Source organism: Trabulsiella guamensis ATCC 49490 (assembly GCF_000734965.1).
GTDB lineage: Bacteria > Pseudomonadota > Gammaproteobacteria > Enterobacterales > Enterobacteriaceae > Trabulsiella > Trabulsiella guamensis.
This window is the reverse complement of record NZ_JMTB01000117.1, coordinates 1-113558: the sequence shown is the minus strand read 5'-3', so window position 1 is coordinate 113558 and position 113558 is coordinate 1. Positions and strand designations below refer to the sequence as shown.

At 52.3% G+C, this 113558-nt stretch carries 112 protein-coding genes, 1 tRNA gene, 1 pseudogene and 1 riboswitch (1 of these 115 running past the window's edge); of the genes and pseudogenes, 42 read left to right on the top strand and 72 right to left on the bottom strand.

Going from position 1 to position 113558, the window contains the following annotated elements; translation table 11 throughout:
- The 15 genes from GTGU_RS21015 to GTGU_RS20945 all read right to left on the bottom strand — a co-directional run.
- Positions 1-258, bottom strand: partial view of a GNAT family N-acetyltransferase gene (locus tag GTGU_RS21015; protein WP_038162003.1) — the 5' portion only. Its footprint begins 225 nt before the window's first position; the window shows 258 of its 483 coding nt (coding positions 1-258); its start codon is at positions 256-258; its stop codon lies off the left edge, out of view.
- Positions 249-533, bottom strand: coding sequence for a type II toxin-antitoxin system TacA family antitoxin (locus tag GTGU_RS21010; protein WP_038162000.1), 285 nt, complete (start codon positions 531-533; stop codon positions 249-251). The genes GTGU_RS21015 and GTGU_RS21010 overlap by 10 nt, the downstream gene beginning before the upstream one ends.
- Before the next feature lie 182 nt (positions 534-715).
- The gene (locus GTGU_RS21005) at positions 716-1273 is read right to left on the bottom strand and encodes a single-stranded DNA-binding protein (protein WP_038161997.1); all 558 of its coding nucleotides are present in this window, start codon (positions 1271-1273) and stop codon (positions 716-718) included.
- A 17-nt stretch (positions 1274-1290) separates the two neighbouring features.
- Positions 1291-1494, bottom strand: coding sequence for a hypothetical protein (locus GTGU_RS21000; protein ID WP_032676552.1), 204 nt, complete (start codon positions 1492-1494; stop codon positions 1291-1293).
- 72 nt (positions 1495-1566) lie between these two features.
- Positions 1567-2058, bottom strand: a complete 492-nt coding sequence (locus GTGU_RS20995) for an STY4534 family ICE replication protein (RefSeq protein ID WP_032676551.1) — start codon at positions 2056-2058, stop codon at positions 1567-1569.
- A gap of 628 nt (positions 2059-2686) precedes the next feature.
- Positions 2687-4696 carry a DNA topoisomerase III gene (locus GTGU_RS20990; protein ID WP_038161991.1) on the bottom strand — a complete coding sequence of 670 codons (2010 nt, stop codon included), beginning with the start codon at positions 4694-4696 and terminating at the stop codon, positions 2687-2689.
- A 13-nt stretch (positions 4697-4709) separates the two neighbouring features.
- Entirely contained in the window at positions 4710-5432 is a 723-nt protein-coding gene (locus GTGU_RS20985) for a PFL_4669 family integrating conjugative element protein (RefSeq protein WP_000818555.1), read from the bottom strand.
- A 366-nt stretch (positions 5433-5798) separates the two neighbouring features.
- A complete protein-coding gene (locus GTGU_RS20980) occupies positions 5799-7031 on the bottom strand; it encodes an STY4528 family pathogenicity island replication protein (protein WP_038161985.1) in 1233 nt (410 codons plus the stop codon).
- Positions 7032-7109: 78 nt separating this feature from the next.
- Positions 7110-7340 (bottom strand): ParE family toxin-like protein, encoded by a 231-nt coding sequence (locus tag GTGU_RS20975; protein WP_038161982.1) that lies wholly within the window; start codon positions 7338-7340, stop codon positions 7110-7112.
- Positions 7340-7936 (bottom strand): DUF2857 domain-containing protein, encoded by a 597-nt coding sequence (locus GTGU_RS20970; protein WP_038161978.1) that lies wholly within the window; start codon positions 7934-7936, stop codon positions 7340-7342. Before GTGU_RS20970 ends, GTGU_RS20975 begins: the two co-directional genes overlap by 1 nt.
- Positions 7937-8020: 84 nt before the next feature.
- Positions 8021-8764, bottom strand: coding sequence for a DUF2786 domain-containing protein (locus tag GTGU_RS20965; protein ID WP_038161975.1), 744 nt, complete (start codon positions 8762-8764; stop codon positions 8021-8023).
- Positions 8757-9011 carry a TraR/DksA C4-type zinc finger protein gene (locus GTGU_RS20960; protein WP_038161972.1) on the bottom strand — a complete coding sequence of 85 codons (255 nt, stop codon included), beginning with the start codon at positions 9009-9011 and terminating at the stop codon, positions 8757-8759. Before GTGU_RS20960 ends, GTGU_RS20965 begins: the two co-directional genes overlap by 8 nt.
- Positions 9004-10719 carry a ParB family protein gene (locus tag GTGU_RS20955; RefSeq protein WP_038161968.1) on the bottom strand — a complete coding sequence of 572 codons (1716 nt, stop codon included), beginning with the start codon at positions 10717-10719 and terminating at the stop codon, positions 9004-9006. Before GTGU_RS20955 ends, GTGU_RS20960 begins: the two co-directional genes overlap by 8 nt.
- Positions 10716-12083 carry an SPI-7-type island replicative DNA helicase gene (gene dnaB-PI, locus GTGU_RS20950; protein WP_038161965.1) on the bottom strand — a complete coding sequence of 456 codons (1368 nt, stop codon included), beginning with the start codon at positions 12081-12083 and terminating at the stop codon, positions 10716-10718. The genes GTGU_RS20955 and dnaB-PI overlap by 4 nt, the downstream gene beginning before the upstream one ends.
- A complete protein-coding gene (locus GTGU_RS20945; RefSeq protein WP_051857403.1) occupies positions 12080-12994 on the bottom strand; it encodes a ParA family protein in 915 nt (304 codons plus the stop codon). Before GTGU_RS20945 ends, dnaB-PI begins: the two co-directional genes overlap by 4 nt.
- Before the next feature lie 347 nt (positions 12995-13341).
- Between GTGU_RS20945 and GTGU_RS20940 the strand changes: the two genes are divergently transcribed.
- Positions 13342-14088 carry a lipoprotein YafT gene (locus GTGU_RS20940; protein WP_038161962.1) on the top strand — a complete coding sequence of 249 codons (747 nt, stop codon included), beginning with the start codon at positions 13342-13344 and terminating at the stop codon, positions 14086-14088.
- On the opposite strand, the gene GTGU_RS20935 is transcribed toward GTGU_RS20940, so the two are convergent.
- The 15 genes from GTGU_RS20935 to tssB all read right to left on the bottom strand — a co-directional run bounded on the left by GTGU_RS20935 (position 14089) and on the right by tssB (position 33647).
- Entirely contained in the window at positions 14089-15414 is a 1326-nt protein-coding gene (locus GTGU_RS20935; protein WP_038162181.1) for a VasL domain-containing protein, read from the bottom strand.
- Between the two features lie 147 nt (positions 15415-15561).
- Positions 15562-16041 (bottom strand): Hcp family type VI secretion system effector, encoded by a 480-nt coding sequence (locus GTGU_RS20930; RefSeq protein WP_038161960.1) that lies wholly within the window; start codon positions 16039-16041, stop codon positions 15562-15564.
- A gap of 79 nt (positions 16042-16120) precedes the next feature.
- Complete coding sequence (gene tssM, locus GTGU_RS20925; protein WP_038161957.1) at positions 16121-19648, bottom strand: type VI secretion system membrane subunit TssM; 3528 nt, start codon at positions 19646-19648, stop codon at positions 16121-16123.
- A 12-nt stretch (positions 19649-19660) separates the two neighbouring features.
- Complete coding sequence (gene tssA, locus GTGU_RS20920; RefSeq protein ID WP_038161954.1) at positions 19661-21043, bottom strand: type VI secretion system protein TssA; 1383 nt, start codon at positions 21041-21043, stop codon at positions 19661-19663.
- A gap of 12 nt (positions 21044-21055) precedes the next feature.
- Positions 21056-21715 carry a type VI secretion system-associated protein VasI gene (gene vasI, locus GTGU_RS20915; RefSeq protein ID WP_051857414.1) on the bottom strand — a complete coding sequence of 220 codons (660 nt, stop codon included), beginning with the start codon at positions 21713-21715 and terminating at the stop codon, positions 21056-21058.
- 26 nt (positions 21716-21741) lie between these two features.
- Entirely contained in the window at positions 21742-24378 is a 2637-nt protein-coding gene (gene tssH / locus GTGU_RS20910) for a type VI secretion system ATPase TssH (RefSeq protein WP_038161952.1), read from the bottom strand.
- Positions 24379-24387: 9 nt separating this feature from the next.
- Complete coding sequence (gene icmH, locus GTGU_RS20905; protein WP_084222824.1) at positions 24388-25206, bottom strand: type IVB secretion system protein IcmH/DotU; 819 nt, start codon at positions 25204-25206, stop codon at positions 24388-24390.
- Positions 25207-25210: 4 nt separating this feature from the next.
- A complete protein-coding gene (tssK, locus tag GTGU_RS20900; protein WP_038161950.1) occupies positions 25211-26554 on the bottom strand; it encodes a type VI secretion system baseplate subunit TssK in 1344 nt (447 codons plus the stop codon).
- Between the two features lie 2 nt (positions 26555-26556).
- Entirely contained in the window at positions 26557-27081 is a 525-nt protein-coding gene (gene tssJ / locus GTGU_RS20895; protein ID WP_038161948.1) for a type VI secretion system lipoprotein TssJ, read from the bottom strand.
- Positions 27078-28355, bottom strand: coding sequence for a type VI secretion system-associated FHA domain protein TagH (gene tagH / locus GTGU_RS20890; RefSeq protein ID WP_425427530.1), 1278 nt, complete (start codon positions 28353-28355; stop codon positions 27078-27080). The genes tssJ and tagH overlap by 4 nt, the downstream gene beginning before the upstream one ends.
- A 16-nt stretch (positions 28356-28371) precedes the next feature.
- Complete coding sequence (gene tssG / locus GTGU_RS20885) at positions 28372-29418, bottom strand: type VI secretion system baseplate subunit TssG (protein WP_038161942.1); 1047 nt, start codon at positions 29416-29418, stop codon at positions 28372-28374.
- On the bottom strand, positions 29385-31217 hold the full coding sequence (gene tssF, locus GTGU_RS20880; RefSeq protein ID WP_038161939.1) for a type VI secretion system baseplate subunit TssF: 1833 nt from the start codon (positions 31215-31217) through the stop codon (positions 29385-29387). Before tssF ends, tssG begins: the two co-directional genes overlap by 34 nt.
- Positions 31218-31222: 5 nt before the next feature.
- Complete coding sequence (tssE, locus tag GTGU_RS20875) at positions 31223-31639, bottom strand: type VI secretion system baseplate subunit TssE (RefSeq protein WP_038161934.1); 417 nt, start codon at positions 31637-31639, stop codon at positions 31223-31225.
- A gap of 8 nt (positions 31640-31647) precedes the next feature.
- Complete coding sequence (gene tssC / locus GTGU_RS20870; RefSeq protein ID WP_038161931.1) at positions 31648-33129, bottom strand: type VI secretion system contractile sheath large subunit; 1482 nt, start codon at positions 33127-33129, stop codon at positions 31648-31650.
- A gap of 20 nt (positions 33130-33149) precedes the next feature.
- Positions 33150-33647, bottom strand: coding sequence for a type VI secretion system contractile sheath small subunit (gene tssB, locus GTGU_RS20865; RefSeq protein WP_038161928.1), 498 nt, complete (start codon positions 33645-33647; stop codon positions 33150-33152).
- 523 nt (positions 33648-34170) lie between these two features.
- Here tssB and GTGU_RS20860 point away from each other — a divergent pair.
- A complete protein-coding gene (locus GTGU_RS20860; protein ID WP_038161925.1) occupies positions 34171-34689 on the top strand; it encodes an Hcp family type VI secretion system effector in 519 nt (172 codons plus the stop codon).
- A gap of 467 nt (positions 34690-35156) precedes the next feature.
- Here GTGU_RS20860 and GTGU_RS20855 read toward each other — a convergent pair whose 3' ends face one another.
- Entirely contained in the window at positions 35157-36137 is a 981-nt protein-coding gene (locus tag GTGU_RS20855; protein WP_169741193.1) for a LysR family transcriptional regulator, read from the bottom strand.
- A gap of 82 nt (positions 36138-36219) precedes the next feature.
- Here GTGU_RS20855 and GTGU_RS20850 point away from each other — a divergent pair, with 82 nt between their 5' ends.
- From GTGU_RS20850 to GTGU_RS20830, 5 genes are all read left to right on the top strand, one after another.
- Complete coding sequence (locus GTGU_RS20850) at positions 36220-37326, top strand: tartrate dehydrogenase (RefSeq protein ID WP_038161922.1); 1107 nt, start codon at positions 36220-36222, stop codon at positions 37324-37326.
- Between the two features lie 174 nt (positions 37327-37500).
- On the top strand, positions 37501-38841 hold the full coding sequence (locus GTGU_RS20845) for an MFS transporter (protein ID WP_038161919.1): 1341 nt from the start codon (positions 37501-37503) through the stop codon (positions 38839-38841).
- Between the two features lie 226 nt (positions 38842-39067).
- Positions 39068-39901 carry a xanthosine phosphorylase gene (gene xapA, locus GTGU_RS20840; protein WP_084222823.1) on the top strand — a complete coding sequence of 278 codons (834 nt, stop codon included), beginning with the start codon at positions 39068-39070 and terminating at the stop codon, positions 39899-39901.
- 58 nt (positions 39902-39959) lie between these two features.
- Positions 39960-41165, top strand: a complete 1206-nt coding sequence (tsgA, locus tag GTGU_RS20835) for an MFS transporter TsgA (protein ID WP_038161916.1) — start codon at positions 39960-39962, stop codon at positions 41163-41165.
- A gap of 24 nt (positions 41166-41189) precedes the next feature.
- Positions 41190-42125 (top strand): LysR family transcriptional regulator, encoded by a 936-nt coding sequence (locus GTGU_RS20830; RefSeq protein WP_051857412.1) that lies wholly within the window; start codon positions 41190-41192, stop codon positions 42123-42125.
- A 19-nt stretch (positions 42126-42144) separates the two neighbouring features.
- On the opposite strand, the gene gss is transcribed toward GTGU_RS20830, so the two are convergent.
- Entirely contained in the window at positions 42145-44016 is a 1872-nt protein-coding gene (gene gss, locus GTGU_RS20825; protein ID WP_038161912.1) for a bifunctional glutathionylspermidine amidase/synthase, read from the bottom strand.
- A gap of 186 nt (positions 44017-44202) precedes the next feature.
- Between gss and yghU the strand changes: the two genes are divergently transcribed.
- Positions 44203-45069: a glutathione-dependent disulfide-bond oxidoreductase gene (gene yghU / locus GTGU_RS20820; protein ID WP_038161909.1), complete on the top strand. Its 867-nt coding sequence runs from the start codon at positions 44203-44205 to the stop codon at positions 45067-45069.
- A gap of 160 nt (positions 45070-45229) precedes the next feature.
- The gene (locus GTGU_RS20815; protein ID WP_038161906.1) at positions 45230-46270 is read left to right on the top strand and encodes an aldo/keto reductase; all 1041 of its coding nucleotides are present in this window, start codon (positions 45230-45232) and stop codon (positions 46268-46270) included.
- A gap of 33 nt (positions 46271-46303) precedes the next feature.
- Here the strand turns inward: GTGU_RS20815 and GTGU_RS20810 are convergent, their stop codons facing one another.
- Positions 46304-46807 (bottom strand): ESA_00282 family adhesion-associated protein, encoded by a 504-nt coding sequence (locus tag GTGU_RS20810; RefSeq protein ID WP_038161905.1) that lies wholly within the window; start codon positions 46805-46807, stop codon positions 46304-46306.
- A gap of 102 nt (positions 46808-46909) precedes the next feature.
- Between GTGU_RS20810 and GTGU_RS20805 the strand changes: the two genes are divergently transcribed.
- On the top strand, positions 46910-47323 hold the full coding sequence (locus GTGU_RS20805; RefSeq protein WP_038161902.1) for a hypothetical protein: 414 nt from the start codon (positions 46910-46912) through the stop codon (positions 47321-47323).
- Positions 47320-47736 carry a hypothetical protein gene (locus GTGU_RS20800; RefSeq protein ID WP_038161900.1) on the top strand — a complete coding sequence of 139 codons (417 nt, stop codon included), beginning with the start codon at positions 47320-47322 and terminating at the stop codon, positions 47734-47736. Before GTGU_RS20805 ends, GTGU_RS20800 begins: the two co-directional genes overlap by 4 nt.
- A 43-nt stretch (positions 47737-47779) precedes the next feature.
- On the opposite strand, the gene exbD is transcribed toward GTGU_RS20800, so the two are convergent.
- Both exbD and exbB read right to left on the bottom strand, forming a co-directional pair.
- Positions 47780-48205: a TonB system transport protein ExbD gene (gene exbD, locus GTGU_RS20795; protein ID WP_038161898.1), complete on the bottom strand. Its 426-nt coding sequence runs from the start codon at positions 48203-48205 to the stop codon at positions 47780-47782.
- Positions 48206-48211: 6 nt separating this feature from the next.
- On the bottom strand, positions 48212-48946 hold the full coding sequence (gene exbB / locus GTGU_RS20790) for a tol-pal system-associated acyl-CoA thioesterase (protein ID WP_038161896.1): 735 nt from the start codon (positions 48944-48946) through the stop codon (positions 48212-48214).
- Positions 48947-49195: 249 nt separating this feature from the next.
- Between exbB and metC the strand changes: the two genes are divergently transcribed.
- Positions 49196-50383, top strand: coding sequence for a cystathionine beta-lyase (gene metC, locus GTGU_RS20785; protein ID WP_038162165.1), 1188 nt, complete (start codon positions 49196-49198; stop codon positions 50381-50383).
- A gap of 144 nt (positions 50384-50527) precedes the next feature.
- Positions 50528-51187 carry a DedA family general envelope maintenance protein YghB gene (gene yghB, locus GTGU_RS20780; RefSeq protein WP_038161893.1) on the top strand — a complete coding sequence of 220 codons (660 nt, stop codon included), beginning with the start codon at positions 50528-50530 and terminating at the stop codon, positions 51185-51187.
- A 24-nt stretch (positions 51188-51211) separates the two neighbouring features.
- Here the strand turns inward: yghB and GTGU_RS20775 are convergent, their stop codons facing one another.
- Positions 51212-52102, bottom strand: coding sequence for an AraC family transcriptional regulator (locus GTGU_RS20775; RefSeq protein ID WP_038161890.1), 891 nt, complete (start codon positions 52100-52102; stop codon positions 51212-51214).
- A gap of 195 nt (positions 52103-52297) precedes the next feature.
- Between GTGU_RS20775 and yqhD the strand changes: the two genes are divergently transcribed.
- Positions 52298-53461: an alcohol dehydrogenase gene (gene yqhD / locus GTGU_RS20770; RefSeq protein WP_038161886.1), complete on the top strand. Its 1164-nt coding sequence runs from the start codon at positions 52298-52300 to the stop codon at positions 53459-53461.
- A 100-nt stretch (positions 53462-53561) separates the two neighbouring features.
- Complete coding sequence (gene dkgA, locus GTGU_RS20765) at positions 53562-54389, top strand: 2,5-didehydrogluconate reductase DkgA (protein WP_038161883.1); 828 nt, start codon at positions 53562-53564, stop codon at positions 54387-54389.
- 51 nt (positions 54390-54440) lie between these two features.
- Here the strand turns inward: dkgA and GTGU_RS20760 are convergent, their stop codons facing one another.
- Positions 54441-55355 (bottom strand): LysR family transcriptional regulator, encoded by a 915-nt coding sequence (locus GTGU_RS20760; RefSeq protein ID WP_038161880.1) that lies wholly within the window; start codon positions 55353-55355, stop codon positions 54441-54443.
- A 78-nt stretch (positions 55356-55433) separates the two neighbouring features.
- Here GTGU_RS20760 and GTGU_RS20755 point away from each other — a divergent pair, with 78 nt between their 5' ends.
- Positions 55434-56387, top strand: coding sequence for an MBL fold metallo-hydrolase (locus GTGU_RS20755; protein ID WP_038161877.1), 954 nt, complete (start codon positions 55434-55436; stop codon positions 56385-56387).
- A gap of 7 nt (positions 56388-56394) precedes the next feature.
- On the opposite strand, the gene GTGU_RS20750 is transcribed toward GTGU_RS20755, so the two are convergent.
- The 5 genes from GTGU_RS20750 to GTGU_RS20730 form a co-directional block, all read right to left on the bottom strand.
- The gene (locus GTGU_RS20750) at positions 56395-58524 is read right to left on the bottom strand and encodes a YgiQ family radical SAM protein (protein WP_038161874.1); all 2130 of its coding nucleotides are present in this window, start codon (positions 58522-58524) and stop codon (positions 56395-56397) included.
- A gap of 137 nt (positions 58525-58661) precedes the next feature.
- Positions 58662-60074 carry a cell division protein FtsP gene (gene ftsP / locus GTGU_RS20745; protein ID WP_038161871.1) on the bottom strand — a complete coding sequence of 471 codons (1413 nt, stop codon included), beginning with the start codon at positions 60072-60074 and terminating at the stop codon, positions 58662-58664.
- A gap of 54 nt (positions 60075-60128) precedes the next feature.
- The gene (gene plsC, locus GTGU_RS20740; protein WP_038161868.1) at positions 60129-60866 is read right to left on the bottom strand and encodes a 1-acylglycerol-3-phosphate O-acyltransferase; all 738 of its coding nucleotides are present in this window, start codon (positions 60864-60866) and stop codon (positions 60129-60131) included.
- 76 nt (positions 60867-60942) lie between these two features.
- On the bottom strand, positions 60943-63201 hold the full coding sequence (gene parC, locus GTGU_RS20735; protein WP_038161865.1) for a DNA topoisomerase IV subunit A: 2259 nt from the start codon (positions 63199-63201) through the stop codon (positions 60943-60945).
- A gap of 167 nt (positions 63202-63368) precedes the next feature.
- Complete coding sequence (locus GTGU_RS20730; RefSeq protein ID WP_038161862.1) at positions 63369-63764, bottom strand: YgiW/YdeI family stress tolerance OB fold protein; 396 nt, start codon at positions 63762-63764, stop codon at positions 63369-63371.
- 148 nt (positions 63765-63912) lie between these two features.
- On the opposite strand from GTGU_RS20730, the gene qseB reads away from it, so the two are divergent.
- From qseB to GTGU_RS20710, 4 genes are all read left to right on the top strand, one after another.
- Positions 63913-64572, top strand: a complete 660-nt coding sequence (gene qseB / locus GTGU_RS20725; protein WP_038161859.1) for a quorum sensing response regulator transcription factor QseB — start codon at positions 63913-63915, stop codon at positions 64570-64572.
- On the top strand, positions 64569-65918 hold the full coding sequence (gene qseC / locus GTGU_RS20720; RefSeq protein WP_038161855.1) for a quorum sensing histidine kinase QseC: 1350 nt from the start codon (positions 64569-64571) through the stop codon (positions 65916-65918). The genes qseB and qseC overlap by 4 nt, the downstream gene beginning before the upstream one ends.
- Before the next feature lie 109 nt (positions 65919-66027).
- Positions 66028-66609, top strand: coding sequence for an NAD(P)H-dependent oxidoreductase (locus GTGU_RS20715; RefSeq protein ID WP_038161852.1), 582 nt, complete (start codon positions 66028-66030; stop codon positions 66607-66609).
- A 35-nt stretch (positions 66610-66644) separates the two neighbouring features.
- Entirely contained in the window at positions 66645-66959 is a 315-nt protein-coding gene (locus GTGU_RS20710) for a putative quinol monooxygenase (protein ID WP_038161849.1), read from the top strand.
- Positions 66960-67009: 50 nt separating this feature from the next.
- On the opposite strand, the gene parE is transcribed toward GTGU_RS20710, so the two are convergent.
- The 5 genes from parE to nudF are packed head-to-tail and all read right to left on the bottom strand — an operon-like array spanning position 67010 to position 71421.
- The gene (parE, locus tag GTGU_RS20705) at positions 67010-68905 is read right to left on the bottom strand and encodes a DNA topoisomerase IV subunit B (RefSeq protein WP_038161839.1); all 1896 of its coding nucleotides are present in this window, start codon (positions 68903-68905) and stop codon (positions 67010-67012) included.
- A gap of 27 nt (positions 68906-68932) precedes the next feature.
- A complete protein-coding gene (gene yqiA, locus GTGU_RS20700; RefSeq protein WP_038161838.1) occupies positions 68933-69508 on the bottom strand; it encodes an esterase YqiA in 576 nt (191 codons plus the stop codon).
- 8 nt (positions 69509-69516) lie between these two features.
- The gene (cpdA, locus tag GTGU_RS20695; protein WP_038161836.1) at positions 69517-70344 is read right to left on the bottom strand and encodes a 3',5'-cyclic-AMP phosphodiesterase; all 828 of its coding nucleotides are present in this window, start codon (positions 70342-70344) and stop codon (positions 69517-69519) included.
- 25 nt (positions 70345-70369) lie between these two features.
- Positions 70370-70792: a DUF1249 family protein gene (locus tag GTGU_RS20690; protein WP_038161834.1), complete on the bottom strand. Its 423-nt coding sequence runs from the start codon at positions 70790-70792 to the stop codon at positions 70370-70372.
- Positions 70792-71421, bottom strand: a complete 630-nt coding sequence (gene nudF, locus GTGU_RS20685; RefSeq protein WP_038161831.1) for an ADP-ribose diphosphatase — start codon at positions 71419-71421, stop codon at positions 70792-70794. Before nudF ends, GTGU_RS20690 begins: the two co-directional genes overlap by 1 nt.
- Before the next feature lie 198 nt (positions 71422-71619).
- Between nudF and tolC the strand changes: the two genes are divergently transcribed.
- The 3 genes from tolC (at position 71620) to GTGU_RS20670 (ending at position 75086) form a co-directional block, all read left to right on the top strand.
- Positions 71620-73110: an outer membrane channel protein TolC gene (gene tolC, locus GTGU_RS20680; RefSeq protein WP_084222821.1), complete on the top strand. Its 1491-nt coding sequence runs from the start codon at positions 71620-71622 to the stop codon at positions 73108-73110.
- Between the two features lie 141 nt (positions 73111-73251).
- Positions 73252-73920 (top strand): DUF1190 family protein, encoded by a 669-nt coding sequence (locus tag GTGU_RS20675; protein WP_038161818.1) that lies wholly within the window; start codon positions 73252-73254, stop codon positions 73918-73920.
- Between the two features lie 5 nt (positions 73921-73925).
- The gene (locus GTGU_RS20670) at positions 73926-75086 is read left to right on the top strand and encodes a glutathionylspermidine synthase family protein (RefSeq protein WP_038161815.1); all 1161 of its coding nucleotides are present in this window, start codon (positions 73926-73928) and stop codon (positions 75084-75086) included.
- Positions 75087-75089: 3 nt separating this feature from the next.
- Here the strand turns inward: GTGU_RS20670 and ygiD are convergent, their stop codons facing one another.
- A complete protein-coding gene (gene ygiD, locus GTGU_RS20665) occupies positions 75090-75878 on the bottom strand; it encodes a 4,5-DOPA-extradiol-dioxygenase (RefSeq protein WP_038161807.1) in 789 nt (262 codons plus the stop codon).
- Positions 75879-76010: 132 nt separating this feature from the next.
- Here ygiD and zupT point away from each other — a divergent pair, with 132 nt between their 5' ends.
- The 5 genes from zupT to GTGU_RS20640 all read left to right on the top strand — a co-directional run bounded on the left by zupT (position 76011) and on the right by GTGU_RS20640 (position 82174).
- Positions 76011-76784, top strand: a complete 774-nt coding sequence (gene zupT / locus GTGU_RS20660; RefSeq protein WP_038161804.1) for a zinc transporter ZupT — start codon at positions 76011-76013, stop codon at positions 76782-76784.
- 429 nt (positions 76785-77213) lie between these two features.
- Positions 77214-77795 (top strand): fimbrial-like protein, encoded by a 582-nt coding sequence (locus GTGU_RS20655; protein ID WP_038161801.1) that lies wholly within the window; start codon positions 77214-77216, stop codon positions 77793-77795.
- 74 nt (positions 77796-77869) lie between these two features.
- Complete coding sequence (locus GTGU_RS20650) at positions 77870-80410, top strand: fimbria/pilus outer membrane usher protein (RefSeq protein WP_051857402.1); 2541 nt, start codon at positions 77870-77872, stop codon at positions 80408-80410.
- The gene (locus tag GTGU_RS20645) at positions 80397-81131 is read left to right on the top strand and encodes a fimbrial biogenesis chaperone (protein ID WP_038161799.1); all 735 of its coding nucleotides are present in this window, start codon (positions 80397-80399) and stop codon (positions 81129-81131) included. Before GTGU_RS20650 ends, GTGU_RS20645 begins: the two co-directional genes overlap by 14 nt.
- Before the next feature lie 2 nt (positions 81132-81133).
- Positions 81134-82174, top strand: a complete 1041-nt coding sequence (locus tag GTGU_RS20640; protein ID WP_038161796.1) for a pilus assembly protein — start codon at positions 81134-81136, stop codon at positions 82172-82174.
- A 54-nt stretch (positions 82175-82228) separates the two neighbouring features.
- Here GTGU_RS20640 and ribB read toward each other — a convergent pair whose 3' ends face one another.
- Positions 82229-82882, bottom strand: coding sequence for a 3,4-dihydroxy-2-butanone-4-phosphate synthase (ribB, locus tag GTGU_RS20635; RefSeq protein WP_038161794.1), 654 nt, complete (start codon positions 82880-82882; stop codon positions 82229-82231).
- Between the two features lie 108 nt (positions 82883-82990).
- Positions 82991-83138: riboswitch (FMN riboswitch) on the bottom strand.
- A 128-nt stretch (positions 83139-83266) separates the two neighbouring features.
- On the opposite strand from ribB, the gene ubiK reads away from it, so the two are divergent.
- Positions 83267-83551, top strand: a complete 285-nt coding sequence (gene ubiK / locus GTGU_RS20630) for a ubiquinone biosynthesis accessory factor UbiK (RefSeq protein ID WP_038161792.1) — start codon at positions 83267-83269, stop codon at positions 83549-83551.
- A 33-nt stretch (positions 83552-83584) separates the two neighbouring features.
- On the opposite strand, the gene glgS is transcribed toward ubiK, so the two are convergent.
- The 4 genes from glgS to GTGU_RS20610 all read right to left on the bottom strand — a co-directional run bounded on the left by glgS (position 83585) and on the right by GTGU_RS20610 (position 89647).
- Positions 83585-83794, bottom strand: a complete 210-nt coding sequence (gene glgS / locus GTGU_RS20625) for a cell surface composition regulator GlgS (RefSeq protein WP_245609629.1) — start codon at positions 83792-83794, stop codon at positions 83585-83587.
- Positions 83795-83993: 199 nt separating this feature from the next.
- Positions 83994-85427 carry a bifunctional D-glycero-beta-D-manno-heptose-7-phosphate kinase/D-glycero-beta-D-manno-heptose 1-phosphate adenylyltransferase HldE gene (hldE, locus tag GTGU_RS20620; RefSeq protein WP_038161789.1) on the bottom strand — a complete coding sequence of 478 codons (1434 nt, stop codon included), beginning with the start codon at positions 85425-85427 and terminating at the stop codon, positions 83994-83996.
- A 47-nt stretch (positions 85428-85474) separates the two neighbouring features.
- Positions 85475-88327 carry a bifunctional [glutamate--ammonia ligase]-adenylyl-L-tyrosine phosphorylase/[glutamate--ammonia-ligase] adenylyltransferase gene (gene glnE, locus GTGU_RS20615; protein ID WP_038161787.1) on the bottom strand — a complete coding sequence of 951 codons (2853 nt, stop codon included), beginning with the start codon at positions 88325-88327 and terminating at the stop codon, positions 85475-85477.
- Between the two features lie 18 nt (positions 88328-88345).
- Positions 88346-89647: a CYTH domain-containing protein gene (locus tag GTGU_RS20610; RefSeq protein WP_038161785.1), complete on the bottom strand. Its 1302-nt coding sequence runs from the start codon at positions 89645-89647 to the stop codon at positions 88346-88348.
- A gap of 239 nt (positions 89648-89886) precedes the next feature.
- Between GTGU_RS20610 and GTGU_RS20605 the strand changes: the two genes are divergently transcribed.
- Both GTGU_RS20605 and GTGU_RS20600 read left to right on the top strand, forming a co-directional pair.
- Positions 89887-90507, top strand: coding sequence for a TIGR04211 family SH3 domain-containing protein (locus GTGU_RS20605; protein ID WP_038161783.1), 621 nt, complete (start codon positions 89887-89889; stop codon positions 90505-90507).
- Between the two features lie 71 nt (positions 90508-90578).
- Positions 90579-91820 (top strand): multifunctional CCA addition/repair protein, encoded by a 1242-nt coding sequence (locus GTGU_RS20600; protein WP_038161780.1) that lies wholly within the window; start codon positions 90579-90581, stop codon positions 91818-91820.
- A 1-nt stretch (position 91821) separates the two neighbouring features.
- Here GTGU_RS20600 and bacA read toward each other — a convergent pair whose 3' ends face one another.
- Both bacA and folB read right to left on the bottom strand, forming a co-directional pair.
- On the bottom strand, positions 91822-92640 hold the full coding sequence (bacA, locus tag GTGU_RS20595; RefSeq protein WP_038161777.1) for an undecaprenyl-diphosphate phosphatase: 819 nt from the start codon (positions 92638-92640) through the stop codon (positions 91822-91824).
- 111 nt (positions 92641-92751) lie between these two features.
- Positions 92752-93120 (bottom strand): bifunctional dihydroneopterin aldolase/7,8-dihydroneopterin epimerase, encoded by a 369-nt coding sequence (gene folB / locus GTGU_RS20590; RefSeq protein WP_038161775.1) that lies wholly within the window; start codon positions 93118-93120, stop codon positions 92752-92754.
- Between the two features lie 107 nt (positions 93121-93227).
- On the opposite strand from folB, the gene plsY reads away from it, so the two are divergent.
- Positions 93228-93854, top strand: a complete 627-nt coding sequence (plsY, locus tag GTGU_RS20585; RefSeq protein ID WP_038161772.1) for a glycerol-3-phosphate 1-O-acyltransferase PlsY — start codon at positions 93228-93230, stop codon at positions 93852-93854.
- Positions 93855-93887: 33 nt separating this feature from the next.
- Here plsY and tsaD read toward each other — a convergent pair whose 3' ends face one another.
- On the bottom strand, positions 93888-94901 hold the full coding sequence (gene tsaD / locus GTGU_RS20580; RefSeq protein WP_038161769.1) for a tRNA (adenosine(37)-N6)-threonylcarbamoyltransferase complex transferase subunit TsaD: 1014 nt from the start codon (positions 94899-94901) through the stop codon (positions 93888-93890).
- 228 nt (positions 94902-95129) lie between these two features.
- On the opposite strand from tsaD, the gene rpsU reads away from it, so the two are divergent.
- From rpsU to rpoD, 3 genes are all read left to right on the top strand, one after another.
- Entirely contained in the window at positions 95130-95345 is a 216-nt protein-coding gene (rpsU, locus tag GTGU_RS20575; protein WP_001144069.1) for a 30S ribosomal protein S21, read from the top strand.
- A 145-nt stretch (positions 95346-95490) separates the two neighbouring features.
- Entirely contained in the window at positions 95491-97236 is a 1746-nt protein-coding gene (gene dnaG / locus GTGU_RS20570) for a DNA primase (RefSeq protein ID WP_038161759.1), read from the top strand.
- 158 nt (positions 97237-97394) lie between these two features.
- Positions 97395-99236 (top strand): RNA polymerase sigma factor RpoD, encoded by a 1842-nt coding sequence (gene rpoD / locus GTGU_RS20565; protein WP_038161756.1) that lies wholly within the window; start codon positions 97395-97397, stop codon positions 99234-99236.
- A 54-nt stretch (positions 99237-99290) separates the two neighbouring features.
- On the opposite strand, the gene mug is transcribed toward rpoD, so the two are convergent.
- Positions 99291-99797 carry a G/U mismatch-specific DNA glycosylase gene (mug, locus tag GTGU_RS20560; RefSeq protein ID WP_038161753.1) on the bottom strand — a complete coding sequence of 169 codons (507 nt, stop codon included), beginning with the start codon at positions 99795-99797 and terminating at the stop codon, positions 99291-99293.
- Between the two features lie 125 nt (positions 99798-99922).
- On the opposite strand from mug, the gene GTGU_RS20555 reads away from it, so the two are divergent.
- The 3 genes from GTGU_RS20555 (at position 99923) to GTGU_RS20550 (ending at position 101207) form a co-directional block, all read left to right on the top strand.
- Positions 99923-99998, top strand: a tRNA-Ile gene (locus tag GTGU_RS20555).
- A gap of 189 nt (positions 99999-100187) precedes the next feature.
- Complete coding sequence (locus GTGU_RS26155; RefSeq protein WP_169741192.1) at positions 100188-100334, top strand: hypothetical protein; 147 nt, start codon at positions 100188-100190, stop codon at positions 100332-100334.
- An 84-nt stretch (positions 100335-100418) separates the two neighbouring features.
- Positions 100419-101207 carry a hypothetical protein gene (locus GTGU_RS20550; RefSeq protein WP_038161750.1) on the top strand — a complete coding sequence of 263 codons (789 nt, stop codon included), beginning with the start codon at positions 100419-100421 and terminating at the stop codon, positions 101205-101207.
- Positions 101208-101270: 63 nt separating this feature from the next.
- Here GTGU_RS20550 and GTGU_RS20545 read toward each other — a convergent pair whose 3' ends face one another.
- From GTGU_RS20545 to GTGU_RS20530, 4 genes are all read right to left on the bottom strand, one after another.
- On the bottom strand, positions 101271-101522 hold the full coding sequence (locus tag GTGU_RS20545; RefSeq protein ID WP_038161748.1) for a hypothetical protein: 252 nt from the start codon (positions 101520-101522) through the stop codon (positions 101271-101273).
- 111 nt (positions 101523-101633) lie between these two features.
- Positions 101634-101825 (bottom strand): YlcI/YnfO family protein, encoded by a 192-nt coding sequence (locus GTGU_RS20540; protein WP_038161745.1) that lies wholly within the window; start codon positions 101823-101825, stop codon positions 101634-101636.
- A 313-nt stretch (positions 101826-102138) separates the two neighbouring features.
- The gene (locus GTGU_RS20535) at positions 102139-104052 is read right to left on the bottom strand and encodes a ClpP-like prohead protease/major capsid protein fusion protein (RefSeq protein ID WP_038161742.1); all 1914 of its coding nucleotides are present in this window, start codon (positions 104050-104052) and stop codon (positions 102139-102141) included.
- Complete coding sequence (locus GTGU_RS20530; protein ID WP_038161739.1) at positions 104049-104243, bottom strand: hypothetical protein; 195 nt, start codon at positions 104241-104243, stop codon at positions 104049-104051. The genes GTGU_RS20535 and GTGU_RS20530 overlap by 4 nt, the downstream gene beginning before the upstream one ends.
- Before the next feature lie 194 nt (positions 104244-104437).
- On the opposite strand from GTGU_RS20530, the gene GTGU_RS20525 reads away from it, so the two are divergent.
- Positions 104438-104974 carry a hypothetical protein gene (locus tag GTGU_RS20525; protein WP_038161736.1) on the top strand — a complete coding sequence of 179 codons (537 nt, stop codon included), beginning with the start codon at positions 104438-104440 and terminating at the stop codon, positions 104972-104974.
- 228 nt (positions 104975-105202) lie between these two features.
- On the opposite strand, the gene GTGU_RS20520 is transcribed toward GTGU_RS20525, so the two are convergent.
- The 6 genes from GTGU_RS20520 to GTGU_RS20495 are packed head-to-tail and all read right to left on the bottom strand — an operon-like array spanning position 105203 to position 107976.
- Complete coding sequence (locus GTGU_RS20520; protein WP_038161734.1) at positions 105203-106576, bottom strand: helicase RepA family protein; 1374 nt, start codon at positions 106574-106576, stop codon at positions 105203-105205.
- A complete protein-coding gene (locus tag GTGU_RS20515) occupies positions 106573-106941 on the bottom strand; it encodes a hypothetical protein (RefSeq protein ID WP_038161731.1) in 369 nt (122 codons plus the stop codon). Before GTGU_RS20515 ends, GTGU_RS20520 begins: the two co-directional genes overlap by 4 nt.
- Positions 106938-107246, bottom strand: a complete 309-nt coding sequence (locus tag GTGU_RS20510) for a hypothetical protein (RefSeq protein ID WP_038161728.1) — start codon at positions 107244-107246, stop codon at positions 106938-106940. The genes GTGU_RS20515 and GTGU_RS20510 overlap by 4 nt, the downstream gene beginning before the upstream one ends.
- Positions 107239-107436: a hypothetical protein gene (locus tag GTGU_RS20505; protein WP_038161725.1), complete on the bottom strand. Its 198-nt coding sequence runs from the start codon at positions 107434-107436 to the stop codon at positions 107239-107241. The genes GTGU_RS20510 and GTGU_RS20505 overlap by 8 nt, the downstream gene beginning before the upstream one ends.
- Positions 107433-107705: a hypothetical protein gene (locus GTGU_RS20500; protein WP_051857401.1), complete on the bottom strand. Its 273-nt coding sequence runs from the start codon at positions 107703-107705 to the stop codon at positions 107433-107435. Before GTGU_RS20500 ends, GTGU_RS20505 begins: the two co-directional genes overlap by 4 nt.
- The gene (locus GTGU_RS20495) at positions 107698-107976 is read right to left on the bottom strand and encodes a host cell division inhibitor Icd-like protein (RefSeq protein WP_038161722.1); all 279 of its coding nucleotides are present in this window, start codon (positions 107974-107976) and stop codon (positions 107698-107700) included. The genes GTGU_RS20500 and GTGU_RS20495 overlap by 8 nt, the downstream gene beginning before the upstream one ends.
- A gap of 133 nt (positions 107977-108109) precedes the next feature.
- Between GTGU_RS20495 and GTGU_RS20490 the strand changes: the two genes are divergently transcribed.
- Positions 108110-108301, top strand: coding sequence for a toxin-antitoxin system HicB family antitoxin (locus GTGU_RS20490; protein ID WP_038161719.1), 192 nt, complete (start codon positions 108110-108112; stop codon positions 108299-108301).
- Between the two features lie 240 nt (positions 108302-108541).
- Here GTGU_RS20490 and GTGU_RS25060 read toward each other — a convergent pair whose 3' ends face one another.
- The 5 genes and pseudogenes from GTGU_RS25060 to GTGU_RS20465 form a co-directional block, all read right to left on the bottom strand.
- Positions 108542-108751: a helix-turn-helix domain-containing protein gene (locus GTGU_RS25060; protein ID WP_038161716.1), complete on the bottom strand. Its 210-nt coding sequence runs from the start codon at positions 108749-108751 to the stop codon at positions 108542-108544.
- A 121-nt stretch (positions 108752-108872) separates the two neighbouring features.
- The gene (locus tag GTGU_RS20480; protein ID WP_038161714.1) at positions 108873-109472 is read right to left on the bottom strand and encodes a hypothetical protein; all 600 of its coding nucleotides are present in this window, start codon (positions 109470-109472) and stop codon (positions 108873-108875) included.
- Positions 109462-110886: a tyrosine-type recombinase/integrase gene (locus GTGU_RS20475; protein ID WP_038162154.1), complete on the bottom strand. Its 1425-nt coding sequence runs from the start codon at positions 110884-110886 to the stop codon at positions 109462-109464. Before GTGU_RS20475 ends, GTGU_RS20480 begins: the two co-directional genes overlap by 11 nt.
- 657 nt (positions 110887-111543) lie before the next feature.
- Positions 111544-111767 (bottom strand): annotated as a pseudogene (locus GTGU_RS20470) (hypothetical protein); the annotation flags it as partial.
- Positions 111768-112162: 395 nt separating this feature from the next.
- Complete coding sequence (locus GTGU_RS20465; protein WP_038161710.1) at positions 112163-112963, bottom strand: transcriptional regulator; 801 nt, start codon at positions 112961-112963, stop codon at positions 112163-112165.
- Positions 112964-113030: 67 nt separating this feature from the next.
- On the opposite strand from GTGU_RS20465, the gene GTGU_RS25870 reads away from it, so the two are divergent.
- Together GTGU_RS25870 and GTGU_RS25055 are read left to right on the top strand one after the other, a co-directional pair.
- Complete coding sequence (locus GTGU_RS25870; protein ID WP_156964221.1) at positions 113031-113261, top strand: hypothetical protein; 231 nt, start codon at positions 113031-113033, stop codon at positions 113259-113261.
- On the top strand, positions 113248-113558 hold a 311-nt coding region (locus GTGU_RS25055; protein WP_281173002.1), incomplete at its 3' end, for a DNA-binding protein. The genes GTGU_RS25870 and GTGU_RS25055, both read left to right, overlap by 14 nt.

The following is a 113558-nucleotide window of genomic DNA, read 5'->3' as shown; positions in this document are numbered from 1 at the left end:
CGGCACTGGATCCGGCATATTCTGCCGCAAGCTACGACTCAAATCGACATGACTCACTGAGCCAGTTGCGATGGAATAATAACCCACTACACGCATGGTACCTTCAGGACAGATGACGAATGTACGGGAAGCATTGAGATGTTGATTCTTCATCGCACGCCGGCGAAGCCAGTCATCAAGTACCTCATTCCCGCAATCGAACGGCAAAAGAATATGTTCTTCTGTCAGTAAAGCAGGCGCAGTGACATTTATTTCCATTCAGGTTTTGCATCCATCAGCCGCTGCCGACCTTCAGCATTCTGCACAGGAGCTTCGAGCTGCTTAATGAATGCCTGGTAACGGGCATCATCAAGGACAAACACTCGCTGATCCAGAATAATGTTTTGGGCCTCATGCACAGCCTTCTCAAGGATGAAATCAGTACGATTTTTATTTACCAGACTTGCGGCATAATCAATCACCGCACGTTCTTCATCAGTGGCCCGGAGATTAATTTGCTTATCACGAACGGATTTACGGACAGTAGTTTGCATAACGCCTCCACTTGGTAACAAATTACTATACACTAATACTAGCGCACATGGTAGCAAATTGCTATACATTGTCATTCAGCAGAGGGGAGAAGAAGTATGTTGTGGTTCTTCCAGCCCCCTGCCAGCAGTTCAACTGAAGTTAAAAAAAGCGCCAGTCAAACTGGCGCATCTGTAAAATCGTATCAGGAAATGGCGTAGATCGCTTTTCGGCAGATCCCGTAACCATGCCCCAGGAACGGTATGTCATCATCAAAATCCATCGGAGGTTCATTAGCAGGATTGTGTGGCGCAGCTGACTGCTGAGGCTGCTGAGGCTGAGGCTGCTGAGGCTGCCCCCAACCACCTTGAGCCTGCCCAGGCTGCTGAGCATTGCCGGTACCTGCAGGGGCATTACGACTACCCAGCATCTGCATCGTCCCGTTCACACCAACCACAACTTCTGTTGTCCAGCGTTCAACCCCGCCATTATCAGTCCATTTGCGGGTCCGCAGATGGCCTTCAATGTATACCTGTGAACCTTTTTTCAGATATTCACCAGCTATTTCGGCGAGTTTGCCAAACAATACAACGCGATGCCACTCAGTGTTTTCCTTCATTTCACCGCTTTGTTTATCACGCCATGACTCCGACGTTGCAATACTGAACCCTGTAACAGCTGTGCTATTGGGCATATAACGTACTTCGGGGTCCTGACCGAGATGGCCAACGAGAATAACTTTGTTAATTCCGCGACTTGCCATGATGTAATCTCCTGTACCTAATCATATTCACGCTGCGTCCATTCCCCTTTTTCAAGAGCAATATCGGCCTGCAGACTGGTTTTGTAGTATTCGACTGACTCACGGGACACGGGCCCCATTTCGTTCGCGGTTCCGATATAAAAACCGCGCTGACTGGACAGAACCTGGATCTGTAATTGATACCCAGCTTCTGAAGCCAGTAAACCGAATGGATTTCCCATGCGAGAGCTCCGTTACGTTATCGAGAGAGGTAAATCTCCCGAAAGAGATTTACCGGATGTAAGAAAAAAGAATTAAAACGAGTTCGGATCGTAGTCTTTAGGAGCCGCAGAACCTTGTTCCGGGGTTTGAGATGCATTTGGCGCTGTGTAAACGACTTCCTGGCCTTTCTTAATGAACTCGACCTTAATCAGGCGAGCCTTCAGAGAAGGTCTGGATTCACCGGAATGTTCACCCGACTGAAGGGTAAACACGTCAGCTTTCAGGCCGCTCAGCACAAACCCCAGCAATACTTTTTCCTCTTCATCCACGGCCTTCTGGCAGCGGTTGATGAGTTTTGTAGCCTCTGGGCCCGCAACAGTGACATCGAAACGAGTGTATGACGCATTGTCGGTAGGACCAGTCAGGGCATTAATGACAGCGCAGGTAAATTCACCGTTTTGGCCCTGTACACGACGAATCGAGCTCAGGTAGCCGATACCGCTTACGTTAAGATTGAAATACTCTTTTTTCTGGCTGGCAGAGGAAGAGGTGGTGGAAGAAGATGCAGTTGTAGTAGCAGTCATGATGTTATCTCCGGAGTGAAAACTAAACTGGTAGCGGAGAAACATCTATCCCTTGCGGGATAACGTTTCCCGCAGGGAAGTCAGCAAATTTTTGCCGACTGGCTGTATTTGTGAAATGGACCTCAACTCGCCAGGAGTACCTGTTCTCAGAGGTTAAACAGGTTTACCACCCGAAGGCGCCACTCTCAGGTTTTATGTGGCATTGGCATGTGATTACCCGAAGGCGCCCTTCTCAAATCACCAGGGCATTGGCAGTTGTCGATGACAACGATTAGCCTCTTTATCATTTATTCAGACGCAGCAGATGTCAACGCCGGTGTGCGTAAAAAATCATCAATGCCAAAAAATAAAAAAAGCGGCACCTTTCGGCACCGCCTGTGAGGTCTGCACCATTAGACCTGATGTTGACCTGCTTACGCAGTTGCTCCGGGGGTGTGTTCAGGACCCGGCACGGTTTCACGGAGTTTTGTGCCTTTTTGACTCACGTTCAGGTGTGGACGCGGCCAACAAGACTGTATCCTGCAAGCACTGCATTTGATGCTCACAGGACCCGCAGTCACGGGGTGCGGCTTCAGAGCCGTCGCAACAATAGCAAAGGCATCCTGTCCCCGCAATGAGAGACAAGGAATTAATTATTCTTTGGTTTTACAGCCTTAGAGCTACGCGCGCTTTTACGTTTCTGGGTGTCGTTGTTGATGATTCCTTTGCAATCAGGATAACGAGTACACCCCCAAAACTCTCCTTTCTGTCCTTTTTTTAGGCGAGTTTTCCCCCCACATAAAGGGCACGATGGTGCGGGTAGTATTCTAATGCTCACCCGCTGCTGTCCTCCCATGCTGACAAGGTTACGGGTCCATCCGACCTGTCGCTGCAAAAAATCATTCAGGGTAAGGCGTCCTTCTGCTACTTCATCCAGAGCCTGTTCCCAAAGTGCAGTCATTCCGGGGTCGGTTAACTGCGAGGGCAGAGCATCAATGACATCAGCACCAAGATCAGTCGCGCGAAGCTGCTTACCTTTGCGCACAATAAATCTGCGGTTCAGCAGTTGCTCAACGATACCAGCACGGGTGGCTTCCGTACCTAATCCGGCGTTGTCCTTCAGTACTTTACGAAGAGCAATATCAGTAACAAACGCTGACGCGTTCATCATAGCGCCGATGAGTGTTGCGAAAGTATAGTGAGCCGGCGGATGAGTCATTTGCTGCACGACCTCTGCACCGTTTACTCCGCAACGGTCACCCTTCCTGAGAGGAGGAAGTTCAATACTGAGATCATCATCCCCTGCACTATCCTCTTCCTCCTTACTGAACAGGACCTTCCAGCCCATTACAATCTCCGTCCTTCCTGTTGTGCGGAACAGTTGCCCGCCAATGTCAAACTGCAGACGAGTAATATCAGATTCGTGCAGAGGAAGAAATTGTGCCAGATAATTTCGGCGGATAAGGGTGTATACCCTTCGCTCTGCCTCACTTAACGCAGAAGACTTAAACGCGTTTCGGGTAGGGATAATGCCATGGTGAGCTGTGATTTTTTTGTCGTTCCATATACGCGAAACAAACGAAGTATTTAGACCTGAAAGAAGAGAACTACACTCTGGATCAGACAGACCAATAGCGGAAAGAACCGAGGGGATTTCCTCACGCATAGACTCAGGAAGGTATCCACAATCAGTTCGTGGATAAGTGGTTGCCTTGTGTTTCTCATAGAGGCTCTGTGCAGTGTCAAGCACCTGCTGGGGTGACATATCCCAGAGCAGGCCACAGGCCTGTTGTAAAGTGCCGAGCGAAAAAGCCAGCGGCGCTGCCGCTTTTTCACGCTTCGTCTCACATTCTGTTACGGTCGCTGCTCCAGCCTGCCGGCAAAGATGCGCTACCTGCTGAGCTATATTTTGGTGTACACAGCGTTTTTCTTCGTCGGTATAAACCTTTGCAGGTACCCATTGCGCCGGAAAAGTTCTCCCTCCCGCACTCAGAAGCGCCTTAACCTGCCAGAAAGGTTTTGGGACGAATGTCGCTATCTCCCGATCACGCCGGACAACCAGTGCCAGGGTGGGAGTCTGCACCCGCCCGACAGAAATCACACCGTCGAATCCTGACTGTACTGCAAGCAGTGTATACAGACGGGACAGATTCATTCCAATGAGCCAGTCGGCACGAGCGCGACCAAGTCCCGCATGATACATTCCAAGAGTTTCGGCACCCGGTCGCAGATCCTGGAGAGCTGCACGGATGCTCATTTCATCAAGGGCAGAAAGCCAAAGCCGCTGTACAGGACCGTCCCAGCGGCAGTATTCCAGCAATTCACGGGCAATTACTTCTCCTTCCCGGTCCGCATCAGTGGAGATAACCACATCATCGACCTGGCGCAGCAGCCGCTCAATAACCTTGAACTGAGACTGCGTCTCCTTTTTTACCACCACCTGCCATGGGGAAGGCAGGATCGGCAGAGCAGAGAGCGACCATGGTTTGCCATACTGTTGACCGTATGCTTCAGGCGATGCGGTCTCCAGCAAATGCCCTACTGCCCAGGTAACAGTGACGCCAGGACCAGTTAGAAAACCGTCGCCACGTCGGGTGGCACCCAAAACATTCGCAAGATCTCGCCCCTGTGAGGGCTTTTCGCAGATAAACAACCGCATGGTGGTTCCCCGGTCAGGCAGCCCGATATCGCATACGAAGCAGGTTTACGCTCGATTCATTAACCGGCGGTGAGAAAGCTGAGCGCTTTTCACCAAGAAGAACAGACAAGTCTGGCTCTCCCGCCACCTCGCATGCTTGTTTCCATGTTTCGTTGTTTTCCACAGCATCAAACCGGGTAGCATCAATACGGCGATAAGATAAAACAGAGCCATAGACCTGACGAATTAATCTGCCACCTTCGCTAAGATGATGATCACGGCGAGAACGTGTAATTAATCCATAATGCGATGCTTGTAGTGCCTTTTTCGCAAACTGATCGAATCCTACTAACAGAAACACACACCTGTAACCCAGAGGGGTTCGTGTAAATACCTGGATATCAAGTGGCTCAACAGATGCAACTTCTGTCAATGTAATACCAGGCGGCAACATTGACATCTCAGCATCAAGTTGCTGTATCAAAGCAGTCATAGAATCTGATGCAACCTTGATCTTTTCTTCCAGGTTAAACATAGCAACATCAGCCCATGGATTATTTCGCAGGGAATCCTGGTTAATCAGAGTCGCACGGTGGAAAAACTGAGGCATACCGATAATTCCATGCCTTGCAGGCTTTTCACCGTCCTGTTTTTCAGGCTGACGCCCTTGCCATAACCCGATTGCGTAATTCGTATGCAGTGCGATCGTCATTTCAGACTGCAGCGCACCAGTTCTTTTCTCATTTTTTTCTGCCATCGTTGTCACCTGTACTCAGTTAAGATGAGCAGGCATAGTCCTGAAACACTGGTATCTCCAACAACGCGAAACTCATAATTCCAAGAACGAAATTGTAAGTTGGTTAAAATTTGTACTTGCTGCGCCCCGCAGCAAGCTCATTTTTTAACCAGCAGCAATACTCTCCCGCAAGACCCCAACCACAACACATCGAAACCTGATTCTTTTTTGTACTTGTTGCGCCCCGCAACAAGGTCATTATTTAACCAGCAGTAAAACCATCCCGCGAAACATTAACCACTACACATCAGAGTTGATTATTTTTTGTACTTGTTGCGCCCCGCAACAAGCTCACTTTTTAATCAGAAAAGATATTTGATGCCATAATCATTTCTGGACCTGTTGCCGAATAGCCGCAATCATCGCCCTTACCTGCCCCTGAGACGGGCGTTTCGCAGGTTGAACAGGGATGTTGGCTGTAGGTACAGTACGTGATTCAACCGGGCGGGAAATTGTTCCACCAGAACTCGCAGACGCCGTATCCTCTGAAATTTTCAGCTCACCACTTCGCGCCCTGCGAAGCATAGAGAACATCCAGCCCACCGGATTGTTGAGCCTTCCAAGGGCCTGTTGCTCACGCAGCATGTCAGCAAGGGCCTTTGCCATTGTCTCCGGAAGCGAAGCCATCTGCGTACTCAGCATCTGCCTGTCTTCACTGTTCAGAGCGTTCAGAAAATCATCTGGCAGGAATTGCTCACCACACGGTACGTACGTTTTTTTATTCACACTGTGTGTGAAAGAACGTACGTTACAGTCCGAATTTCGGACTCCGGCGTAACTCCTTGATTTTTTACTGAGTCCATTTTCCGGACTCTGTGAATTATCAGGTTTAAGGGAACTGAGTCCGTTTTCCGGACTCAGTGAATTCGGGCTGTTTTTTATGCGTTTTTTACTGAGTCCTGATTTCGGACTCGGTTGCACAGCCTGTCGCTGACGAGCCATTTGTTCTGGTGTGGAAGGTGCACTCAGCCGGCTCTCAATAATGGCCAGGCGGCTGTGACGGTGGCGCATTCCCGGATCATGAAGGATATCATTGACTACAGCCAGCGCCGTCATACGTACGGCTTTATTCCTGCTCAGGCAACTCTCTTCAACAAGGGTCAGCCAGCCCGGATCAAAAGTCTCAGCATCACGGTAGCCCAGCGGCTCATCATGTTGTGCATAGATATTGCCCCGCACACGACCATGGTCGTCGCGAACACGCTTACACAGGCTGAGCCAGCCTGTAAGACGCAGCATCAGCAGAACGCGGCTGACTGTATCTCTGGAGGCCTTCTCTGAATGTGCCGACGCCAGTTGAACCTGGAGCTCATCATAAGTCGGGAAAACAGCACCTTCATTCTGCTGTGCATACAACCGGATCATCACCCAGGCGGTTTTATCCAGTGGCGAAAGACGTGTATCCAGAAACAGCTGCCGGGGAAACGCATCATGGACATTTCCCATAAAAAGAAGCCCGCTGCGCTCCTGACCAACATCACCAGTGTCTGTACGCCGTTCGAGACTACGCTGCATCCTGGACAGTGTATGAGCAACTATGCTGTCTGCCGGAATGGTCATTTTCTGCTCTCCTCTTCAACCTGAGACAGCACAATGCCGGGACGAACCCGGCACTGTACGGTCAGCAGAGGCATTCCGTTACCGCCGTATTTTACGGTTATAGGTCTCATGATCCATCAGCCACCAGTGTTTACCTCCATCCTTACTGAGGATGCGCCAGAACGGCCCAACATCTATCTTGAGATAGCCATTCATCGGCAACCGACGGAATACCTTCTCACCGCAGCACACTGCGCTGAACAGCCGTTGCGCCCTGCGACGAACCGAGGGGGAAACGTGCTGACGTGAAGAAAAGTCGGTCATCTGCATCATGCTTCCTTGCGCTGTTGTGATTCACTCTTGCGGGTTGGAGTTGTCTCCCGGCACCACTGGCAGACCCTGCTCCAGACTGCGGTCAGTGACAGGCCATGTTGCTCAGCGGCAAGCATCATCGCTTCCAGAGCCTGATGAGAGTCCGGGGATGATAACCCGGCAGCCTTCCACTCGATCCAAAGTGCCGAATCCTGTGGCTCCGTCAGAGATTGTGTGCGGCCCTGACGAGACTCTATCCCCATCAGACGACGCCGTGCGCTAACCTCTGATGGAGACAGGCCGAAGTATTTATCAATCAGTTCCATTGAACCGCCAAGCTCAAGCGCCCGGTCTATCATCAGCATTCGTTTCTGCTCATTACGTGCCTGGTTGAGCATCAGCCAAAAATTTTCGTGATTCAGGCTAACATCAAGCACAGAAACGTGTGACTGGCTCAAATAATGCAGCTCATCAAGGCTCAGCTGACTCAGTGCGCGTATCTCCTCGAGTGACATTCCCAGCGACTCACAGCGGCGGATATTGCCGTTTTTAACATCCATCAGCAGTGATGAAAGGATGGCCGTGGTGGCCTGTGAAAGGTTGTGCTGGCTCATAGGGCCCCTCCTGATATCATCTGATCGGCAACAAGCAGAACATCAAAAAGCCAGCCCGACAGGCAGGCACTCCATAAAATAATGTTACTCATGTGTACAGCCTCCCGCCGTAATCTGCTGTTGAGCCTGCGCACCAGTCAGGCCTTGATGAACTTCAGTATCCCGCCCCGCGAGCCAGCCCGCTACGCGTGCTGCTCTGTCGCCACGGCATTTACCGGCCGCCCTGACGTTTACATTCCCCAGGGTGTCGCCGGTGTGACGCTGGGCAAGCCAGCGCTGAAGCATGGAATTCTCACATTCTGAAGGCGCAAATGACTGCAGTACCTGCCAGACGCCAGATACCCATCCTTCACGAAACTGATCGGCTCTGCGACGAAGCGTGTTCTTAAGAATACGGCGCTTCCGGTATCCGGCAATCTGACCGTCAGTGTCTGCACGAAGTTGCCGCTGTAAAACGGTATAGATATAGAGCGCAACTTCGGCTCTCCCGCTGAAACCATAAAAGTGCAGAGATCGGCGAACGCTTTTTACACCACTGCAACTAGTGTGAATATGCCAGCCAAACCAGCAACGGCAGCCCGTGGCCATGCATACCACTGTTGCGAGTGAACTTAGCCAGGCTGGCACTTTTTCAGCATTACTGGTCAGGTTCTGACAGACGGATTCCTGGATATCATGAAGAGAAAGCATGTCAGGGGTCAGCCCATGACGCTGCATCAGCCGTTGAGCCAGAGCCACTGCACGGGCCGCCTCGTGTGGATTACTGTTCCGGGTACCCAGCGCCATCAGTCGCCGGATACGTGCAATCACTTTTGTATTTTCAGACATGGTGTAGCCCCCTGCAGCCGGCAGCACGGTGAACATCCTGCTTCTCCTTCACATCCTGACAAGCAGCACACAACTCTACGCCCGGCACTGCCAGCTGACGGGCAGCGGGAATGTCCGCGCCGCAGCATTCGCAAATCTCTTTTGACGGGCGTAACGAGTGCACTTTTGCCCTGATAGCATCGATGCCGCGCTGGGTGAAAATAGCGGTACTGACCTGAGCCATTTCATCATTCAGGTCCTCAGACATTTTCCCCTCCCTTCGCAGCCAGACGCTGCAGCTCACGCAGACGCCGTATAACGCGGATAAGGCGCATTGTTTTTACAACAGTGACATCATCGAAAACGGCAGTATCTGCAGGTTCCTGAAAGCCAAAAAAATTCAGGCAGAACATGAACATATTGAACTGTTTGTTAGGCAGTGAACCTGATAGCCCGGCGAGGAAAAGAGTAAACTCGCTGGCATTCTCTGAAATGGAGAAACCAGCTGAATGATGGTCTTTATCCTCCCGAACACAGTCCGCGCAGCCCATCGCTTCCGCAATTTCGAAAGTAAGCCGATAAGCCATATCCTGCAGGTGCTCGATGTCGTCCTGTAATGCGGAGATGTGCCAGATATCATTGACCGGTTCCAACCCGGTTGCGGCGAAGGCCACGGAGCTAACTGAAGGTGTGGAAGTTTCATCCTGTTCACCAAAAGCAGAAATGAGCGCGCTGGCATTAACATCTGACTTAAATTGCCATTCTCCGGCGTTATCAGGATTCTCTGTCTGACCGGTAATCACAGGATTTCCGCCAAACAGGTCATTCTGTACTTCACGACGCGTCTCACTTCCAACAGACATACCGCCGGGAAGTGCAGTATTGTCCTGAAGTTCTGGTACTGCTTCCGGACGCCCTGGCGTGGTCAGCGTACCGCTACGCAGACCAGTAACAGGGGGCTGGGATGAGTTATCTGCAGGCAGGGTCGTCACTGGTGGTGTTGTGCGCTCCCGCCCACCTGACTGTTCAGACGCGGGCGTAGGTGCTGGCAGTGGAGGCGGTTCGCCAAACTGTTCCCGGCGTTTTTGCTCACGAGGATCAAGTTCAATTAACCAGCGGTCATAATTCAGGCTTGGATGGGGAAGAGCCTTAACCAGTTGACCGATAAACTCATCCCTGAAAATATCAAGGGCATAGCTTTCAGGTTCATCAAAACACCGGCAAACTGCACCAAACACATCATCAAGAGAACATTCTGGGTTTACGTCACCGCTGAAAGATTTCCAGACCTTCATAGCAGAAGAACGAAGGCTCAGGAGTGGTGTTGCCTGACCACGGCTCATACCACTTTCAAGCAACTGGGGCATATGTGGATACAGGTAATTAAGCGTATCTTCCATCCGGCTTACGCTGGAGTAATCAATAGGATAACCTTCCTTACCCAACAGATCCGAAAGCTCTCGCAAAGTCACACTTCGACCCAGTTGTTCTTCATAAATTACGCGCGCTTTATGAACACCAAATGCCTTTTCTATATAGGTGAGATCTCCCCTGACCTCATTCTCAGCCAGATGACCAACCAGACATTTTAGACGTCCAGGCCAGGGTTTAAAGATTGTATGAACGCGATAAAAACGTTCATCACCAGTCTCCTGCCAGAGATCGCAGAGGATCTGATACCGGGTATTTCCTCCGTCACTAAAGATATAAACATCATCACCATCCGGATCGCGGGTCACTTTTGGAATCGAATCCAATCCTCGAGCACGGACGGAAGCTTTAATTTCCTCAAAACGAGGGTTACGCCCTTTGCGCGGGTTATCCGGATTGGGGCGAAGCTGGTCAAGGGTAAGAACCATTGCCATTTCGTTTACTGGCTGGGTTACAGGGGGAGTATTATCAGCAGCAGCCTGAACTGGTGATTTTCCTCGCTGCAACATGGCGTCGCCAAGGTTAAGACCACGGGCATTGCTCATGCAAACCTCCCGGTCAGACCAGGGTTAGCAGAGAAACGCGTATATCGGCCTTCGTACTGCAGTCGGATGGTACCAATTGGTCCCTGACGCTGTTTGCTGACAATAATTTCAGCAACCCCCTTGTCTTCAGTGTTTTCGTGATAGACCTCATCACGATAGATAAAGACAATTACGTCAGCATCCTGTTCCAGTGCACCGGAATCACGAAGATCACCATTGTTAGGCCGTTTATCAGCACGACTCTCCAGTTGACGATTCAGCTGCGAAAGGGCAACAACCGGACAACTCATTTCTTTCGCCAGCGCTTTGAGTGACCGCGAGATTTCAGCAATTTCCTGTGTGCGGTTCTCCTGATCCGGACAACGCATCAGTTGCAGGTAATCAAGACCGATGACTGAAGGGTGACCATAACGGCGGGCGTTACGACGGGCGCGAATTCTGAGCATGGCGGGGGTCAATGAGCCTGTGTCATCTATGATGAGGCGGTCTTTAAGGTCCCCCATCAATAGTGAAGATGCGTTTGAAACGCGCGCCCAGTCCTCATCATCCATCTGGCCATTTTTTAAATGTGTTAAATCTACACTGCCAAGTGAAGCGACCATACGCATGAGGATCTGCTCGGTGGGCTGCTCAAGGCTGTAAAACTGCGCATGTGTATCGGCTTTTTTCAGAAGTGAATTCAAAATCAGGCTGATCAGAAAGGCAGTTTTCCCCATTGAAGGCCTTGCAGCTATAAGTATCAGATCAGCTGCCTGCAGCCCGCTGGTCATGGCATCAAAATCGTCAAATCCCGTAGGCGTACCAGTAATACCATCAGGCACATTGCAACGACGTTCCAGCTCTGTAAGAAGTTTTTCCATGCCGTCAAGCAGCGTCACGGCCTGCTGTGGCTCTGAACGTTCTGCCAGCCGAGTAATTTTTTGCTCTGCGGTTTCCATCACCGCCCCGATATCAGCGCCGGATGCCTTAACAGTTTCGGTTATCTCAGTACCAATTGCGACCAACTGTCGCCCCTGGCTGTACCTGGCAACAATGTCACAGTAAGCGACGATATTGGCCGCACTCGGAGTATTTTTTGAAAGTTCAGCCAGATAGGCGAATCCGCCAAGTTGCTCAAGCGCATCCTTACCGCGGCTTTCAATGCTCTCAGCAAGTGTGATCAGGTCAATCGGACGCCCTGCTGCAACCAGGCGCGCCATTTCATGAAAGATGACCTGATGAACCTTGAAATAGAAATCATCGGTATTGAGACGGAGCGCCACTTCATCCCAGCAGTCGTTATCAAGCATCAGGCCACCAATGACGCTCTGCTCAGCATCCTGAGAAAACAGCCCTGATACATTTCTGCGGTTGTTAGAGGTCATTCCTCGCCCCCCGCATTAGCTAACGCATCAAAATTCGCTTTCCACTCAGGGAAAAGTTCACATGCCAACTGATACATTGACGTAAATGCTGAGTCGCTTTTACGCCGGGTATTTTTTTCAAGACGATGTACCGGTACGCCCTTAACATGCCCAAGGACATAGACAGTCAGGTCATAGATACATGTCTCCAGCAAGTCGATATGAATTTTGTCTGCATGGGCGCTGTAGCGTTTATCTTCAACGACCGCTTTGACTTCGGCGAGAGTCTCAACAGACAGATTGTCGTATTCCATACAGTTGATGAGCAATTTTGTGACCGGAAGCTGAATGCCAAACGCACAATAAGGCAACAATTCTTCCATCAGCGCGACTGTACCGCGCATGAACTCCCTGACATCAGGAAGAATTGGTTTGGCAATACCCACCATGGTTCCGGTGGAAGCAAGGATGATTAACTCAGACATCACTGACCGCGAGCCTTGTGAATCGACAATAATCACGCCATATGAATTAAAAAGGGGATGTGAAAGAGCATTTCGGAGACGAACTCGTCCATCAGGCGCATTCAGCATTGCAGTAGGGAGAAAATTACGAGGATCGTTGGAAACGATAATGTCCAGATTATTGATTGACGTACGGGAGATCAGATTATCTGGATTGGAGAGATCAACTGTCTGCATCAACAGTTCGTACAAACCACCAGGGGCTTCGTATTCAAGCGGGAATATACTGCTGGCCGTTGGCTGAGCATGATCGCCATCAATCAGAAGTGTTTTGATGCCTGCATCGGCCAGAAATCCTGCAAGATTAGCTGACTGAGTAGACTTACCCTCGCCGCCCTTAGTGGAAACAACAGGTATAATACGAGGCTTAACGCCCAACTTTGGATAATCGATTGATTGTAAATGCATTTTAGCACCTGAAAATTAATCAGGATGCGATTCAACAAATACCGATCATTCTTCTATGGAATTTAACATTTTGTCACAGGGATTGAAAATCCCCGTGTCCTTGGTTCGATTCCGAGTCCGGGCACCACTTATTTAAAGAACCCGCCTCTGGCGGGTTTTTGTTTTTTGTATTTCAGATTACCTTCCCTGGGTCAGCATCATTACTTAATAAATCTGTTCCATTTATATTTAATTAAAAAACATCACCACAATAAATATAAAAGTTATATTCCCGGCAAAAGTTCAGCAGTATATAATCGCAAAAAACACTTACCGTAATATTGAATACTGTTGAAGGATCATAAAGTATGCATTCGCGATTAACGCTATTTTTATGCGCTGTCACATTTCTTACAGGCTGCTCATATTCCCCCATCGACGCCAAAAAAACGGGAGCACCTCGTGTGGAAAGTCGTATTAGTAAAGCTGCCACTGTGCAACTGACAGACAGAGATGTCTTCGGAAGCGAAGCCACACTGGCCGTTTCGGAAGAAGATATTCAGGACGCTCTGGAAGGAGAAGAATTCAATGTTCCGCTGAATGCTTCCGTCATACTGGTTCAGTCAGGCAGTCGGGCGCCAGAAATGATGATGCAGCAGGAGATGAGTAAATATTATTTAATTTCGTCTTTCTCCGGGATCCCTGATCCACAAAAATCGCTCTCCTGTAATAAAAACGCGGATACAGCTGAAAGTGAAAATATGAATTATATGCAGGCCTTACGTTATATTGCAGCAAAGGGTCGACAAAAAGCGGTGATTGTTTACTGGGATGAATTACAGACCGGGAAATACGATACCGTTACCAAAAATACAGTATGGTCAGGCTACCAAAATGAAAAACTCACAGATGCTACCCTGCTCCGCTATCTGGTACGCTTCGCGCTGGTGGATGTCGCAACGGGTGAATGGGCAACCTGGTCGCCCGTCAATTATGAATATAGTGTACTGTCGCCAACAGGACCTACGTCAGAAACGCAGGAACAACAAATCGCCAGGTTAAAACAAAAAACCTATGCAGCGGCGGTGAAGGATCTGGTCAGCCGCTACGAATAATTATTCTGCTGCCGCTGCTGGCTCGTTTGTGAGTAGCCACCAGCGGCTTATCACACCATCGACCCGTTCGTTAATTTGTTTTTTGAGTAGATCGGTATTTTCACCATGAGCACGGCACTCTTCATATTGCGTCAGCAAATACTCCAGTGGAACCTCCTGATTCAGCATCCTCTCGGCCTGATAGATCACGGTTTTAATATGCGAGAGCGTGAGACCTTCTTTATTCTGCTCCCGTTGTAGCAACAATTCGGCGAATGCCCGCAAATCAGTCCGCGTTTGCTGCCAGCCATGCAGCGACGGACTGCCTGCCGCCCGGGTTTTCAGCGCCTCATTCCATTTTCGGGTGGCTTGTTGCTGCTGCAGACTTTCCGGCCAGTGACCATCAGCGATGCGTGTCATTTGTTCGCCAACTTCCAGTTGCTGTAAAGGGGAAGCGCTGAGCAGTTTCCTGAGTTGCGCATCATAGTCAGTAAGCGTCGGCGACGCCAGCCAGATAGCTGACATTCCCGATGTGACATCACGCACCCGATTGTTCTGTTGCTGTATGGGATAAACCCACCACCACCAGAGAGCAGTAGCGACGGCCACAGAACAGATCACACCGGCAAAAAAACCTTTCAGGAGGCCGACAGGACTTGCCTCAGAGGCTGAATCCTCCATCACGCCACGATGCACAGTAACTTTCATTTCTGGTAGTTCTGGCAAAGAAATCATCGAATCAGTTTCTATGCTTTCCGGCTGGTAGATCAACGTGCGAACGGTCGTCATTTCCGTTTTATCTGTCACGGTCGATTTCGGCTGTGGCTCGTAGCGTTTTCGTGTGTTCTGGACAAAATAAAGCAGGTTTTCCACGCGCGGAACGCGCTTGAGTTCCACTTGCTGTAGCTTATCGCAAATCACCTGCAGTGCCCGTTCCACGCGATACATCAAAGGAAGATCGGCGTCAGAAAAAGACAGTTGCTGGCGCAAGATATTGCCGGTACGGGTATTAAACCAGTCGAGCATTTCTGTTCTGGCTACCCCACTTTGTGGCCAGAACGTTTCCCATTCATGGCTTATCATCGCCGCCATCAATTCTGCACCTTCACAAAACCCGGCCAGGCCTTGTGTACGGGTCCGTGCCAGCGTGTACCAGGCCGCAGTATGCAAATCCACACCGTTGGATTTGAAAATGCTCAGTGCCAGTGATTCAATCAGTCTCCAGTTCATTTCCGGCTGCGAAGGATGGCTGGCTTTGTTGATCTCCTCACGAATGGCACTGAATTCCGCAAGACCGCGAGGATCACGACCCGTAGTAATTGTCTGAGTATCGGCAGATATATTCATTTTTTCTTTACTCAATAGACTATTCAAGGATTGAAAGCGTTTATTTTCTGAAGTGCTACCCAAATGGTTTGCATATTACTGACGTCTTTACAAAATGGAATCAGTCATAATATTGTTTCATTTCAGTATTTCTTTTGGATGCAGCGTTTAGAATATACGCTCACTCCACAGGCTGTAAGCACTTGTACCCGCAGTACAATGCTCCCAGCTAATGGATTCATATGTAAGATCTATAGACTCTTCCGGTTGCCCCTCACTGTCATCGATAGTATGAGGATTGTGTAGTTGAATACTGGAGATTCTGGCATTTGTTAATTTAAGCCTATAATAACATTCATTCAGGCCTGTCCGATTGGTGCGATAAAAACTGAAATCACAACTTAACGCTTCATTTTCATTTATGGCCTTTCCCAGCAGGGGCGACGACTTATCAACCGGTTTAACCAGTCTCAATGCCTGATGATTAACATTCTGCTGGCGAGTTAATCCGTGAGTGAGTGCCAGAACCATGATTTGATCGCGATGACTCAGTTGTGCTTTATTGCCGATTGAATCCAGAGAGGAACACCCAGCTGAAATTAATCCTTGCATTTGCCCGTTGAGTGTTAAATAAATAATATTCGCCATGACAATCCCTTATGATCATAAATATTCAAGGTAGATATAAAAACCGCACCGGATTACTCTTCCGGGACGGATGTTTTGTTTAGTACAACGTATCCGGTAAGCGAAAATGGCTGAACAACCCTCCGGTAAAGGGATTGTCTTCTGTGTCTGTATGTACACGGTAAATCATATACCCACCATCGACATTGAAGCGAACCGTGAATGTTCCTTCCTGTACGCCAGTTAGCTGCCCAGCGCCAAGTAGTCTGAACTGCGCCCACGGGCCACTATAAGTTATACTGCGCGGTGCGCTGCCATTGGCACTTATTAACGTCAACTTGCTCTCGTTTCCTTCACGCATGTTATTCGGCCAGACCAGATGTGCGGTATAATTACGCCCCTGCGAATAGTCCACCAGTTGACCATCAAGATTAAGTACGCTGCGCCGCTTGTTACCCGACAACGCCACAGTTTCCACCGCAAATTGCGCGCCTAATCCATTCTGGCGACTAAAGAAAATGTCACGAATTTTCTGCGCTGCATCTAGCTGGCTGAGGATATCTTCACGAATAATCACGTTATCGTCGTCATCCCGGCTCAGATCGTTTTCAATAAACAGCTTCAGGTTCTGCTGATAAAACGTATCCAGAACACCATCGGGCTTAAAGAACCGTTCAAACGCATCAAGCGAGGCATCTTCTTTGGCCTGCGGATTAAAGGGGTATTTATCAGCCAACTGAGTGTTAAAGGTTTCCACGACATTGTCACGCCAGTCCAGTTCCATATAATGAACTGCTTCCACCATGACAACGTGCCAGGCCTGATCCGCCAGTTTACCCACCCACCGGTTTAGCGGTGCGGGCAGGTTTTTAGCCAGTTGTCGGGTTGCAAAAATCGGATCGCTGCTGTTTTGGTCCAACCGCAACTGTACGGCTTTTAATGCTGATTTACCTGGTACCGGTGCATTTTGTATCGCCAGCAAATAGCGATGGAGTTCTGTCAGTTGCTGATAGACAGCCTGTAAGGTACTGGCTTTTTCCTTCTGTTCTGCCAGCGTGCTGTTTTCTGCCGAAAACTCCTGCCCAAGGCGAGTCAACAGGCGGTAGTCCGGCTCTGCCTGTAATGCGTCTCTGGCTTTTTCATCGAGTTTCTCAGAAAGCCGGGTAGGTTGTGTATTATCACGAAGCGTCACCAGTATCCGCTGGAAAGGCTGATCACCACTGATAATTTGCTCCAGCGCATCTGTCATCTCTGGCACAGATTCATAGTCAAGAACATTCAGGTTATCCATACCGGCTCGCCAGGTGGCGATATAATCGCTCAGATATTGTTCTGTCAGCTGTCGTTGGATCTCCTCTCTGTCTGCATCGCTGTAACTGACACTATGTGTCAGATTGAGTACCCAAGAATCCATTGCAGTGAGTTCAATAAGCTCATCCCGCTGTTTCACGAAGTAATTTTGCAGACCATAGCGGGTAAGAAATTGCGGGATGATGAGTTTTGCGTCATCGCCGGCGATAAAAATCCGATCGAACGCGGCGCCAGTCTGATCCCGAAGGTTAAGATCGGCGGGTAACACACCCTGAGCGCGGGTTTTCAGACTTTGATAAACCCGCTGATATACAGGTAGTTTGCTGAGCTCTTTCTGTGCTGCAACCACCGGCTTCCCATAAGGCGCCCAGCGGCTGATAGCATCGCCATCCCCCGCCAGTCGCTGTGTATGCCAGTCCGTACGATTAAGCGCATAGTCCAGATGCGACATAAGTTGCACCTGAACATCACGCTGGCCATGAAATTTTTCGCTCCAGCGCTTCGCCATGTACTGTTTCACCACCGCGTTATTTCGTCCGCTTTTATCTTCCAGCATACGAATGACACGTAATACGGCGAGCTTCTCTTCACTTTCAGGCGGGGCGTTGTTTAGATCATTCACCAGACCATTAAGTACTGCGGGCATATAACGCTGCGCCAGTAGTTGCAAATACGTCTGTTCGACATAGGGACCAATGCGCGTTCCCTGATACAGCCCCATATCCGCTAACCGGTTATGATCACCCCAGTCACCATAAGCAAGCGTCGCATCACGTAACGGATTAAGCAGTGGAAGTTGCAGGTTTCCATTGTCGTCCCCGCCCTGCGGAGGCGGGATCGCCATAAAGGATTTCGCCTGTCTGAGCACAGTGACACCCGCGTCATAGTTACTGTTGTAGTAATGATGCCAGCCGCCAATCAGCGCCAGCATCACCACACCACCGGCTACCGAGAACCAGGAGAGACGGCGGCGATACTCTGCTAGCCAGACGCTGTTTTCACCCGCAAGATTAGGTTCTGCCAGTAATACCTGAGGGAAAAGCATACGGGTAAAATAAGGCGAGCTTTCCACCAGCGGCCAGGCCGTAAGAGAACGGCTGCCAAGGCCATATTGCCGGGCAGCAGACTGCGTGAAAATATCATCCACCTGACCGCGCTGTGCCGAAGAGGTGAGATAAACACCACGCAGCATGACATCGTTACCTTCACCATCGAGTAAACCGTCAATGAGCGTTGTCAGCTGAGTGCCTGCCCCCTGCATTTGGCGTGAAAAACTGAACAGAGAACTGCGCTGCGTTGCACTGCTTTGCGCAAGCATACGATCCGCCAGAGCATGGTTCATTTGTTGCCCCCACTCCTGCCAGAAATCATTCAGTTCCGTTCGCCACGCATCTTTTTCATGGGCGTTTCGGGTAAACGTTACGCCAAGAACAGTATCGCGATCTTTTTTTTCAACTGCCTGAAATAGCGCAGAAAACCCCGACAACAAATCCAGTTTCGTCAGCACGAGGTAGACGGGCAACCGACAGTGAAGTTGTTGGCGAACCTCCTGGAAACGACTGCGGAGCAACTGTAAAAGCTGCTCCCGACGGACTTTATTGGCCGTCAACAAATCGGTGAGATCGATCGTCAGGATAATGCCGTTGAGCGGCTGGCGCGCTCGTTGTTGCAACAACCAGCCCAGCCAGTGTTCCCGCAATCGACGTTGTAACAGGTCATCATCTCCGCTCGCAATTAGCACACCGTCAATGTCAAAAATGACAGCTTGTTTGCCAACATGTGGCGTAATAGCCACTCGCTGTTCTGCACTACGCGAACTCTCCGGGGTATAGAGAATATCGGACGGGAATCCTTCCCTGACTAGTGTGGTTTTACCACTCTGGCGCGGCCCAATAACCATGTACCATGGGCGTTGCCACAGATAATGTCGGCTATCAAGATGACGTTGAAAACGCAACAGCCAGCGATCCAGATAACGTTGTTGATAGTTAATCTCCTGGACCAGCGGATCCTGCGCCTCCTGACGTTGTTCCTTCTGCTGCTTTTCTATCTGTTGCAGTCGCTTCATGACTCTTACCGTGAGCCACACCAGCATTATCAGCCCCCATATCGCCGTCGCCAGCCAGCGATTCGTCAGCGGTTTAAGCCATGACTCGCCATACAGCGTCCACGCTGGGCCCTTCCACCAAATCCATACCAGTAGAAAAATCCATGCCAGTGCCAGCAACCAGCCTGCGGACACGGTCAGTCGGGGCATTGCTGGCCTGAACAATGATTTCAGCCCGGTAAAAATGCGGGGCGTCGGTATTCTGAACACAAAAGCTCCTTGTTATTCTTTTATCTGTTCTTCCAGATGTTGCAGCAATGCAGGTTCCCACTCCGCCAGCGAAATATGGCACGCTGACTGATACAATGTGCCGTAATGCTGGCGCGCCAGTTGTTTCAGTCCGGTGGCTTCAAGCATTTGAGCCCCAAGCCATTCACGATAAAACCGCGTACGTAGTTCGCCCTCGGGCTGCTGTTCAAGCAAATGCAAGGCCGCTTCCAGCCCCTGTTCTTCAAAACACTGCCAGACCAGACGGGTATCTTCGTTCGCTGAAATTTCGACTGTTGCCGGTGTTACGACAGGAATGTTCTCCAGCCACTGCCGGGTGGTATCGTTAATAAAAAAAGTGCGATCGCTGAATTTCAATGCTGACAGACCCGGCAGACGTTGCAGGAAGCGGCTCGCTTCATCACGGATTGCGTCTGCAATATCGGTATGTCCAAGTTGTTGTGCGATACGGGCAGAGAGATGGTGACCGTCCAGCCAGTATGGTGCCCGCAACAGGCTTTGTTCCACCTGCTGCCAGAGCGTGATATCGGCATTATTCAATCGATTCTGGTAGTCTGCGACCATGTCTGCAGAAACCGCTGCCAGCGGAGTGCGTCCATCAGCTTCAGACTGCGGTGTGCTGGAAATGGATTGCCATAGCGCATGGCGGCGCAAGCGATACCCCTGAGGTGACTCCGGGTGACGTTCGCAAAGAATTTCTGCCACCTTCAACAAGGTCTCGCGCCAGGCTTTATCATCGTGGCTATTAACACTCACAGTCGGAGCGGGTGCTATGGGAGCACCAGGCTGTGCTGCAACAGGAGTTGCAACTGCTGGACTTGTTACTGTTGCCGGTGCAGCATCCTGAAAAGCATGTCGATACAATATCGCCAGCTCATCAGTTGCTTGCGCCAGTGCTGACGCTTCATGCGCTTGCCAGAGTTGCGCCAGCCTGGCAAGCTCACCCAGTAATGCATCCCGCTGTGTTGCATTTGCAGCCGTAGTGAACCCGTCAATCCCCTTCTCAAAACGTTTCAGTATCTGATCGGCAAACCGCTTCTTCTGCGTAGCATTCTGTGGCCAGGCAGTCAGCCAGAAATGCTCGACATACAACGCCAGAAGCCGTACGGCCAGAAGATGGTCGCCAGTATGCTGTAGGGTGCGCAACAGATGTGCCAGAAGACGTACATCCTTACTTTCTGAAGCCAAAAGCTGGAGTCCATGGCGTTGAAGCTCAGGTAAATCAAGCTGATTATGCGCGAGTGCCCCCAGCTTAACGATTTCACTCTCAATAAATTCCCAGTGAGGATTGTCGTCACTCAGCGCGCAGGATTGTTTCTCTTCCGGCAGCGCCTCAAGCAAGTGTGAAATCCAGATGTCAGGGTTGTGTAGATCCATAGAGTGCGCTCCTTATTCCCCGGCCCAGTGGCAGGTTTTCCGTAGCGGTGCAATCGCCTGCGACAGCCCGTCGACAGTAAAAGTGAGCTTACCGGCAGCACCTTCAGTACCCAGATCAACGGTGAATACTTTTGCTCCGAAAAGTTGTTTGATCTCATCAATACCCGCTAACCCACGACTGGATTCCAGAAGCATGCCGTTTTCCCGGACAAACCAGCGGCTGCGGAATTGACGTCCATCGACATTCAGTACCACGGGAATATCGTTTTCTTTACGCGCCTGCATCAGCGCCACCTGCATACGGGTAATATTGTCAACGCAACTGAACATCAGTACAGGGCGCGGTGGCAGGTTGCCAATTGCTGGCGTGGTGATCACCACAACAGGACGCTCCCCTTCCGTTTGCGTGACAAGTAGCGTGGTGGTGGCGCCGATTCGCTGCTTCTCCTGCTCGACAGCCCGTTGCCATGCCTCCCCTGAATAACGTGCTTTAATCAGTGCGCCACCAAAATCATTCTCTTGCTCAGGGGTAAGAACATGGTCGTAGCAAGCGAGACGCTCCAGCGCAGCAGCCTCTTTCCGACAGATACTCATGGCTTGTAACGTCGCCTGCCCGTCTGGTTCAACGGGTGGCACATTCCCGGCGAATACCGGTGTCGTTATCAACACCATGCTAAGCAACCATCGAATGGCATCACTCATAACGCACCTTCGCTCAACGGCTCTGGCATGTCAGCATCTTCGATATCAGCGGTAAACGTACCGTCTTTTGCAGAAACCCGGATGCGGGCAATTGCCGTATTAGCTGCCATTTTCTGCAATAGCAAAAGCGACAGCGGCGGCAACATTTCACCGTCGATGATCGACTCCAGCATGCGGGCACCATTCTCTCCACGTGTTACGCGCTGCATGATTTCATCTGTTACTGCCTGCGTTATTTCAACCTCGGAGCCAAAACGAGAACGCAATACGCTGTCCAGACGAGCCAGCTTCGCCGCAATAATGGTGGCGATGGTCTCCTTCGATAGCGGCAGCCAGGGGATTACCTCCATGCGTGCCAGTAGTGCCGGTTTAAAGAAGTCAGCCAGAACCGGATACAGTGCTTCATATATAGTCTCCGGGGATTCAGCACGTTCAACGATGACCTGGTATCCGAGATTAGAGGTGAGGAAAAAAAGAATATTTTTGCAGTCAATGAGACGACCTTCGCCATCTGCCATTTCGCCTTTGTCGAATGCCTGATAAAACAGATTGAGCACATCCGGATGCGCTTTCTCAACTTCATCGAGCAATACCACCGAATACGGTTTCTGCCGGATTGCCTCGGTCAACACGCCCCCCTCGCCATAGCCGACATAGCCTGGCGGAGAACCGATTAATCTCGAGACGGTATGTTTCTCCTGAAATTCCGACATGTTGATAGTGGTAAGGTACTGCCGTCCTCCATAGAGTAAATCCGCGAGTTGCAGTACGGTTTCAGTTTTCCCCACACCGCTTGGCCCCACTAACAGGAATGCGCCGAGCGGGCGTCCTGGCCGGCGTAAATCAGCCCGGGCAGTTAAAAGATGTTTATGGAGGTGGCTAATCGCCAGGGTCTGGCCTTTGATCACTTTGCCCAACCATTGGGGCAAATCTGTAATCACCGACATTTCATTTTGCGACAGGCGATTGAGCGGCACACCTGTCCATTCAGCGATCACCGCAGCGATTTGCTTTTTATCAACGTGCGGTGAGACCAGACACTGTTCATCATGTAACGTATTAAGTTGCGCGGTCAGTGTCACCAGCTGCTCGGAGGTAGCGATGTTTGATGCACCTTCTGTATCGCTCAACAGCGTCTTGCGTAATGCAATGATTTCCTGCACCAGCGATTGCTGCTGATGCCAGGCGTCTTCCAGCGTCTGTAACGCCAGTTGTGTTGATTCATACTGCTCGTGAAGCGCTTCCAGGCGTGATGCATCGGTACGTAATCCGATGCGCATCTCTCGTTCAAGCTGACGAATTTCCGCTTCGTATTGATGACACTCTGTGCTCAGCGCCGAAATTTGCTTCGGTGGTGAAGAGAGGTTAATTGCGACACGGGCGCAAGCCGTATCCAGCACATCAATCGCTTTATCCGGCAACTGACGACCAGAAAGATAACGTTCACTCAGCGTTGCAGCAGCCTGTAAGGCATCATCATCGATTAGCACGCCATGGGATTGTTCATAAACGGCCGAAAGACCGCGCAGAATGATAGTTGCATCCGCGGCATTCGGTTCACTCACCTTCACAAGCTGGAAACGGCGTGACAAAGCGGCATCTTTCTCGAAATACTTTTTGTATTCACTCCATGTCGTGGCAGCAATGGTTTTTAGTTCACCGCGAGCCAGCGCTGGTTTCAGCAGATTCGAAACATCCAGGCCGCCTTGCTGATTACCCGCCCCAATCAGAGTATGCGCCTCGTCGATAAATAAAATGATGGGTTTGGGTGACTGAATCACCTCCGCCATCAGCCCCTTAAAGCGTTTTTCGAACTCGCCTTTCACCGATGCGCCGGCCTGTAATGCTCCTAAGTCCAGGGTCATAATGTCAGTGTCACGCAGTTTATCCGGCACCCTTCCCGCGATGATCCGCAAAGCAAGCCCTTCAATTAGCGCACTTTTCCCTACACCGGCCTCACCAACCACCACAGGGTTATTTTTGCGACGGCGACAGAGAATATCGATCATCAGATCGATTTCGTTATCACGGCACAAAACCGGATCAAGCCTGCCGTGGCGGGCATCGGCAGTCATGTTTTTCGCATAACGCGCAAGCAAGCTATCATCACCATTCGTGGTCATCACAGACGGATGCTCTCCCTCATGCAGTACGACAGATTCTGCCGAGGTCTGTGTCCATTGGTTAAAATCCTGCTGCAGACGATCGCGGTTAATAGCCGTCAAAAGTCTTGCTGCCTGCGAAGACACATAACGCTGCGGAGTGTGCAGAAGCGCCAGTAACAGGACGCCTCCACGGAGATCCGTCATTTGCATCTCCGCTGAAGCCAACAACCACGCATCTTTTAGCCACTCGACCAACATGGGGGAGAATGCCGGGTAAGCGTCTACCTGCCGGGTGGTGGCATAGTTTTCGACTGTCAGCGCCTGGCGCAGCATATCTGTGGCGATTTCCGCCTGCTCAGCAATGACACGAAGATCGCTACGCGGAATAGCAAGCATTTGCAGTAATACATGGCTCACCGTAATTTCGCTTGCCTGTTGACTCATGCACTCAGCCGCCGCCATCTCCAGTGCCTGTTTCGTGAAGGTATTAAGGCGGTTAACCAGCATCGGCAAATCAATTTGAATCATGGGGTATCCTTACCTGGCGAGAAGCCGGTTTAGCTGGTGGAGAATGTCCTGAGTTTGAGCATCAAGGCGCAACAGATAAAAGAAGTAAATCAGCATCAGCAATGTGAGCCCGCCCAACAGAATATGTTTAATCGTCAGGCGTTTTATGAGTTGATAGCGACCGTCCTGTCTTTTTTGGTCCAGATGCAATAGCGGAAATGGTGCCTCACCGCGAAGCGGATACAGAACATGGTGCAAACGGCGGTAAATCTGTTCAAATTCATCCAGACTATGTTGCGCAACTTTGTAACGACCGCGAAAACCGATGGAAAAGCAGAGGAACAGGAATTCCAGCAAATCCTGATAACGTTTTGGTTCGCGCATCAGACGTTCAAGCAGAATGAAAACTTTTTCGCCTCCCCATGCCTCGTTGTGGAAATGCACCAGTAATGACTGCTTTATCCATTCGTTTTTGTTCGACCAGCCATTCCCCAATGCCGCCTCATCAATAAACGTACAAAGGATGTAGCGGAACGAGACGATGACACCGGGCTCATACCCCTGCTCCTGAAGAAGCTGTTCTACCGCCTGCACGTCAGTCACAACCTGCGCGAAAAGATGTTCTGGCATAGCATGACTATTCATAGTGGTCAGTCGCATCACCATACCCAGCAGCGGTGTAGCGGCATCAATCATCGGATTCAGACTATTGCCACGAAGCACCAGTCGATACTGGCGATGGACGCCTTCCTCTGCCAGTTCAGGAGAAAAGGCACTAAACCGTTCTGGCGAGTCTTCTGTTACCGGAACGCGGCTGCTGTCATGGGAAAAGGCAAACTGCTCGCTCATGGTCTTAACCCCTGATCGCCCACAGTTGCATATCCAGATCCGGGAAGGTGCCGGAAATATGCATCGCCAGTGCCCCAGCCTTCACAACGTCCTGCCATGTCGCTGCCCCCTTTTCCAGTTCGAAATAGACATAGCCGTCGTGATACGGCAACTGGCGCGGGGCAGCAGGAAGCGGTCGCAACGGAATACCCGGCACCTGCACGCTGACCATATTGCGGATTTTGTCGGTCGCCGCGATCTTTGACTGCTGGGTAAATTGAAGGATTAGCTGGTTATGCGGCATCCGCGCACGAACGGCCAGTACAAACACCCCGGATTGCAGGAGTTCCGGTTCGTTGATCGTCGCGAGGTAAATACCTTCGGTGAAAATCAGCGGCAGGTTTTGCGCGCGAGGTCGCAGAACGATATTTAACGCTCGTCGCAATTCAGGGATGACCGTTTTGAATGACTGCGTGAGATCACGATGATCATAAGGCTCAACGGTACAAGGAAGACGACTGGTTTCTGTAAACGTCATCAATTCACCCAGTACACGGATTAAATCGAGGTAAAACGCTTGTGGGTGCAGAATGCGCAGACTGGCCAAATGCGAAAAGTGCATCTGATATCGATTAAGCATCTGTAACATCATAAATTCTGCAACATCTGCAATACCACTTTGCTCCGGAGAACCTATACGTTTAGCCAGATCGGCGGCACGGGTGACAATAAGCCCCTGCACTTCTCCAACAAACCGCTCCAGTGCCGTGCTGACGCGGACAGTCTGGCAAGTTGGGATGAAACTTTCGTCCAGCGCCAGCGCGCCGCCGGACAACTGGCTGCGAATACGGCACAACGGTAATACCGCCATCGCGCTGAGATCGTCTGAACCGCTGACAATTTTCGGTACCAGTTGGCCGAGCGAGAGCGGTTGTACGTCGCCGCCATCCGTATGCAAATCACGGACGTCAGTCAGGGTAAGTTGGTAGCGCTCGGAGCTTTGCCCTGCGCTACGTAATCCTTTAATTTCATTGATAACGTCGCTAATGACCGGTAACGCGAGATAAATATCATGGCTTTCGGGCGTTGCCAGCTCGTCTGGCTGAAAAGGCGCTGGCAGCAAATCCTGATCAGGAATGCGGAACACGGTCCCGTCTGGCATGCAACCCGATGCCCGGTTAATCATGATTTTACCCTGTGCGAGCAGCTCTTCATTGATTGACAGTTCGGTAAATCCCCAGGCAAAATTTTCCAGCGCCCCCAATCGCTCACTCAGGATATAGTCGCTATGGCGCTGCTGTTGTTGAAAATGCTGTGGCAGAGCAAACAGGCCTTCCTGCCAAATCACTCTGTTTTTCATTGCTGCCATGGTCAGTCGTCCTCTTTTTTTATCTCAATGCTGTTTTGCCGCACATGAACCAGCAGGCGGTAACGATGCCCGGTTCCTTCTACCGATGCTGTTTGTTTCCATTCACTGGTCTGGTCGTCAGAAAAATAAGCCACGACACCGATAAACTGTGTTTTTCCGTCCAGCTTCACTGGTGGTTGGGTTTTGATGGTGTCCGGGAGAAGGGTAAAGTCCTGATGTTCGATATAGTTTTTTCCGAGAACATCAGGCAATGGCGTGGTGGCTATCTGGTCGTAATCAGCAGATTGCAGTTTTGAGTCATCACTCAGGTAGACCAGTTGAACATCAACAGGAGCAGGTTCTCCGTCACTATTGATATTACTATCCTGCTCAGTAAGTAGGGTGACGGTAAGTTCCGAAGGTTGTTCTGCCAGGGAGCCCACCTGAACGTCAGGATCGCTGATAACCTGGCCAATTTTTTTCGCCGTTTCGCAGCCAGTTAACATAGCCATCATCAGGATGCTGACCAGAAACATCTTCAGCGTCATGCTTCCAGCTCCCGCTGTTTCTCACGCAATACCCGGTCATACACCTGGGCATACACTTCATTAAACAGCATGGCGAAACCCTGCTGACGATCGGATGCCAGCTCTTCGTAATAGTGGCTGTACATCCGCCAGGCTCCTGCATCATCCAGTTCGCGTCGCAACTCATGGCTACGACGATACTGTACAAACCGACGCTTCAGGTTCTGCGGCGAGAAGGCATCAAGCATCACCCGCAACGCTTCGGAAATGGCGGCGCGATTGGCTTCTTCATGATGGCGGACATTGCGCAGGCTCTCGCGAATAGCCGCAGGTGCCGCCAGATATACCGGACTCTTTCCCTCAGCAAACATCACTTCCAGCGCCGTGGCGTAATCAAGATTCAGGCGCAATGGGTTATCTTCCAGCGGGCGCAGATGCTTATCTGACAGGCTGTTCTGGCTGAGCTGGAGATCGAGCAGTCCTTGAATGGCGGCCTGAAGCGCGCGTCCTGATTCCTCCAGAAAGGCATCTGCGTCCTGAGTATTTTGTACACTGAGCGAACTGCCTAAGCCACGCAGCAACGGTGTTACAGCAAGGTGTTTATGCGCCATGTCTGCCAGCGAGGTCTCGTCGTCCTGCGGATCGGCGTACACCGGTGGCAGATCCATAAATGGGTTGTCGATTCCCCCGTTCGCCTTTAGATCGGACAACGGCACCGTGCGCTGTTGTAGAGAGGCCGCAGAAAACTGTGTCAGGCTCTCGGTCTGAAGTACCTGAAGAGGGTCAGCCGAGAAACCATTGACCACGGTAGGCGTCAGTTGATGACGGTGCTGCATACCTGGATATTCGGGTTGACCGTCCGTAGATATCAGTGCCTCAGCCAGACTATCGCGACGTGTAACAATGCTCTCGGGGGTCGCCATCTGCTCGTCATAGCTGATGCGTTTTCCTTCATGCAGAAAGACTTTTAACGCCAGCGCGCCAAGGCTGATTTCATCACCCTGGCACAGGCGCACCAGTCCGGCGTCGGTAGTTACGGGGGCCAGATTGATCATTAATCCCGGCATCAGGCTACGTAAACAGAATGCACCGTCATGCTGGACAATCTCGCAGGCACGGCCAGCAATAGAACCTGCCCGGTCCTGTACCGGCCAGTGGCACTCGCCGGCATGACCAATATCCCCGCCGTCTGCAGAGAATAGGCATTTCGCGGCACGACCGCTTTCCAGTTCGTTGCCATTCATCACCTGTAACGTCAGTGATACATTATTATGTTGTTGTTTTTCATCAACCACGGACTGCTCCATTAAATTATTCCCTGATGTGGAGGGTGACGGAAGGTGGAACCTTCGGCTGACCAATGAAGCTGGTTCTTCCCAGGCATGTGCTGGATCTCTCCCCGAGCCGCATCCCTTTTGCCTGATCCGGTGCCAGACACAGCTGTAAGTCCCAGGCAAATTGGTCGCGCAATAAAAAAGCGATGAACATTTTCAGCGCCTGATGATTTTCGCCATCCGGCAAAAATGACAGATAACGCATCATCGACAGGTCACCAATCTGCAGCAGGAATTTGCCGCTACGATCCGGTACCCGCGCGCCCAGCGTAAAATTGACACCTAACACCGACTTACCTGGAATATGCCCTGCGGTTTTCTTCTTTGGTGTGCGCTCACCAAGCCGGTTCTGCTCAAATGGCGTAATGGCAACCCAGCGCAATTGCCAGCTTTTGATAGCAACCACCGGGAGATCGAAACAGTGCGAGACCAGGTTGCAGATGACCTCCGGCGCACGCCCCGGCGTTGCCAGCACACCAGCGTAGGCCAGCATTTTGCTGTGATTAATGGCAAGCCTGTCGCGGATACTCTGGCTCCCCAACCCTACAAGGGCATACATACGCTGCGAAAAATGATCTGTGCCGCCGTTGCGAAAACAGATGTAATAGCGATACTTGCGCCAGGCGTGATACACAAACTGCGTCCAACGGTGGCTAAATAGATCGAGGAAGTCTTTTAATCCCTCTTCATTTTGGGCGGACTCCAGCGCCATCCGATCCAGGTAATAGCCCGGTAACGGCGACTGGCTACCAGATAAGCCAAGAAATTTTGTGGTCAGGGAAAACTGCCCGGTATCGTTGCGTTCGAGCGTGCTTAAATCACTACCCGGGAAGGCGAGACTGGCGTCAGATTTGAAAAGCACCACTTCCTTTCCTGGCTCGGTTCGCAGTGATGGCTCACGTCCGGAATCACCATGGCGTCGATACAACGATTCCAGCAACATGCAAAAATTCATACTGCGCACGTCTGCCGGTAGCGCTTCCTGCTGCGCTACATCAAGGCGTGTTGGCCGCTGCTTTGCCATTCCCATTCCTCCTGACTCTCCGTGTTGATAATTTTCAGACAGTGGAACGAGTTGATGCTGGCATACAGAGAGAAAAATGCTGACAACACCGCTCCCAGCAGGTACACCTCACCCTCGCAGACAAACGGCGCGGGGTTAATCCATAGTGTCGTGGCGAGCCCTCTGGCTGGAACGCCCTTGAACAATCTGTCCACTGGCCTGGTTTCCATCTTCTCAATGGCATCAAGCTTTTGTCGGGAAAGCCTGGCCTGCTGTGGGTGGTGGACACCTGGGAGATCAAAGGTGCGAAGAATTTGTACCAGTACGTCCCGATCCAGCAGGGAGAGGTAATTCAGGTTCATGCTGGAAATAAGCGACCAGTGCATATCGCCGTCCGTGACGGGGTACAATGGTCGTGTTGGACGAGTGACGTTACTAAAAGAAGCAACGGCTGGATTTTTGCCAATAGCGACGCAAATGTCGCCGGTATGCAGCTCTGCGGGTAACATCTGGTTGGTACAGACCAATGATGCAGTGACGACTTCTCCTTTCAATCGGGAAATCCCCGGTTCGCTGCCATCGGCATGGACAAAAGCAATCGCGTGATCAAGACCTTGATGGAACAGGGATGTTTTTGTCCGATGATGCCAGTACACCACCTCGCGCTGGCGGCTGTATTCAATCTGATGATTGAAACTTTCAAATTCTGGCCAGGTCCGGGTTTTATTACCCCGTTCTGAAGGCCGGTCTGAAACCTGAAGACTGCTGGATACCGATGCCACCTGGAAAATATCGTAAGCATCCGGTTGTTTATGGCTGGCACGTAGCGGATACTGAGTTGCGCTACCATCGGGTCTGACGGGTTCTGCGTGATGGACAAACAGGTTGACGGCAGGCGTACAATAAAGTCGCAATGAATTGCGACGCAGCTTAATATCAACTGGCAGAGGCTGGTTAAAACGCAGCCGTAACGTGAAGGTATTAGCCGGAAAATCCTCCGGCAACGGAGGAACATCCCGGAGATGAAAGAAAAAGAAACTCTCAAGATAACAAAAATATTCCTGGAGGACCCGGTAACCATTGTGGACGTTTTTCGGCCACGGCAACAACGCATCGCCACGTTCAAACCCTGCAGCCTCCAGCCATAAATCAGGTAACTGGATCTTACATTCTCCAGCAATGAGTTCGGCGTCGCTCAGTCGTTCGCTGAACCACAAATACAATTGATGGCGAGTATAGTCATCTTCATTTCCCAGCCAGAAAGTAAGCTTATTGAGATCCAGAGCGCGAAGGGAAATACCCGCTGCTGCGACAAAATGGACATCAATGACGCCTTCTTTAAGGGTGCTACTATTACAGACATCCTTTATTTGCACAGGCTGCAACCAGACATCTCGCGCCAGAGTGAAATGGCAAACGGGAGGCAAAGTGTCCTCGCTCTCAGCCAGTGCCCCTTTTCCAGGCGATAGCGAACCATGTACAGTTCGTGATCTGATCAATTCATTACGGCAAACCTGAACAGGCGCATTGAGTCGGTTTTTGGGTTGGTATTCAATCACTGTCATGGCAGGAACAGGACGGAGATAATTAGGCCAAAGCATTCTGATAATACCGTGCGTAAACTCCGGAAACTCATCTTCGAGTTTTTGCCGTAGTCCACCAGAAAGGAAGGCAAATGCCTCCATCAAACGCTCTACATCAGGGTCCCCTGCCTTTTCAGACAAAAAACGGGCCAGATGTGGCTTTTCTTCTGCCAGCAACTTGCCCAACTGACGAAGATAATCCAACTCTTCCCGATAGTAACGTTCTTCAAAAGCCATGATGTTTATTCCACCTGAAAGTGCTGATGGCTATCCAGCAGAATGTCAAACTCCAGGACATCAACTGCATCTTCAAAATCCACCTGAGCCAAAATGTGAAAACGTAACTCCAGTGAGCAGTAGCCATCCAATATGGCTGCAGTCACAACTGCATTCGCGATACGGGGCTCATACCGAAGGATGCAATCATGCAGCCTCCGCCCTATTTCATGACGGAAATCGCGGGAAACGAGAGCTTCATCATTTAAATCAGCAATCCCCAACTCGGGGGAGCCGCAACAACTACCAGAACGGGTATTGAGGATGTTTTGCAGGTTCTGCATGATGGAGCGCAGTAACACCATTTTCGGTTTCCGACGAGGCGACAACGTAGCCGCATCGCTGATACGTTCAAATAAGCTTCCCCCAATACCCCGCTCCATCTCGATAGTTACTCCCTGTCCAGACGCCCAACCAGAGACAGGTCGAAGCTGGCTCCCATATATTTGAAGTGGGGTCGAACAGAGAGTGCAACCTGATACCACCCCGGTTCACCTTCAACGTCCAGCACCTCGATCTTCGCCTGACGTAGTGGTTTACGGCTGCGGACTTCTGCCGGTGGGTTTTCCTGATCAGCAACATATTGACGGATCCAGGTATTCAGCTCGCGTTCGAGATCGCCACGCTCTTTCCATGAGCCAATCTGCTCGCGTTGCAACACTTTGATGTAATGCGCCAGGCGGCTGATGATGAAGAGATAGGGTAGTTGCGTCCCCAATTTGTAGTTGGTTTCGGCTTCTTTTCCTTCTGGCGTATTCGGAAATACTTTGGGCTTTTGTACAGAGTTAGCAGAAAAGAAGGCGGCGTTATCACTGCCCTTACGCATGGTAAGCGTGATAAAACCTTCTTCAGCCAGTTCGAACTCGCGGCGATCAGTAATCAGCACTTCTGTTGGAATTTTCGCCTGCAACTGCCCCATGGCTTCGTACAGATGTACCGGCAGGTCCTTAACCGCTCCGCCGTTTTGCGGACCAACGATGTTTGGACACCAGCGGTATTTCGCAAAACTCTCCGCCATATTTGAGGCCAACAAAAATGCTGTGTTACCCCAGAGATAATCTTCGTGATTGCAACTGACATCTTCACGATAGTTAAAGCTTTTTACCGGGTTTTCCCCGGGGGCATAGGGCTGACGCAGCAGGAAACGTGGTGCGGTAAGGCCGAGATAACGGGAATCTTCGGATTCACGAAGGGCGCGCCATTTGCTATAAGCCGGACCTTCAAAAATAGCGCCAGGATCTTTTATCCCTGGCAATTCAGCCCAGGTATCCAGACCGAAAAACTCAGCAGAGACTGATGAGAGGAAGGGGGCGTGAGCCATCGCGCTAACGGTGCTGATATATTTCAGCAGTTTCATATCTGCTGCGGTGTTTTTAAACGCATAGTTTCCAATAATCGCTGCGACAGGTTCACCGCCAAATTGACCGTAGCCGCTGGAGTAGACGTGTTTATAAAATCCGGACTGGGTAATTTCTGGTGCAAACTCGAAATCGTCGAACAGTTCCTCTTGAGTGGCATGCACGACACAGATTTTGATGTTTTCCCGTGTATCTGCTCGTTCCACCAGTAGTTTCAGCGAACGCAAAAATGATTCCAGCTCCTGAAATTCCGGAGAGTGGATGATGAGATCCATCTGCCGACCCATGCGCTCGTCGATGTCTGCAATCATGGTATTAACAGCGAGAATATCGATCGGCTCAGCATCGTTGTCGCTTTGCAACAGGGCTGAAATAAAGGCAGTAACGCCATGACGCGCAATATCGTAACTTTCAGAATCGGGTTGAAACCGGGTTTGCGACATAATTTCATCCAGCAGGGATGAGGTAGCCGCTGGTGTGGCGCTGACCGGAGCAAGTTCTTCCTGTTGAGACATACTGAAATCCTTGTACAAAGTTATTTCTGACTGGCGAGACCCAGCTCCTGAATCAGCTGCTCGCGGGTTTCTTCGTTATCCAGCAGCGCCTGAAGTTGGGCGCGGAAAGACGGAATATTGCCCATTGGCCCTTTCAGCGCGACCAGCGCTTCACGCAGCTCCAGTAGTTTTTTCAACTCCGGTACCTGAGCGGCGATATTATCTGGCGAAAGATCGGTCATGGATTTCACCCTGAGATTGATATCCATCCGCGCACCGGGGATTTCGTTGAGCACCGACGGCGTGGTGAAACCCCGGCGGATATCCGATTCGGCAATGACAGCATCGAAATTGTTTTTGTTAATGGAAACAGGCTGGCGTTCATCCAGTGGAGTATCGTCCGCTTTACCTTTCAGATTTCCCGTCACCAGCAAATTAAGTGGTAATTCCACTTCTGCTGTCTGGCCATCCGTTTTGGGGACGTAGCGGATATTAATTCGTTCTTTCGGGGCGATACTGCCTTGTTTATTGGTACTCATTGATATATTCCATCGGGTTAAGTGAATGCATCCCATTCAGACCATTTAAAGAAACCCCTCTCACCATACAAGCAATGAATATCACCTCAATGATAATAAAAAAATACAGGGTTATCTTTGATGCATATGATATGCAGAGAAAAACAATTTTATAAATTCCGCTTCCGAACTTTTAACAAGCACGATATGCTTAGGAGCCCTTAAAAACTTGATAAGCATATAGATAAAAACCGGACAACCAGTAGAACTGGTTGTTACTTATCAATCAAAATTAAATATTTCAAAAAAACATACTTCTTCATCAAGATATCCACTTCAACAATAATAAAAAGGCAAAGCACAAATAAATGACGTTTTTCATTCATCAAGAGAATAAACACTCAATAAAACCAAAGCACATCCGATTTCATACATCCATACCGATGGATTAAAAAAAATTTCGTGTGAACATATAGATATCCTGACCATCAGGAATTGACGAAGACAACTATATATACGTACACACTAAGAAAAGGAGTTAATCATGCCAACACCCTGTTATATATCGATCAAAGGACAGACTCAGGGGCTAATCACTGATCGGGCATTTACAGCAGAATCCGTGGGCAATATCTACGTACAAGGACATGAAGACGAAATGCTGGTACAGGAATTCAAGCATAACGTCACCGTGCCGACCGACCCACAATCAGGGCAGCCTAGCGGTCAACGCGCCCATAAGCCATTTATTTTTACCGTCGCCCTGAACAAAGCAGTACCGCTGCTGTACAACGCACTGGCGTCCGGAGAAATGCTGCCGACCACAGAACTGCACTGGTATCGTACGTCTATTGAAGGCAAACAGGAGCACTTCTTCACGACTCGCCTGACAGACTCCACCATTGTGGATATCGACTGCCATATGCCGCACTGTCAGGACGACACGAAACGCGAGTTCACGCAACTGATTCAGGTATCGCTGGCTTACCGTAAAATCGAGTGGGAACACGTTTCCGCAGGGACATCAGGAGCCGACGACTGGCGTGCGCCGCTGGAAGCATAAAACAGAACTGCAGCATTCTGCCTGGGGTGGAATGCTGTTTTTTATATTTGGTGAGAACCAAATACCAAACTAACGGATAGTAACGTTTAAACATCGGGAGATGGTGGATGCCGGATACTTACAACACCGCGCCCGGTCTCAAATCCCCATTTCTGTCAGCCAGTCGCCTTTGAAGATAACTTCATGATGCAGCGTTTATAACGGAAGCGGTAATGACAGAATTTTAAGGCAGTTGTATGGTGACCCAGTGTCAGGGCACATAGTAAATAGTACGGATTAACCCTCTGTTAAATAAATGAAATGTAGTAGCCGTGAAGCGGATAACGGTGCGGGCGGTAGCGTGTCAAAATGATGGCAATAATTCCCTGCATAGTCTGAACCGTACAGAAGATGTAATGCAGGGAAACTGGCCACACCACCTGGACGGGCAGAGCAGTTGGTTACCTACCCGCAGCCATTACTTATCCTTAAGACGAAAAATCAGTTTCAACAGGCAGTAAATTCGATGTCGCCACCACACACTGCTGCGGATAGTGCGCCTGAAAGTAACTTCGAAGAAACTCGACGGTGGTACGGATTTTTGCCGATGTCGCCAGCCGGGAAACATACACGGCCCAGATGTTAGCGGGTTGATAGCAGTCCGGCAGGATATGCACCAGATGGCCGCTGGCAATGTTGTCACTCACATCCCACCAGGAACGCAGCGCGATCCCCTGCCCGTCCAGGCACCACTGATGCACAATTTCACCGTGATTCGATGACAGCGCGCCGGTCACCTTTATAGAGCGTACCCCCTCTTTACTGTGCAGTTGCCACACGCCGAACGGATGATCGCGTTCTTTGATCACCAGACAGGGCAGCGCCGCGAGATCGCTCAGTTGCTTTGGCATACCATGACGGGCAACAAAATCCGGTGAAGCGCAGAGAATACGATGATTATTTGCCAGCTTGCGAGCAATGAGATTAGGCGCGATATCATCACCAATGCGAATATCCAGATCCACACCTTCATTCACCAGATCCACCAGCCGGTCTTCCACATCAAAGCGTAATTCCAGTTGAGGGTACTGTCTGGCCAGCGCCGATAATGCCGGAGCCACCACACGGCGACCAAACCCGAAACTGCTGATGATACGCAGCGTCCCCTGCGGGATTTGCCGCACATCGGACAGCTCATCCATCATCTGATCCACATCCTGAAGTATGCGCTGCGCCCATTCGTAGATGCGCTCGCCCTCCTCGGTGATCGTGACGCGACGCGTTGTCCGGTGCAGTAGCACCACGTTCAGCGTCTGTTCCAGTAGTGCAACCCGCTTGCTGACAAAGGCCGGTGAAACACCTAACTCTTCTGCCGCCGCGGCAAATCCTGCCCGGCGGGCCACCAGCATAAACACGCGTAAATCATTCAGCAGCGGGAGATTATTCATGATCTGTGTTTTATGTTTCACCAGTTAGCAGGATTAATGATGAATCAGTCAATTATAGGATAGAGAGGAAGTCAATTTTCATCACTGATAAGTGAGAGCTGATATGAAGAAAACCTATCGTATTGCCGCTATTCCTGGGGATGGTATTGGTAAAGAAGTCCTGCCAGAAGGCATTCGCGTGTTGCAGGCGGCCGCCGAACACTGGGATCTGTCGCTCAGTTTTGAACAGATCGAATGGGCCAGCTGTGAGTATTATTTGCAACACGGCAAAATGATGCCTGACGACTGGCATGCGAAGCTTAAGGATTTTGATGCCATTTATTTTGGCGCCGTCGGCTGGCCGGACACCGTACCCGATCATGTTTCCCTGTGGGGTTCGCTGTTGAAGTTTCGTCGCGAGTTCGATCAGTACGTCAACCTCCGTCCGGTGCGTCTGTTTCCCGGCGTGCCCTGCCCGCTGGCAGGTAAGCAGGCGGGTGATATTGATTTCTATGTCGTGCGCGAAAATACTGAAGGGGAATATTCTTCGCTGGGCGGGCGTGTTAATCCGGGTACCGAGCATGAAGTGGTGATTCAGGAATCCGTATTTACCCGACGTGGCGTGGATCGTATCCTGCGTTACGCTTTTGAACTGGCGCAGAGCCGTCCTCGCAAGTTACTGACTTCAGCCACGAAATCTAACGGACTGGCAATCAGCATGCCTTACTGGGATGAACGTGTTGAAGCCATGGCAAACCATTACCCGGACATTCGCTGGGATAAACAGCATATCGATGTGTTATGCGCGCGTTTTGTCCTGCAGCCGGAACGTTTTGACGTGGTTGTCGCGTCGAATCTGTTTGGCGATATTCTTTCCGATCTCGGCCCGGCCTGTACGGGGACGATTGGCATCGCGCCGTCTGCCAACCTCAACCCACAGCGCACCTTTCCGTCATTGTTCGAACCGGTTCATGGTTCCGCGCCGGACATCTATGGCAAGAATATTGCCAACCCTATCGCCACTATCTGGGCCGGTGCGATGATGCTCGACTTCCTTGGAGAGGGTAACGAACGTTACCACGCGGCTCACAATGGCATTTTAGACGCCATTGAGCAGACCATTGCCAGTGGCCCCAAAACGCCGGATATGAAAGGCCAGGCCTCAACACAGCAGGTCGGAGATGCCATCTGCAAGGCCATTCAAAGTAAACGACGGATACTGGATTGCTAATCTTATGAGGGCAGAGCAACCTGGTATGTGGCGCCCTCAAAAACAACACACAGTTAACATTTCAATAAACAAAATTTGACATAAACCTCCCTTTCCCGGCTGTATATACAGGCAAATACAATACAACCATAACAACCATTCTGTTAGCATCCACTTCGGGCAGGGGAGATCTGTATGGCCGTATCCGGCGACATGAACATTCAACAAGCCATCGACGACAGCCGCTTTTCGTGGTTCCACTGGACGATCATTATTCTCGGTTTTCTTGTGCTGGCGATTGATGGTTTCGACACCGCGGCGATGGGTTACATCGCGCCCGCGCTTTCCAGCGACTGGGGGATCAAAAAACAAGATCTCGGCCCGGTGCTCAGCGCCGCCCTGCTCGGCCTGTCGCTGGGCGCATTAATTGCGGGCCCGGTATCTGATCGCATTGGCCGCAAACGCGTGCTGGTTTTCTCCTGTTTGTTCTTCGGACTCTCCAGCCTGGGTACAGCGTATGCGCAGTCAATCAACACCCTGACGCTGTGGCGATTCCTGACCGGGCTTGGGCTCGGCGCCGCCATGCCGAATGCCATTACGCTGATGTCAGAGTATGCGCCGCAGCGCTGCCGCTCCCTGACCATCAACACCATGTACTGTGGCTTTCCGCTTGGTGCAGCAGGCGGTGGCGCTATCTCTTCCTGGCTCATTCCGGCACATGGCTGGCACAGCGTCTTGCTGCTTGGCGCCGCCGCGCCGTTAGTGTTGACGGTGTTGCTGATCTGGCTGCTGCCGGAATCGGTAAAATATCTGGTGAATCGCGGCGATAACGTGGTGAAAATCAAACGCATTCTGCGCCGTTTTGTTGATAGCGACATTGAGCAAGTTAGCCGATTTTCGCTCCACGAAGAGCAAACAACGCAGAAGAAAGGCAGCGTCGCGCAGTTGTTCAGCGCAGCGTATCTGCCCGGCACACTGATGTTGTGGATGAGCTACTTTATGGGGCTGGTGATCTATTACGTCCTGCTGAGCTGGATGCCCACCCTGATGCAGGGCATGGGTTATGAGATGGAACAGTCCGCGCTGCTCACCTCGCTGTTCACCTTTGGCGGCACCGCGGGCATTCTGCTGGCCGGCTGGCTGATGGACCGTTGGGAAGCGCATAAAGTGGTCTCGGTGGGGTTCATTATTACCACGTTATTCATCATCCTGATGGCGCAGGAAAACAGCCATATCTGGCTGTTCGGCGGGCTGATTTTCCTGATGGGGATCACCATGAACGGCGCGCAGTCTGGTATGCAGACGCTGGCGGCAACCTTCTATCCGACGCAGTGTCGCGCAACGGGCATTGCATGGATGCAGGGCGTGGGCCGCTTTGGCGGCGTTGCGGGTACGATGATGAGCGCTCAGTTGCTGTCGATGCAGTGGCAGGCTGACAGTATCCTGATGTTCCTTGGCGTTCCGGCGCTGATCGCCGCCTGCGCCACGTTGTACAAAATGTGGCGTTGCCAGCCTGTTGCGCAACCTGTGCTCTGACCTGTCCGGTCACAGTGAAGCCTGTCACAAATTCCCTTCAGGAAATTTGCTGTCGGGAAACGCTTACCGGCTGGCTGTGACTTTAACCTATTGATAATTAGTACCTACAATGAAATGTTGCGTTTATTGATTCGTAAATTCGTATCAATAGACGCAATTATCGTATTGGAATCGCAATCACCGGAAACCCAGAATGAGGCCATCACAACCCATTCTGGAGTTTCTCATGTCACAACCTGTGTTTAACAATACCCCTTACGAAGCCGCAGAAATCCTGCGTGCCGCCCGGCCCGGTTTTCAGCCCCGTATTGCCCTGATCCTCGGTTCTGGTCTCGGCGTACTGGCCGACCGCATGGACAACACAACCACGATCTCCTACCAGCAGTTGCCGGGATTCCCGGTCAGTACAGTGATCGGCCATGCTGGTGACGTGGTGATGGGTACCCTGCATGGTGTGGATTTGATCTGCATGAAAGGTCGGGGGCATTTTTACGAAGGTTGCGGTATGGGGATCATGACCCACGCGGTACGTACTCTGAAACTGCTCGGTTGTGAGTTCCTGTTCTGCACCAACGCAGCGGGTTCGCTGAACCCGGCGATCCCGGCAGGCAGCCTGGTGGCTCTCACTGATCATATTAACACCATGCCCTCCACACCGCTGATCGGACCGAATGACGACCGCTTCGGCCCGCGCTTTTTTAGCCTTGCCAATGCTTACGATCAGGATCTGCGAGGCCAGTTGCATGATGCCGCCAGCCAGTTGAGCCTGACTCTGCATGAAGGGATATTTGTCTCCTACCCGGGTCCGAACTTTGAGACTGCAGCAGAAATCCGCATGATGCAAAACATGGGCGGAGATGTAGTGGGGATGTCAGTGGTGCCGGAAGTTATCGTCGCCCGTCACTGTGGCCTGAAAGTCCTGGCCGTCTCCGCGATCACCAATATGGCGGAAGGGCTGAGCGACGTTGAACTCTCCCACGAGCAAACCTTGAAATGTGCGGCAATGGTCACCGACGACTTTGTGCGCCTGATTAACCAGTTCGTCCACAACTATTCCTGAAATTATGCCTGAAATCGTTCCACAGGTGGAGAATCACACTCCGCCAGGAGACACTGCCATGCCAGATCAACCGTTTTCTCGCGGCAATATCAATGCCATTTCTTACCTGAGTTATTACTTCGTTGGGGCGCTGGTCTCAACGCTTGGGATCGTTCTTGGTCCCCTCTGCGCTGCCTTTCAGAAAGATCCCAGCTTTATCGGCCAGGTCTTCACACTGATGAATATCGGCATGTTTATCCCTATCATGCTCGGCGGCATTCTGATGCGCAGATGGGGTTTACAGAAACCACTGGTTGCCGCCGCCGCATTAATCGTGCTGATCAGCCTTCTCCTGTTTTTTACTCCAACACTGACCATGTTCAGCCTGGCGGTGGCGGGCATTGGCGCTTGTGGTGGGATCTTTATGGCCATCGGCAGCTATCTGGTGGTGCGCATTAATCCGGATGAGAAGCGCCGTTCCGCCAGCCTTATCTTCACCGACTTTTTCTTTAGTCTCGCGGGCGCCACGCTCTCTTTGCTGCTGGCCTGGCTGTTTAAGCTCGGCGCCAGCTGGATAGCAATGTACGGCATCATGGGCACCCTCGGTGCGTTGATGCTGGCGATGACTCTGCGTTGTCGCTTCCCGTCAACGGAATCCCCGGCCTCTGCCAGCCAGAATGTTCTGGCGGCGGTAGAACCCTGGGGATGTTCGGTGTACCTCATCTGTTTTGCGTTGTTTGCGTTTCTGCTGGCTGAGCCGATTTTCACAATGTGGACACCGGGTTATCTGCAGTATCGCTTTGCAATGACGCCAGAAGCGGCGGCGCTCTATACCTCTGTTTACTGGGTGGCAAAAGCGATTGGTCTGTTTCTCAACCAGTTCACCGTTCGCTGGATGAAACTGCGCACCTTCCTGCTCATCTGTACGCTGACGGGGCTGGCAGCTATCGCAATTATTGCGAACAGTGCGAACACCACACTGATCCTGGTTGCCTGCGCCGTGTTCGGCTTCTTTAACTCAGGGATGTTCTCAGGGCTGATGAGCTACGGTTCGCTGCAGGTCAGCCGCAGTTCGCCAACCCTGATTTCCGCCCTGCTGACCTGCGGAACGGTGGGTACGCTGCTCTTCGCCAGCGTCTCCTCCATGGTGAACAGCCATTTCGGCCAGCATGGTGCACTGAATGCATCGACCGTTGCCTACTCAGTGCTGTTGGGTGCGCTGATCATCGCGGTATTTTTCAGCCGGGCAGAACGTTTGCACCAGCCAACCCCGGCGACGGTTTGACAGCCCCGGGAAGGGAACGGCATGATGCGCTATCCCTTCCCGTCGAAGCACAACACCATGATAGATCAGGCTAACAGCCGTATTCGCATGCGCATGCTGCGCTATTTTCAGGTCCTCGCCGATGAACTACATTTTGGCCGCGCAGCAGCACGGCTGAACATCTCCCAGCCGCCGCTCAGTATGCAAATTAAAGAGCTGGAGGAGATCCTTGAGGTGGCGCTGTTTGAGCGTACCAGCCGCAAAGTGGCGCTGACCCGCGCCGGGAAGGTGCTGAAAACAGAAGTGGATCGCATCCTCAGCGCTACCGATCAGTCACTGAACTACGTTCGTCAGATTGGCCGCAGCGAACATCAGCATATTACTATCGGTATTGTTGGCAGCGCGCTGTGGGGTACGCTGTTGACGCGGTTGAAAGATTGCAGAGAAACCATCCCCGGCCTGGAATGGAGCTTGCTGGAACTGTCTCAACACCAGCAGATTGAAGCGCTGCGTACTCGAACCATTGATGTGGCTATTAACCGCAACGTGATCCCCTCGCCGGAAGCCAACATTCGCTGTCAGCTTATTTCCCGGGAATCAATGCTGGTCGCCGTGTCAGAGGGTGATCCGCTATGCGACGAAGCGCGAGTGACTCTGGCGATGCTCGCTGCCCGCCCGTTTATTTCCCTCTCTTTCAGCCAGAGCGATTTTGCACAGCAGCTTTATGACCGTTGCGTTGAAGCCGGATTTTACCCGTTGATCGCCCACCAGGTGTATGAGCCACAAACGGCACTGGCGCTGGTGAGCGCAGGCATGGGGGTATCGCTGTTGCCGGAGACCAGCGCGCTTATTCACTGGCCTGGCGTGGTGTTCCTGCCGCTGGCGGAGAGCATACCAGCCGATCTGTACGCCTTGTGGATGGACGAGCCGTTATCCGCATTAATGAGCCGTTTTTTGGCTGCGCTTCACGGCAGCGTGTGAGCGTGAAGCGCGGCACTTCTTACAGAAAATCCTTATCCTTCAGCACAATCAGCGGTTCTATGTCGCTCTCTTTTTTGATAACCAGCGATTCATCGCCGCGCAGGCAGGTGCCACCATAGCTGCCGCCCACGGTGAAGGTACACACCTGAATGTATTTCCCCTCTACTTTCGGCAAACACCACAGCTGCTGGTAGATATTTTTGCGGTCGGCAAACTTACCGGAGCTTTGATCGAGCAGTTGATCATCGTGGCTGACCAGATCGATGTTGCTGCCGCAGCGACCAGAGATCGGCTTCACGGCATAACCTGTTTTCGCCAGGTCTTCCGTGACGGTGAAATCGGTATCCAGCAAATAGCGGTGGCCGGGGAACAGCGACCACAGCACCGGCAGAATCGCTTTGTTACCGGGGATCACCGTCCACAGCGGTTCGAATACCAGCACTTCCGGGCGCAACAGGACGTCGATTAAGCGCACCTCATTTTGCGGATGACCGGTACGAATTGGCACCGCCGCGTATTCCGTTTCACTGACTTCCCGCACCTGCTCAAGGGCCGTTTCCCACGCCCAGGTTTTCCAGACGCAGTTCACGTGCCGCCCGTCACCATCAATAAGCTGCCCGGCGTCGTCCCAGCGTAGTTCACCCAGCCCGTGCAAAATTTTGCTTTCAAAGCCGGCTTTCGTCAGCGCACGCTGCATAAACTGCGCGTGGTAATCTTCTTCAAGGTCCTGGTCCTGCATGATATGCACGAACGGACGCGCCTGGCTGTGTCCCCACGCGCCGGTCAGTTCATCAAGCAGATCTTCCGCCGGGTTATAACCTTTACCTGACAGGCCCAGTTTCGCCCACTCTTCGAGGATCACGCCCCCCTCGGTATGGCAGGAGGCGGAGTCAGCATTGTATTCATATACCTTCAGCCCACGTTCATCCATGCAAAAATCCATACGACCGGTGATCATATGATGGCGCCGGAGCTGCCAGGAGAGACGCAGTCGCGGCCAGAGGATTTTCGGAATGTCGAACAGCGCCAGCAGGTTGTCATCCTTCAGCACTTTATCGGTGGCGTGAAGGTACATCAGATGCAGTTCGTTGGTGGCTTTAATCAGCTCCTGCTCACCCGTCTCAGAGATGGTGAAATACTGGTACGGATCTTTGTTGATCTCATGCCCGTTGGCACGCACGTAGGCACGCTGGAGCGGGTCCTGTTCGTTGAGCCATTTACCGTCAAACTGACCGTGATTCTCCAGCCGCGCGCCGTGGATCGCCATCAGTTTGGCCGGGCTCGCCGGTTGCGGCAGGCTGTACTGCGCATCGTCGGTCTGGATCATCCAGCCAAGAATGGTGGTGTCGTCGAAGGTGTCATGAATGGTGTAGTGACCGTCTGTCACTTCAAGCGTCAGCTCGCGCGTCCATTGCTGCCCTGGCGGCAGTGGATGATGCGCCACGTTCTGCTCGGCGATACGTACTTTATTTCCCACCAGTTGCGTCACCACTGCGACATGTCCGGTCTGATGAAACTCACCGCCTTTTTGCCAGATAAGTAAGGAGCCGGCCATCGGCGGGCGCCGGGATCCGTTAGCAAAGGCCTTCAGCGGCAGGAGATTGTCATTCACTACTTCGCGCAGAAAACGCAATGAGAAGATCTCATACGCCATGCCGACGTCGGTGAAAACGAAACCGTAGGTCAGATACAGAAAGCGGCGCGCAAACTCAACGCACTGCCATTTGTGGCCCATGTATTCGTTGCCGATATAGCTACGAAAAGCTGGATCATCGTGGGAAAAATCGGGGTCTAAACTGCTGTAATTGGAAGAGTAAATTGCTACGCCGCCTGGCGCATACCCCAACAGCGTTCCGAATGGGGCATCGCTACTCTGTGTTCCTGTACTCATGTGTAAACCTTAGGAAAAGACCACCTGAGCATATTCCTTCTGTGAACACTGCACAGGCATGACCGGTCAGAAGTGAGGCTATAATAGCACCGCTGCGTCACGTGCGCATTAACGCCTCAGTTCGTTAAACCCTTCGCGCAACTCCTGCTACACTGCCTCAACACCCCAGGAAAAAGGCAGGCCAACATGTCAGACAACACGTATCAACCTCCAAAAGTATGGGAATGGAAACAGAACAACGGCGGCGCGTTCGCGAACATCAACCGCCCGGTCTCCGGCCCTACACACGAAAAAGAACTCCCTGTAGGTAAGCACCCACTTCAGCTCTATTCGCTCGGTACGCCGAACGGGCAGAAAGTGACGATCATGCTGGAAGAGTTACTGGCGCTGGGCGTCACCGGCGCGGAATATGATGCCTGGCTGATTCGCATCGGCGAAGGCGATCAATTCTCCAGCGGCTTCGTGGAAGTCAACCCGAACTCGAAAATTCCGGCGCTGCGCGACCACTCCACTACCCCGCCGACACGGGTGTTTGAATCCGGCAACATCCTGCTCTATCTGGCAGAAAAATTCGGCCACTTCTTACCGAAAGATCCAGCCGCCCGCACCGAAACACTTAACTGGCTGTTCTGGCTGCAGGGCTCGGCCCCTTTCCTCGGCGGCGGCTTCGGCCACTTCTACAGCTACGCGCCGGTGAAAATCGAATACGCGATCAATCGCTTTGCGATGGAAGCCAAGCGTCAGTTAGATGTACTGGATAAACAGCTGGCGCGCGGGCGCTATGTGGCGGGAGAAGAGTACACCATCGCCGATATCGCCATCTGGCCATGGTATGGCAATGTGTTGCTCGGCACCGTTTACAATGCGGCGGAATTCCTTGATGCGCAGAGCTATAAAAACGTGCTGCGCTGGGCGAACGATGTCGGTAATCGTCCGGCCGTGAAACGTGGACGCATCGTTAACCGCACCAATGGTCCGCTGGATGAGCAATTGCATGAGCGTCATGACGCCAGCGATTTTGACACCCGTACGGAAGATAAGCGTCAGGCTTAATCGACATTTCAGCCGGGCGGCTCTCGCCCGGTTATTCCCTCCCCAACCAGTTTCCCGTCATACGTCACACCGGGTTGTGATCGGCGCAACGTGATCGCCGTCGCAAACGGAGTAAGATAGAAACAGCGTTTCGAAAATAACAATCAGTGAAGGAGACATCATGGCCTGGTTAGCCAATCCTGCCCGCTACGAGCAGATGCAGTATCGTTACTGTGGCAACAGCGGCTTGCAGTTACCCGCCCTGTCGCTCGGCCTGTGGCATAGTTTCGGCCACATCAATACGCTGGACTCCCAGCGTGCCCTGCTGCGTAAAGCCTTCGATCTGGGGATAACGCATTTTGATCTGGCAAACAACTATGGCCCGCCGCCAGGTAGCGCCGAAGAAAACTTTGGCCGCCTGTTGCGCGAAGATTTTGCCGGTTATCGCGACGAACTGATCATTTCCACGAAAGCAGGCTATGACATGTGGCCTGGCCCGTACGGTTCCGGCGGCTCGCGCAAATATCTGCTGGCGAGCCTCGACCAGAGTCTGAAACGGATGGGACTTGAGTATGTCGATATCTTTTACTCGCATCGCGTTGATGAAAAAACGCCGATGGAGGAAACCGCCTCCGCATTAGCGCAGGCGGTGCAAAGCGGTAAAGCGCTGTACGTCGGCATCTCGTCCTATTCGCCAGAGCGGACGCAGAAAATGGTGGAACTGTTGCGCGAATGGAAGATCCCGGTGCTCATCCATCAGCCGTCCTATAACCTGTTAAACCGTTGGGTAGACAGCAGCGGACTGCTCGATACGCTACAGGACAATGGCGTAGGCTGTATCGCCTTTACGCCGCTGGCGCAGGGGTTGCTGACCGGGAAATACCTCAATGGCATCCCGGACGGTTCACGTATGCAGGTGGAAGGGAAAAGAGCGCGCGGTCTGACTGAGAACATGCTGAGCGAAAGCAACCTCAGGAGCCTGCGCCTGCTTCACGACATGGCGCAGCAGCGCGGTCAGTCGATGGCACAAATGGCGTTGAGCTGGCTGCTGAAAGATAACCGCGTGACCTCGGTGCTGATTGGCGCGAGCCGCCCGGAGCAACTGGAAGAGAACGTTCAGGCGCTGAATAACCTGTCGTTCAGCGCTGAGGAGCTGGCGCAGATCGACAAACACGTCGCAGACGGGCAGTTGAACCTGTGGCAGGCATCGTCAGATAAGTAAACCTCCGGCCCCTCTCGCCTGAGAGGGGTTATTTCAGATATCTTCAGGACTGATCCACGGACGCTGAAATTCCGGCCAGACCAGCGCCACCAGCGCGGGCCACGCATCAAGACTGAATTCGCGAAAACATTGCTGGAGATTCAGCACGTCGAGATCGGCACGGGAAACCTGTTCGCCATTCAGGCAGCGTTTTTTTAACGTATCGTAATATTTATATACAGCTGAATTGAGATCGCTACAGCGCCGCTGGGCATCAAATAAACCAGGCACAGCATTTATTTCCGCCATGCTCATCCCTTTAATTGTCGCGTGCAGGAAATCAATATATTCATGATTAACCCGCCAGTACCACACTGGCGTGATAGCATTCATAAGCACTGAAAAGTGATCTTCACCCTCTTCTTTGCTCATCGGATACACTGATTCCGGGCTGGTGTGCCCCTCGCCTCGCAGCTTTTTATTGTTCCCGGGCATTAAGAAAAGAATTGCTGCTGTGAGCAATAACAGTGCTATCACGAAATAAAGTATGCTGTTCATGGTTTGCTCCATTTTTTTTGATTTTAAAATTACACCATGATATTGTCAACGAACCTCAATTCTGCATCCCCTCTATTCTGTTGAATAAAAAGGACATCATCGATGATACCCGAGACGCTTATCCCGGCTCGTTTTCACTTATCCGCAATGGAAAAGGAAACCGGGGGAGCAGATAAAAATGCTAATCTAACACAAAGCAAAAGCACGCTTGCAAAACATGAGAAAGATATTTTGGCGACAGTCGCGCATAACGGCCAGTCGCGGAATATGTTACTGGAAGAGCGCGACCGGCATATTAAAGACCGTTTGTATCGTGTGATTAAAATTGAAGCATTTGCCCGAGCATTGAATGATTTACAATCGGAAGGTGAAATTGACGCTCAGGAATTAAGTCAAATTATTAGTGAAAAAACGACATTTATTAATGACTCTGGCAATGAAATTTGGCTTAATTTAATAACCCGCGAGACGGATTCACCTGTTTTTTATAAATTTCTCGATGAGTCATCAACATGAAAGATGTTGAAGATAATAACGTCTATTTGACTTTAGACGACAGAAACAGCGATGACATTATTCGCCATCAGAACCTGACGGTGCTGATTAACGAAAAGAATGCCGCCATTGAACATACGGCACAGGCTGCGATGTCCATTCCCGCCGCGCTGGTCAAAATGAAGTGGCAAAACCGCCGTGATATTTACGCCTGGCAGGTGAAAGAAGAGATTTATGGTGCCGCCATTGAAGAGATCATTGCGCGCAAACCGGAACTGAAAGAGAAGCTGCTGGCGCGCATTGAAGCCAATTATCAGCATATTCTGGCGCGTGAGGCGGCAACGCTGCGCCTGTCGCGCAAGCTGGCAGAAGGCAAGTTGCGTACCGCGAATGTCAACAAGGTGGCGCTGGACGATACGCCGAAGAAGAAATAAAAAAAGGCTGGCAAGCCAGCCTTCTCCTTATGCGTCACGAAGATTACTTCGCTTGCGTGACTTCCTGCCCGACCAGACCAATCTTCAGATAACCCGCCTGATGGAGCGTATCCATCACTTTCATCATCGTTTCATAATCGACAGTTTTATCTGCGCGGAAGAAAATGGTGGTGTCTTTCTTGCCTTCTGTCGCCGCGTTCAGTGCGGTGATCATATCCGCGTCCGTCACTGGATCATTACCGAGGAACATCGTCTTGTCGGCTTTAACCGACAGGTAGATCGGTTTTTCCGGACGCGGCTGCGGCTGGCTGGAGGACGCCGGGAGATTGACTTTAACGTCCACGGTGGCGAGCGGTGCTGCCACCATGAAGATGATCAGCAGTACCAGCATAACGTCGATAAACGGCGTTACGTTGATTTCATGCATTTCACCGTTATCGTCCAGATTTTCGTTAAGACGCATTGCCATAAAGCGTTAACCTACACGTAATTTCTGAGCCGTACGAACCGGGTGTGCGACGCCGCTGGCGTTGAGATCTAAATCGCGGCTCTGCAACAGCAGCACCTGCGCCGCCACGTCACCGAGGGTCGCTTTGTAACTGCCAATCATACGGGCAAAAATATTGTAGATAACCACCGCCGGGATCGCTGCAAACAGACCAATCGCCGTTGCCAGTAGCGCTTCCGCAATACCCGGTGCGACGACCGCAAGGTTTGTCGTCTGCGTCTGTGCGATACCGATGAAGCTGTTCATGATCCCCCAGACGGTACCAAACAAACCGACGAACGGAGAAATAGCGCCGATGGTCGCCAGATAGCCGTTGCCGCGCCCCATATGGCGGCTCACTGCGGCAACACGACGCTCCAGGCGGAACCCGGTACGCTCTTTGATGCCTTCGTTATCTTCCGAACCGGCGGACAATTCAAGCTCGTTTTGCGCTTCATTAAGCAGCAACATACTCAGGCTCTTGCTGTGAAAAGCTGTGGCGATTTCGCTGGCCTGATCAAGGGAACGGGCTTCGCTCAACTGTTTTTGTTCACGCTTGAGGCGGCGCTTATGGGACAGAAGCTCGGCACTTTTACTGAAGAAAATGGCCCAGGTGACGACCGACGCCAGCACCAGGCCGATCATCACGACCTTAACCACGATGTCGGCATGATGATACATACCCCAAACGGAGAGATCCGCCTGCATCAAATTATTACCCACTCTGCATCTCCAGGATGTCTGACACAAAAAACTGAGCTAATCATATCAAAACGTCGCCGAATTGATAGTCGTTCTCATTAGTATTTACATAGTGCCGTAAATCACACTTCTTTTCCTTGCGCTGACGCAGTAAAAAAAGCGCATTTCTGCTCTATGAAAAATATTCTGCTTTATCCGTTAACCACTAGTGCAGCTTTTATCAGTCATGGTAGTCTGGACGTCCAGACGTATAAAAACAGGCAGATTAACATGGCAGACAAACATCTCGACACCGCGCTGGTTACCGCAGGACGTAGCAAAAAATACACACTGGGCGCGGTTAACAGCGTCATTCAGCGCGCCTCTTCTCTGGTTTTTGACACCGTTGACGCCAAAAAGCAGGCGACACGCAACCGCGCAAAGGGCGAGCTGTTTTATGGCCGTCGCGGCACACTGACCCACTTCTCCTTACAGGAAGCAATGTGCGAACTGGAAGGCGGTGCCGGTTGCGCCCTCTTCCCTTGCGGCGCGGCAGCAGTCGCGAATGCCATTCTGGCGTTTGTCGAACAGGGTGATGAAGTGCTGATGACTAACACCGCCTACGAACCCAGCCAGGATTTCTGTACCAAAATGCTCGCCCGACTGGGCGTCAGCACCTGCTGGTTTGATCCGCTGATCGGCGCCGACATCGCGCAACTGGTGAAGCCGAATACTAAGGTAGTATTTCTGGAATCGCCGGGGTCGATCACTATGGAAGTTCACGATGTTCCGGCGATCGTACAGGCCGTCCGCCGCGTAGCCCCTGAAGCGATCATTATGATCGATAACACCTGGGCTGCGGGCATTCTTTTTAAGGCGCTGGAATTCGACATTGATATTTCTATCCAGGCCGCCACCAAATACCTGATCGGCCATTCCGACGGTATGATCGGTACTGCGGTCGCTAACGCCCGTTGCTGGGATCGTCTGCGGGAGAATGCCTACCTGATGGGGCAGATGGTGGATGCCGATACCGCCTACATGACCAGCCGCGGGTTACGTACCCTGGGTCTGCGTTTGCGACAGCATCATGAAAGCAGCCTTAAAATTGCCGAATGGCTCTCAAAACACCCGCAGGTTGAACGGGTAAACCACCCTGCACTTGCAGGCAGCAAAGGCCACGAATACTGGAAACGGGATTTTACAGGCAGTAGCGGTTTGTTCTCATTCGTTCTCAAAAAACGCCTCACCGACGCCGAGCTTTCCACCTATCTCGATCCGTTCGAGCTATTCAGCATGGCCTTTTCCTGGGGCGGTTACGAGTCACTGATCCTCGCCAATCAGCCTGAACAGATCGCACACATGCGCCCCGGCGGCGAGATCGATTTCAGCGGTACACTGGTACGAGTGCATATTGGTTTAGAGAATGTTGACGATCTTATCGCGGATTTAGCGGCGGGGTTCAGCCGCATCGTGTAAAGTGGCGCGCAGGCTGTGCACCTGAATGAACAGATTTACAGATGATTTCTTCAGAATTATCTGTATTTGTTGCGCCCGCGATCAAGGTGTTTAGGGAGCATCAGGAGTACAATAGCAAAATAAGCGCGGTTCTTAGGAAAGTTCATGGTAGTCATTCAAGATATAGTCGCCGCTCTCTGGCAGCACGACTTTGCTGCACTGGCGAATCCTCACGTTGTGGGTGTTGTTTATCTGGTTATGTTTGCGACGTTGTTTCTGGAAAACGGTTTGCTTCCTGCCTCTTTCTTACCGGGCGACAGTTTGTTGTTACTGGCCGGGGCGCTCGTCGCAAAAGGCGTCATGGACTTTGTACCTACCCTCGTTATTCTGACCACCGCGGCAAGTCTGGGCTGCTGGCTGAGCTATTTTCAGGGACGCTGGCTCAGCAACACGCAAATTGTGAAGGGCTGGCTGGCACAACTTCCGGCGAAATACCACCAGCGCGCAACCTGTATGTTTGATCGTCATGGCCTGCTGGCGTTACTTGCCGGGCGTTTTCTGGCGTTTGTGCGCACACTGTTGCCAACCATGGCCGGGATTTCCGGGTTGTCGAACCGCCGATTCCAGTTCTTCAACTGGCTGAGCGCCCTGTTGTGGGTGGGCGTGGTAACCAGTCTGGGCTACGCCCTCAGCATGATCCCGTTTGTGAAGCGCCATGAAGATCAGGTGATGACGTTCCTGATGATACTGCCCATTTTCCTGTTAGTGGCCGGGCTACTCGGTACACTGATTGTGGTGATCAAGAAAAAGTACTACAGCGCCTGATCGCTGTTAATGCCGGGCAATGCCTTATGCCCGGCGAATCCGCGCAGCATCCTCGCCAGGCGTCATGCCAAAGTAGCGCTTAAATTCCCGACTGAACTGCGAAGCACTTTCATAACCCACACGCATCGCCGCCGCGCTGGCCTTCATGCCATCGTGGATGATCAACATTCGCGCCCGGTGCAGACGATAGGTTTTCAGGTACTGCAAGGGGGACGTGCTGGTGACCGATTTGAAATTATGGTGAAACGCCGAAACGCTCATGTTGGCTTCCGCCGCCAGTTGATCGACGCTTAAGTTCTCAGTGTACTGGCTTTCAATGCGCTTCAGCACCCGGCTGATGAGGCTGAAATGCGTCTGACGGCTGACCACTGCCAGCAGCGCACCGCCGCAAGGGCCTGTCAACACATGGTAAAGGATCTCGCGGATAATCTGTTTACCGAGAATGCGCGCGTCAAGCGGTCTTTCCATCACATCCAGTAGCCGTTCAGCCGCGCAGAGAATATCGTCTGAGAGCGTAGCGGAATTGATCCCGCTGGCGGCCATTGCCGGGCGGAAAAGATCGTCTTCACCGATATCCATCAGCAGTTCCTGGAGTTGCAAAATATCGACGTTGAGGCGAATACCTGCCAGCGGTACATCAGGCGTCGCGAAGGTTTCACATTCAAAAGGCAGCGGAACGGTCAGTAGCAGATATTCATTGGTGTCATAGCGGAAAGTTCGTTCATTGATATAGCCAATCTTATGACCGGAAAAGAGAAATACGATGCCGGGCTGATACATCACTGGCGTGCGCGTTCCGGGCTGCGTACCGTACAACAGGCGAACGTCAGGCAGCAGGTCGTTTAGCTTTTCCTGATGAGATATCAGTCGTTTAATCTGTTCCGTCAGTTGCAGACAAATGGCGTCACGATTCATTGCAGGTCACTCCGGGCAGTTTTATCGACCGTTACATTGTGCGCACTCTTGTGCGGTTTCTCCAGCGCTCTGGAGAAATGGGCAAGACATCGGCAGAAATGTGCATTGAGGGTCCAGGGGGACAAGACCACAATGATCCCCATCAGGCAGAGATCCTGCGCTGCCATTTTTCACTCTTTGTTATGGGAACGAGCAATGAATAATTTTAACCTTCATACCCCCACCCGTATTCTGTTTGGTAAAGGCGTGATAACCGATCTTCGCGCTCAAATCCCGGCTGACGCTCGCGTGCTGATCACCTATGGCGGCGGTAGCGTGAAAAAAACCGGTGTGCTGGATCAGGTGCTGAGCGCGCTGAAAGGCCTGGATGTGCTGGAGTTTGGCGGCATCGAACCTAACCCGTCTTACGAAACGCTGATGAAAGCGGTGAAAATCGCCCGCGATGAGAAAGTGACTTTCCTGCTTGCTGTCGGTGGCGGTTCCGTGCTTGATGGTACCAAATTTATCGCGGCGGCAGCGCATTACGCTGACGGCGTTGATCCGTGGCAAATCCTCGAAACTCGTGGTAGCGAGATCCAGAGTGCGATTCCGATGGGATCAGTACTGACGCTGCCCGCCACCGGCTCAGAATCAAACAATGGCGCGGTGATCTCGCGCAAAACCACTGGCGATAAGCAGGCCTTTAAAAACCCGCACGTACAGCCGGTATTTGCGATCCTCGACCCGGTTTACACCTATACCCTGCCGCCGCGCCAGGTGGCCAACGGCGTGGTTGATGCCTTCGTTCATACCGTTGAGCAGTATGTAACATATCCGGTGAACGCCAAAATTCAGGATCGCTTCGCTGAAGGTATTCTGCAGACACTGGTTGAAGAAGGCCCGAAAGCGCTGGCAGAACCGGAAAACTACGATGTACGTGCTAACGTAATGTGGGCGGCGACTCAGGCGCTGAACGGGTTAATCGGTGCTGGCGTACCGCAGGACTGGGCGACGCATATGCTCGGTCACGAGCTAACCGCGATGCATGGACTGGATCACGCTCAGACGCTGGCGATTGTTCTGCCTGCGCTGTGGAATGAAAAACGTGACGCCAAACGCGCCAAACTGCTGCAGTACGGCGAGCGCGTATGGAATATCACCGAAGGTTCTGAAGAAGAACGCATCGACGCCGCTATCGCCGCGACGCGTAATTTCTTCGAGCAGCTCGGCGTACCAACGCATCTGTCAGACTATGGTCTGGACGGCAGCTCTATTCCGGCGCTGCTGGCTAAACTGGAAGCGCACCACATGACCAGACTAGGCGAAAAACAAGATATTACCCTCGACGTCAGCCGCCGTATTTACGAGGCCGCGCGCTAAGGTTTACCGCTTTTCCTTTCGTTTTTGCATATTTCGTCCAGACTTAATCCTACACCTCTCCGGGGCATAGTCCCGGAGAGACACATGAAAGGAGGAATGCATGACACATCCAACCGTAATCAAACTACAGGACGGCAATGTTATGCCGCAACTGGGTCTCGGCGTGTGGAAAGCAGGCAATGAGGAGGTCGTCAGCGCCATTCATAAAGCGCTGGAAGTGGGCTATCGTTCTATTGATACCGCTGCGGCATATCAAAACGAGGATGGCGTAGGCAAAGCGTTAAAGACCGCGAGCGTGCCGCGCGACGAGTTATTCATCACGACTAAACTGTGGAATGATGATCAGAAACGCCCCCGCGAAGCGTTGCAGGAGAGTCTGAAAAAACTGCAACTTGAACATGTCGACTTATACCTGATGCACTGGCCTGTGCCGGCTATCGACCATTACGTTGAGGCCTGGGAAGGCATGATTGAGCTACAAAAATCAGGGCTGGCGAAAAGCATTGGTGTCTGCAATTTCCAGATCAACCATCTGCAACGGCTGATCGACGAAACGGGCGTCACGCCGGTGATCAACCAGATTGAACTGCATCCACTGTTGCAGCAACGTCAGTTGCATTCATGGAACGCCACACACAAGATCCAGACCGAATCCTGGAGTCCGCTGGCGCAGGGGGGGAAAGGCGTGTTTGATCAGAAAATCATTCGCGACCTGGCCGATAAATACGGTAAAACCCCGGCGCAGATCGTCATTCGCTGGCATCTCGACAGCGGTCTGGTGGTGATCCCGAAATCGGTCACGCCATCGCGCATTGCGGAAAACTTTGATGTCTGGGATTTCCGTCTCGATAAAGACGAACTCGGCGAAATTGCGAAGCTGGATCAAGGGAAACGGTTGGGGCCGGATCCGGACCAGTTTGGCGGATAATATTATTCCCTTCACCTCAACCCTCTCCCACCGGGGAGGGTTTCAAAAACCTCAGGCAAATAATTCAGTAATAATTTCTTTTAACCACATCAATGCCGCATGGCTGTCATGGCGTTCATGCCATAGCAGTGCCACTTCGAAGGACGGTATGTCGAGATCTAATACACTGCTGGTAAAGCCATACTGATCCCGCCACAACTCCCCCAATCCATAGGGCACCGTGGCGATAACCGGCATATTTTTCAGCAGCCCGGGAATGCCGGAAAAATAGGGCGTAGAATACGTCACATCACGCGACAGCCCTTTGGCTTCGAGCAACGTATCAATTTGACTGCGGTTTGCGGACTTATAACTCACCATCACGTGCCGTAACGCAGCGTATTGCTCCGCTGATACCGGTGTTTCTAATGCCAGTTGTGCGGGTTCCCACAAGACCAAAAAATTCATCGGAGCAACAACAACACGGCGAATATGTTGCATGGAAGGTGTGGCAACCGAAACCGCCATATCCAGTTCCCCTTTTTCCAGCCGCTGCGTGTCGGTAAAAGGATCGCTGATCACCGTATTCACTCGCAGCCCCGGCGCCTTACGCGCCAGCACGGGCAACAGTCGCGGCATTAATAGCATCTCAACCCAGTCAGTCATGCCCAGCGTCAGCGTTGCCTGTACAGTGGCAGGGTCAAATTTCGGTGGGGCGAAAATGGACGACTGCAATTGTGAGAGTAATGGTAATAATGACTGATGAAGTTCCACGGCACGAAATGTAGGCTGCATGCGCTGGCCGCTACGAATAAATAGCGGGTCATTAAACAGGTTGCGCAGGCGCGCCAGTGAGGCGCTGACGGCAGGCTGCCCCAGATGCAGTTTGCTGGCCGCAGCTGAAACATGTTGTTCCCGAAACAACACCATAAAGGTGATTAGCAGATTGAGGTCGACACCTCTAAAATCATTTTCATTAATATTCATAATTAATACAATCAATTTGATTGATATTCATATTTTCATGACACTGAGGCTCTGTCAAACCTGATACAGGAATTGAAAATGAAAACTGCAATATTCTTTTTTGCGACACTGCTTATGGCAAATATGGCGATGGCTAAACCTTTACCCATCAGCCAGCAGCAGGCCCCCGGCTATTACCGAATGATGCTGGGAGACTGGCAAATCACGGCCGTGTCTGACGGAACCGTTAAAATACATTTAGACAAGTTGCTGACGAATATCTCTACGGAAAAATTGATAACACAGATGGCAAAAGAGGTGATGACGCCGCTGGCAGAAACCTCTATCAACACCTTCATCATTAATACCGGTCAGCAGATCATCCTGGTTGATACCGGTGCCGGTGCATTGATGGGCGATGCGGGTGGTCATTTAGTCACGAATCTGCGCGAAGCTGGTTTTCCGCCGGAAAGCATTGATATGGTTCTGTTGACACACATCCACGGCGATCATTCCGGTGGTGTGCAATCGAAAGGGCTGCCTGCCTTCCCCAATGCCACCGTGTATGTCGACCAGAACGATGTCGACTGGTGGTTGAATCCGGCGAACAGCAGCAAGGTAGAGGAAAGCCAGCGGCATACGTTTGCTGAATCGGAACTGTCGATGCGCCCGGTTATTGCTGCTGGTAAGTTAAAAACATTCCATGCCCCCACAGAAATTGTCCCCGGGATCACGGCGTTGCCCGCCGCCGGACATACGCCGGGAAGCGTGATTTATCGCGTCAGTAATAACGGCGAAAACATGATTTTCTGGGGCGATATTATTCATGCAAAAGCCGTACAAATGCCGGAGCCGACAGTGGCTATCCATTTCGATGTCGATCAGAAGAAAGCCATCGCCACTCGTGAAAAAGTACTTGAGGATGCGGCTAAATCGGGTGACTGGGTGGCGGCAGCGCATATTGCCTTCCCGGGCATCGGCCATATCAAAAAAGCCGAAAACCGGGGTTATCGCTGGGTGCCAGTAAATTACAGCGCGAAGGCCACGCGCTAAAACAGCGTTAGCGTCGCTGATGCTTCATCGGCGTGTGTTTGGTCAGCGCCGGGCGCGTGTTGCGATTCTGACGACGCGCCTCGCGCATCTCTTCAATCGTCGGTGCCGGCACCAGGCAATCACGGCGACCGCCAATCAGGTGTTTTTTGCCCATCGCTTCCAGCGCCTGACGGATCAGCGGCCAGTTGGCTGGATCATGATAGCGCAGCAGCGCTTTATGCAGACGACGCTGCTTATCGCCCTTCGGCACTACCACCTCTTCACTCTTGTAACCCACCTTCGCCAGCGGGTTTTTGCCGGTGTGATACATGGTGGTTGAGTTCGCCAGCGGCGACGGATAGAAGTTCTGCACCTGATCGAGGCGGAAGCGGTGCTTCTTCAGCCACAACGCCAGGTTCACCATGTCTTCATCACGTGTGCCAGGGTGCGCCGAAATAAAGTACGGGATCAGATACTGCTCTTTGCCTGCCTGCTTCGAGTAAGTGTCGAACAGTTCTTTAAAGCGATCGTAGCTGCCCATTCCCGGCTTCATCATCTTCGACAGCGGCCCTTCTTCGGTGTGCTCCGGGGCAATCTTCAGATAGCCGCCCACGTGATGGGTCGCCAGCTCTTTGATATAGCGCGGGTCTTCCACAGCGATGTCATAGCGCACGCCAGAGGCGATAAGGATTTTTTTGATGCCTTTCAGGTCACGGGCGCGGCGATAAAGATTGATCGTCGGTTCGTGGTTGGTGTCCATATGCTGACAGATGTCCGGGTATACACACGACAGGCGACGACAGGTCTGCTCGGCACGCGGCGACTTACAGCGCAACATATACATGTTCGCAGTCGGGCCGCCAAGATCAGAGATAACACCGGTAAAACCCGGCACAGTGTCGCGAATGGCTTCGATCTCATTGATGATCGAATCTTCAGAGCGGCTCTGGATGATGCGCCCTTCGTGCTCGGTGATCGAACAGAACGAGCAACCGCCAAAGCAGCCACGCATGATGTTGATCGAGAAACGGATCATCTCGTACGCCGGAATACGGCTGTTGCCGTACGCCGGATGCGGTACACGTTTGTACGGCAGGGCAAACACGCTGTCCATTTCTTCGGTCGACAGCGGAATAGCGGGCGGGTTGATCCAGATATAGCGATCGCCGTGTTTTTGCATCAGCGCACGGGCGCATCCCGGGTTAGTTTCATGGTGCAGAATTCGGGAGGCGTGAGCATACAGCACTTTGTCGCTTTTAACTTTTTCAAACGACGGCAGCAGCACGTAGGTTTTCTCCCACGGCTTCGGGCGCGGTGGCTGAACAACAATGGCTTTTGCTTCAGTTTTCTTCGGTTCGACCGGTTTGTTATCCGCACACGGCAGATCCTCCCCATACGGATGCGGGATCGGGTCGATTTTGCCCGGCATATCAATAATACGGGAATCCACGCCGCTCCAGCCCGGCAGCGCCTCTTTCACCATAATCGCGGTGTTGCGTACGTCGCGGATCTCAGCGACCGGTTCCCCCTGCGCCAGACGGTGCGCCACTTCCACCAGCGGACGTTCGCCGTTGCCGAAAATCAGCATGTCGGCTTTGGAATCCACCAGCACGGAACGGCGCACAGTATCAGACCAGTAATCATAATGCGCAGTACGGCGCAGGCTGGCTTCGATGCCGCCAAGAATCACTGGCACATCTTTCCACGCCTCTTTACAGCGCTGGGTATAGACCAGTGTTGCGCGGTCAGGGCGTTTGCCGGCCACGTTATCCGGGGTGTAGGCGTCGTCATGGCGCAATTTGCGATCGGCAGTGTAGCGGTTGATCATCGAATCCATGTTGCCTGCCGTCACGCCGAAAAACAGGTTCGGTTTGCCGAGACGCATGAAGTCTTCTTTGCTGTTCCAGTCCGGTTGCGCAATGATGCCAACGCGAAAACCCTGTGCTTCCAGCATACGGCCACAGATCGCCATGCCGAAGCTCGGATGGTCAACGTAGGCGTCGCCGGTCACCAGAATGATGTCGCAACTGTCCCAGCCAAGCAGATCCATCTCCTCCCGTGACATCGGCATAAATGGCGCAGGGCCAAAACAGGCCGCCCAGTACTGGGGCCAGGAAAAGAGATCGCGATCCGGCTGGATCAGGGAAATTGCGCTCATAATGCTTCCGAAGAAAAAACAAACAAAAGGGCGGCGATTATACGCTGGATCATTGTGGGAAATGAAGGGGTATTATGTCGGGCAGGGTAATGCCCGGTGGCGCTGCGCTTACCGGGCCTGCGTGACTGGCGGGCGATTTACGGCGCCGGGTTCACCAACATTTGCCCAATCGAACCGCGATCGGCCATTTCCAGCGTCTGGCTCACGAACTGGAACGGGAAATGCGGCCATGACGGCTGACCATAATACACCAGCAACTCCACCTGACCGTCTATCCACACCGTATCCTTCCAGCCGCGATCTTCCGGGAATGGCATCGCGCCGTTAACGTTGCGGATCTGGAACATCACGCCTTCAATATGGAATGACTGCGGCAGGTCGGCGCGTACCGTCCAGCGCTCCCAGGTTCCCTGCTGCGCGGTAATATCAATGCGCTTCGGATCCCACAACTGACCGTTAATGCCCGGATCTTCGCCAAGTGTAATATCGCGACTGCGAATCGGCGTGCCGGACATGATTTCCGATGGCAGCAGTCGCATCGGCAGGCTGTCAGTGACCAGCGGCAGCAGCCCGGTTGGGCGCAAGGTCAGCACTAAGGTAGAAATCAGAATACTCGACGGCTCAAAGAAGCCGCGAATACGATCGACAATACTGGCGGCTTCACCGCAAGTAATCGACACTTCATCGCCGTTGGTCATATCCACCAGCACTTCACGACGCTCGCCTGGCGCCAGCGACAATTGTTTCACTGACACCGGTGCTGGTAAAAAGCCCTGATCGCCGGAAATGACATGCAGCGGACGTCCGTCACTCATTTGCAACTGATAGCGGCGCGCGTTCGACGCATTCAGCAAACGCAAACGCACCCAGCCACGGGACACCTCGACATACGGGCTTTGCACACCATTTACCAGCAGCGTATCACCAACAAAACCGCCGTTGCCCGGCTCGCTGTATTCCGGCGTGCCGAAGTTATCAAGGCGCTTGTCCTGAATAATCACCGGGAAGTCATCAACGCCGTAGTGGTTCGGAATGGGTAAGGACTTACTCACTTCGTCTTCAACCAGCCACATGCCCGCAAGACCGTTGTAGACCTGCTGCGCCATATGGTTCGGTGTGTTGGCGTGATACCACAGCGTCGCCGCATTCTGTCGAATCGGCAGTACCGGTGCCCAGTCAGCGTTGGGTGACATCATGCGCGCCGCCCCGCCAATGAGCGGCCCGGGCACCTGTAACCCGCTGATGGTCATTGCCACGTTCTCCGACAGGCGGTTGCTGTAAATCAGCTTGGCGTCATCACCATTCCAGACGCGAATCGTCGGCCCGAGATAACGGCCATTGATGCCCCATACCGGCGCACGCGTGCCCTGGGTAAACGACCAGTGCGCGCGTTGCAGGGTTAAGAAGATCGGCTGACCATGGCGGGACTCAACTAACGGCGGGATCGGCAATGCCTGCTGCTGTCCCGCGGCGTTTGCCCTCAGCGGCACGGCTCCGGCACACAGTGCCAGCCCCGAGGCCTGAATGAACTGACGCCGACTGAGTGACATAGAGACTCCATGAAATACTGACAAAACAGAAGGAGGGAATTCGTTTCCCGCCGATTAGCGTTTTTCGCTCGCTTCCCGCAGCGCAACTTCCTGATCAAGCTCTGCAATCTTCGCAGCCATGACCTCGCGGCAATGGGTGGCCAGAGCACGAACCTGATCTTTGCCCCATTTGCTGGTATCGATGGGCGGGAGCATCTCCACAATCACCAGACCGTTATTCAGGCGGTTGAGGTTAATTTTATTAGAAGTATTGGAAACGCACACAGGAATAATTGGCACCCCTGCAGCCAGTGCAGCGTGAAAGGCGCCCGTTTTAAACGGCAGCAAACCACGACCACGGCTGCGCGTTCCTTCCGGGAACATCCAGAATGAAATCTTGCGTTTTTTGAAGTTTTTGACCACTTCCGCAATGGTGCCATGCGCTTTCGCACGGTTGTTGCGGTCAATCAGCAAGTTGCCCGTCAGCCAGTACAACTGACCAAAAAACGGGATCCACAACAGGCTTTTTTTCCCGACGGTGACCGTTGGCGGCTGAACAATGCTTGATGCCGTCACCATATCGTAGTTGTTCTGGTGGTTAGCAATGTAAATGGCATTACCGTAACTTTCCGCATCAGCGGGTTTACGCAGTTCCACCTTCAAACCAAAAAGCGGCGCAAGCCGGCCAAACATATGACCAAACGTCGCAACATGTTTGGGATTGCGTGGACTGAACAGACAGTAAATGCAGCCAAAAATGCATACCAGAATGCAGTAGATCACGACGATGATTAATCGAAAAATTAATAACATAACATCCTCTGAAACCCAGGCCCTTGGGTCTTACCGCAAATTCTAACACGCCCCTCAAAAGTCGGGGCGTTTGTTTTTACTCTTCGCTATCGCCAGCGTCAGGGCGCTTCGGTGAGTCGATGTCAATGCGATCGATTTTTTGCAGGCCACGCATCAGCGTACCGCGGCGTCCACGTTCACCAGTGACTTTCTGCAACTCTTCCGGACGCAGCTTAATCTTACGCTTACCAACGTGGATGGTCAGCGTGCTTTGCGGCGGCAGTAAATAGAGGTGCGCCAGGCCATCGAGACCTTTGGCGGCATCTGCCGAAGAGATGTTGATGATTTTATTGCCCTTACCTTTCGACAGCTCCGGCAAATCGCTCACCGGGAACATGAGCATACGACCGGCGGTGGTGATCGCCAGCAGCATGTCGGCATCATTTTCAATGACCACCGGCGGCATCACCTGCGCGTTTTCTGGCAGAGAAATCACCGCTTTACCAGCACGGTTACGCGCCACCAGATCGTTAAAGGTGCAGACAAAACCGTAACCGGCGTCAGACGCCATCAACAGTTTTTGGTCGTCCCCTTCCATCAACATATGTTCAACCGTCGCACCCGGCGGCAGGGTCAGCTTGCCGGTCAGTGGTTCGCCCTGGCCACGCGCCGATGGCAGCGTGATCGGGTCGAGCGCGTAACTGCGGCCGGTGGTATCGATAAACACCACTGGCTGGTTGCTCTTGCCTTTCGCCGAGGCTTTCCAGCTGTCGCCGGATTTATAGCTGAGCCCCTGGGCATCGATGTCGTGGCCTTTCGCGCTGCGGACCCAACCCATCTGCGACAGCACGATGGTCACCGGTTCTGACGGCAACATGTCGTGCTCATTCATTGCCTTCGCTTCTTCGCGCTCGTACAGCGGAGAACGGCGGTCGTCACCATAAGCTTCGGCATCCGCCTGCAACTCTTTTTTCAGCAGGGTATTCATTTTACGTTCAGAGGCGAGGATCGCCTGGATCTGATCGCGTTCTTTTTCCAGATCGCTCTGTTCGCCGCGAATTTTCATCTCTTCCAGTTTGGCGAGATGGCGCAGTTTCAGTTCGAGGATGGCTTCGGCCTGCGTTTCGCTGATGCCGAACCGCGACATCAGCACCGGCTTCGGCTCGTCTTCGCTGCGAATAATGTGGATCACTTCGTCAATGTTGAGGAACGCAATCAGCAAACCTTCAAGGATATGCAGGCGGCGCAGCACACGCTCCAGACGATAGTTAAGACGGCGGGTCACGGTATCGCGACGGAACGCCAGCCACTCTGTCAGGATCTCCAGCAGGTTTTTCACCGCCGGGCGACCATCCAGACCGATCATGTTAAGGTTGATGCGGTAGCTTTTTTCCAGATCCGTCGTGGCAAACAGGTGGTTCATCACCTGCTCCATGTCGACACGGTTGGAACGCGGCACAATCACCAGACGCGTCGGATTTTCGTGATCGGACTCGTCGCGCAGATCGTCAACCATCGGCAGCTTTTTATTACGCATCTGGCTGGCGATTTGCTCCAGCACGCGGGCACCGGAAACCTGGTGCGGCAGCGCGGTAATCACCACGGCGCCGTCCTCTTTTTTCCACACCGCGCGCATGCGTACGGAGCCACGACCGTTCTGGTAGATTTTGCGGATTTCGGCACGCGGGGTAATGATTTCCGCTTCCGTCGGGAAGTCCGGCCCGTGCACGATATCCAGCAGTTCATCCAGCGAGGTTTTCGGTTTTTCGATAAGAGCAATCGCCGCGCTGGCAACTTCGCGCAGGTTGTGCGGCGGTATGTCCGTCGCCATCCCGACGGCGATGCCGGTGGTGCCGTTCAGCAGGATGTTGGGCAGACGCGCAGGCAGCATTTTCGGCTCCTGCAGCGTGCCGTCAAAGTTCGGCACCCAGTCAACGGTACCCTGCCCCAGTTCACCCAGCAGCACTTCAGCGTATTTCGACAGGCGGGATTCGGTATAACGCATGGCGGCGAAGGACTTCGGATCATCCGGCGCCCCCCAGTTCCCCTGCCCGTCAACCAGCGGGTAGCGGTAGGAGAACGGCTGCGCCATCAGCACCATCGCTTCATAACAGGCGCTGTCGCCATGCGGATGATATTTACCGAGTACGTCACCGACGGTACGGGCGGATTTTTTAAACTTGGCGCTGGCGTTCAAACCCAGCTCAGACATCGCATACACGATGCGACGTTGAACCGGCTTCAGGCCATCACCAATGAACGGCAACGCGCGATCCATGATGACGTACATGGAGTAATTGAGATAGGCGTTTTCCGTAAATTCATGCAGCGCAAGGCGCTCTGCCATATCGCTCATTAACTGTGATTCCTTAATATATGCGCCGGTCTGGTGCAGGCGGCAAAACTACCCGCGATAATACCCTATCTGGCGCGCCGAGTCACAGGGGCGTCTGGCGTGAAAATAACAGACATCCGGGCGATCTCTCGTCCGGATGGAAAAGGGTGCTGCGTTAACGAAATAACTTAGTTCGTTTTGCTGATCTGTTTGACGTCGATTTCCACCGAGTTCCAGTCTTTATCGACTTCACCGCGGATCTCAACCTTGTCCTGCGGGGTGACGGTGACGCCGTTCCAGCGCTTGTGATCGATATCGACATTGATCGTCCCACTGGCGTCTTTAAAGACATACAGATCGTCAGAAATACGCTCAACAATGTTGCCGCGCAGCGTCACCCAGGTATCATCGCGCAGGGATTTGGCGTTTTCAACGGTGGTGACGGAGCCGTCTGGCCCCTGGAATCCGCCGCCCTGCGTTTGCGTGGTGCTCGCGCCAGGACCAGTAAAGCCTCCCTGATTCGCCGCAAACACCGGAGCAGACATCAGAGCCAGAATGGCTGTCATAGCCGCTAATTTTTTCATTTTTTACTCTCCTTTCTCTTCTCTGTGACGTCCATTACACAGGGTAAAACTTAACAACTTCTTAAGGCAAAAAAAGAATTTTTTTTGCTGTACAGCGTCTGTTCTGCCGGGTTTACTGAGAGCATAAACGCTGTACAAGGACGATCTTATGCGCATTTTACTGGTAGAAGACGACAAACTTATTGGCGATGGACTTAAAGCGGGTCTGAGCAAAATGGGCTTCAGCCTCGACTGGTTCACCCGCGGCGACGAAGGCAAAGCCGCGTTGTACGTCGCGCCGTACGATGCGGTGATCCTCGATCTCTCCCTGCCTGGTATTGACGGGCTGGATATCCTGCGCGAATGGCGCGATAAGGGCCACAGTGAACCAGTGCTGATCCTCACCGCCCGCGATGCGCTGTCGCAGCGCGTGGAAGGGTTACGTCTCGGCGCCGATGACTACCTGTGCAAACCTTTTGCGCTGATTGAAGTGGCGGCTCGCCTCGAAGCGCTGATTCGTCGTTCGCATGGTCAGTCGAGCAATGAACTTCGTCACGGCGCGGTCACGCTCGATCCGGGAAAACGGACAGCGACGTTATCCGGTGAGCCGCTGGCGCTCAAACCAAAAGAGTTTGCCCTGCTGGAGTTGCTGCTACGCAACGCCGGTCGCGTGCTTCCGCGTAAGCTCATTGAAGAGAAGCTGTATAACTGGGATGACGACGTGTCGAGCAACGCCGTAGAAGTCCATGTTCACCATCTTCGCCGCAAGCTCGGTACTGATTTTATTCGCACGGTGCACGGCATCGGTTACACCTTAGGTGATGTATGATTCTGATTCGCCAGCTCAGCCTCCGTCTGCGGCTGACCCTGCTGTTTTTACTACTGACGCTCATTGCCTGGGGCTGTGCCAGCTTTTTCGCCTGGCAACAAACCTCAGAAAAACTCGACAAGCTGTTCGACACCCAGCAAATGCTGTTCGCCAAACGCCTCAGCGCGATGGATTTTGCAAGTGTGCATTCACTTACCCCGACAGTGGCGGAGCGTAAAAAAATCAAGCACGGTCATCTGGATGATGACGCGCTGGCTTTTGCCATTTTCACCGCCGACGGCAAACGTCTGCTCGACGACGGCGAAAACGGGCGCGACATTCTTTATGACTATCGTCGCGATGGCTTCAACGATGGTCAACTGAAGGACGATGACGACGCATGGCGTTTTCTCTGGCTGACGACGCGCGACGGGCAACATCGCATCGCCGTCGGTCAGGAGTGGGATTACCGCCAGGAGATGGCGCTGGATATCATCACCTCGCAGCTGACACCCTGGTTGATTGCGCTGCCACTGATGCTCATTCTGCTGTTCGTGCTGCTGAGCCGTGAACTGTCGCCGCTGAAAAGGATCACCCGTTCGCTGCAATTGCGCTCGCCGGAATCGGCTGAGCCCATCGGCACAGAAGGGGTTCCCAGCGAAGTGCGTCCACTGGTGGATGCGCTGAATCAGTTATTTCAGCGGACGCATAATATGGTAGTGCGCGAACGCCGCTTCACCTCTGACGCCGCACACGAACTGCGCAGCCCACTGACGGCGCTGAAAGTCCAGACCGAAGTGGCGCAACTCTCGGTGGACGATCCTGACGCCCGGGAAAAGGCGCTCGCCCAGTTGCACACCGGCATCGATCGCGCATCAAGACTGGTCGAACAGTTACTGACGCTGTCGCGCCTTGATTCGCTATCGCAGCCCGATGACATCACGCCAGTCCCGATGGAAGATCTGCTGCAATCGGCGGTGATTGATATTTACGCTTGCGCGCAGACTGCCGGCATCGACGTGCGTCTGCACACTGAAGCGCAGGGCGTGGTGCATCCCGGACAGCCTCTGCTGCTCAGCCTGCTGGTGCGGAACCTGCTTGATAACGCCATTCGCTACAGCCCCCGCGGTAGCCATGTCGATGTTACCCTCAGCGCCTGCCAGTTTACCGTTCGCGATAACGGCCCTGGCGTGAGTGAAGAGGCGCTGGCGCGCATTGGCGAGCGTTTCTATCGCCCGCCGGGACAAGATCAAACCGGTAGCGGACTCGGGTTGTCTATTGTTCGTCGCATTGCCGCACTGCACCAGATGTCGGTTACCTTTGACAATGCGCCGGAAGGGGGATTTATCGCGTGCGTGTCGTGGTAAACGGCTAATTATTGCACTCAGCGCAAAAGACTTTGCACATTTTGCTCATTTTCCCCTTTCGTTAGTTCGCGTATTATCACTGCCAAACTCGTTATATTGGGGACCAAACATGAGCAACATTTTGATTATTAACGGTGCGAAAAAATTCGCCCATTCCAACGGCCAGTTAAATGACACCCTGACCGAGGTCGCGGACGGCGTTCTGCGCGACGCCGGGCATGATGTTAAAGTCGTTCGTGCTGACAGCGACTATGACATCAAAGAAGAGGTACAAAAATTCCTCTGGGCTGACGTCATTATCTGGCAGATGCCGGGATGGTGGATGGGCGCGCCATGGACAGTCAAAAAGTACATCGATGATGTCTTCACCGAAGGTCATGGTTCCCTGTATGCCAGTGATGGCCGTACCCGTTCTGACGCCAGCAAAAAATACGGTTCCGGCGGTCTGATTCAGGGCAAAAAATACATGCTGTCGCTCACCTGGAACGCACCTGCTGAAGCGTTTTCTGACGAAGCGCAGTTCTTCCACGGTGTTGGCGTTGACGGTGTTTACCTGCCGTTCCATAAAGCTAATCAATTCCTCGGAATGGAAGCATTGCCGACGTTTATCGTTCACGACGTGATTAAAATGCCTGACGTCCCCACGTATATCGCAGAATATCGCAAGCATCTGACGGAGATTTTTGGTTAACTAGACGCAGGTAAAACAAAGGAGTTGAGTTAACCATGTTGACAGTGATTGCAGAAATCCGCACCCGTCCAGGGCAACACCATCGTCAGGCAGTGCTGGATGAGTTCGCGAAAATTATTCCGACCGTGCTAAAAGAAGAAGGCTGTCACGGCTATGCGCCGATGGTCGATCATGCTGCCGGCGTCAGCTTTCAGGCGACAGCCCCGGATTCTATCGTGATGGTGGAACTGTGGGAGACGGTGGCGCATCTTGAAGCGCATCTGCAGACTCCGCACATGAAAGCGTGGAGTGAAGCGGTTAAAGCGGACGTGCTCGAAAGCCATATCCGTATTCTCGAAAACGGGGTTTAATCCCTGTGACTTTGCTGGCCCGGTACGCGTAAACGCTACCGGGCCTTTTGTTACGCTTCGATATCCGCCATATCGCCTTTTTCCTGCAGCCAGTTACGGCGATCTTCCGACCGTTTTTTAGCCAGCAGCATATCCATCATGGCGGTGGTCTGTTGTTCATCTTCGTCGGTGATGATCAACTGCACCAGCCGACGGGTGTTCGGATCAAGCGTGGTTTCACGCAACTGCATTGGGTTCATCTCGCCCAGCCCTTTAAAGCGCTGCACGTTCGGTTTGCCCTTTTTGCGTTTGAGCTGTTCGAGCACGCCCGCTTTCTCTTCTTCCGTCAGCGCGTAATAAACCTCTTTGCCGAGATCAATACGGTAAAGCGGCGGCAGTGCGACGTAAACGTGACCCTCTTTCACCAGTGTGCGGAAGTGGCGCACAAACAGCGCGCACAGCAGCGTGGCGATATGCAAACCATCGGAGTCCGCATCCGCGAGGATACAAATTTTACCGTAGCGCAGCTGGCTGAGATCATCGCTGTCAGGATCGATGCCGATTGCCACAGAGATGTCATGCACCTCCTGCGAGGCCAGCACTTCGTCGGAAGAGACTTCCCATGTATTGAGGATCTTACCTTTGAGCGGCATGATCGCCTGATATTCACGATCGCGCGCCTGCTTGGCGGAACCGCCTGCCGAGTCACCTTCCACCAGGAAGAGTTCAGTGCGGTTGAGATCCTGCGCGGTGCAATCCGCCAGTTTGCCTGGCAGCGCCGGGCCGCTGGTCAGTTTTTTACGTACCACTTTCTTCGCCGCACGCAGACGACGCTGGGCGCTGGAAATCGCCATTTCGGCCAGCAGCTCTGCGGCCTGGACGTTCTGGTTCAGCCACAGGCTGAAGGCATCTTTCACCACCCCTGACACAAAGGCCGCACACTGACGCGAAGAGAGACGCTCTTTCGTCTGCCCGGCGAACTGCGGATCCTGCATTTTCACTGACAGCACGTAAGCGCAGCGATCCCAGATATCTTCTGCCGATAGTTTCACACCGCGCGGCAGAATGTTGCGGTATTCGCAGAACTCGCGCATCGCATCAAGCAGCCCCTGACGCAGACCGTTGACGTGGGTACCGCCCTGCATGGTGGGGATCAGGTTGACGTAGCTTTCGGTCAGCAGTTCGCCGCCCTCCGGTAACCACAGCAGCGCCCAGTCCACCGCTTCGGTGTCGCCTTCAAAATTACCGACGAACGGCTTTTCAGGCAACAGCGGCAGACCATTAACCGCTTCACTAAGATAGTCGGTCAGACCGTCTTCGTAGCGCCAGGTTTGCTCGGTGTTATTGACGTTATCTTTGAAAACGATTTCGACACCCGGGCACAGCACGGCTTTGGCTTTCAGCAGGTGCGTGAGGCGGGAAACGGAAAAGCGCGGGCTGTCGAAGAAACTTTCGTCCGGCCAGAAATGTACGCTGGTCCCGGTGTTGCGTTTGCCGCAGGTGCCGGTAACGTGCAAATCTTCAACTTTTTCGCCGTTTTCAAAGGCGATGCTGTAAACCTGCGCGTCGCGGCGCACATTCACTTCAACGCGTTTTGACAGGGCATTTACCACGGAGATCCCCACGCCGTGAAGGCCGCCGGAGAACTGGTAGTTTTTGTTGGAGAACTTACCGCCTGCATGCAGCCGGCAGAGGATCAACTCCACCGCAGGAACACCTTCTTCCGGGTGGATATCCACTGGCATGCCGCGACCGTCGTCGATGACTTCCAGCGACTGATCGGCATGCAGAATAACTTCCACGCGTTTTGCGTGGCCCGCCAGCGCTTCGTCGACGCTGTTATCAATGACTTCCTGCCCTAAATGGTTAGGACGAGTGGTGTCGGTATACATCCCCGGGCGGCGGCGGACCGGCTCTAGCCCGGTGAGTACCTCAATGGCATCAGCGTTATATGAAGATTGCGTCATGATCTGTTCGTAGATAGTTCAGTTTGCTTAATGCAAACCCAGGAAATCGATAATCTGTGTGAAATGATCTTCGAAGCCAATAAATGCGTGGTTACCGCCCTCCTCCAGCGTCTGACGGCAGGAGGCGTAATACTCAACGGCCTGGCGGTAATCAAGCACTTCGTCACCCGTCTGTTGCAGTAGCCAGATAAGATCCGGCGCCTCCAGCGGGTCGATCTGCATCACTTTGAGATCGTAAATATGGCGTGACTCTAGCACATATTGTTCCCCGGTGTAGGGATTCTCATTCTGACCGAGATAGTTTAGCAAGAGTTCAAAGGGTTTAATCGCCGGATTAACCACCACGGCGGGCAGCATAAAGCATTGCGACAACCAGGTGGCATAATAGCCGCCGAGAGACGAGCCGACCACACCCAGCGGCTCGCCGCCGAGTTCCAGCACTAACCCTTCCAGCAGTTCGGCTGCTTCCGCCGGAAACGCAGGTAACTGTGGGATAACCATATTTATTTCAGGATGCGCCTGTGCCAGCCAGTCTTTCATGGCCGTCGCTTTCTCTGAGCGAGGCGAACTGTTGAAACCGTGCAAGTAAAGAAGCGTAGACATGCGAAACCTTAATACCCTTCCGACGCGGTATCGGGACGGAACTGCGCCGCTTCGAGTCGACAAACTTCCGTGGTCAGCGAGCCGTCAGGACACAACTCGATCCAGCGCCAGCCCGGCGCGATAGTGTCGAGCGTAAAATTAGCGCAGTGCGGTTTAAACTGCACGCAGGTGGATGGCGTTGCCATCATCCGCCGCCCGTTCCAGTCAACGTCCATTTCCTGATGAATATGCCCGCAGAGCAGATTTTTGACCCGCGGATACGCACTCAGCACCTGATCCAGCGCCCCGGCATTACGCAGGCTATGTTGATCAAGCCAGCTACAACCCGACGGCAGAGGATGATGATGCAACAGCAGCAACGTGTAGCGTTCGGCAGAGTCCGCGAGCTTCTGCTCCAGCCATTCAAGCTGGAAGTCGCTCAGTTCGCCATGCGGGACGCCAAATACCTGGCTGTCGAGCATGAGGATCTGCCAGTGGTCGCCCACCAGTACACGCTTTGCGGGAGAGATGCCGGCATCCTGTAAGGTGCTGTACATCGCTGGCTGGAAATCATGATTTCCCGGCAACCAGACACAAGGTGCGGCAAAGCCCGCGATGCCTTCAGCGAAATGCTGGTAGGCCGCGGAAGAGTGATCCTGCGCCAAATCCCCTGTTGCTACAATCAGATCACATTCACGCTGTGAGGCACAGATAGCCTCCAGTACCGCCTGGTAACTTTCCCAGGTATTCACTCCCAACAGCGTTTCATGTTTCTCAGCAAACAGGTGAGTATCTGTAATTTGTAATATCCTGACCCTGGCCCCACCAGCCAGAGGAAGGTTTAACAGGCTTTCCAAATGGTGTCCTTAGGTTTCACGACGCTTAGTAAACCGGAATCGCCATCGCTCCATGTGCTAAACAATATCGCAGCCAATCAGCGAGAAACTGATTGATTTGATGCTTTTCGTCGCGTTGATGCAACTTCTTATTCGGGTAATCATACCGTGCTTTGAAGCGAAAGATCTGCTGGCTTGAACACACTTCAGCCACCATCGCATCATGATAAAGCCGCACGGTCATTGACGGCAGGCTCCAGTAGCTTATCGCGGGTGCCGTCTGTTCAATTTCCACCAGTGTAGTGTAGCGGGTGGTCTCGGTTATCGTTAACCGATATTGCGCATTCGCCACCTGATAGCTCACCGTTTCGCCGGGTGCGTCTGTACGAGGCAGCAGGCGGCGCAAATGTGCAAAATTAGTCTCGCACAGGCGCATCATTTCTGGAAAGTCAGGTGTATAACGCTTCATTATTTCCACTCGTTTCGTAAAGCCTGATAATGCAGTTGCAGCCATTGCAGAGCGATGACAGACGCTGCGTTGTCGATTTTCCCCTCTTCTACCCACTGGTAAGCCTGTTCCCGACTTACCACATGAACCCGAATGTCTTCGTTTTCATCAGCCAGACCGTGAATGCCACTCGCGGTTGAGGCGTCCACTTCGCCCACTAAAATCGACAGGCGCTCGCTGGTCCCCCCCGGACTTGCCAGATAGCTCAACACCGGGCGGGTGCGACCCACAATCAGTCCGGCCTCTTCGACCGCTTCGCGGCGGGCGACATCTTCCACCGTTTCGCCCTCTTCTATCATACCGGCAACCATCTCGAGCAACCATGGGGTCTCGCTGGTGTCATAGGCCGCAATACGGATTTGCTCAACGAGCACGACTTCATCACGTACTGGGTCAAAGGGTAGCAAGACTGCCGCATGGCCGCGCTCAAAAATTTCTCGCGTCACTTCACCGCTCATTTCGCCATTGAACAAACGGTGGCGAAAACGATAAAGATCAAGCGAAAAAAAACCGCGGTAAAGCGATTCACGTGCAATAATTTCTACATCTTTTTTGGAGAAAGTAACGGCCTGTTCATGAGGCTGAGTCATTATTCGGTCCTGTCAGTGATTGTGGCGAAATTATGGATTTAAAGTCAGTTTGGCTACTGTTTTACTGACCATATGATAGATTGGTGCAAATTAACGCCAGATGGCACATTACGCCAACTTTTTCGAATGGCAGACTCTGGTACAATCGGCGAACATTTTTTTTGAATTAGATCAGCGCTAAATGCTTCACAACAAGGAATGCAAATGAAGAAATTGCTCCCTATCCTTATCGGCCTGAGCCTGTCTGGTTTCAGCGCAATGAGCCAGGCGGAAAACCTGCTTCAAGTGTATCAGCAGGCTCGTGTCAGCAACCCTGACCTGCGTAAATCAGCAGCCGATCGCGATGCTGCATTCGAGAAGATTAACGAAGCGCGCAGCCCACTGCTTCCTCAACTGGGTCTTGGTGCGGACTATGAGTACAGCAACGGTTACCGTGATCAAAACGGCGTTAACTCTAACGCCACCAGTGCGTCTTTGTCACTGACCCAGACGCTGTTTGACATGTCGAAATGGCGTCAGCTCTCACTGCAGGAAAAATCAGCCGGCATTCAGGATGTCACCTATCAGACTGACCAGCAAACGCTGATCCTGAATACCGCGACGGCTTACTTCAACGTCCTGAGCGCCATTGATTCACTCTCCTACACTGAAGCGCAGAAACAGGCGATTTACCGCCAGTTGGATCAAACCACTCAGCGCTTTAACGTGGGCCTGGTCGCTATCACTGACGTGCAGAACGCCCGTTCGCAGTACGACAACGTACTGGCCAACGAAGTCACTGCCCGTAACAACCTCGACAACGCTGTTGAACAGCTGCGTCAGGTAACCGGTAATTACTACCCGGAACTGGCTTCCCTGAACGTTGACAGCTTCAAAACCGACAAGCCAAACGCAGTCAACGCGCTGCTGAAGGAAGCGGAAAATCGCAACCTGTCGCTGCTGCAGGCACGTTTAAGCCAGGATCTGGCGCGTGAGCAAATTCGCCTCGCTCAGGACGGCCATCTGCCAACCCTGAGTTTAAGCGCGTCTACCGCCGTGTCTGACACTTCCTACAGCGGTTCAAGCACCGGTGGCGCCAACGCCTCCCGTTATGACGACAGCAACATCGGTCAGAACAAAATCGGCCTGAACTTCTCTCTGCCGCTTTACCAGGGCGGGATGGTCAACTCTCAGGTGAAACAGGCGCAGTACAACTTCGTCGGCGCCAGCGAACAGCTGGAAAGCGCGCATCGCAGCGTCGTACAGACCGTGCGTTCTTCCTTTAATAACATCAATGCTTCTATCAGCAGCATCAACGCCTATAAACAGGCCGTCGTGTCTGCCCAAAGCTCGTTAGATGCGATGGAAGCTGGTTACTCGGTAGGTACTCGTACCATTGTTGATGTGCTGGATGCCACTACGACGCTGTATAACGCGAAACAGCAACTCTCCAGCGCACGTTATAACTATTTGATTAACCAGCTGAACATCAAATCCGCGCTCGGTACGCTGAATGAGCAGGATCTGGTCGCGCTGAACAATGCACTAGGTAAACCAATCTCTACCACCCCGGAATCGGTGGCACCGGAAAACCCGCAGCAGGACGCTAGCGCTGACGGCTACAGTGCCGACAACGCAGCGCCAGCGGTACAACCTGCCGCGACGCGTACGACGTCCGGCAGCAAGACGGCAAACCCGTTCCGCAATTAAGCTTGCCTGTACCCGGCGCCGCTTGTGCGCCGGGTATATGTAAGGCAACGTAAAGATCCTCTCTCTGCCATACCTGTCGCTTCAATTTCAACCACTCATCCTCTATCCTTGACCACTACCACTGGGTCCTGGAAGACTAAAATGAAACGGACAAAAACAATCAATCATGCGTCATTCCGCAAAAGCTGGAGTGCACGCCATCTGACTCCCGTCGCGCTGGCTGTTACGGCTGTTTTTATGCTGGCAGGCTGCGAAAAAGCTGACGAGACAGTTTCGCTGTATCAAAACGCGGACGATTGCTCGGCGGCAAACCCGGGCAAGAGCGCGGAATGTACCACGGCGTACACTAACGCCCTGAAAGAAGCGGAACGCACGGCGCCCAAATATGCCACTCGCGAAGACTGTGTCGCTGAATTCGGCGAAGGCCAGTGCCAGCAAACACCGGCACAGGCAGGCATGGCGCCAGAAAACCAGGCGCAGGCGCAAAGCAGCGGAAGTTTCTGGATGCCGCTGATGGCCGGTTATATGATGGGGCGCCTGATGAGCGGCGGCGCAGGTTTCCAGCAGCAACCGCTGTTCAGCTCAAGAAACCCGGCCAGCCCGGCATATGGTAAATACACCGATGCCAGTGGCAAAAACTATGGTGCCGCACAACCGGGCCGTACAATGACTGTTCCTAAAACGGCGATGGCGCCGAAACCGGCCACCACCTCCACGGTCACCCGTGGCGGCTTTGGTGAATCCGTCGCGAAGCAGGCGACGATGCAGCGCAGCGCGTCCGGCACGTCCTCACGTTCAATGGGCGGCTAAACGACATGGAAAGAGTCAGTATCATCGAGCGCCCGAACTGGCGTGAGAAAGCCACTGAGTTCGGTTTCAATTTTCACACCATGTACGGCGAACCGTACTGGTGTGAAGAGGCTTACTACAAACTCACTCTGGCACAGGTAGAAAAGCTTGAAGATGTGACTGCCGAGCTGCATCAGATGTGTTTGCAGGTGGTTGATAAAGTGATTGCCAGCGACGCGCTGATGGCGAAGTTCCGCATTCCCAAACATACCTGGGGGTTTGTTCGTCAGTCATGGCAAACCCATCAACCCTCGCTCTATTCGCGTCTGGACCTGGCGTGGGATGGCGTGGGCGAACCAAAGCTTTTAGAGAACAACGCCGACACCCCCACCTCACTGTATGAAGCGGCATTTTTCCAGTGGATCTGGCTGGAAGATCAAATCAATGCCGGCAACCTGCCTGCCGGGAGCGATCAGTTCAACAGCCTGCAGGAAAAGCTCATCGAACGTTTTGCCGAACTGCGTGAACAGTTTGGTTTCCAGTTGCTGCACATGACCTGCTGCCGCGATACGGTGGAAGATCGTGGTACCGTGCAATATCTGCAGGATTGCGCCGACGAAGCGGGCGTCGCGACAGAATTCCTCTATATTGACGACATTGGGCTTGGCGAAAAGGGCCAGTTTACCGATCTTCAGGATCAGGTGATTGGCAACCTGTTTAAGCTCTACCCGTGGGAGTTTATGCTGCGCGAGATGTTTTCCACCAAGCTGGAAGACGCTGGCGTACGCTGGCTGGAACCCGCGTGGAAAAGCATCATCTCTAATAAGGCGCTGCTGCCGCTGTTGTGGGACATGTTCCCCGATCACCCGAACCTGCTGCCCGCCTATTTCGCCGAAGACGATCATCCACCTATGGACAAATACGTCGTGAAGCCCATCTTCTCGCGTGAAGGGGCTAACGTCTCGATCGTCGAAAACGGTAGTGTGCTTGAAGCGGTAGAAGGCCCGTACGGTGAAGAGGGGATGATCGTCCAGCAGTTCTGGCAGTTACCGAAATTTGGCGACAGCTATACGCTGATTGGCAGCTGGCTTATCAATGACCAGCCAGCCGGGATCGGCATTCGTGAGGACAGAGCGCTGATCACCCAGGATCTGTCACGCTTCTATCCCCACATTTTTGTCGAATAACCATCAGCCAATTTGCACAGACAACATGCTTAATGAGCCCATCTCGAGACCGTCCACCGGGATCGTGATGGGTTCTTCACCATCCCACGCGCCCAGCACATACAGCAGCGGCAGGAAGTGATCCGGCGTCGGGTTAGAAAGAGAACCGCCTTCATGCGCCATGTAATTGACCAATGGATGCTGTTCCACCGGCCCTTTCCAGTCGAGGTTGGCTTTCACGTAGTCGTTAAACGACGTGGCCCACGGATACGGCGAGCTGTCGCCATGCCAGCGTGCCGTACGCAGGTTATGCACCACGTTGCCGCTCGCTACCAGCATGATACCCTCATCACGCAGCATCGCCAGCTTACGCCCCATCTCCATATGCCAGGCTGCGGGTTTCGTGCTGTCGATACTGAGCTGCACCATCGGAATGTCGGCGTTCGGGTACATCTTGATCAGCACGCCCCAGGAGCCGTGGTCGAAACCCCAGGCTTCTTTATCCAGCACGACGGGGACTGGCGCCAGCAACGACACCAGACGCTCAGCCAGTTCAGGCGACCCTGGTGCCGGATAATGCGTGTCGTACAACGCCTGAGGGAAGCCACCGAAATCGTGGATCGTTTTCGGGGTTTCCATCGCCGTGACACCAGTACCACGCGTGAACCAGTGCGCAGAGACCACGATGATCGCTTTCGGGCGCGGCAATTCCACCCCCAGACGTTGCCAGGCGCGGGTATAGCGGTTATCTTCCAGCACGTTCATCGGGCTGCCGTGACCAAGAAACAGCGCTGGCATTCGGGTACGAGACATGGTGTTATCCTTTGCAGGGAGTTCAATGTAATAACTTCACATTACCCTTTTTCGGGAAAGGATAAACTCAGATAAGCGTGATGATCTTCATCAAATAGTTTGAATGAACGGATATTGTCGCAGGAGAATGAAATGTCAGTACCTCTCATCCTGACCCTTTTAGCTGGTGCCGCTACCTTTATTGGCGCCCTGCTGGGTGTACTTGGCCAGAAGCCGTCCAATCGCCTGCTGGCATTTTCCCTGGGTTTTGCCGCAGGGATCATGCTGCTTATCTCGCTGATGGAGATGCTTCCGGCAGCGCTGGCGACGGAAAACATGTCGCCAATGCTGGGTTACAGCATGTTTATCATCGGCTTGCTTGGTTACTTCGGGCTTGATCGCATTCTGCCGCACGCGCATCCGCAGGATCTCATGCATGGCGATAAAGCAGTGATGCCACGTAATCTGCGCCGTACCGCTGTGTTGCTGACTCTGGGTATCAGTCTGCACAATTTCCCGGAAGGAATTGCCACTTTTGTTACCGCCAGCAATAACCTCGAGCTGGGTATTGGCATCGCCTTTGCTGTGGCCTTGCACAATATTCCTGAAGGTCTCGCCGTCGCCGGGCCAGTGTATGCCGCGACCGGCTCCCGACGTAAAGCCATACTCTGGGCAGGTGTTTCCGGAATGGCTGAGATTCTCGGCGGCGTACTGGCGTGGCTTATCCTCGGAAGTCTGGTTTCACCGGTAGTGATGGCCGCCATCATGGCCGCAGTGGCAGGCATTATGGTGGCGCTTTCGGTTGATGAACTGATGCCGCTGGCGAAAGAGATCGATCCCCACAACAATCCGAGCTACGGCGTGTTATGCGGCATGTCAGTGATGGGCATGAGCCTCGTGGCACTCCAGGCGATGGGCATTGGCTAAATCTCATGGCGCTGCGAACCTCCCCGCAGCGCCTTTTGCATGTCATTTGATATTAAAGTGTTTAATTTAATTTCACCGCAGCCCTTTATTTATCATAATGAGAGCAAAGCAAGACCGGAATATTAAAGTTATAAATATTTTCGATCTATTATCTAAACGATATACTGCCATATACATCTTCTGACATTTTTATTTGACGCTCCAGAAAGAAGAAGTAAATAATAACTCACCCGCATTTTATCATTGTGATGCCAGTCCTAAGCATTCATATCCAATATAATATTAATCTTGCTACAACCTTTGCTTAGAAAAGCTAAAAAGACAACTTCCTCAACGGTGCTATTCTTCGCCGGAATAACGTTATCGTATCAATCTTTACGATTCCGCTATTACTGTTTTTCTTATTTAAGCTATAAAGGATTACGCAAAATGTGCAGGAAAATATTAGTCATAGCATTAACATCGGTACTCCTTTCGGGTACAGCTTTCGCTGCACCTGACGCTCCGGAGCAAGGTTCAGGTCAGGTGACGTTTTCTGGATGGGTTATCGAATCCCCATGTTCCATTCAACCAGGTGATGAAGATCTGCAAGTGGATCTCGGCGAAGTCGCCACCAGCGTGCTCAACAGCGAAAAAATGTCATTAGCCACCGACTTCACCATTCATCTTCAGGACTGCATCCTGTCAAAAGAGGTCGACGGGCAAACCGTTACGACCAACAAAGTTGACGTCACGTTTTCCTCCGCCAATGTCAACGCCACCGACTCCAGCCTGATGAAAAACAGCGCGGAAGATAACGAAGGCGGCGCAACCAACGTTGGCGTTCGTATTCTTGATGACGGTAATGAAAAGATCACGCTTGGCGAAGCCGTTGCGATTAATTTCCCCAATCTGAATTCCTACCAGGAATTAAATTTTAAAGCCCGTATGGAAAAAACGCCGGACGCCACCGGGGATGCAACACCGGGAAACGTTAATGCCATCGCTAATTATATTCTTAATTACGAATAATCTTTTTTACGTATCTGGAATGGCCGGCGACCCGTTTGCCGGCTTTCAGAATACCTTTTAAAAAGAATGGACTCATGCGCAGATCCCTTTTTTCGCTGATCATCAGATTAGCGACATTTGCCAAAAACAGTGTATTTATCCTGTTTATTTTCTCGGGTATGCCCGCCGTGTCCCTCGCCGTGGAGTTTAATACTGACGCTCTTGATGTCGGTGATCGCCAGAATGTCGATCTCAGCCAGTTTGAAAAGAAAGACTACATCTCTCCCGGACGCTATCTGGTTCAGATCACACTCAATAAAAATCCCTTACCCGGCGAATGGAACGTCGAATGGCAGACAACAACAGCGGAAAACGGTACACAGCTTTGCCTCACCCGAGATCTGCTGTTGCAGTGGGGTTTTGATGACGCCTTTGTCCGTGAGCTCAACAGCAAAACCTCCTGTCTTAATCTCATTGATAAACCGGAGTTCAGTGCAAAGCTTGATAAATCCACCATGCGCCTGACACTGACCACCCCGCAATCATGGATGAAATACCACGCGAAAAACTGGACTCCGCCGGAATACTGGGATGAGGGGGTTAACGGTGCGCTTCTCGATTACAACGTTTATGCCAGCCAGTACTCTCCCCATGACGGCGACAGTACGCAAAGCTTCAGCGCGTACGGTACAGCGGGTGTCAATCTGGGCGCATGGCGCTTGCGCTCGGACTATCAGTACAGCCAGAATTTTGTCAGCGGAAACAGCACTGACACCGACAGTCGTCTGGCGCGCACTTACCTCTTTCGCCCGTTACCGTCGCTGGCATCAAAATTCACCCTTGGACAGTACGATCTCAGTTCCGATATTTTCGATACCTTTCATTTCACCGGAACGACACTCGAAAGCGATGAGAGCATGTTGCCGCCGGATTTACAGGGCTATGCGCCGCAAATCACGGGCATCGCCCAGACCAACGCCAAAGTCACCGTTTCGCAGAATGGCCGCGTGCTGTACCAGACCACCGTCACGCCAGGGCCGTTTACCATTTCTGATATGGTCGATACGCTACAAGGGCAAATGGATGTCACCATTGAAGAAGAAGATGGCCGAACCAATACTTTTCAGGTTGGTTCGGCATCCGTACCATTTCTGACCCGCCAGGGTCAGTTGCGGTACAAAACCTCCGCCGGGAAACCCACCTCAAACAGCCATAACGACGTTCATAACCCGCTGTTCTGGACCGGAGAATTTTCCTGGGGTTGGCTGAGCACCACTTCGCTCTACGGCGGCGCCATTCTGACCGCCGACGACTATCAGGCGTTCACCTCCGGTATTGGTTTTAACCTTAATATGCTGGGTGCGGTCTCTTTTGATGTCACGCGGTCACAGGCAAATCTGACGCAGGAAACAGGCAATAACAGCCAGCATGGTTACAGCTACCGTATGAACTACGCCCGCCGTTTTGACTCCACCGACAGCCAGATAACATTCGCCGGATACCGTTTCTCTGACAAAAACTATGTGTCGATGAATGAATACCTCGACTACCGCGAAGGCGATAACGGCAGCGATAACGAAAAAGAGAGCTACGTGCTGTCGTTCAGTCAGACCATTGCCCCCTGGGACATGAGCGCCTGGCTGAACATCAGTCGTGATACCTACTGGAATGCCGAAAGTAATACCAGCTACTCACTTTCCCTCAACCACAGCTTTTCCATTGGCGAGCTGAAAGGACTTTCCGCCTCACTGGCTGTCACTCGCACCCGCTGGAATGATACCGACGAAAACCAGTACTACTTCTCGCTCTCCGTGCCGTTGAGTGCGGGTCGAAACCTGGCCTACAACCAGCAGCGTTACGGTGATAACACCACGCAGTCGCTGTCGTATTTTGACTCCTCTGATCGCGACAACACATGGAACCTCTCCGTTTCTGCTGACAGCGATGAAATCAGTGATGGCGAACCGGCATTACGAGGAAGCTATCAGCATTACGCGGCACCCGGACGTTTGAGCCTCGCCGCCAGTGTGCAACCGAATCACTATTCCTCAATGAATCTGGGCTGGAACAGTGCGATCACCGCCACCCGTTATGGTGTGGCAATGCACGATCGCCCTAACGGGAATAACGCCCGCATGATGGTCGACGCCAATGGCGTTTCTGGTATTGCGCTGAACCGCGGACGAAGCGTCACCAATGCTTTTGGCATTGCGGTGATCCCCTCGCTCAGTAATTACCAGACCACAACCGTACAGGTAAACAACAACACACTGCCGGACGGCGTGGATATCAGTAGCCCGGTGTTCCGCACCACGCTGACGGAAGGCGCGATTGGCTACAAAGCGCTTAACGCCAGCCAGGGGTATCAGATTATGGGCGTCGTCAGGCTGGAGAATGGCACGTTTCCGCCACTTGGCGTTTCCGTCGTTGACAGCAAAACCCACAAAGACATCGGCCTGATTGCGGACGACGGTTTTGTGTACCTGAGTGGAATCCAGGACAACAGTGTGCTCAGTGTAAGCTGGGGCGAACATACCTGTGAAATGAATCCCCCCAACCACAGCAATCTCGACAGCGCGCTCATCCTGCCGTGTCGATACACTCACCAGGCCAGAGAAAACCATGAAAGCGACTGATATCGCGAAAGGAATGATCCTTTTTTTGTCAGCCACCAGCCTGACGTACGCGGCCATTTTGCCTGATCGCACCCGGCTAATCCTCAACCAGGGTGATAAAAGCCTCTCCCTGCGTCTGATCAATAAAAGCCCGACACTACCCTATCTCGCGCAATCCTGGATTGAAGACCAGACCGGGGTGAAAGATCGCGATTATATCTCCACCGTTCCGCCGCTGGTTCGGCTTGAGCCGGGCGAGCAGACGCAAGTCAGGCTGATGGGACTGTCTGCGCTTGCCCGGCTGCCGTCTGATCGGGAATCACTGTTTTATTACAACGTCAGAGAGATCCCCCCGCGCAGCGAAGGGCAGAATGTCGTGCAAATTGCGATGCAAAGTCGTCTGAAACTGTTCTGGCGGCCAAAAGCTATCCGCCTCAATACCGGACAGTCGCTGCCCTGGAAATCCATCAAACTCTCACGAACCGAAAACGGGTTGCACTTCATGAACAGCACGCCCTACCACATGACCATCGGGTACGTCGGCATTGACGGAAAAACACTGCTGAAAGGCACCTCCAGCCTGATGCTTGTTCCCTTCAGCGAGCAAACGCTGTCGGTGAAAAACCTGCCATCGCAGTTTCAGGTAGGCTACATCGGGGATTTCGGCGGACTGAATCTCTACAAAATCAGTTGCAACGCCGTTCAGCGCGAATGCGACAGCCAGCCTGCACAAAAGGAATAATCATGCGTACGCTTGCTCTACTGTTTACGCTGCTGGTCGCCCTGTTTTCTGCCCCTGGCTGGGCCGTTGACTGTTATCAACGCGTACTCGGCGGCCCTACTGATTATACTGTCACGTTACCGCCCTTCATGGTGCCGGTGGATGCCCCGCCGGGAAGTAAGATTTGGGAAAGCCGGGATATCAACATCACGGTGTATTGCGATAACGCCCAGAGTTGGTCTTCCACAAATCCCTCTGAGTCACTCTTTGCCTGGCTCATGCTGAGTGCGACGAATAATGCCGATATCCTTGATAACCCTTACTTTACCTTTGGCGTCACCTACAATGGCGTGGATTACACGGGTTCCGATATTGGCATCCCGACTGGAGCCTGCCTGGACAAGCGACACGATGGCATCTATGACTCAGCTTGTAACGGTGTGACGCCACAGAAAGAGGTTACCTTCAACGCGCGCTTTCGTCTTTTCATTCAGCTTAAAGCCGTGCCTGCGGATCAGGATCAACAATTTGATTTCGGGAAAATAAATATTGTGCAGTTTGATGGTGAAGGTGGGGCGAACCTGATGCCTGATGCAAAAAACCTGCGTTTTAACATTGATGGCCTCGACAACATCACTTTTCTCGATTGCAGCGTGGATATCAGTCTTGAGCCACAGAATCAGGTTGTTGATTTCGGTATTCTTTCGCGAAGTGGACTACAAACCACGCCAGCAACGCAGCCATTTCACCTGTCCGCCACCAAAGATCTGGCCGCAGGTTGTACGCAGTCCTTTGACGTCGAAACCAGCTTTTACGACAACGACGGTGCACTGTATGACGCCACGCATTTGAATATGGGAAATGGTCTTCTGCTGCGCATCGCGGATGATACCACGCACACTGATACCCGTTTTAATGAGTACCAGCCATTTGAAACCTTCATTGCAGGGATGGAAGAGCGTTTTACCCATGACTATACCGCCGAGCTGACGAAAAACCCGTCACAGGACATTGCCGTCGGGCCATTCAGTAAAACGGTCACCATCAAGATCAACTATCACTAGAAACAAAGAAGCCGGGACATCTCCCGGCTTATCATCTTCGCAGCAGCGTTAATTTCAGCTGGCTTTACGTTCGTGCTTTTGGCGGTAAGCCACCAGATCTTCGATAGTCACGACGGCCATATTGTGCTCACCAGCAAACTTGATGCACTCCGGCGCGCGCGCCATTGAGCCGTCATCATTGGTCAGTTCACACAGTACGCCTGCTGGCTTGAAGCCCGCCAGCGTGACCAGATCGATAGTCGCTTCAGTGTGACCGCCACGGGTCAGCACGCCACCTGGCTGCGCACGCAGCGGGAACACGTGGCCAGGACGGTTCAGATCGGACGGCTTAGCGTCATCCGCAATTGCCGCGCGCACGGTAGTCACGCGATCCGCGGCAGAAACCCCTGTGGTAACGCCTTTAGCAGCTTCAATAGTAACAGTAAAACCGGTACCGTAAGCACTGGTGTTGTTCTCAACCATCATCGGCAGATCGAGCTGTTTGCGGCGATCTTCGGTCAGGCACAGACAAACGATGCCGCTGCCGTGACGAATGGTCAGCGCCATTTGTTCAACGGTCATAGTTTCAGCGGCGAAAATCATGTCACCTTCGTTTTCACGATCTTCATCATCCAGCACCATTACACCGCGGCCTTCACGCAGTGCGGCCAGTGCGTTTTCCACACGTTCGAATGGCGTGCCAAAAGAGGAAAGTAGCGTCTGATTCATGGTAATAAAAACCTCATTAAATTTATGGTTACCAGAATCAGGGCAGTCTTAGGAGTACCGTACAAGCGGCAAAAAAAATAACGTGAGCGGGCGCAAACCCGACTGGATCGTTACTCTCTCCCATCCGGACTTTAACCGTCGGCCCCGGAATTACACCGGATCTGCTGACCTCCTGAACGTTCAGGAGCGCTCGCGGGCTTTCAGCGTACGCTGATTTACCGCCGGTGGGGAATTTCGCCCCGCCCTGAGAATAAGCGAGATAACTATAACGCGATTGACTATCCTCGGCAATGCATTGAGTTCAAACATTTGTATTTCTGGTTTATCGACTTCCGTTCAGGCACTACAATGAACATCAGAACAGAGACGATCAGGGAAACTATGATGATTGACCCGAAGAAAATTGAGCAAATCGCCCGCCAGGTACACGAATCGATGCCGAAAGGTCTGCGTGATTTTGGTGACGATGTGGAGAAAAAAATCCGTCAGGTGCTGCAGTCGCAGCTGACCCGGCTGGATTTGGTGAGTCGCGAAGAATTTGATGTGCAAACGCAGGTGCTGCTGCGCACGCGTGAAAAACTGGCGCTGCTGGAGCAACGCCTCAGCGAGCTGGAAAGTCGCACCAGCATGCCAGTCGCCGTCACGCCGCCGGTGGAACAACAGGACTAAAAACAATAACGGGCCTTTCGGCCCGTTGTTATTTTAGTGTTCAACCTCTGGCGATCTCACTCTCATCGCCTGCTGACAGTAAAATTCGTAGCGAATGTAAAACCACTCTCGCTGTGCTTCATCCATATTCCCGGTGACTGCCTCGAGATCAACCGATTGGCCAAGCGAGTGCATTCTGGCAAAGCTACGTGCGATAAAATCGAAATTGTTCAAAATGTAGAGTTCGTTTTGGTTCATCGGCATACTCCTTCAGTCAATGCGTTTCTGAGTCGGCTATATGCTTTTTCCTGCTTCCAGTATTTATCTTTACTTTAGGCTAAATGTACGCAAAACGTGCTCATTCATTCGCTAATTTATGCGCTGTGTCATAAACCCACACATTCACCACGGTTTGTTGATGACCAGCGCTTGTGTTTAGCGATTTACCGCCTTGCCAGCGGCGTTATTTACCGCTGTCTTTCTGAATTTTCTTGATGATATTGGTGGTGGAACAACCGTCTTCGAAGTTCAGCACCATCACTTCACCGCCATTGGCCCAGACTTCTTCGCTACCGGCGATCTGTTCCGGCTTGTAGTCGCCGCCTTTTACCAGCAGATCCGGCAGGATCCCTGCAATCAAGCGCTGCGGCGTATCTTCTTCGAAAGAGACCACCCAGTCGACCGACTCCAGCGCGCCCAGCACAATCATCCGCTGTTCCAGCGGGTTAACCGGGCGGCTTTCGCCTTTCAGGCGTTTGGTGGATGCATCGCTGTTCACTGCCACAATCAGGCGATCGCCAAGCTTCCGGGCATTCGCCAGATAGGAGACGTGACCGGCATGCAGAATGTCGAATACGCCGTTGGTCATCACCACTTTCTCGCCACGTTTACGCGCCGCGATAACCGCCTGCTTCAGTTCGTCTTCGGTCATCACGCCAAAACCTGTATCGGCGCGACCCCGCACCGCGTTTTCCAGTTCGATCGGCGAAACAGTCGAGGTACCGAGTTTACCTACCACGACGCCCGCTGCCGCGTTGGCAAAGTAGCACGCTTCTTCAAGCGTTTTTCCTGCCGCCAGCGTTGCCGCCAGCACGCCAATCACCGTGTCGCCTGCACCGGTAACGTCATACACTTCCTGTGCCTGCGTCGGCATATGCAACGCCTCTTTACCCGGCTGCAGCAGCGTCATGCCCTGCTCAGAGCGAGTCACCAGCAGTGCTGCCAACTCAAAATCGGCAATCAGCTTCATACCGCGCTCAACAATTTGCGCTTCGTCTTTGCACTTACCGACCACGGCTTCAAACTCGGACAGGTTAGGCGTCAGCAACGTCGCGCCGCGGTAACGGTCAAAATCAGTACCTTTCGGATCGATCAATACCGGAACACCCGCTTTACGCGCCAGTTGGATCATCGACTGAACACTGCTCAATGCCCCTTTGGCGTAGTCGGAAAGCACCAGAGCGCCAATGTTACCCAGCGCCTGCTGAATACGCTCGTGCATCGGTTGCGGATCAACATCCGCAAACCCTTCTTCGAAATCGAGACGGATCAGTTGCTGGTTGCGCGACAGCACGCGCAGTTTAGTGATAGTAGGATGCGTCGGAACAGTAACGAAATCGCATTTCACGTTGACGTCCGCCAGCGCTTTACTGAGGGCGCGTGCCGCATCGTCAATCCCGGTCAGCCCGACCAGACGCGCGCCAGCGCCGAGCGAGGCGATGTTCATGGCCACGTTCGCAGCACCACCCGGGCGTTCTTCGATAGTGTCGACTTTCACGACCGGGACCGGCGCTTCCGGCGAAATACGGCTGGTCGGCCCATACCAGTAACGATCCAGCATCACATCCCCGACGACCATGACGCCTGCACGTTCGAACTCTGGCAGCGTTACTTTCATTCCTGACTCCTGAAAGATTCACAATTTGCGCGCGATGATACCACCACTTACTTTGAACCGCACGACTCCACCAGCCACTTCTGCCAGCTGGCGCTGACGCGTGCGCGCTCCATGCTAAAGGCATCCTGCGCCACATGGCCTGCGGACTCCTGCAGCGCCAGATGATGCAGTTCATCACGCAGCGTGGTGTATGCCTGGGTGAGCGCCATCGCTTCTTCTTCATCCATAATGTCGTTCTGCGCCAGTAGCTCAAGGATGCGGACGTTATCGGACCAGCGCGTCAGTTTCGGCTTCAGATGAGCATAGCGCAGTACCAGGTACTGGGTGATAAACTCAATGTCGGTAATGCCCCCGGCATCAGCTTTAATATCAAAGCGATCGCGGTGCTTGTTACCCAGGTGAGCACGCATTTTCTCGCGCATCTCGCGAACATCTGTTTGCAGCTTTTCGCCATCACGCTCAGTAGTGAGCACTTCTTTACGAATCGCATCGAACTGTGCGTGTAACCCTGGATCGCCATACACGACGCGGGCGCGAACCAGCGCCTGATGTTCCCAGCTCCAGGCTTCGTTTTTCTGATAATCGGCAAAGGCGTCGGTGGTCGTCACCAGCATGCCTGCCTCGCCGGACGGACGTAAGCGAGCGTCCACTTCGTACAAAATGCCTGACGACGTGCGGGTGCTGAAAAGATGCATGATGCGTTGCGCCAGTCGCAGATAGAACTGACGACCATCTATTTCCCGCTCGCCATCGGTCATTACGTCCGCCGGGCAATCATGCAGGAACACCAGGTCAAGATCGGAGCTGTAGCCCAGCTCCCAGCCGCCGAGCTTACCGTAACCCACCACAGCAAAACCGCGGCCTTCGCGCTCATGCAGATGCGTCGGTTGCCCGTAACGCGCCACCATTTGTACCCAGGCCTGATGCACAACGGCGTCAATCATTGCCTCCGCCAGCCAGGTTAAGTGATCACTCACTTTCATTACCGGCAGCGTCCCGGCGATGTCGGCCGCCGCCACACGCAGCAACTGCGCCTGTTTGAACTGACGCAACGCCTCCAGCTGTTGTTCTTCATCTTCTTCAGGTACCCGCAGCAGATACTGGCGCAGGTCATCGCGATAGGCGTCAGTCGCGGTCGGCTGATACAGCGTGCCGGGGTCGAGCAGTTCGTCCAGCAGCAGCGGATAACGCGCAAGCTGGCTGGCGACCATCGGTGAGGAGGCACAGAGCGAAATCAGATGTTTGAGCGCGCCGGGGAACTCACTCAGTAGCTCAAGATATGTGGTTCGAGTAACAATGCCGGTCAGCAGCGGCGTAATGCGCGCCAGCGGCACCGGCGCATCGTCACGGCTGCAAATTTCACTCAGCAGATGCGGCATCAGTTGATCCAGCACCTGCCGTCCGCGCGGGCCAATAGATCGCCGGTCAAGCTCTTTACGGAAATCGGCGATCAATGCCACCACCTGATGGCGATCACTGTCAGACAGATGCGCCAGCACGGGCGTGGTGTCCTCTTCCTGCAACGCGTCCTGCCACAATTCGCGCCACAGTTCCGAGATTGTCTCTTCCTGCGACGGCGTTTCGTCATCACCTATCAACTCGTTAAAGATACGGCGAACGGCGGTCATATGGGCGGTAAGTTGTGCTTCGAGCGCGGCCCAGTCCGGGAAATGCATGCCCCACGCCAGTCGTGCGCGGTTCAGTTCATCGGCCGGTAATGTCTGGGTTTGTTCGTCATTGATGCTTTGCAGCAAGTTTTCCAGGCGACGCAGGAACAGATAAGCCACACGCAACTGGTCCGCATCACCCTCCGGCAGCAAATGCAGCGCATCAATCGCCTCCAGCGTCACCAACAACGAACGCGACTGTAACGATGGCTCGCGGCCACCGCGGATCAACTGGAATACCTGCACAACGAACTCGATTTCGCGGATCCCGCCCGCGCCCAGCTTGATGTTGTCTTTCAGACCGCGACGGCGCACCTCACGGGCAATCATTCCTTTCATGTTGCGCAGTGACTGGATCACGCTGAAATCGATGTAGCGGCGGAAGACAAATGGTCGTAGCATCGCCCGTAACTCGCTGGCATTCACATCATCGGCATCACCCATCGGACGCGCTTTGACCATCGCATAACGCTCCCAGTCGCGCCCCTGCTCCTGATAATAATCTTCAAACGCGGCAAAACTCAGCACCAGCGGGCCGCTGTCGCCGAACGGACGCAACCGCATATCAACACGGTACACGAATCCGTCCTGCGTTGGCTGGTCGAGTACTTTGATTAGCCGTTGTCCGAGACGGGTGAAAAACTGCGCGTTGTCCAGTTCACGCCGCCCGCCGCGGGTTGAGCCATGCTCAGGCCAGGCAAAAATCAGGTCGATATCCGAGGAAAAATTCAGCTCACCGCCCCCGAGTTTACCCATGCCGAGGATCAGCAGCGGCTGCGGCACGCCATCAGCATTGCAGGGTGTTCCCCATTCGCGACAACAGGCCTCATACAGCCAGTCACGCGAGGCGACGATCAGCGTTTCGGCAAGTGTGCTCAGCTGTTGTAACGTCTCTTCTTCGCTCACCAGCGACAGGGTCTGCATCCAGGCGATGCGCACCATCATGCGACGGCGAAACAACCGCAGTTCGCGCATCAGTGCGGTTTCATCCTGAACGGCAGCCAGCGCCTCGTGCATCCAGGTGGCGTAATGCGCCTCTTCGCCCGCCTGCGGCGGTGTGCTTTCCAGGCTCATCAGCCAGTCGGGATGCGCCGCCAGACTGTCCTGCACAAAATCACTGAATACCAGCACGGCCTGCGCCTGCAGGCTGAGCGTGGCGACGGGGAAATCCTCTGGCAACCTGTCCACAACGGTCAGCCAGTGTTGCTGTAACGGCGAAGAGAGCGGCATCATAAAAGGTATCCTGCCTGGTTATCGTTTTCCGCTGTGCAGCCAGAATGGCTCTGCGTTTAGCGCTTCATTGCGAAAGAGTTCTATGTCGTTGCGCTGACGATGCGCAATCGACTGGCTCAGTCCTTGCCAGGACTCCAGCCACGCCTGTACGGCGGTTTCAGGGTAATAGCCTGCCAGCAGCATCACGCTGTCGAGATCCCGGGCGAGGCGCGGCAGTTGATCGGCATAACGATCACCCAGTGGATGGGCGAAGGCTTTTTTGAGCTCTGCCGCCACGCGCGAAAGCTGTACATCGGCAAAACGTTTGAAGGAGTCCGCCAGTTTTGGCTGCGTTTTTTCGTCGATAAAAGGCTGCCAGCCGCGCATCACCAGCCATTCGGTGAGTGTCAGCTTCGCCTGGGCGGTTTGTACGTCATAGGCCGCCGTCTGCGCCGACACCGCAGAAGTCAGCGTCGCTTCCGCCAGCGTGAGCTGATCACGCAGGCGCGCGCTGGCTTTGCGTGGCACCAGGCCGCCAAACAGCATCAGCGCGTGACGAATGCGGGCAATGGCGTTCATGATTTCCGGGCGCGCGTTGTCGTTACCGCGGATCCACAATTCTTCGTGATACTGCCAGTGTGCCAGCGCATTCTCCAGCGCCGCGGTCATTCCCTGCTCAACGCTCGCTTTGGCGACCAGCGGCAGTACGCTCAGCGATTTGATTTCACGTTCCGCGTTGCCCTGCGCCAGATGATAACCGCGCGCCGCTTTGCTCAGGCTTCCCTGACGGAGCACCGCCAGCCCTACCAGTTGATGCGACAGCTTCAGGACATCTTCCGTCCGCCCGGAAAGCAACTCCAGCTCCAGCTCGCAAATCGGTTCGTGATGCTCACCCGCTTTCACTTCACCGCGATCGAGCGCAATTTCAATACGGCTGTCGCCTTCGTTAACCAGCCATTTTTCGCGTTCGAAATTGGTGCTGAACAGCGGCTGGACGCGGCTCGCCAGATCGGCGGGCAGTTCGCCGTCCGGCCAGACTTCCGCCGGAAAGCGTTCGAGCGCCAGTTCGGGCTTGTCGAGTTCAATGTTGTATTCCGGGCGCTGATGCAGGCCGCCCACCACACGCCCGGCGATCTTCATGGTCATTTCATAACGCCCCTGAACGCCACGAATACGCAGGCCCATGTCATGGCTGCGCAACCAGTTATCAGCGGTTTCGTAGTAGATATTAAGCAGTTCCCCGGCAGGGTGATGCTCTGTGGTCAGCGTGCTAAGGTGCTGGCGTAGCGTCTCTACGCCCTCGCCACAGACAATAAACTTTAATTCGATTTCTTGAGCCATGACTAAACTTCTTATGGTTACGTTGCCCGAAGTGCCACTGCGGCGAACTTCCCGCGTTCTTTTTTGTCAGTAGATAGTATTTTGCGTCAAATTGCCATGCAACGCGCAGTTTGACCGGGATAAAAGTTTGGCGATGCGGCTGGGGCGACCTGGATGATTCCGATTGATGCAGAATGCTTTGCGTCGTCAGACTGTTGCCACTACTATCGTTCCACTTTTATGACAAAAACGATGACCTGATGCGAAAATTACGCCTGATTGGATTAACTTTACTCGCGCTTAACGTTTCTGTGATGGCTCATGCCGAGGAAAAACGTTACGTTTCTGATGAACTGAACACCTGGGTACGCAGCGGCCCGGGTGATAATTATCGCCTCGTCGGTACCATTAATGCCGGCGAAGAAGTGGCTTTGCTGCAGACCAATAGCGACACCAGTTATGGGCAGATCCGCGACAACAGCGGCCGTACTGCGTGGATCCCGCTGAAAGAGCTCAGCAACGACCCCAGCCTGCGCACCCGCGTGCCGGATCTCGAAAACCAGGTCAAAACCCTGACCGACAAGCTGAACAACATCGACGCGACCTGGAATCAGCGCACCGCTGAAATGCAGAAAAAAGTCTCCCAGAGCGACAGCGTGATCAACGGCCTGCAACAGGAAAACCAGACGCTGAAAAACCAACTGATTGTCGCGCAGAAGAAAGTGAATGCCGCCAATCTGCAACTGGATGACAAGCAGCGCACCATCATCATGCAATGGTTCATGTATGGTGGCGGCGTGCTGGGCGTGGGTCTGCTGTTGGGCTTGATTCTGCCGCACCTGATCCCCAGCCGCAGACGAAAAGATCGCTGGATGAACTAAGCCCGATTGGTCTTCTCCCCTACACTTACGTATTATCGTTATCTTGCGGGCAGCGTTGGGGAGAAGTACGGGTGAAGAGTTATCTGGTCGGTGGTGCGGTTCGTGATGCGTTATTAGGACTACCGGTCAAAGACAAAGATTGGGTTGTTGTCGGCGCGACACCGCAGCAAATGCTGGACGCGGGTTATCAACAGGTTGGCCGCGATTTTCCGGTATTCCTGCACCCTGAAACGCATGAAGAGTACGCGCTGGCGCGTACTGAGCGTAAGTCCGGTTCCGGTTATACCGGCTTTACCTGCTATGCCGCGCCCGACGTCACGCTTGAGCAGGATCTGCTGCGCCGTGATTTGACCGTCAACGCGCTGGCCCAGGACGCCGATGGCAATATCGTTGATCCTTACCATGGTCAGGCGGATTTACGCCAGCGTCTCTTGCGTCACGTCTCCCCCGCTTTCAGTGAAGATCCGCTGCGCGTGTTGCGCGTGGCGCGTTTTGCTGCCCGTTACGCCCATCTCAGTTTCCGTATCGCCGACGAGACCATGACGCTGATGCGCGATATGACCAAGGCCGGCGAACTGGCGCACCTGACGCCGGAACGCGTCTGGAAGGAAACCGAAGGCGCGCTCGGTACGCGTAACCCGCAGGTCTTTTTCCAGACGCTGCGCGACTGCGGCGCATTAAAAGTGCTGTTCCCGGAACTGGATGCGCTGTACGGCGTACCGGCACCGGCGAAATGGCACCCGGAAATCGACACCGGCATCCACACCATGATGACGCTCACCATGGCCGCGATGCTTTCTCCTGAGATTGATATTCGTTTTGCCACGCTGTGCCACGATCTCGGCAAAGGGCTCACACCGAAAGCGTTGTGGCCACGCCATCACGGACATGGTCCGGCAGGCGTTAAACTGGTCGAACAGCTTTGCGCCCGGCTGCGCGTGCCGAATGAGATGCGCGATCTGGCAAAAGTGGTCGCTGAATTTCATGATCTTATCCATACCTTTCCGATTCTGAAACCGGCGACCATCGTAAAGCTGTTCGATTCCCTCGACGCCTGGCGTAGACCTCAGCGCGTGGCGCAGCTCGCCCTGACCAGCGAAGCGGATGTGCGCGGGCGTACCGGGTTTGAAGCCTGCGATTACCCACAGGGGCGGTTGTTACGCGAAGCCTGGGAAGTGGCGAAAAGCGTCGCCAACAAAGCGGTGATTGACGCGGGATTCAAAGGACCGGAGATTCGGGAAGAGTTAACGCGACGACGCATTCAGGCCGTCGCGTTATGGAAAGAGGCGCGTTGTCCGCAACCTAAAGCGTGATTTACATGAAGACCGCGTACACCGCTGCCGCCACAATGAAACGGTAGATGGCGAACGGGATAAACGAGATCCGCTTGATCAACTGCAGGAAAGTTTTAATCGCGATCAGCGCCACAATGAACGCCGTCACGAAGCCCACCGCAAACATCGGGATATCGCCAGTCGTCAGAAAACCAATGCTCTTGTAAAGGTCGAGCGCGGTGGCGCCCATCATCATCGGTACTGCCAGCAGGAAAGAGAATTCAGATGCGGCGTAACGGCTGACGCCCATCAGCATACCGCCGGAGATGGTCGCGCCAGAGCGGGAGAAACCCGGCCACAGCGCCAGGCACTGGAAGCAGCCAATCATAAACGCCTGGCGATAGGTCATGTCATCCAGCCCCTGCGCACGCGGCTCCTTTGGCTTCAGGCACTCCGCAGCAATCAGCAATAAGCCCCCCACCACCAGCGCGTACATCACGTTAACCGGGTTGAATAATGATTTGATGGTGTCGTGAAATACCAGACCGAGCACCACTGCCGGGATCATCCCGAGAAGGATATGAATCAGCGACAAACGCCCTTTCCCAAAGCCTTCATGCGGGCGTTGACCGAAGTGAATGCCGATAAGACCAAACAGACGACGCCAGAACATCACCACCACGGCAAGGATAGAACCTAACTGGATCACCACCTCAAACGTTTTTGCCGTATCACCCTCAAACCCCAGCAGATGGCCCACAATGATCATATGGCCGGTACTGGAAACAGGCAAAAATTCTGTCAATCCTTCGACCACACCCAGTATTGCCGCCACCAGCAGCGAGTGCATATCGCTCATTCAATAAACCCTTTTAAAAGACATAAAAAAACGGCGCATGACTCCCGCAGCCGCCAAAAAATTCCCAGTCTTAAGACCGGCAAAATTGATTATGGTTTAGCAATATTGAATTTATATGTTTTCTTTCAGATTTTGGCTACGCTCGATGACCACGCCGACATTCTTCGCCCGGGCCACCGCGCCAGGTTTGCTGACTTTGATGCGCACCCACGGCGAGTTAAAACGGCTCAGCAGCAGCGACGCCACTTCTTCCGCCACGCGTTCCACCAGCGCAAACCGGTTGCCTTCCACATGACTGACCACCGCGTCGCTGACATCCGCGTAGCTCAGGCAGTCCTGAACATCATCGCTCGCGGCGGCTTTGCGGTTATCCCACGCCATTTCGATATCGAACACCAGTTGCTGTTCGATGGTCTGTTCCCAGTCGTAAACGCCAATGGTGGTGATTACCGAAAGTTGCTCTATAAATACAATATCCATCACGACCCGCCTGCTTTTTGCCCAAACCGGATACCACTTCCGGCGAATTATGCGTATTATCCACAGATGCAGAGATTAAAACGATACTTTCAATACGGAACAGCGTTATGAGTGCAATCGCGCCTGGAATGGTTATCCTCGCCTACCTTTGCGGCTCAGTCTCCAGCGCCATCCTGGTTTGCCGTATCGCTGGATTACCGGATCCCCGCACGAGCGGGTCGGGAAATCCCGGAGCAACCAACGTTTTACGTATGGGCGGCAAGGGAGCAGCCGTAGCAGTTCTGATTTTCGACGTCCTGAAAGGGATGTTGCCGGTCTGGGGCGCTTATATGTTAGGCGTCACGCCATTCTGGCTCGGCATGATTGCCATCGCCGCCTGCCTTGGCCATATCTGGCCGGTGTTCTTCGGTTTTCGCGGCGGAAAAGGTGTTGCTACCGCCTTCGGTGCCATTGCGCCTATCGGCTGGGATCTCACCGGCGTGATGGCGGGCACCTGGCTGCTCACCGTGTTGCTCAGCGGCTATTCGTCGCTCGGCGCCATCGTCAGCGCGTTAATTGCGCCATTTTACGTCTGGTGGTTTAAACCGCAGTTTACCTTTCCCGTTTCGATGCTCTCCTGCCTGATTTTGCTGCGTCACCACGACAACATTCAGCGTTTGTGGCGACGTCAGGAAACCAAAATCTGGTCAAAACTGAAACGAAAGAAAGCGCAAGAAGAAGACAAAGAACAGTAGGCCGGGAAAGCGTATAACGCCCCCGGCAACACATTACGCGGCAGGCAGCTCCGCCAGCGGCCAGCGCGGACGCACGGTAACACCGAGATCAGCCCGCGTACCGGCTTTCAGACGCACCATCCCCGCGTAAGCGATCATCGCGCCGTTATCAGTGCAAAATTCCGGGCGCGCGTAAAACACCTCGCCGTGACGTTTTTGCATCATCTCCGCCAGTTTCGCCCGCAGCGTGCGGTTGGCACTGACGCCACCTGCCATCACCAGCCGTTTGAAGCCGGTTTGATCCAGCGCACGGCGGCACTTGATCATCAGCGTATCGACAACCGCGTCCTCAAAGGCACGGGCGATATCCGCACGCGTTTGATCGTCATTATCGTTATCACGAATGGTATTTGCGGCGAAGGTCTTGAGGCCGGAGAAGCTGAAATCCAGCCCCGGGCGGTCAGTCATCGGACGCGGGAAGACAAAACGCCCTTCCGTACCCTGCGATGCCAGTTTCGACAGCATCGGGCCGCCAGGGTAATCAAGCCCCAGCAGCTTGGCGGTTTTATCAAACGCTTCACCAGCCGCATCGTCAATGGACTCGCCGAGCAGCGTGTACTCGCCAATCCCGGTGACGCTAATCAGCTGCGTATGGCCGCCGGACACCAGCAGTGCGACAAATGGGTATTCCGGCGGATTTTCTTCCAGCATCGGCGCCAGCAGGTGCCCTTCCATATGGTGTACCGGAATTGCCGGTACGTTCCAGGCAAACGCCAGCGAACGCCCGACGGTCGCACCGACCAGCAATGCGCCGACCAGCCCCGGGCCGGCGGTATACGCAACCGCATCGATATCTTTTGCCGTCAGATTCGCTTCTTTCAGCGCGGCCTGAATCAGCGGCACGGTTTTCCGCACGTGATCGCGCGAGGCCAGCTCAGGCACCACACCGCCGTAATCGGCATGCAATTTCACCTGACTATACAATTGGTTGGCTAACAGCCCGTTAACATCGTCGTAAATAGCGATGCCAGTTTCATCGCAGGATGTTTCAATTCCCAGTACACGCATGACTTGTTTTTACCTCATTTCTGTACCGCGCAGTGTAGGGCGAATGCGGGTCGATGTATACCCTGGGGCGTGAGTTCGTGTATACTCTCCCCCCTTACAAAGGTCCCGTTCAAAAACGGCATTGGTGCTTTACAAAGCAGCGGCAGTTGCAGTAAAATTCCGCACCATTTTGAAATAAGCTGGCGTTGATGCCAGCGGCAAACCGAATTTATTAAAGGTGAGAGTTACATGCCGGTAATTAAAGTACGTGAAAACGAGCCGTTCGACGTAGCACTGCGTCGCTTCAAGCGTTCCTGCGAGAAAGCAGGTGTTCTGGCGGAAGTCCGTCGTCGTGAGTTCTATGAAAAACCGACTACAGAACGCAAACGCGCTAAAGCTTCTGCTGTGAAACGTCACGCGAAGAAACTGGCTCGCGAAAACGCACGCCGTACTCGTCTGTACTAATCTGTAGAGGGCAAACGCTCTCAATTCAGAACGAGTTGTAGTTGCAAGGCCGTGCTTCCGGAAGGAAAGCGCGGCTTATTTTCGTTTATACCCTTTATAATTCGCGCCTGTCGCGGATCCTGAATGGTATTAATTGAAGGGGCATATGGCCGGACGCATCCCACGTGTTTTTATCAATGACCTGCTGGCACGAACCGACATCGTCGATCTCATCGACGCGCGGGTAAAGCTAAAAAAGCAGGGCAAAAATTTTCACGCGTGTTGCCCGTTCCATAACGAAAAAACCCCCTCATTCACCGTTAACGGTGAGAAACAGTTTTACCACTGCTTTGGCTGTGGTGCGCACGGCAACGCTATCGATTTTCTGATGAACTACGACAAGCTCGAGTTCGTGGAAACCGTCGAAGAACTGGCGGCCATGCACAACCTCGAAGTGCCTTATGAAGCGGGAAACGGGCCAAGCCAGATAGAGCGCCATCAACGGCAAAATCTCTATCAACTGATGGACGGCCTGAATACGTTTTACCAACAGTCCCTGACAAACCCTGCCGCAGTCACGGCGCGCCAGTATCTGGAAAAGCGCGGTCTGAGCAGCGACGTGATTAACCGCTTTGCTATCGGTTACGCGCCGCCCGGCTGGGATAACGTCTTAAAACGTTTCGGTGCGCATGGCGAAAACCGTCAATCGTTGATTGATGCGGGCATGTTAGTCACTAACGATCAGGGGCGCAGTTACGACCGTTTCCGCGACCGGGTGATGTTCCCGATCCGCGATAAGCGTGGGCGGGTAATTGGCTTTGGCGGGCGCGTGCTCGGCAACGATACACCCAAATACCTGAACTCACCGGAAACCGATATTTTCCATAAGGGCCGCCAGTTGTACGGCCTTTATGAAGCGCAGCAGACAGAAGCGGAACCTCAGCGTCTTCTGGTCGTCGAAGGGTATATGGACGTGGTCGCGCTGGCGCAATATGGCATTAACTATGCCGTCGCGTCGCTGGGCACCTCGACCACCGCCGACCACATTCAGTTGCTGTTCCGGGTGACCAACAACGTCATCTGCTGTTATGACGGCGACCGCGCAGGCCGCGATGCCGCCTGGCGTGCACTGGAAACCGCGCTGCCATATATGTCAGACGGTCGTCAGTTACGTTTTATGTTTCTGCCTGACGGTGAAGACCCGGACACGCTGGTGCGTAAAGAGGGTAAAGCGGCGTTCGAAGCGCGGATGGAGCAGGCTCAACCGCTCTCCACGTTTTTGTTTAACAGTCTGCTGCCGCAGGTCGATTTAAGCACGCCGGACGGGCGCGCTCAGCTGAGTACACTGGCGCTGCCGTTAATCAGCCAGGTGCCAGGTGAAACGCTGCGCATCTATTTGCGTCAGGAGTTGGGTAACAAGCTGGGCATACTTGATGACGCTCAGCTTGAGCGTTTAATGCCGAAACAGGCTGAAAATAGCACCGCCCGCCCTGCGCCGCAGCTAAAACGCACGACCATGCGTATACTGATAGGGTTGCTGGTGCAAAATCCGGATCTGGCGCCACAGGTTCCCCCGCTGGAGGGATTGAATCAGGAAAAACTGCCCGGACTTGGCTTATTTGCAGAACTGGTCAACACTTGTCTGTCGCAGCCTGGCCTGACCACCGGGCAACTGCTGGAGCAGTATCGCGGCACAAAAGAGGCCGCTACCCTTGAAAAATTGTCGATGTGGGACGATATAGCTGATAAGGACATTGCAGAAAAAACGTTCACCGACTCGCTCAACCACATGCTGGATTCGTTGCTTGAGCTGCGACAGGAAGAGTTGATAGCTCGCGATCGCACGCACGGTTTAAGCAGCGAAGAACGCCGGGAACTCTGGACGATAAGCCAGGAACTGGCGAAAAAATGAATTGCACGGCTTAAGTGCCGATTATCGATCGGGTTGACCCCGACAGCCGCGCTGAGGCGCAGCGGCAATAATATAAGTGGCCCTCGCTTTAAAAGTTGGCGGTTTTTGATTTTCGCCGACCGACACCAACCCAATGAAATAAGTGTGGATACCGTCTTATGGAGCAAAACCCGCAGTCACAGCTGAAGCTGCTTGTCACCCGTGGTAAGGAGCAAGGCTATCTGACCTATGCTGAGGTCAATGACCATCTGCCGGAAGATATCGTCGACTCCGATCAGATCGAAGACATCATCCAAATGATCAACGACATGGGCATCCAGGTGATGGAAGAAGCACCGGACGCCGATGATCTGATGCTGGCTGAAAACACCGCGGACGAAGATGCAGCCGAAGCCGCCGCGCAGGTGCTTTCCAGCGTAGAATCTGAAATTGGCCGGACGACCGATCCGGTGCGCATGTACATGCGTGAAATGGGTACCGTTGAACTGCTGACCCGCGAAGGCGAAATCGACATCGCGAAACGCATCGAAGACGGGATTAACCAGGTTCAGTGCTCCGTTGCAGAATACCCGGAAGCGATCACCTATCTGCTTGAGCAGTACGATCGCGTTGAAGCTGCTGAAGCTCGTCTGTCTGATCTGATCACCGGTTTCGTCGATCCGAACGCCGAAGAAGACATGGCGCCTACCGCGACGCACGTCGGCTCCGAACTCTCTCAGGAAGAGATGGACGACGATGACGACGAAGAAGAGGAAGACGACGACAGCGATTCCAGTGATGACGACAACAGCATCGATCCGGAACTGGCGCGTGAGAAATTCGCCGAACTGCGCACGCAGTACGAAGTGACACGCGACACCATCAAAGCCAAAGGCCGCAGCCATGCTGCCGCTCAGGAAGAGATCCTGAAGCTGTCAGAAGTGTTCAAACAGTTCCGCCTGGTACCGAAGCAGTTTGACTATCTGGTCAACAGCATGCGCGTCATGATGGACCGCGTTCGTACTCAGGAACGTATCATCATGAAGCTGTGCGTTGAACAGTGCAAAATGCCGAAGAAAAACTTCATCACTCTGTTCACTGGCAACGAAACCAGTGAAACCTGGTTCAACGCCGCCATTGCGATGAACAAGCCGTGGTCTGAAAAACTGCACGACGTCGCGGAAGATGTTCAGCGCGGTTTGCAGAAGCTGCAGCAGATTGAAGAAGAGACCGGCCTGACCATCGAGCAGGTAAAAGACATCAACCGTCGTATGTCCATCGGTGAAGCGAAAGCCCGCCGTGCGAAGAAAGAGATGGTGGAAGCGAACCTGCGTCTGGTTATTTCTATCGCCAAGAAATACACCAACCGTGGTCTGCAATTCCTCGACCTGATTCAGGAAGGCAACATCGGCCTGATGAAAGCGGTGGATAAGTTCGAATACCGTCGTGGTTACAAGTTCTCCACCTATGCTACCTGGTGGATCCGTCAGGCGATCACCCGTTCCATCGCCGATCAGGCGCGCACCATCCGTATTCCGGTGCATATGATTGAGACTATTAACAAACTCAACCGTATCTCTCGCCAGATGCTGCAGGAAATGGGTCGCGAGCCGACGCCGGAAGAGCTGGCCGAACGTATGCTGATGCCGGAAGACAAAATCCGCAAAGTGCTGAAGATCGCCAAAGAGCCTATCTCCATGGAAACGCCGATTGGCGACGATGAAGATTCGCATCTGGGTGATTTCATCGAGGATACCACCCTCGAGCTGCCGCTGGATTCTGCGACCACCGAGAGCCTGCGTGCCGCCACCCACGACGTGCTGGCGGGCCTCACCGCCCGTGAAGCGAAAGTCCTGCGTATGCGTTTCGGTATCGATATGAACACCGACCACACGCTGGAAGAAGTGGGTAAACAGTTCGACGTTACCCGCGAACGTATCCGTCAGATCGAAGCGAAGGCGCTGCGTAAACTGCGTCACCCGAGCCGTTCTGAAGTACTGCGTAGCTTCCTGGACGATTAATCGGTTCCGAAAAAACAAAAAGCTCCCACCCGGGAGCTTTTTTTTGCGCTGAATTCAGAGCCCGCGCAACGCCAGCGCCTCGTCCAGCTCGCGATAGGCCTCAACCAGCTTATCCAGTGTCGCCCGGTTCAGGCCGCTCGGATTTGGCAGCACCCATATCTGCGTCGCGCCGATGGAGTTTTGTTGCTTTCCCCACTGCACACCGCGCACACTGAAGGTCTTCTCGTACGCCTGCTTGCCGAGTATCGCCAGCGCCGCGGGCTGATAGTCTTCTATCTTCTTCACCAGTTCACGACCACCGCTGCGCAACTCATGCAGCCCGACTTCGCTCGCCTGTACCGTCGGGCGCTCCACCAGCATGGTGATCCCGCAGCGCGTATCCAGCAAGTGATGCTCCTCTTCCGGCGTCAGCAACCGGTCCGTAAACCCGGCCTGGTGGATCACTTTCCAGAAGCGATTACCCGGATGCGCAAAATGAAACCCTTTGTGCGCCGACGACTTGCCGGGGTTGATACCGCAGAATACCACCCGCAATCCTGGCGCCAGAATGTCGTGAATCATACTTACCCCAAACCGACAGAACGAGATCTCAGTATAAAGGATTGAAAAGGCGTTGTTTATAAAAGCACCATGCAAAAGTTTTACGCTGGATCGCCTGCGGGAGTTACTTTATAATCCACCGCCACGGCCCCTTAGCTCAGTGGTTAGAGCAGGCGACTCATAATCGCTTGGTCGCTGGTTCAAGTCCAGCAGGGGCCACCATTTTTCAAGGACTTAGATATGTATTTCAGTCCTCTTGCTTTTCTAGGATACCCATAGGATACCACAGCAAGGTAAAACCGAGTATTCCTCAGAGTTCTACAGTTGGGTCGTAGCAGCCGTTCAACTGCAATTTAAGAAAGTGCTACGGGTTTGAGTGCCCCCTCATAGGCAACCTTCAGGAGTATTTTTATGGATACTGTCGAAAAGGGCTCAGACCTGCTGTCAAAACGTATCTGCGCTATGAGTGGTCTTATCTTGGCTCTGGCAAGTGTCGGGCTTCACGCCTATCTTGTTATTCCTATAAGCATCGCTCTGGTTTTCATGCTGCGTAAGTGATGGCGTAACAAGCCCGGCCTAACGAAAGTTAGGCCACCTACCTTACTTTGGTGTCTTAATCACGTTTCCTCGCTAAGGATCGATATGGCTACTCAGTTTGAAAAACTCAAAACAGAATTGACCCAGCTAGATAAAATGGGTCATCAGCTTTATTATTCTATGTGTAAAGAATGTGGTGCACTCGATGAAAAAACGATAAATGGCATCGAAAAAGCTGGATGGGAATTCATTAGCGTTGCTGAAGAATATCAAAAGTGGTACACCAAGGCATATAGAGTAATTTCACAAATAATTCCAGAACGTCTATCTGAATTTGAGAATCTATACAAGGGCGACCCTAAAAGGAAGGAGATTACCTATGTTAACTATTCTATATACGATTACATTCTTGGTTTACAACTTAAAAATGGATACGGTGAAATAAAAAGAAGTCGTTCTGATGCCATACCTAAAATGGAAACACAATATAAAATAGTTTCCTCAGCAAAAGAGCGTTTCAAAAGCGTCCTTTTTGATATAAAGGATATTCTACAAGCAGATATATTCGACTCCGAATTAGACACATCCAAGGAGTTAAATAAAAAAGGTTTTATTAGGGCTGGCGGTGCTGTTGCTGGTGTAATATTGGAAAAACATTTAGCACACGTCTGCTCTTTACATTCATTAAAAAGCCGAAAGACTCATCCTTCAATTGCTGAATACAATCAACTCCTTAAAGATAGTGATATTATAGACACTCCGTCTTGGCGATTTATTCAACATCTTACAGATTTACGAAACCTTTGTGATCACAGCAAGGAAAGGGAACCAACAAAAGATGATGTTCAAGAATTAATAGTTGGCGTTGAAAAGATTACAAAGACTGTTTTTTAAATGTTCGGCTCTTACATTTATAGTAAGAGCCATGTTCTCATGACTCATAAATAATATTGAATTTTAATTACACAAGTTGCTCAATTTTTTATCAACAGAAGTTTGACGCCCCCATCGAATATCTATCATCAACTCCATAGAAATATCGCACAATTCCTTTCCAAAACCATTCTCAGGAGTAATAAACATATAAACAGGGGCCATTTCAACGTGTAAACCTTCTACAATCTTAGAGATTTCTCGTTTACTTTTTAGCGACAATGCCTGATTAAGTCGCTCCGCTATGCAAAGCATTTTTTGTCTTAAATCTTCCATTTTTTCAATCCTATTCAGGTAAAAAAGATTGTTCTTACCTACTCTACAGTTTTTAGTCGAGTCTTCGCCAGCACGTTGATTGCAGTCTCAATGCTTGAGGATTCAGTCACATCAGGCCCATCCACTTACACCAGAGCGCTTTTTACCCTCCTTCCGGTGTTCTGCCTCTGCCCGTAATGCCTGGATAAGAAACGCCGTCACGCTCTCCCCGTCCTCCTTCAGTTCGTTAATGTCGTTTGCCAGATCGAGAGGGACACGCGCCCATAACTTAACTGACTTCCCGTTACGGTTTCCTGTAGGCATGGTCTTGTTCTCCGGTGGGTGACACATTTCTTTCGCATTGTCGCTAGTGGGTGACACTTCGAAAAAATATAGAAGTATTTCTTTGCGCGCAGCTCCTGAAAAGGGCTAAAGATGATGAACAAAAAACACACAATTCATCATCCTTTGCTCACTTACGAAATAAAAAAACATAAAAATCAATAAATTATCCACATGATGATGATGGCTATAAAACCCAAAAACTAGTCGTTTTCCGCGCGTGCGCCGCCCCGTGGCAGGTGACCCCGCCAGGAGGACCCATGCAGACCGGGCGGCCGAAGCCACCCTCAGCCCGTCAGACTCCATTCGATTTGACCAGACCGCGATAGTCCAGTGCGGCCACGCCTGCATCGATGCGCACCTTCCAGGCAATGCCATCAACGGTAAAGCCTTCCTGCTGTTCCAGATATGGCACGTCCATGCCATCGAGATAGGCCACCTCAATGGTGTCTGTGCCTTTGGCTGCTGACACATACCACTGTTTGTTGTTGGCCTTGTCCAGGCGCGGTTCAACGATGACCTGAGCCATATCCTTGACCACGTTAATAATGCCCGGGTTCTGGTTCAGCGTGCCGTCCTGATCCACCGGGAATAGTGAGGACGAGGAAAGCACCGCACGGTTCGCAGCGCCTTCCAGCGCAGCCGGTACGAGGATAAAAGCAGGAATGACATTGATAGGATCACCATTGGCATCTTCCTGCAGACGCATGGCCTTACGCGCTTCATTCAGGCCATCAGTATCCATGCCTTTTGCAATGAGGTTCTTATGGTCTGCGTGGAACAGCGCTTTATCATCAGTGAAGCTGGCATTGGCTGTAAGGTGCAGATAAACCAGGTTCCCGACCGTTCTCGCGGCAGCGCGCCCCATTGCCTGTGGGATTGTCGTGAGCTGGCCCAGATCATCGTTGATGATGGCCTGGCGGGTGACTGAGAAGATATTGCCGTAGGTTGCCAGCGCGATCGGAACACCGTTGTCACTGGTGGTGACATATTTGTATTCCGCGCCTTCCGGAACTTTATCCAGCTCTGAGAAGCCATTCAGCCCGACGCGTTTGGCTTCATGGAAATTGGACAATGAACCGGTCTTTGTCCACTGCTGGAATGTTTCCCCGCTGTTCTGCCAGCCCGTCAGTACCGACTTTTCGGCCCCACTAGCAAGGATATGAGCAAAGTCGCTGCTGGTGTGAGTGAAAGCCAGATTCACAATCTGCGAGCGGTTACCAAAACCGCTGACACTGATACCGCGGTCCACCAGCGAAGCCTGAGCCATTTCGAACAGGCTCATCATCACATAAGGGTTGCCACGTTCCGCACGCTCATGCCCCAGACGGGCATATAACCCCTGTCGGATACCGTCCCCGGTGATATTCCCGTTCCCGGCGTAAATATGCGCCGGGCTGGTTTTACTGGATGGCGTGGCCACACGACCCATTTCAGCAAGCAGCAGGTCTTTTGCTTTCTCGGGTGTACAGTCGGCATCCTCCAGACACTGCATTTTGAGTGAATCATGTTTACCACCAAACATGGCGAACAGGTCTTTGATCCCGTTGATACGGGTATGTTCCGGCGTGGTGGCGCTGGTGGAACCTTTAGGACTGGTGATCATCCCCTTTAATTCAGTTGGCATATGTTCAAAATCCTCAATACGTTTCGATTCAATACGGGCCATAGCGCTGACCGCGGGTAATAACTCATCGGCAAATCCCTGAGCCACACATTCGGTACCATTCATCCAGGTCTCGTCCTCCAGCATCGCTGCCAGCACTTCGGCAGATTTGCCAGTTTTGCGGGCGTAGGCCGGGATGAGGACGTGCTCTACTTTGTCCAGCAACTCGGCATAGTCGCGCATGTCATTGGCGTTACCCCCGGAAATGCCCCACGGCTTGTGGATCATCATGAGTGCGTTCTCCGGCATAACGATGCGGTCACCGGCCATTGCAATAAATGACGCCATAGACGCGGCCAGACCATCGATATGCACAGTGATTTTTGCCGGGTGTTTATTCAGGAGGTTATAGATAGCGATGCCGTCGAATACGTCACCGCCCGGGGAATGAATGTTCAGGTTAATGTGCGATACATTGTCCAGGGCATTCAGGTCGTCTGCAAATTGCTGTGCAGTGATACCCCAGCCACCAATCTCTTCATAAATCTGGATAGTTGCGCTGGCGCCATCGCTGGCCGCCTTGATTGTGTACCAGCCTTTCATACCCACGCCCCCAGTGTCTGGTGATGCCAGTAATTCACGCTGCTACGTACAATCTGCCCTTTCGTCGGTACAGGCATTTCAGGGTGATTCTTTCTGATGAACGCCTGGTACTCTTCGATTTTTTTCATTGTTTCAGCGTCGATATGGACTGTACCGCCCTTATCCTGCGCCGATTTGCTCTTATCTGACATCTTCTTACCCTTATCGTGATTGATGGTATACGTACAATCATTGATCACTAAAAGTGGTAAGTAAAATGTTTTTTATCAGAAAATCAGATTTCAAAAAAACAGATATAACTTTGACTTAACCCAAACTCTCAAATTTAAGAAAGTGATAATTATTGCTAGCTGCTTGGATAATTTTCTTGAAATGGAGTTTTAAAATGGCATTGAATTTTCAGGATTTAAATGACGAAACTCGGCGATTTATGACCCAAGAAATTCAGCTCGACAAGGAAAATGATACGTTTTATCGAAGTGCTTTTTTAACTGATCAAGGTAAGGAAATCTGGCCAACATTACTCGAAGAATCAATTGCTCATAATGATGACTGGCTTGAAAACGAAATTCAACGACGAGGTCTTTTGGCACAATTCTATACAAGGAGAAGACCTAAGAGCCAAGAGTTAATGCAAGCTCGTGTCCCGGTGACAGCAGCTCAAACATTAGCAGAAGGAGAATTTAACCGACTTTTTGTGCGGGGGTTATGTGCACGTGTAATAGCGGAGGGTGGCAGAGAAGTAGAAGCATATCGAGCAAGATATTCAGAACACCCAAGGGCAGAATCGGAAGCAATTATCGGCAAAAAATTTTTAGCTGCTGATGTCCTGAAAGACCTGAGAGATAACCCAGGCGTGGATAGTGTTCTTGGTTTGCCACCTGGCCCTAATTCGGGTATTTCTGTTAAGAAGATTCAATAAATTATTAAAAGTACCTCCTTGTTTTGATTTTAAACGAGGAGGTAGTATTCCCCCACTAACTCCCCACATCGTCCACTCCCCACTTGCTTCCCACCAGCATTTTTTAAAATACCCTCTCAGGCCAGTAATGACGAGGGTTTCAGCCAAATCCCCCACTTTGGCCCCATATACACAGTGGGGAGTGGGGAGTTAGGTCTGATTCCCCCACACTCCCCACCTACTCCCCACTTATTCCCCCACTTCCCGTAATGACCGGATTGACAGTTTTTCGCCATCCTGAATGACCATGCTGAGCTCGATTAATTTATTAAGCCAGCGGGAGAAATGTTTGCTGGTATCCATGCCTGCCGCTTTCAGATCATCACGAATAACCGCCCGGGTACATGCCTCATCTTTAGACGTTCTGCTGCGTATAGCCTGCCATACCGCCATGTGGTTATCGCTTAACTTTGGTGCGCCCACCAGCTCCGGATAGATATCTTTTGCTTCACGTGGAGTGTCATGAACCACCAGCGAGGCGACATTATCTCCATCTTCGTCCGTGTACAGATCCACTTGCCTCAGGTCATAAGCATGACGCTCTGGTTCTTCTGCATCTTTCATCTTGGTACAGGACAAAATCAGGGCCCTCGCTTCTCCCTCACGCTTAACGTGAAACTCAGCATCGAGTGCCGCACGGAACGAACTGGAACCGCGTGCCCCTTTTGCCTCGTCCTTGCCAGAGTGATGGACCACCAGCACTGTGGCGCCAGTTTTCTGTTTGATGGTGTCACAGCCCTCAATAAACGCGCCCATATCCCGGGCATCGTTTTCATCATTGCCACCAAAGCATCTGGCCAGCGTGTCGATCACCACCAGCCGGACAGGCATACCCGTCTCACGTTCAACCTGTTTCGCCGCGCTCAGCACTTCCTGAACCTCTGACTGACGGACAGGAAACACAGGACGATTAACGAGACATATGCTTTTTGGCAGCGCACCGTTGACGGTCTCCCATGCCTTAACTCGCCGCGGCACACCCACACCACCCTCGCCGACGACATACAGCACAGAGCCACGCGCCACCGCGTTACCACTCCACGTTTTCCCGGCTGCGATATGACAGGCCCAGGATATGGCCAGAAAACTCTTGTAGGAACCACTGGGGCCGTAGATTGCGCACAACGATTTAGACGGCAGGAAATGCTTAATGATGAAATCCTGCTGCACATCGTAACCATGAGAGCCCCACGAAAGCGGGAGGCGGGTTTTCCTCTCTGTTTTTTGCTCATCTGAAAACAGGCGCCGGACTCTCTCAATATCCCGTAGCCAGTCGTTAAGCTCTGCCTCTCCGATTAACTCTGACACCACCAGCCGGCGCGCCATAATCTCGCGGTCGTGATCGGTATCGAGAAAGCCGGCTTCACACAATGCTTCATAGGTCATCGCCTGCAGCTGACCTAACCGGGAGGCCAGTGCGCCGTAGCGGGTTGTCGGTTCCCTATGCTGGTGGATTGCCTCTGTAACCTCACTGGCTTTCATCGGCTTACCGTGTGCCCAGCGATAAACGCAGGTGAACAGGGCGTCAGATACCGTTTCTACTGACATGACTGCATCTGTCATCGTGGGATCCCTCCGCTCATCTGGAATTTGCCAATCAGCGGGTGATACCAGTACGCCGATCCATACTTACGTTTTGCGCCACGCAGTACCAGCCGCGCCGCTTCCCTGAATTTCTCGTCAGGCACGACATAAGCGCCTGACTTCAACCTGAGTAACATCACACCTGAATTCTTCGCCAGTTCTTCGGCCTTCTTGGTGGAAATACCAAACTCTGCCGCCAGCGTAGTGATCGGACTCATACCCGGGGGAATTTCTCCCCCCTGGCTGTCTGTAAGTGATTTGACCTGCAGCTCGAGGCTCACTACCTTTTCCACCAGCAGATCCACACGCTTTTCCAGCTCGTTAAATTTGACGTTGCTGATCATCTGGATTTCCCCTCTCTGCTCTGACGAAGAGAAAGCTCTGCGTTGGACTCAGCCGTTCCGATTGCTAGCTGGAAGTTACCCAGACAGCGCATTAACAATCCAATGTTCAACATGTCAGAACGCATGGAATCTTCACCGTACTCTTTATTTTCGGATGCGAAATACATGAGGTTCCCAATTGAGGCAATCCCAAACGAGATTGTTGATCCGGCCTCATCAGCTGCTGTGTATACATCCTTCGCCACATCGGGAGTACAGTTGTAATGGACATCTATCAGGCTCTGAAGGTTGTACATGTCAGACATTTTTCCGCCCTCCGTTCTTTTCAAAGGCCTGGTTAATTTCACGAACCCGGTACAGGACCTTATCGAGAAGTTCAAAAGAGAGATCGTTTTCTGCCTGATCACTCCCATGCAATTCTGCGCTTGCAGAAAGCAGGGAATTTATACGGCGAAATTCATCTTCAAAGTCGAGGTCTTCAATTCTCCGGATCATAGCGACCTCCCCTTCGTGTCTACTTCCTCAAAGCGCGTAATTGAGTAAATCCCATCGACCCATAAATAAACTTCGTGACGTTGTTGCTCGTCGGTGATTCGGGGTATGACCTCGGTCAGTAAATGCCGCAATCCGGACTGAACGCGTAACAGACGATTGCGCGAGATGTTTTCAGGCGTGGCGGGTACAGGCGCACAACTGGAACCAATCAGAGCATTAACGCGCTGCTGATCTTCGTAGTAGGCATCCAGATTGATCTCTTTAAGCATTGTGCACCCCCACCGGGCTCTTAATCTCACCCCCCACAACCGACCAAAGGGTCGCCCGGTTTACGTCAGTCCAGGTGAACATATAAGGGCTTTCGGTCCTGATTTTTGCAGCAAAAGCTAAAGCCCAGCCGGGAAAAGCTGCACGGGCGGTTTCTTCACTATGTGCATCTATACGCAGCACAACCGGGGAACATTCAGGATGGTGTTTCGGTGTCGCCAGGAATAGCCATGTAAATTCAGGGCGAGTTTGAGTAGACTGATTGTCAGCCATAACTGTTACCTCACTTAACGGTTTGGTCAGACGCCTCGGTGCTGCTCTAACAGCCCGGGGCGTTGTTTTTTTAGGTTTGCACATGTTAGTGTATAGACCTAATGCACTTGATACTATTTCAACGGGTCTATACATGTCAACAATCAAGAGAGATAAAAGCCCAAAGGGTGCGGGAAAATCTCCCCTGTTCAATGTCAGGCTAATTCCAGAATTTAAGGAACAGCTTGAGGCAGCCGCAGAGCGTGAAGGAATGAGTCTAGGCAACTGGATAAAGGAGCTTGCGCGCGCAGATCTGCGCCGACAGGGCATCGAGCCAAAAGGCTGACCAGAGATGCGCGCGAATCTGCTCATATCTGTTCCGGAAAGCTGAGGCAAATCAACGGGCGCAATTTTGCGCCGGTTGAGCAGAACGCCATTAGCGTATCTATCATTTGGGGTATATCCACAAACGGCGATACCCCCTTTTTGACCACCAGCGTTAACCCTGGTAAGCTGATTCTGTTTTGAGTGATTCCACTGGCGGCCTGGCATGGCCGCCTTTGTTTTATGTGCCATACCGCCCCTCTTACGCTGTCTGCGTGCGACGAGTTGATGCCAAATAACTGTCAAGATCCGACTTCATATAGATGACCTTGCGCCTGACTTTATGATGAGGAATTTCAACCTTTCCCGTGCAGGCCCAATTAGCCAATGTTTGGGAATTCACGCCAAGGTAAGCTGCAGCCTCAGCGCGAGTAAGGCGTTCAAGGATTTGAGATGGGGTCACTAAATGCATATTTATCACCATGTATTTTTGGTTAACAATGGTGAGGAATATCTATCTATAGGTATTGCGGCGGTAGATTCGAAGCGCGTAATGATCACATCACTACGCGCTTTAATATGATCAAAGCGCGTTATGAGGGGATGATGAGCTTAAAAGGTGGGCATGGGCGTACTTTTTCTTTAGGTCCGAGCCCTTCAGATTTCATCCACCGGGTAAGTGATTGCTCGCTCACTGCACCATTGAAATGCGTATAAATTTTTTTAAGCATGGCATTCTTTGTTGTATTTGGATATTTTCCCCAAGTGGCTTTCATTATTGCCATCACTTGATCATATTCATTCTTTTTCACACCTGAGGCATTACTTTGATTTCTTTTTGATATAGCACCTTTAACTTTTATAGTTTCAATATCGTCTCTTAAATGTGCGTGCATGATTGCTGAGTGAGTAAGATATTCTAAACGTGAGGCGGTATTATGAAGCCCAAGCAGACGCATTAAAAGGACAGTGGTAATCATAGTTCCCCCAACAGTTCCTTTCTGTGAGTCAAGGTTTTTAGCCATGTCTTTTGCATCAATTCTGAGTGCCATTGAAATTCTATCATCTAAGGTCATTCCATCCCAACAAGATAAAAGCTCATGCAAATTACTTCGCGTCCGGCTATTAGCATAATCGGCAATAAAATCGTCAATTTCATTAAGCACCTGAAATGCAGCTTCATCACCCTTCATTATCAACCTCTTTTTCATTCATTATGCCAAATAATAAACGTCGTTTTTCTTCATCACTGAGACTACCCAGAGCTGATATCAGTTGAGCATCTAACCCTTTTTTACTCTCAATGAGACCAGCATGTTCCAAGATTGCGTGCTCAATACGAGAAGCAGGTTCCATTAGTTCATCAGCGCTGAAATGTAGATAGCCCTGAGTAACATCAGCGCTTCTCATTGTTCGGTGATTCAGCAGCCGTTTTAGAATGTAGTTCCCAACGCCCACCAGCTCAGCAATAGTGCCGAACGTGCGACGGCCGTCATGCCATTTAAAAGGGATAGGCTGGAACAAGTCTGGGTTTGGGTCTGGCACAGTAGCAGCACTTATACGATCGATAATGTGCCTGTATTCCTTAATTACGCCCTTATCACCAGGGAATACCAATAATTCATTACCAGATTTCATCTTCGCGCGGCGACGGAATAATTTAAGTAGAGTTTCAGTTACTGGCAATTCAAGAGGATCACCGTTCTTAGTGGTATCAATCCAGAAATAACGGCCACCTAGATTAACCCGATCCCAACTGAGTTCTAAAATCTCTGATTTACGCAGCCCAGTAAAAATAGCCATTTCCACAGCATCGCAAACTGCCGCAGCTATATCATCGCGCCCCTGTTCAGCAATATCACGCACAGAGGACAACGCTCTAAACCACCGACCAAGCTCGTTAGTACGAATACGCTCAGTTTTCCTGACGGTTCCGTGCCATTTGCGCTTAGTACTCAGAACCATTGTGGGAGGATCTGGAAGAAGGGTTTTACCTTCATCATCACGATAATGGTCGTGAGCGAAACGGTATATTGCCCGCAGAACGCGCGCCCATAGGTCGGCTTGCGCTTTACTGCCGGTTCCTACCCCAGCGCGTAATGTTGACTTGTCAGTACCAAACCATGCAGTGCCATCAGTAACGGCCTTATGTCTGGATTCCACCCTTTCCCGACTGATCGAGGCAATAGGTTTTTTCAACCAATCGCCAGAGAAGTTTTTCAGGATCGAACGATATTGCTTTGCGGTATTCGCACTCAATCGAGAGTCACGACTCTCGATATAGGTATCCAGTGCATCAGCAAGGGTAACGGATGCCTTTTCGTTTATGCGCTTTTCCACATTTGGGTTTCTGCCTGTGGTGGCTACGTCTCCCAGAAGCTCGAGAGCCTTTGCCCTGGCATTATCGATTGTAAGATCCGGGAAGCGCCCCAACGTGGCACGGATGAATTTGCCATTACGTTTTCTGGAGATGCAGAAACTCTTAACGCCACTAATTCCCACTCGAAGACGCAAGCCGTTAACAACTGTATCGCCATACTCAATCTGACCACGTTCGGCTGATGGCAGGCTTTCGAGCTTAGCTTTCGTAAATTTGAAAGTTTCCACAAACACCCCATACCAAGCGATTAGGGTATCCTGCAAATCGCTTGTTTCACTCCAGGATACCTATAGGATACCGCAAAGGAGTATTTTAAAGTATTTCTGGTTATTTATACAGTATTTTGATACTAATTAACTAACTGAAAAATATAGATAAGTATTTTTAGGTAAGAAGTTGCATCATAACTCATAATCGCTTGGTCGCTGGTTCAAGTCCAGCAGGGGCCACCAAATTTTGGCTTTAAAAACATCAAGTTAAACCACCATTCCACAAGGTGGTTTTTTTATATCAATACTTAGTGTCCTCTTTTTGTCTCCTCAAAGTCTGAGAGCGTTATAAAGACTTTATTTTATGAGTCTCGCCAGACCAGAATAGATGAACATAGCGACTTACTGACGGGAGGCGTTCAAGCCCTATCGCGAAGATGTGACCTGGTGGTCTATTCTGTAACGCTTTTCTCTCTCCCTGTTGTGTTCCAATGCCGCCTGAGTTGCCTGTTCTTCTGCACTGAAGGTTCACTCTGTTTTTACTGAACGTACTTTATACGTTGATTTATATACCTTAAAACAGAATTCAGTCTGTGCCTTGCAAGCACTCTCGTTACCCTCTAGAATTTCCAGAATAAATCAATGGAACAAAACATCGATGAAAAAAACGCCTATCAGGTTGACATTACGTAGGCTCCCAGCCCAGTCGTACACGTTTCCCAGCCACTGCCGATGCCATGTGCTGATGTGCTGATGTGCTGATGTGCTGATGTGCTCAAAAGCCAGCGCCTCAGGCGGCTGGCCCTCAATAAATAGATATTCATAAAGCATCAGCAGCAGGCCAGACTCCAGTGACTCCATTTCCTGTTCATCAATGATCCCAGCTTATTAGCCAACACCAGTGACTCTTGACACTGATGTGTAGATCAAACGAGGAATGCGGGAATAACCGGGAATTGAAGGGAATTAACGGGAGGAAGTACAGGCATCACAAGGCTTCACACTGCAGGGGGTACTGCACCACTCGAAAAAAATCACTTCCAGAACAAATTTAGATCAACCGCCGCTAAAACCATTTACTGTCATATAGACTTATACCGGAAGGCAGGAAATTTCAAAGCGTTTAAACCCTCTTTTAACGCTTTGAAATTGCTATGGTTAGCGGATTCAAAAAAAAACACCGCCATCAATATTTAGTTCCTTTAATGCGTGTTGTTACCAGAATGAGGTTCCAGTAACAACATTTTGATTTTACACAGTTTATTATTTTTTATGTGGAACATGAATTTAAAATTTAGTTCCTTTTAACTCGTCGTTTTTTTCCAGTGACAGCACGGTATACTTTCGTAAGCTCATCATCGCTTAGATCTGTTAGTGATGTAACTTGAAAATTTTTCCGTAGATAGCTTTCTAACCACTTTTCATCATCTTTAGTATTGATTTTGATATATGCATATCGACGTTTTCTCCATTCGATATTATCCGATATGGCGGCCATAGGCTGGGCGTTCAGGCGTCCAATCCATCTATTCAGGAATGTTTCGGCTTTTTCATATGATGTAAATGGGATCAGTCGATACCTGGTAACGCCACAGTATTCATTCAGAGAAGCCCAAACCCCCCTAAAGCTGCTTGGCTTCTTTTTCACCCTTGATTCAAGCTCAACAATATATTTAACAAGTTTGGTTAATTTTGCCGCTTGTGATTCTGATATGTGTTCTGTTCCAGCTTTTACCTCAGCTTTCGTGTTTGTAACGTGCTTTTGAGTTGAGACCATGTTGATTGTTGAGCCAAGTTGGGCAAACTGTACGACGTTTGCCGTCCCCTGGGAAGACACATTTACGCTAGGTTGAAGTGCTGCTGTAACGGTTTTCCTATTTTCAGATTCAATACCTGTAAGTACGTACTGGACATCAATTCCAAGAGCAGCGGCGCCAGCAAGAAACTCAGCACTAATGCCTCTTTGACCGGTCTCATACAGCCGTAACCCCTCTCTAGATACGTTCAACTGTTTTGCAAAATTTGCTTGTGAATAACCAAGGCGTGTTCTTTCTTCAACAAGCCTAAGCGCAATATCAATTCTGATCATATCCATGCATTCACCTGTTGACAGCCAACATTTGTTGGCATATGTTTAATCATAACGTTTAAATGAAACGAACATGAGTATATTCAAAATGGATAAAAATATCTCTTCCGGACAGATGTTATTGCGTCGCGTTCGTGCTGGGTTTGTTTCGCAAGGAATTACTCTGCATGAATGGTGTGTTGTTAATGAAGTTTTATATCCAAACGCTAGGCAGTCTTTGCTTGGAACATGGGCTGGCCCAAAAGGCATTGAGTTGAAGAAGCGCATCCTTCATGACTCTGGGGTTAATCATGATGAAAACTAACAGTGATGTTTGGTTTACCTCTAGAGATCTGATTGGAGTTGCTGGCTTGCCAACGACAGAACGTGGTATCAGAAAAATGGCCAGTTCTAATAACTGGTTATGCCGGGCACGTAATAATCGCGGTGCTCTTGAATATCACATTTCCTCTTTGTCTCACGAAGTCCGCGCCGAACTGCTGGCATCACGCGGTCTGGTTGAAACGTCATCTGGTTTAATCACCCTCCCGCAGGAACCCTCTCGCATAGCCGCCGACGACCTTGAGCGTCAGCGCCTCTGGTCTTGCTGGGAGAGCGCGAG

Bases quoted from the DNA above. Each gene is read 5' to 3' on its own strand.
- GTGU_RS21010 (WP_038162000.1), bottom strand. From the start codon at position 533: ATGCAAACTACTGTCCGTAAATCCGTTCGTGATAAGCAAATTAATCTC.
- GTGU_RS21005 (WP_038161997.1), bottom strand. From the start codon at position 1,273: ATGGCAAGTCGCGGAATTAACAAAGTTATTCTCGTTGGCCATCTCGGT.
- GTGU_RS21000 (WP_032676552.1), bottom strand. From the start codon at position 1,494: ATGGGAAATCCATTCGGTTTACTGGCTTCAGAAGCTGGGTATCAATTA.
- GTGU_RS20995 (WP_032676551.1), bottom strand. From the start codon at position 2,058: ATGACTGCTACTACAACTGCATCTTCTTCCACCACCTCTTCCTCTGCC.
- GTGU_RS20990 (WP_038161991.1), bottom strand. From the start codon at position 4,696: ATGCGGTTGTTTATCTGCGAAAAGCCCTCACAGGGGCGAGATCTTGCG.
- GTGU_RS20985 (WP_000818555.1), bottom strand. From the start codon at position 5,432: ATGGCAGAAAAAAATGAGAAAAGAACTGGTGCGCTGCAGTCTGAAATG.
- GTGU_RS20980 (WP_038161985.1), bottom strand. From the start codon at position 7,031: ATGACCATTCCGGCAGACAGCATAGTTGCTCATACACTGTCCAGGATG.
- GTGU_RS20975 (WP_038161982.1), bottom strand. From the start codon at position 7,340: ATGCAGATGACCGACTTTTCTTCACGTCAGCACGTTTCCCCCTCGGTT.
- GTGU_RS20970 (WP_038161978.1), bottom strand. From the start codon at position 7,936: ATGAGCCAGCACAACCTTTCACAGGCCACCACGGCCATCCTTTCATCA.
- GTGU_RS20965 (WP_038161975.1), bottom strand. From the start codon at position 8,764: ATGTCTGAAAATACAAAAGTGATTGCACGTATCCGGCGACTGATGGCG.
- GTGU_RS20960 (WP_038161972.1), bottom strand. From the start codon at position 9,011: ATGTCTGAGGACCTGAATGATGAAATGGCTCAGGTCAGTACCGCTATT.
- GTGU_RS20955 (WP_038161968.1), bottom strand. From the start codon at position 10,719: ATGAGCAATGCCCGTGGTCTTAACCTTGGCGACGCCATGTTGCAGCGA.
- dnaB-PI (WP_038161965.1), bottom strand. From the start codon at position 12,083: ATGACCTCTAACAACCGCAGAAATGTATCAGGGCTGTTTTCTCAGGAT.
- GTGU_RS20945 (WP_051857403.1), bottom strand. From the start codon at position 12,994: ATGCATTTACAATCAATCGATTATCCAAAGTTGGGCGTTAAGCCTCGT.
- GTGU_RS20940 (WP_038161962.1), top strand. From the start codon at position 13,342: ATGCATTCGCGATTAACGCTATTTTTATGCGCTGTCACATTTCTTACA.
- GTGU_RS20935 (WP_038162181.1), bottom strand. From the start codon at position 15,414: ATGAATATATCTGCCGATACTCAGACAATTACTACGGGTCGTGATCCT.
- GTGU_RS20930 (WP_038161960.1), bottom strand. From the start codon at position 16,041: ATGGCGAATATTATTTATTTAACACTCAACGGGCAAATGCAAGGATTA.
- tssA (WP_038161954.1), bottom strand. From the start codon at position 21,043: ATGGATCTACACAACCCTGACATCTGGATTTCACACTTGCTTGAGGCG.
- vasI (WP_051857414.1), bottom strand. From the start codon at position 21,715: ATGGTGTTGATAACGACACCGGTATTCGCCGGGAATGTGCCACCCGTT.
- tssH (WP_038161952.1), bottom strand. From the start codon at position 24,378: ATGATTCAAATTGATTTGCCGATGCTGGTTAACCGCCTTAATACCTTC.
- icmH (WP_084222824.1), bottom strand. From the start codon at position 25,206: ATGAGCGAGCAGTTTGCCTTTTCCCATGACAGCAGCCGCGTTCCGGTA.
- tssK (WP_038161950.1), bottom strand. From the start codon at position 26,554: ATGGCAGCAATGAAAAACAGAGTGATTTGGCAGGAAGGCCTGTTTGCT.
- tssJ (WP_038161948.1), bottom strand. From the start codon at position 27,081: ATGACGCTGAAGATGTTTCTGGTCAGCATCCTGATGATGGCTATGTTA.
- tssG (WP_038161942.1), bottom strand. From the start codon at position 29,418: ATGGCAAAGCAGCGGCCAACACGCCTTGATGTAGCGCAGCAGGAAGCG.
- tssF (WP_038161939.1), bottom strand. From the start codon at position 31,217: ATGGCTTTTGAAGAACGTTACTATCGGGAAGAGTTGGATTATCTTCGT.
- tssE (WP_038161934.1), bottom strand. From the start codon at position 31,639: ATGGAGCGGGGTATTGGGGGAAGCTTATTTGAACGTATCAGCGATGCG.
- tssC (WP_038161931.1), bottom strand. From the start codon at position 33,129: ATGTCTCAACAGGAAGAACTTGCTCCGGTCAGCGCCACACCAGCGGCT.
- tssB (WP_038161928.1), bottom strand. From the start codon at position 33,647: ATGAGTACCAATAAACAAGGCAGTATCGCCCCGAAAGAACGAATTAAT.
- GTGU_RS20860 (WP_038161925.1), top strand. From the start codon at position 34,171: ATGCCAACACCCTGTTATATATCGATCAAAGGACAGACTCAGGGGCTA.
- GTGU_RS20850 (WP_038161922.1), top strand. From the start codon at position 36,220: ATGAAGAAAACCTATCGTATTGCCGCTATTCCTGGGGATGGTATTGGT.
- GTGU_RS20845 (WP_038161919.1), top strand. From the start codon at position 37,501: ATGGCCGTATCCGGCGACATGAACATTCAACAAGCCATCGACGACAGC.
- xapA (WP_084222823.1), top strand. From the start codon at position 39,068: ATGTCACAACCTGTGTTTAACAATACCCCTTACGAAGCCGCAGAAATC.
- tsgA (WP_038161916.1), top strand. From the start codon at position 39,960: ATGCCAGATCAACCGTTTTCTCGCGGCAATATCAATGCCATTTCTTAC.
- GTGU_RS20830 (WP_051857412.1), top strand. From the start codon at position 41,190: ATGCGCTATCCCTTCCCGTCGAAGCACAACACCATGATAGATCAGGCT.
- gss (WP_038161912.1), bottom strand. From the start codon at position 44,016: ATGAGTACAGGAACACAGAGTAGCGATGCCCCATTCGGAACGCTGTTG.
- yghU (WP_038161909.1), top strand. From the start codon at position 44,203: ATGTCAGACAACACGTATCAACCTCCAAAAGTATGGGAATGGAAACAG.
- GTGU_RS20815 (WP_038161906.1), top strand. From the start codon at position 45,230: ATGGCCTGGTTAGCCAATCCTGCCCGCTACGAGCAGATGCAGTATCGT.
- GTGU_RS20810 (WP_038161905.1), bottom strand. From the start codon at position 46,807: ATGAACAGCATACTTTATTTCGTGATAGCACTGTTATTGCTCACAGCA.
- GTGU_RS20805 (WP_038161902.1), top strand. From the start codon at position 46,910: ATGATACCCGAGACGCTTATCCCGGCTCGTTTTCACTTATCCGCAATG.
- GTGU_RS20800 (WP_038161900.1), top strand. From the start codon at position 47,320: ATGAAAGATGTTGAAGATAATAACGTCTATTTGACTTTAGACGACAGA.
- exbD (WP_038161898.1), bottom strand. From the start codon at position 48,205: ATGGCAATGCGTCTTAACGAAAATCTGGACGATAACGGTGAAATGCAT.
- metC (WP_038162165.1), top strand. From the start codon at position 49,196: ATGGCAGACAAACATCTCGACACCGCGCTGGTTACCGCAGGACGTAGC.
- yghB (WP_038161893.1), top strand. From the start codon at position 50,528: ATGGTAGTCATTCAAGATATAGTCGCCGCTCTCTGGCAGCACGACTTT.
- GTGU_RS20775 (WP_038161890.1), bottom strand. From the start codon at position 52,102: ATGAATCGTGACGCCATTTGTCTGCAACTGACGGAACAGATTAAACGA.
- yqhD (WP_038161886.1), top strand. From the start codon at position 52,298: ATGAATAATTTTAACCTTCATACCCCCACCCGTATTCTGTTTGGTAAA.
- dkgA (WP_038161883.1), top strand. From the start codon at position 53,562: ATGACACATCCAACCGTAATCAAACTACAGGACGGCAATGTTATGCCG.
- GTGU_RS20760 (WP_038161880.1), bottom strand. From the start codon at position 55,355: ATGAATATTAATGAAAATGATTTTAGAGGTGTCGACCTCAATCTGCTA.
- GTGU_RS20755 (WP_038161877.1), top strand. From the start codon at position 55,434: ATGAAAACTGCAATATTCTTTTTTGCGACACTGCTTATGGCAAATATG.
- GTGU_RS20750 (WP_038161874.1), bottom strand. From the start codon at position 58,524: ATGAGCGCAATTTCCCTGATCCAGCCGGATCGCGATCTCTTTTCCTGG.
- ftsP (WP_038161871.1), bottom strand. From the start codon at position 60,074: ATGTCACTCAGTCGGCGTCAGTTCATTCAGGCCTCGGGGCTGGCACTG.
- plsC (WP_038161868.1), bottom strand. From the start codon at position 60,866: ATGTTATTAATTTTTCGATTAATCATCGTCGTGATCTACTGCATTCTG.
- parC (WP_038161865.1), bottom strand. From the start codon at position 63,201: ATGAGCGATATGGCAGAGCGCCTTGCGCTGCATGAATTTACGGAAAAC.
- GTGU_RS20730 (WP_038161862.1), bottom strand. From the start codon at position 63,764: ATGAAAAAATTAGCGGCTATGACAGCCATTCTGGCTCTGATGTCTGCT.
- qseB (WP_038161859.1), top strand. From the start codon at position 63,913: ATGCGCATTTTACTGGTAGAAGACGACAAACTTATTGGCGATGGACTT.
- qseC (WP_038161855.1), top strand. From the start codon at position 64,569: ATGATTCTGATTCGCCAGCTCAGCCTCCGTCTGCGGCTGACCCTGCTG.
- GTGU_RS20715 (WP_038161852.1), top strand. From the start codon at position 66,028: ATGAGCAACATTTTGATTATTAACGGTGCGAAAAAATTCGCCCATTCC.
- GTGU_RS20710 (WP_038161849.1), top strand. From the start codon at position 66,645: ATGTTGACAGTGATTGCAGAAATCCGCACCCGTCCAGGGCAACACCAT.
- parE (WP_038161839.1), bottom strand. From the start codon at position 68,905: ATGACGCAATCTTCATATAACGCTGATGCCATTGAGGTACTCACCGGG.
- yqiA (WP_038161838.1), bottom strand. From the start codon at position 69,508: ATGTCTACGCTTCTTTACTTGCACGGTTTCAACAGTTCGCCTCGCTCA.
- GTGU_RS20690 (WP_038161834.1), bottom strand. From the start codon at position 70,792: ATGAAGCGTTATACACCTGACTTTCCAGAAATGATGCGCCTGTGCGAG.
- nudF (WP_038161831.1), bottom strand. From the start codon at position 71,421: ATGACTCAGCCTCATGAACAGGCCGTTACTTTCTCCAAAAAAGATGTA.
- tolC (WP_084222821.1), top strand. From the start codon at position 71,620: ATGCAAATGAAGAAATTGCTCCCTATCCTTATCGGCCTGAGCCTGTCT.
- GTGU_RS20675 (WP_038161818.1), top strand. From the start codon at position 73,252: ATGAAACGGACAAAAACAATCAATCATGCGTCATTCCGCAAAAGCTGG.
- GTGU_RS20670 (WP_038161815.1), top strand. From the start codon at position 73,926: ATGGAAAGAGTCAGTATCATCGAGCGCCCGAACTGGCGTGAGAAAGCC.
- ygiD (WP_038161807.1), bottom strand. From the start codon at position 75,878: ATGTCTCGTACCCGAATGCCAGCGCTGTTTCTTGGTCACGGCAGCCCG.
- zupT (WP_038161804.1), top strand. From the start codon at position 76,011: ATGTCAGTACCTCTCATCCTGACCCTTTTAGCTGGTGCCGCTACCTTT.
- GTGU_RS20655 (WP_038161801.1), top strand. From the start codon at position 77,214: ATGTGCAGGAAAATATTAGTCATAGCATTAACATCGGTACTCCTTTCG.
- GTGU_RS20650 (WP_051857402.1), top strand. From the start codon at position 77,870: ATGCGCAGATCCCTTTTTTCGCTGATCATCAGATTAGCGACATTTGCC.
- GTGU_RS20645 (WP_038161799.1), top strand. From the start codon at position 80,397: ATGAAAGCGACTGATATCGCGAAAGGAATGATCCTTTTTTTGTCAGCC.
- GTGU_RS20640 (WP_038161796.1), top strand. From the start codon at position 81,134: ATGCGTACGCTTGCTCTACTGTTTACGCTGCTGGTCGCCCTGTTTTCT.
- ribB (WP_038161794.1), bottom strand. From the start codon at position 82,882: ATGAATCAGACGCTACTTTCCTCTTTTGGCACGCCATTCGAACGTGTG.
- ubiK (WP_038161792.1), top strand. From the start codon at position 83,267: ATGATTGACCCGAAGAAAATTGAGCAAATCGCCCGCCAGGTACACGAA.
- glgS (WP_245609629.1), bottom strand. From the start codon at position 83,794: ATGCCGATGAACCAAAACGAACTCTACATTTTGAACAATTTCGATTTT.
- hldE (WP_038161789.1), bottom strand. From the start codon at position 85,427: ATGAAAGTAACGCTGCCAGAGTTCGAACGTGCAGGCGTCATGGTCGTC.
- glnE (WP_038161787.1), bottom strand. From the start codon at position 88,327: ATGATGCCGCTCTCTTCGCCGTTACAGCAACACTGGCTGACCGTTGTG.
- GTGU_RS20610 (WP_038161785.1), bottom strand. From the start codon at position 89,647: ATGGCTCAAGAAATCGAATTAAAGTTTATTGTCTGTGGCGAGGGCGTA.
- GTGU_RS20605 (WP_038161783.1), top strand. From the start codon at position 89,887: ATGCGAAAATTACGCCTGATTGGATTAACTTTACTCGCGCTTAACGTT.
- bacA (WP_038161777.1), bottom strand. From the start codon at position 92,640: ATGAGCGATATGCACTCGCTGCTGGTGGCGGCAATACTGGGTGTGGTC.
- folB (WP_038161775.1), bottom strand. From the start codon at position 93,120: ATGGATATTGTATTTATAGAGCAACTTTCGGTAATCACCACCATTGGC.
- plsY (WP_038161772.1), top strand. From the start codon at position 93,228: ATGAGTGCAATCGCGCCTGGAATGGTTATCCTCGCCTACCTTTGCGGC.
- tsaD (WP_038161769.1), bottom strand. From the start codon at position 94,901: ATGCGTGTACTGGGAATTGAAACATCCTGCGATGAAACTGGCATCGCT.
- rpsU (WP_001144069.1), top strand. From the start codon at position 95,130: ATGCCGGTAATTAAAGTACGTGAAAACGAGCCGTTCGACGTAGCACTG.
- dnaG (WP_038161759.1), top strand. From the start codon at position 95,491: ATGGCCGGACGCATCCCACGTGTTTTTATCAATGACCTGCTGGCACGA.
- rpoD (WP_038161756.1), top strand. From the start codon at position 97,395: ATGGAGCAAAACCCGCAGTCACAGCTGAAGCTGCTTGTCACCCGTGGT.
- mug (WP_038161753.1), bottom strand. From the start codon at position 99,797: ATGATTCACGACATTCTGGCGCCAGGATTGCGGGTGGTATTCTGCGGT.
- GTGU_RS26155 (WP_169741192.1), top strand. From the start codon at position 100,188: ATGGATACTGTCGAAAAGGGCTCAGACCTGCTGTCAAAACGTATCTGC.
- GTGU_RS20550 (WP_038161750.1), top strand. From the start codon at position 100,419: ATGGCTACTCAGTTTGAAAAACTCAAAACAGAATTGACCCAGCTAGAT.
- GTGU_RS20545 (WP_038161748.1), bottom strand. From the start codon at position 101,522: ATGGAAGATTTAAGACAAAAAATGCTTTGCATAGCGGAGCGACTTAAT.
- GTGU_RS20540 (WP_038161745.1), bottom strand. From the start codon at position 101,825: ATGCCTACAGGAAACCGTAACGGGAAGTCAGTTAAGTTATGGGCGCGT.
- GTGU_RS20535 (WP_038161742.1), bottom strand. From the start codon at position 104,052: ATGAAAGGCTGGTACACAATCAAGGCGGCCAGCGATGGCGCCAGCGCA.
- GTGU_RS20530 (WP_038161739.1), bottom strand. From the start codon at position 104,243: ATGTCAGATAAGAGCAAATCGGCGCAGGATAAGGGCGGTACAGTCCAT.
- GTGU_RS20525 (WP_038161736.1), top strand. From the start codon at position 104,438: ATGGCATTGAATTTTCAGGATTTAAATGACGAAACTCGGCGATTTATG.
- GTGU_RS20520 (WP_038161734.1), bottom strand. From the start codon at position 106,576: ATGACAGATGCAGTCATGTCAGTAGAAACGGTATCTGACGCCCTGTTC.
- GTGU_RS20515 (WP_038161731.1), bottom strand. From the start codon at position 106,941: ATGATCAGCAACGTCAAATTTAACGAGCTGGAAAAGCGTGTGGATCTG.
- GTGU_RS20510 (WP_038161728.1), bottom strand. From the start codon at position 107,246: ATGTCTGACATGTACAACCTTCAGAGCCTGATAGATGTCCATTACAAC.
- GTGU_RS20505 (WP_038161725.1), bottom strand. From the start codon at position 107,436: ATGATCCGGAGAATTGAAGACCTCGACTTTGAAGATGAATTTCGCCGT.
- GTGU_RS20500 (WP_051857401.1), bottom strand. From the start codon at position 107,705: ATGCTTAAAGAGATCAATCTGGATGCCTACTACGAAGATCAGCAGCGC.
- GTGU_RS20495 (WP_038161722.1), bottom strand. From the start codon at position 107,976: ATGGCTGACAATCAGTCTACTCAAACTCGCCCTGAATTTACATGGCTA.
- GTGU_RS20490 (WP_038161719.1), top strand. From the start codon at position 108,110: ATGTCAACAATCAAGAGAGATAAAAGCCCAAAGGGTGCGGGAAAATCT.
- GTGU_RS25060 (WP_038161716.1), bottom strand. From the start codon at position 108,751: ATGCATTTAGTGACCCCATCTCAAATCCTTGAACGCCTTACTCGCGCT.
- GTGU_RS20480 (WP_038161714.1), bottom strand. From the start codon at position 109,472: ATGAAGGGTGATGAAGCTGCATTTCAGGTGCTTAATGAAATTGACGAT.
- GTGU_RS20465 (WP_038161710.1), bottom strand. From the start codon at position 112,963: ATGGATATGATCAGAATTGATATTGCGCTTAGGCTTGTTGAAGAAAGA.
- GTGU_RS25870 (WP_156964221.1), top strand. From the start codon at position 113,031: ATGAGTATATTCAAAATGGATAAAAATATCTCTTCCGGACAGATGTTA.